Below are 111,061 nucleotides of genomic sequence, written 5' to 3'. Positions count from 1 at the left end.
GGCCATCGCCCTGTCCGGTGGCGAGCGCCGCCGTGTCGAGATCGCCCGCGCACTCGCCTCGCGCCCCGCGTTCATGCTGCTCGACGAACCCTTCGCCGGCATCGACCCGATCGCCGTCGGCGACATCCGTGCCCTGGTGCGCCACCTGTCGGCGCGCGGCATCGGCGTCCTCATCACCGACCACAACGTGCGCGAGACCCTCGGTCTCATCGACCGCGCCTACATCATCCACGATGGCCAGGTGCTGATGCAGGGCTCGCCCGAGGAGGTCGTCGCCAACGAGGATGTGCGCCGGTTCTATCTCGGCGACGAGTTCCGCATGTAGGCGCGGGAGCGATGGCACTCTCCCCGAAGCTGGAGCTGCGGCAGAGCCAGTCCCTGGTGATGACCCCGCAGCTCATGCAGGCGATCAAGCTCCTGCAGATGTCGAATGTCGACCTCACGGCCTATGTGGAAGCCGAGCTGGAGCGCAATCCGCTGCTCGAGCGGACCGAGGATTCGGCCGAGGATCGGTCGGATGACGGCCGGCCGGGCGAGGATCGGGGCGGCGAGGACCGTGGAAGCGCCGACGGGGGAAGTGACGACGGCGCCGGCGATTTCGATCCGGCGGGCGATCATGAGGCGTCGCCGGGCGACCTGGTCGAGGTCACCCGCGGCGAGGACGTCGCGGCGATCTCCGACAGCCTCGATACCGACTTCGACAACGTCTACGACGCCGAGACGCCGACCGCGGGGCCCGCCGCCACCCGCGACGCGGGCAGCGACATGGCCGGCACCTCCGGCGGCGAACCCGGCGGCGACGGCGGCTGGAGCACGGTGCGCGGCGACCGCCGCTCGGGCACCGGCGAGGGCGACTTCCTGGAGCAGACGGTGGCCGGCGAGGCGAGCCTGCACGACCATCTGGTCGACCAGCTCGCCATGGCGGTGTCCGACCCGACCCGGCGGCTGATCGGCCGCCATCTGATCGATCTTGTCGACGAGAACGGCTATCTGAGCGAGCCCCCGGCGGAGACCGCCGAACGGCTCGGCGTGCCGCTGGCCGATATCGAGGCGGTGCTCGTGACCCTGCAGGCCTTCGATCCGCCGGGCGTCTGCGCCCGCGATCTTGCCGACTGCCTGGCGATCCAGTTGCGCGAGCGCGACCGCTACGACCCGGCCATGCAGGCCCTCGTCGAGAACCTCGCGCTCCTCGCCCGGCGCGATCTCGCCGCGCTCAGGAAGGTCTGCGGCGTCGACGACGAGGACCTCCTCGACATGATCGCCGAGATCCGCCGCCTCGATCCGAAGCCCGGCCAGGCGTTCGGTTCGGAGCCGGTCCAGCCCGTCGTCCCGGACGTGTTCGTGCGTCCGCGCCCCGACGGCACCTGGCACGTGGAGCTCAATTCCGACACGCTGCCGCGCGTGCTGCTGGACCAGTCCTACTACGCCACCGTCTCGGGCGGGGCCCGCTCCGACACGGACCGTGCCTACCTGTCCGACTGCCTGCAGCAGGCCAACTGGCTGATTCGCAGCCTCGACCAGCGCGCCCGCACCATCCTCAAGGTGGCCACCGAGATCATCCGTCAGCAGGACGCCTTCCTGGCCAGGGGCGTGCGCTACCTGCGGCCGCTCAACCTGCGCACCGTCGCCGACGCGATCCAGATGCACGAATCGACGGTGAGCCGCGTCACCGCGAACAAGTTCATGGCGACGCCGCGCGGCATCTTCGAGCTCAAGTACTTCTTCACCGCGGCGATCGCGGCGACCGAGGGCGGCGAGGCCCATTCCGCCGAGGCGGTGCGTCACCGCATCAAGGATTTGATCGACGCGGAAGCCGCCGACGCCATCCTTTCCGACGACGCGATCGTCGGAATCCTGCGCGGCCAGGGGATCGATATCGCCCGGCGGACAGTCGCCAAGTATCGGGAATGGTTGAAGATTCCGTCTTCCGTTCAGCGCCGGCGGGAGAAACGGGCCGGATTATGAAAAGTCAAGTCGATCCTCCGATTGACTTGGCAGGACAGCGTCCTTAGGTTCCGACCGCCGCGAAGGGACAGTCTGGCTTGACGATCCGCGCGGCACCGCGGCGTCGCGATCGGCGGCGCGAGGGCCTGGGGTTAGCGCAGTAGAAGCCCGGAAGGGTAAACCCGACAGGGCCTTCCGAACGACACGAGATCATGCAACTTCGGGTCACCGGAAAGAACATCGACATTGGCGACGCGCTGCGAGAGCAAGTCTCTGAGCGGCTTGGCGTTGCCATGGGCAAATATTTCAACGGCGGCTGGTCCGGTCAGGTGACCGTCGAGCGCGAGGGCGTCGGATTCCGCACGGAATGCCGTATCCATCTCGATTCGGGGATCGATCTGCACAGCCGCGGCGTCGGCGGCGATGCCTATGTGAGCTTCGATCAGGCCGCCGAGCGCATCGAAAAGCGGCTGCGGCGGTACAATAGCCGGCTCAAGGACCATCACGCCGAGCACGGCGCCGACGAGTCGCAGGCGGCGACCAGCTACGTTATCGCCGCGCCGGACGAGGACGAGGCCGGGGAAGCGGGGGTCGTCGACGACAATCCGATCGTCATCGCCGAGAGCCAGACCGCGCTGCGCAAGATGACCGTCGGCATGGCGGTTATGGCAATGGACCTGGCCGAAGCGCCGGTCGTTCTGTTCCGGAACGTGGCCAACGGCCGCATGAATGTCGTTTATCGCCGCCATGACGGCAACATTGGCTGGATCGATCCGGCCGAATCCGATGAAAAGGAGGCGCGCGGCTAGCGCCGTTTCCGGGCCGCTACGGGCGGCCCTTTGGCGCTTGCCCCGTGACGGTGCAACATGGATCTCAGCGATCTCATTCGCCAGGACGGGATCATTCCCTCGCTCAAGGCGAATTCGAAGAAGCAGGTAATCCAGGAGATGGCGGAGCGGGCGGCGACCCTGCTCGACCTGCCAGCGCGCGATATCTTCGATCACCTGCTGCAGCGCGAACGGCTCGGCTCGACCGGCATCGGCCAGGGCGTGGCGATACCGCACGCCAAGCTGGCCAAGATCGATTCGCTGTTCGGCATGTTCGCAAGGCTCGACAAGCCCATCGACTTCGACGCCATCGACGACGAGCCGGTCGATCTGGTGTTCCTGCTGCTGGCGCCGGAAAGCGCCGGCGCGGACCATCTCAAGGCGCTGGCCCGCATCGCCCGCCTGATGCGCGAGCCGGGCATGGCCCAGAAGCTCAGGGCCTCGCGCGACGCCGCGTCCATCTACGCCGTGCTCAGCCTGGCGTCGGAGCCGACCGCGGTCTAGCGCGCGCAAGCGCTCGCCCCTCGAAATCCTCTACCCTGAAACGCAAATCGCCGGACCGCGAACGGCCCGGCGATGCGGTAAGTCGAGTGCTGTCGACCCGCTCAGTGCACGCTGACGGTCTCCAGCTCGTGCTCCTTGGCGCCGGCGACCGCCGATTCCTGGCTGTCGGTCAGCATGATCGGCGTGCCGTCGGCGGCGTTCAGCATGAACAGGCGGATGCCCGGCGCCATGTCGGGCGCATCGGGGAACAGCTGCTTGAGGACGTCGGACATGATCGGCTTCACGTAGGCGATCTCGCCGCCGCCCATGTTGGCCAGCATTTCCTCGGTGATGACGATCTTCTCGTCATGCCGGTTCGCGTTCCGTTCCATGATACTCATACCTCTTGCCTTTCTCGAGATCCGGCGCGCTCAGGCGATATCCGTGATCTCGATCGTACGCACGACCCGTTCGGGTTCGGGCCGCACCAGATCGATCACGAGCAGGCCGTTCTCCAGGCCCGCCCCACCGACCTCCATGCCGTCGGCCAGCACGAAGGTGCGCTGGAACTGACGGGCGGCGATGCCGCGGTGGAGGTATTCGCGGTCGGGCTCCTCGGTCTGCTTGCCCTTGATGGTGAGCTGGTTGTCCTCCAGCGTCACGTCGAGCTGGTCCTTGGTGAATCCGGCGACCGCGAGTGTAATTCTCAGCGTCGTCGCCTGCCCGCCGTTCCTGGGCAGCCGTTCGATATTGTAGGGCGGGTATCCGTCGCCCGAACTCCGCGATACGCGGTCGATCAGGCGCTCGATCCCGTCGAAACCGAGCAGATAAGGGCTGTTTAGCGTAGACATACGCGGCATCCGGCAAAGTCCTCGTCACCAAGCGACCTTGAACTGGGCCCTTTCGGCGCCCGCTCCGTGGTCCGGCGACATTCCCGTCCGCCGGTCGAGACTGGATATGGGGTTGCCGGATTGGCGGTTCAAGCCGCCCTAGCCGATCCGGGCGCCGCTGTCCCGGTCGAAGAAATGCAGGGATTTCAGGCCCGTATGCGCCGTCAGGCGATGCCCGGGCGCGAAATCCGCGTATCCGGGGGCGCGCACCGTGATCTCGTGGCCGGCTCCGGTGCGGCCATGCACCAGCGATTCCGCGCCGATCGGCTCGACCCCGGTCACCGCTAAGACGACCGGCACGGTGTCGGAAACGCCCCCCTCGGCGTCCTCACCGATGATGAGGTCTTCGGGCCGGATGCCGATGATCACCGGGCCGCCGGCGCCCTTGGGCGGCGGGATCCGGTGCCCCGTCCCGTCGAGATCAAGGCCCGTTCCGTCCGGCTCGGCCGGGATCAGGTTCATCGGCGGCGAGCCGATGAAGCCGGCGACGAAGGTGGTGGCCGGCTTCTCGTAGACCGCCATCGCCGTGCCGATCTGCTCGATGCGCCCCTCATTCATCACCACCAGCAGGTCGGCGAGCGTCATCGCCTCGAGCTGGTCGTGGGTAACGTAGATCGAGGTGGTTCCCAGGCTGCGCTGCAGCCGCTTCAGCTCGATGCGCATCTGCACGCGCAGCTTGGCGTCGAGATTGGACAGCGGCTCGTCGAACAGGAACACCTTCGGCTCGCGCACGATCGCCCGGCCCATGGCGACGCGCTGGCGCTGGCCGCCGGACAGCTGCCGTGGCTTGCGGGCAAGCATCGGCTCGATGGCGAGCAGCCCCGCCGCCGCGCGGACGCGGCGCTCGATCTCCGGCTTGGGCGTGCGCCGGTTGCGCAGGCCGTAGGCCATGTTGTCGTAGACCGACATGTGCGGATAGAGCGCGTAGTTCTGGAACACCATGGCGATGTCGCGTTCGGCCGGCTCGCGGTCGTTGACCGGCTCGCCGCCGATCGCCACCGCCCCCTCGCTTACCGTTTCCAGCCCGGCGATCATCCTGAGCAGTGTCGACTTTCCGCAGCCCGAGGGGCCGACCAGCACGCACAGCGTCCCGTCGGCGATGCGAAGGTCGACGGCCTTCACCGCCTCCACCGCGCCGGGATAGACCTTGCGCACGCCGCTGAGGATCACGTCAGCCATCGAAAGCTCCTACTTTTCCTGCTCGATCAGGCCCTGCACGAACAGCCGCTGCATCAGCACGATCACCACGACCGGCGGCAGCATGGCGAGGATCGCGGTGGCCATGATCAGGTGCCAGAGCGGCTCGGAATCCGGCACCGCGACCATGCGCTGGATGCCCATGACGGCGGTGTAGTAGCCGGTGTCCGTCGTCACCAGCAGCGGCCACAGGTACTGGTTCCAGCCGTAGATGAAGAGGATGACGAACAGCGCCGCGATGTTGGTGCGCGACAGCGGCAGGAGGATGTCGCGGAAGAACTTCATCGGCCCGGCCCCGTCGATGCGGGCGGCCTCGGTCAATTCGTCGGGAATGGTCAGGAACACCTGGCGGAACAGGAACGTCGCCGTGGCGCTGGCGATCAGCGGCAGCGACAGGCCGGCATAGCTGTTGAGCAGCCCGAGGCCCGCCACCACCTCGTAGGTCGGCAGGATGCGCACCTCCACGGGCAGCATCAGCGTCAGGAAGATGATCCAGAAGGCCGTCCGCTTCAGCGGAAACCGGAAATAGACGATGGCGAAGGCCGACAGGAGCGAGATCGCGATCTTGCCGACCGCGATCGACAGCGCCATCACCGTCGAGTTGACCAGCATCAGGCCGATCGGCGGCGTGCCCGCGGCCGCCTCGCCCGTGCTGAGCACCTTCCAGTAGTTCTCAACCAGCTGGTCGCCCGGCCACAGCGGCATAACGCCGGACAGGAAGTCGCCGGCGGCGTGCGTCGAGGCGACGAAGGCGATCCACACCGGCAGCACGATGAAGGCTGCGCCGAGGATCAGCGTCAGGTGGGTTACGAGCGTCAGGAGCGGGCGGCGTTCGACCATGGCTGTCCTCATGCCCCCATCTGATCGGGAGACAGCGGGTGAGCCGGCTTCCTTACGCTCATTCCCGCGAAAGCGGGAATGAGCGGAGAGTGGGGTTGAGGGCGGAGCGTGACCATCGCGTCCTCAGTAGTGCACGCGCCGCTCGACGAAGCGGAACTGGATGACGATCAGCACGATGACGATCGCCATCAGGATGACCGACTGGGCCGCCGAACCGCCGAGGTCGAGGCCGATGAAGCCGTCGCGGTACACCTTGTAGACCAGGATGGTGGTCGCCTGGCCCGGGCCGCCGCCGGTCGTCGCGTGGACGATGCCGAAGGTGTCGAAGAAGGCGTAGACGAGGTTGACGACGGCGAGGAAGAAGGTGGTCGGCGACAACAGCGGCAGCGTCACCGTGAAGAAGCGCTTGACCGGACCGGCGCCGTCGATCGCGGCGGCCTCGATCAGCGAGCGCGGGATCGACTGCAGGCCGGCGAGGAAGAACACGAAATTGTAGGAGATCTGCTTCCAGGCCGCGGCGATGATGATGAGGATCATCGCCTGGTCACCGTCGAGCACGTGGTTCCACGACAGGCCGAGGCCGCGCAACGCATAGGCGACGATGCCGATCGTGGGATTGAACATCAGCCACCACAGCACGCCGGCGAGCACGGGGGCGACGGCGTAGGGCCAGATCATCAGCGTCTTGTAGGCGGTCGCCCCGCGCAGCACCCGGTTCGCGGCGACCGCGAACAGGAGCGCGAACCCCATCGACAGGATGGCGGTGGCAGCGCTGAACACGACGGTGACGTGCACGGAGGCGAGGTAGCCCGGGTCCTCGAACAGACGGACGAAATTGTCGAGGCCGACGAACTTGACCGAAAGCCCGAAGGCATCCTGGCGCAGCACCGACTGGTAGGCCGCCTGGCTCGCCGGCCACAGGAAGAAGACCGCGGTGATCGCAAGCTGCGGGGCGAGCAGGGCCGCCGGCAGCCAGACGCCTGAAAAGCTGACGCGTTTTTCGTTCATCGCGGAAACAGGTGCATGGCAAGGACACGGTGCGGCGGGCCGCCGATGGCCGCCCGCCGCTTTTGGGGTTGCTTTTAGGAGTTCTGGTCCTGGAACGCGCGCAGCAGCTTGTTGCCGCGCTCCACGGCCGCGTCAAGCGCCTCCTCGGCGCTCTTCTTGCCGGCCCAGACCTCTTCCAGTTCCTCGTTGATGACGTCGCGGATCTGGACGAAGTTGCCCAGGCGCAGGCCGCGCGAGGTCTCGGTCGGCGGATTGAGGTTCATCTGCAGAACCGAGATGTCGGCGCCGGGGTTCTTGTCGTAGTAGCCCTGCGCCTTCGTCAGCTCGTAGGCGGCGGTGGTGATCGGCAGATAGCCGGTCTCCTGGTGCCACCAGGCCTGCACCTCCGGCGAGGACAGGTAGGTGAAGAACTTCGCCGCACCCTTGTAGGTCTCGTCGGAATGGCCGGTCAGGGGCCACAGCGTCGCGCCACCGATGATCGAGTTCTGCGGCGTGCCGGCCGCGTCGTCGTAGTACGGCAGCATGCCGACGCCGACCTCGAAGTCCTTGGCGTTGGCGCGCACGCCGGCGAGCGAGGCCGAGGAGTTCATGTAGATCGCGCATTCGCCGGAATAGAACTTGGGCGCGGGATCCGAGCGGCGTCCGCCGTAGTCGAAGATCTTCGACGTCTGCCACTCACCCATGTTGGCGACGTGGCGCTTCTGCAGGTCGCCGTTGAATTCGAGCACCGCGTCGGTCCCGCCGAAGCCGTTGGCCTTCGAGGCGAACGGCACGTTGTGCAGCGCCGAGAAGTTCTCCAGCTGCACCCAGGACTGCCAGCCCGTGGTGAAGCCGCAGGAGGCCGCACCCGACTCGATGATCTTCCTGGAGAACGCCTCGATGTCGCCCCAGGTCTTCGGCGGGGTGTTCGGGTCGAGGCCGGCTTTCTCGAATGCCGTCTTGTTGTAGTACAGGATCGGCGTCGAGGAGTTGAACGGCATCGACAGCATGTTGCCGTCGGTGTCGGTGTAGTAGCCGACGACGGCCTGCAGGTAGGCCTTCGGATCGAACGGCTCGCCCGCCTTCTCCATCAGCTCGTAGACCGGATAGACGGCGCCCTTGGCGGCCATCATCGTGCCGGTGCCGACCTCGAACACCTGTACGATCGCCGGGTGCTCCTTGGCGCGGAAGGCGGCGATCGCCGCCGTCATCGTCTCGGTGTAGTTGCCCTTGTAGACGGGCGTGACCTTGTAGTCCGACTGCATGGCGTTGAAGTCGCCGGCGATCTTCTCGACCTTCTGGCCGAGCTCGCCGCCCATGGCGTGCCACCAAACGACTTCGGTGGCAGCGTTCGCCGAGCCGGCTGCGAGCGTCGCGCCGGCAACGGCAAGCCCCGCGAGCGCGGACGTTCCGGCGGTCCGGAATAGGGTCATGGAGAGCCTCCTTATGGATCCGACGCCGGGACCGGCGCCCTGAGGAGGCTGGCGGTATCACCGCCATCTGACAGTCGGATTACGGTTCCATGTCGGCGCCGTGACACCCCCTGGCGGCGCCAGGATCTTTGGCTCGGCCCTGGCTCGGGCCCTGACGCAGCGTGTGACGCGGCGTCGGTTTGCCGGTCAGCCTGCCGCCTGCGCCGGGAAGCGCAACGCCGCCCGCAGCCCGCCCGACGCGGCCGTGCCCAGCGTCAGGTCGCCGCCATAGGCCCGCGCGATCTCGGCGACGATGGCCAGGCCCAGGCCGCTGCCCGAGCGGCCCTGCCCCGGGCCGGAGACGTCGAGCCGCTCCCAGCGCCGCAGCACCGTCTCGCGGTCGGCCTCGGGAATGCCGGGGCCGTCGTCCTCGACGACGATCGCCGTGCCGTCCGCGTCCGGCGCGACGGTGACGGCGATGCGCCCGCGCGCCCACTTCACCGCGTTGTCGGCGAGGTTGCCGAGCGCCTCGTAGAGGTCTTCCGGGTCGACGGCGAGGCGCGTGCCGGGGGAAACCGCGATGTCCCACTGGATACGCTCGCCCGCCGGTGTCCGGGCCAGCGCGCCGGCGACGCGGCGCACCACCGGCTCGACGTCGATCAGCGCCGACGGCCGGTGGCTCAGCCGCGCCACCGCGATCGCCCGCTCGACGTGGCGGCGCATGGTGCCGGCGATCTCCTCGAGTTCGTCGGCGGCCTGCTCGTCGCCGCCCGCGCGCACCCGCTCGGCATGGCTCGACAGGACCGTGAGCGGCGTCTTCAGCCCGTGCGCCAGGTCGGCGGCGCGGGTCCGCGCGCGCTCGATCGTGGCGTCCTGGGCGTCGAGCAGGTCGTTGACCTCGTGGGCCAGCGGCACCACCTCGGCGGGAAAATCCGACGGCAGCCGCGCCATCTCGCCGGAGCGCACCGCGCCGATGGCGCGGCGCACCGTCTCTAGCGGCTTCAGCCCGAACTGGATCTGCGCCCAGGCCGCCGCCAGCAGCACCCCGCCGAGCAGCGCCAGCGACAGCCCGAGTTCGCCGGCGAAGGCGCGGGTGGCGCGCGTCACCTCGGCGCGGTCGACGGCGACCGCGATGCGCAGGTCGCGCAGACCCGCGCCGGGATCGTCCGCGGCGGATTCGTAGGAGACCTGGCGCTCGCGGACGATCAGCGGCGCGTCGCCCGGCCCGGGGCGGACATGGCGGTGCACCGCGCCGTTGCCCAGCGCGTCGGCCGGCAGGTCGAGGGTCTCGTCCCACAGCGAGCGCGAGCGCAGCAGCGTGTCGCCGTTTTCGTCGCGGATTTCCCAGTAGAGGCCGGACAGCGGCGTGGTGAAGCGCGGATCGGCGGGCTGACGGGTCAGCGTGACGGCGCCGTCAGCGCCGATGGCGACGTTGCCGGCGAGCTGGTTCAGGTAGGTCTCCAGCTCGGCGTCGACGCGGCGCGAGACGTGGCGTTCGAACAGCAGCGCCAGCCCGAGTCCGGCGATGACCAGCGCCGCGGTGACCCAGATCGCCGCGCCGGCGAACAGCCTAAGCCGGAGCGAGCGGCCGCTCACCCAGCCGCCTCCGGCACCATGTAGCCGAAGCCGCGCCGCGTCTCGATCAGGTCGACGCCGAGCTTCCGCCGCACGCGCCCGACCAGCACCTCGATGGCGTTGGAGTCGCGCTCGAAGTCCTGGGCGTAGAGATGCTCCGTCAGCTCCAGTTGCGAGACCACGCGGCCGGCGTGGTGCATGAGATAGGACAACAGCCGGTATTCCTGCGGCGACAGCGCCAGGGGCACACCGTTCACGCTGACCTTCATCTGCCGCGTGTCGAGGCTGACCGGTCCGTTGGTGAGGATCGGGCTCGCCTGCCCCGCCGAGCGCCTGAGCACGGCGCGCAGCCGCGCCACCAGTTCCTCCATCCGGAAGGGCTTGGGCAGATAGTCGTCGGCGCCGGCGTCGATGCCCTCGACGCGCTCGTGCCAGCTGCCGCGCGCCGTCAGCACCAGCACGGGGAAGCGCTGGCCGGCCTCGCGCCAGCGCTTCAGCACCGACAGGCCGTCCATGCCGGGCAGCCCGAGATCGAGCACCACGGCGTCGAACGCCTCGGTGTCGGCGCGGAACCAGGCCTCCTCGCCGTCGGCCTCGCGGCTCACCGCGTAGCCGGCGGCGCTCAGCGCGGCGTCGACGTCCCGCGCGATCCGGTCGTCGTCCTCGACCAGCAGGATGCGCATCAGTCGTCCCGGTCCGGCAGGATCCTGGCCGTGGCCGCGTCGACATAGATCTCGTGCAGCCGGCCGGTGCCGTCGATCACCTTGAACTCGTAGAGCCAGCGGCCGTCCTCGCGATCGAACTCGATCTCGAGGATTTCTCCGGGCAACTGGCCGGCGACGGTGGCGATCACCTCGGCAAGCGGCAGCGCCTCGCCGCGCTTGACCGCCGCCCACGCCGCGTCGTGGTCGTCGTCCTCGTGGTCCCTGTCCCGGCCCCGGTCGCTGTCGGCGAACGCGCCGAATGGCATCGCCGGCGCGGCCGCGAGGACCGCGGACAGGAACAGGACTGAAAGGCTGTGTCTGATCATCGCCCGAACCTGCCGTGATCAAGCTGACAAAACGCTGACAAGGCCGATCAGCGGTCGGTCAGCGAGGCTCCGGTATCTCCTGTCGACAACGGCGATGACGCCGCTGGAACCGAAGTCGAAACCACGATTGGAGATAAGCATGAAGCGCACTGTCCTGAAAGCCCTGGCCCTGTCCGCGATCCTCGGCGCCGCCGCCGTGCCGGCCTATGCCAGCGATGACGCGGATTGCGGCAACACCCCGCGCGACCAGTGGATGACCATGGACGCGGCGAAGGCCAAGGGCGTCGAGATGGGCTACGAGGTCCGCAAGGTCGAGGCGGACGATGGCTGCTTCGAGCTCAAGGTCATCGACAAGAACGGCGCCCGGGCCGAGCTCTACATGCACCCGGTCACCGGTGCGGTCGTCCAGCCCAAGGACGACGACTGATGTCCGACGCCACGGCAGTGGGCACCGAGGTCGGCCGCGAAACGCGGCCGGCCGACGTGCGTGTCTGGGACCCTCTGGTCAGGATCTTCCACTGGACGCTCGTCGGCGGCTTCCTCGTCGCCTATGTCAGCGGCGACGAGTGGGACCGGCTGCACATCAATATCGGCTACGGCATCGCCGCGCTGATCGCCGTCCGGCTGGTCTGGGGTGTGGTGGGGACGCGCCACGCCCGCTTCAGCGATTTCGTCTACCGGCCGTCGCGCGTGCTCGCCTATCTGCGCGACACGATGGCGTTCCGCGCCAGGCGCTATATCGGCCACAATCCGGCCGGCGGCGCGATGGTGGTGGCGCTGCTGACCATGATCGCCATTATCTGCGGCACCGGCTACATGATGACGACCAATGCCTACTGGGGCGTCGAGTGGGTCGAGGAAGCGCACGAGATCGCCGTCAACGCGACGCTGGTGCTGATTGTCGCCCATGTCGCCGGCGTGCTGGTTGCCAGCTGGGAGCATGGCGAGAATCTGGTGCGCGCCATGGTGACGGGGCGCAAGCGGGCCGAGTGAGCGGGCCTTTGACGCGGATGAGCGGGCGCACGCGCGCCACCCGGCGCGCGCGCCCCGCCGTCCGCTGCTCTCACGGCTTGTCGACGAACTTGAGGCCGCCGACGGGGCGCACGGCGCTCGCCTGCGGACCCTTCTCGCCCTCGCCGGAATGAACGACCAGTTCGACCGTATCGCCGAGCGACAGCGTATCGAAGCCGTTGCCGACGACGCTGTTGCGATGGAAATAGACCAGCCTGCCGTCGGTCATGGCGATCTGGCCGAAGTCGCGGTCAGGATGAATCTCCTCGATCCGGCCGGCGAGCGGCGCGTCGTGCACCTTCACGTCGGCGTTGGCCTTCTGCTTCCACTTCTTGATCTGCCGCTCCATCGCGTCGAAGGCGTCGCGGATCGCGACATAGATGTCCTCGTGCGCATGCACGTTGCCGGGCTTGTTGTTGACGGTGAGCTCGGTGCCGGGCACCCGCACCTCGATGCGGATCTCGTAGAGGTTGCCCTTGGTGTGGTGCTTGTGCGGCGCCTCGATCTGCACGTGGCAGCTGGTGATGCGGTCGTAGAACTGCTCGAGTCTGCCGACCCGTTCGCGCACGCGCTTCTCGACGAACTCCGAAGGATCCATGTTGCGGAAAGCGATTTCGACGGGAGTTTCCATTGCGACGCCTCACTTCGATTCGTTGAATCACCGGACTATCGTCGCAGCGGCCGTTTCGCCGCTGCAATGACCTAGATTAAGCACGGACTGCGGCGGCGCAAAGGTGGTGCGACATTCCGCGTTTGCCCGGCCGCCGCGCGGGTTGCTATCCTTGGCCGCAGGCGGTTGCCGCCCCGCCGGGAGCTTTGTGGGTAGTTTTGTGGGGAGTTCGGGGAAACCCATGACGCAGATCCTGCCCTCAGCCGATGCGCTGGTCCGGCTCGTCCCGGACGGGGCCAAGATCGCCGTTTTCAAGGACAGCGGCATCCCCATGGAGATCGCCCGCGCGCTCGTTCGCCGCCGCGCCCGCGGCCTGCATCTCGTCACCGTGCCGACGTCGGGCGAGTTCGCCGACATGCTGATCGGCGCCGGCTGCGTCTCGGTGATCGAGACGGCCGGGGTGTCGCTCGGCGAGTTCGGCCCGGCGCACGCGTTCGTCCGCGCGGTGAAGTCCGGCGCGATCGAAATCCGCGATTCCACCTGTCCCGCCGTCTATACCGGCCTGCAGGCGGCCGAGAAGGGCATTCCGTTCATGCCGATCCGCGGCCTGATCGGCTCCGACCTGCTGGGCGTCCGGCCCGACTACAAGGTGATCGGCAATCCCTTCGCCGACGACGACCCGATCGTGGCGATCCCCGCCATCCGGCCGGACGTGGCGGTGATGCACGTGCCGCGCGCCGACCGCTTCGGTAATCTGTGGATCTCCCGCGCCCACGAGCTGAAGATCCTGGCGCATGCCTCCGTCCTGACGCTGGCAACCGCCGAGGAGGTCGTGGACGACAACCTCGCCCTGGACGAGACTCGTGCGCCCGCGCTCATCCCCGGCCATTTGGTCGCCGCCCTGGCGCCGGCGCCCAACGGCGCCTGGCCGATGGACCTGCCAGGCCGTTACGCCGCCGACACCGGCCACCGGCGCGCCTATGCCGACCGCACCCGCACTCCCGAGGGCATGGCCGCCTACCTGCGCGAGGTCGTGTTCGGCGAAACCGTGGCGGCCGGATAGCCGTGGCGGCGCACCCGGGCGATATCCTGATCGAGGAGATCATGATCGCGGCGATCGCCCGCAGGCTCGAGGGCTGCGGCCACATCGCCGTCGGCGTGTTGTCGCCGATTCCCGGCTCGGCGGCGCTCCTGACCCGCGCGAGAACCGGCGCCCGCGTCTCGATCATCGGTTCCACCCACCCCGATTTCCGCACCGACGGCGGCGTCGACCTGTTCGACAGCGCCGGCCAGGGCCGGATCGATGCGTTTTTTCTCAGCGGCGGCCAGATCGACGGGCAGGCCAACGTCAACCTGACCGGCATCGGCGCCTATCCCGAGCTCGACGTGCGCTGGTCCGGCGCCTTCGGCTCGGCCTATCTCTATTTCATGGTGCCGCGCGTCATCCTGTTCCGCGCCGAGCACAGCCGCCGGGTGTTCGTGCCGAAGGTCGATTTCATTAGCGCGCCGGGGATCAGCGCCGCCAACGTGCACCGTCCCGGCGGCCCCCATGCGCTGGTGACGAACCTGTGCGTCATGCGCTTCGACCGCGCAGCGGGCCGATTCACGCTGGAAAGCGTCCATCCCGGCCATACGCTGGAAGAGGTCCGCGACAATACCGGCTTCGATTTCGACGTGGCCGCCGACCTGGCGCAAACCCCGCTGCCCGACAGGGAAACGCCGGCGCTTATCCGCGGCGCCGTCGCCCGCGACGTCGCCGGGCCCTATCCCGAGTTCGCCCGCGCCGTGCTCGGCCACGCCGGCTGAGGCGCGTCACCCATGACGGGGCGCGTTACCGGATCTCGGGGAAGGAAGAGGAAAAGGCGCGGCGGAAGGGGGGCATCCAACAATCTGAGGGGTTGGATGGTGGAGCCAGGGGGAGTCGAACCCCCGACCTCTTGAATGCCATTCAAGCGCTCTCCCAACTGAGCTATGGCCCCAAAGGGTTCGCGCCGCGCCGAGGTCGTTTAAGACAATCCCCCCGTGAACGCAATAGCCGCGCGCCGTCGCGGCGAATTTACCGCTCGCCATAGCGGAACAGGGACACGCCGTGGGCCTTCAGCCAGGCCTCCGCCTTCGGCGTTTCCGGCGCGATCCGTTCCAGCGTGCGCCAGAATCGCGGCGAATGGTTCATCTCGACGAGATGGGTGACCTCGTGAGCGGCCAAATAGTCGAGCACAAGCGGCGGCGCAAGGATCAGCCGCCAGGAAAACGACAGGGTTCCGTTGGCCGAACACGAGCCCCAGCGCGAGCTCTGGTCGCGGATCGCGATGCGCTTGGGCGTCACCCGCAGCCGCGCCGCATAGGCGAATACGGCCGGCTCCAGGTCGGCGCGCGCCTCCTTCTTCAGCCAGTCGGTGACGCGGCGCGGGAAATGCTCGATCGCGCCCGGCACCCGAATCGCCGTCAGCCCCGTCTCCTCGTCGCGGCCCTGCGCCTGCACGATGCCGCGCAAGGATCCGGTATGGCGCAGGATGTGCGGTTTTCCCCGGACGGGGATTTCCGCTCCGGTCTCGAAGGGAACGAGGCCGGGCACGCGTTTCAGCCGCTCGCGCAGCCAATCCGTCTGGGACCGGGCGAATTCGAGGCCTCTTTGCAGGCTTCCGCGCGGCGGAATCACCAGAAGCGGCTGGCCGGTGGCGTGCGACAGCCTCAGCGTGTAGCGCCGCGCACGGGTCGACCGGCGAACCGCGATGCGGACCGCCTGCCCGTCGATGACGACTTCGAAACTGTCTGCGGGATCGATGATACGAGGACGATGAGGCATGACCGACCGACGCCGATGACCACCCATTCCATATAACGTCCGGGCCGGCGGAAGTCCCGATCAAAACGAAGCCGCCTGTTCGCCGATTACGGCCGCCCGGGTTCCCGCCGTGAAAACAGGGGGTTCCGGCCGCGTATTGAAAGGATTTGTTAAGAAATGTGGCGGCCGCGCCCGCCCCTGGCCGGTCCCCTGATTCGCCCGCGGGCCGCCCCTGATTCGCGGCGGCAAATCGCCGGATCGGCGGCTGAAGGCGACAAGGCCGGCGCACCCGTCAGGGTTGCCGGCCTCCGGTCGTAAACACCGGGTTGTCGGACGTGGCGTTCGCTCAGGCCATCGCGCCGGCGGCGTCGGGGGCCGGCCGGGACCGCTTGCCCTTCTTGGCCGCGCCGCTGCGTTCGGCCATGAACCGGTCGAATTCCTCGCGGTCGCGCGCCTTGCGCAGGTCGCGCATGAATTCCTGAAAGTCCACGGCTTCCTGCTCGATGCGCTGGCGTTCGGTCTCGAGCCGGTCCAGTTCGGCGCGACGATAGTCCTCGAAGGCCTCGTTGCCGGTCGAGCCGCGGACCTTCATGCGGTGCTGGCTTTCGTCCCACCAGGCGATCATCCGGTCGCCCCAGATGATCCAGGCGAGCATGGCCAGCCCCAAGGGCCACCATACGATGAAACCGATGACCATCAGCGCGATGGTGAGCGGCGACCAGGCCGGTCGGATCGGAAAGTTTTTCAAAGGACCCTCCAGAAGCGTTGGACTCCAATATTCCGAGTGCCTTTTCGACGTGGGAAGGTCGGCGGTCCGATTCAAGATCGGACCGCCTGGAAAACGGATAAGCAATTGAAGTTATTCGGCTTGATTCGACCGGCTCCGGCGGTGTGGTCCGCTATTGGGCGGTCCGGGCCTTGCCGTTTCCGTTGCCGTTGCCGCGGGATTTCGCCGTCGCGATCTTCTTCGGCGCCGGTGCCCGCTTGACGACGATGCCGTTGTTGGAGCGGATGAAGTCGGCGATCCGCGGCGCGATCTCGGCGCGGAACCGCGATCCGTTGAAGACGCCGTAGTGGCCGACCTTGGGCTGCATGTAGTGAACGCGCTTCTCGTCGGGAATCGACGGGCACAGCCGGTGCGCGGCCTCGGTCTGGCCGAGGCCGGATATGTCGTCCTTCTCGCCCTCGACCGTCATCAGCGCGGTGTTCCGGATCGCGGTGGTGTCGACCGGATTGCCGCGATGCTCCATCTCGCCCTTCGGCAGCGAGTGCTCGATGAATACGGTTTCCACGGTCTGCAGGTAGAATTCCGCGGTCAAATCCATCACCGCCAGATATTCGTCGTAGAAATCGCGGTGTTTTTCCGCCGAATCGCCGTCGCCCTCGATCAGGTGGGTGAACAGCTCGTGATGGGCGGCGACGTGGCGGTCTAGGTTCATGCTCATGAATCCGCCGAGCTGCAGGAAGCCCGGATAGACGTCGCGCATCACGCCGGGATGCGGAAACGGCACCTTCATGACGACGTTGCGCCGGAACCATTCGAGGTCGCGCTCCTCGGCGAGCCGGTTGACCGCGGTCGGATTGACCCGCGTGTCGATCGGTCCGCCCATCAGCGTCATGGTCAGCGGCGCGTAGGGGTCGTTGCGCGTTTCCATCAGCGCCACCGCCGCCAGCACCGGCACCGACGGCTGGCACACGGCCATCACATGGGTGTCGCCGCCAAGCACGTGCAGCATGTTCTGGACGTAGTCGATGTAGTCGTCGAGATCGAAGGTGCCCTGGGCCATCGGCACCATGCGCGCGTCGATCCAGTCGGTGATGTAGACGTCGTGGTCGGGCAGCATCGCCTCGACCGTGCCGCGCAACAGCGTCGCGTAGTGGCCGGACATCGGCGCGACCATCAAAAGCTTCGGCCCGGCGTCCTTGCCGCTTGGCATCGCCTTGGTGAAGCGGACCAGCCGGCAAAACGGCCGTTCCCAGACGATATCCTCGCGTACGGGCACGCGCATGCCGCCCATCAGCGTCGTTTCGATGCCGAATTCGGGCTTGCCGTACCGGCGGGTGACGCGCTCGAACATCTCCATCATGGCGGCGACGCCGCGACCCATGCTGGTATGGGTCAGGGGATTGAGCGGATTCTTGTAGTAGAGCCGGGTGGCGTCCGCTACAGCGCGTGCCGGCGACAGCGCGGCGTGCGTCATTTCATACCATTGGTAATACGACATACCTGTTCGGATCTCCCGATCATAGATCCGCGTTTCGCCCCGTTTCGCACCCGCATTATTTTGATGCCATTTCTTAGGTGCAGTGCGAAACGCTAGACCTTGAAGGTACGAATAGCAAGTATGCCATTGGTGGTGTTTACGATCGGTTAACCCTAACGAGGCGTTAACGTCGCCCGAGCCTGGTCCGGGTGGACGCCCCGCGCGACCGGTCTGCGCCGGCCCGTCCTCACTCGCCGAGCTGCAGGATCGACCCCGCGCGTCTGGCCGCATCGAACAGCCGCAGGAACGCGAAGAAACCGAGCCCGAAATAGAGCAGATTGAGCGCCAGCGCCTTGACCATCATCCCGGCGTGAAAGGTCTGGTCGATCATCAGCGCGCGCATGCCCTCGAACACGTAGGTCGGCGCGAGCGCCAGCGAAATCCATTGCAGCCAGTCCGGCAGCACGCTCACCGGATAGTAGACGGCGGTGAGCGGCAGGAGCAGGAAGGTCGCCGACCAGGCCAGCCCCTCCGCGCCGAGGCCGTAGCGCAGGATCAGGCCCGACACCGCGAGCCCGATGGCCCAGCTCGTCAGGAACAGGTTGACGAAGAACGCCACCAGGGCGAACCCGAGCCCCCAGAGATTGAAGCCGAAGAAGGCGATCGCCATGATCGACACCGGGATCAGGCCGATCGCGAGCCGGATCACGCTCATGGTCATCAGCGCGGCGGCGAACTCGGACGGCCTCAGCGGCGTCACCATCAGATGGCCCATGTTGCGCGACCACATCTCCTCCATGAATGAGATGGAGAAGCCGAGCTGGCTGCGGAACAGGATGTCCCAGAGCAGGATGGCGCCGATGAAGGTGCCGCCGATCTGGGCGAAATAGCCCGACTTGTCCGACAGGTAGAGCTGCAGGAAGCCCCACATCAGCATCTGCACGGTCGGCCAGTAGACGAGGTCGACGACCCGCGGCCACGAGCCCTTCAGTAGGTAGAGGTAGCGCAACACCATGGCGCCGGTGCGCGCCGGCGAGACGGCGCGGTAGGGCGGGGCGGCGAAGTCCTGGCGGGTGGACGCGTCCATGTCTGTCTCTACCGTTTGCCGTGCCCGTGGAGCGACCTAGTCAATGTGCTGCCCGATCATTGTGCCGCCAGCCCGGTGCCGCGGGCGACGTCGAGGAACACGTCCTCCAGCGTCGCGCGGCCGTAGCGGGCGACCAACTCGTCGGGTGCGCCGTCGTCGACGATGCGGCCGGCCTTCATCATCAGCACCCGATCGCACATGCGCTCGACCTCCGGCATGTTGTGCGAGGCCAGCAGGATGGTGGCGCCGCGGCGCTTGCGGTAGCCCTCCAGATGGCCGCGCACCCAGTCGGCGGTATCGGGATCGAGCGAGGCCGTCGGCTCGTCGAGGAGCAGAAGTTCAGGCTGGTTTATCAGTGCCTTGGCGAGGCTCACCCGCGTCTTCTGGCCCGCCGACAGGCGTCCGCACGGCCGGTCCAGCAGGTGCGAAAGATCGAGGTCCTCGGCGAGCGCGGCGATCCGCTCGCGCAGGCGGTCGAGCCCGTAGAGCCGGCCGAACACGGTCAGGTTCTGGCGCACCGACAGCCGCATCGGCATGTCGACATAGGGGCTCTGGAAGTTGATGCGGTGCAACACCCGGTGGCGCGCGCGCAGCATGTCGACGCCGAGCACCCGCACCGTGCCGGAGGTCGGCAGCACCAGGCCCATCAGCATGGCGATGGTGGTGGTCTTGCCGGCGCCGTTGCCGCCGAGCAGGCCGGTCACCGAGCCCGGCGCGATGGTCAGCGAGATGCCGTCGACGGCGGTGACCTCGCCATAGCGTTTGGTGAGCCGGTCGACCGCGATCGCGGCGTCCCCGGCACCTGCCGGCGCGGGCCCGCGTATCCCGCTCGTCCCGGTCGATCTGGTGTCCATGGCGGGTGTCCGGTCGATGTCGTTGCGGCCGCGCACGCGTTTCGCACGTCGATTCGCGGACGCGCCTTGGCCTATATAGTGGGAGGAAGGCGGTTTTCCGAGTCGCCGGCCCGCCCCGTGCGGCGGCCCGGGACAGGATCGCCGGTCGAGGACAGCGAGCGAGGGCCGATCCCTTGGACGACATCACCATTGGGGCGACGCGGCTGCGCCTGCACACGCTGACCAGGCTGCGCTGGATCGCGGTGTTCGGCCAGTCGGTCGCCGTGCTCGTCGTCTACATCCTGTTCGGCTACGACCTGCCGCTCGGCTTCTGCTTCGCGCTGATCGCGTTTTCGGCGTGGCTGAACATCTTCCTGCGCATCCGCTATCCTGCCTCGCGCGAGCTGACCGCGCGGCTGGCCACCGTGCTGCTGGGCTACGACATCGTCCAGCTCGCCGTCCTGCTGGCGCTCACCGGCGGGCTCGCCAATCCGTTCTCGATCCTTCTGCTGGTGCCGGTCGTGGTCTCCGCCAGCACCCTGCCGCCGGTGAACACGGTCCTGCTCGGCGGCGTCGCGCTTACCGCCGCCAGCGTCATTGGCGCGGTGCACCTGCCGCTGCCCTGGCTTGGCGGTGACGCGCCGGACCTGCCGGTGCTCTACATCTCGGGGATCTGGGTGGCGCTGGCGCTCGCCATTGGCTTCACCGGCGTCTACGCCTTCCGCGTCGCCCGCGAGGCCCGGCAGATGTCGGACGCGCTGGCCGCCGCCGAGCTGGTGCTGGCCCGCGAGCAGCATCTCTCCGCCCTCGACGGCCTCGCCGCCGCCGCCGCGCACGAGCTCGGCACGCCGCTGGCCACCATCGCGCTGGTCTCCCGCGAGTTGGAACGCGATCTGCCGCGCGAGGGGCCGCATGCCGAGGACGTCCGGCTGCTGCGCAGCCAAGTCGAGCGCTGCCGCGGCATCCTCGAGCGTATCGGCTCGCTCGGCGAGGAGCCCGGCGGCCATCTCGACCGGCTGCCGCTGTCGAGCCTGATCGAGGAAATCGCCGCCCCGCACCGCGAGTTCGGCATCGACATCCGCATCCAGCTGGACGGCGCGGCCCCGGAGCCGGTCGGCCGCCGCGACCCCGGAATCCTCTACGGCCTGGGCAATCTCGCCGAGAACGCCGTCGATTTCGCCGCCTCGACGGTCGACATCCGCGCCGGCTGGACCGCCGACCGCGTGACCATCGAGATCGCCGACGACGGGCCGGGTTTCCCGGCCGAGGTTTTGGCGAAGATCGGCGAGCCCTATATATCGACCCGCGGCCGGCGGCGTCGCAGCATCGAGGAATCCGGCCTCGGCCTCGGCCTGTTCATCGCCAAGACGCTGCTCGAACGCTCGGGCGCGGAGCTGCTGTTCGCCAACCGCGTGCCGTTGGGCCGTGGCGCCTTCGTCAGCGCGTCCTGGCCGCGCGGCCGCTTCGAGGTCGCCGGGTCTGCCGGTTCCGTGGGGCCCGCCGGCACCGCGGGATTTGACCTCGGCGGCGCGGGCGATAATAAGGTGACAGGTAATCAGGCCGCTGCGGCGGCGAAAGAGACGATGGCAAGCAGGACATGACCGAATCCGCCGACGACGCGGTGCTCGCGCTACCCGACCGCACGTTGCTGATCCTCGACGACGACCGCCCGTTCCTGACGCGCCTGGCCCGCGCGATGGAGCGGCGCGGCTTCGAGGTGACCGAGGCCGACACCGTCGCCGCCGGCCTCGTGGCGGTCGACAAGACGCCGCCGGCTTTCGCCGTGGTCGACATGCGGCTGGAGGACGGCAACGGCATCGACGTGATCCGCCGCCTCAAGGAAAAGCGCCCCGAAGCGCGCGCCATCATCCTCACCGGCTACGGCAACATCGCCACCGCCGTCACCGCGGTGAAGCTGGGCGCCGTCGACTATCTGGCCAAGCCCGCCGACGCCGACGAGGTGTTCGCCGCGCTGATGGCCGAAAGCGACGACAAGGCGCTGCCGCCGGAAAACCCGATGTCGGCCGACCGGGTGCGCTGGGAGCACATCCAGCGCGTCTACGAGCTGTGCGACCGCAACGTCTCGGAGACCGCCCGGCGGCTCAACATGCACCGCCGCACGCTGCAGCGGATCCTGGCCAAGCGCGCCCCGCGCTGACCCCGCGCCCCGCACTGGCACCGCGCCTAGCAACGGCACCGGGCGTCGCTGATGACTGCGCCCGGTCATTTTTTCCGGGAGCCCCGGGCCATCGCGCGCCAAATCCGGTAAAGGGTGCCCCGGAGCCTTAGCGCTAATCCCGGAGGATCCCCGAGAACCGATGCCCCACACGACCAAAGCCATCGCGATCTATGTCGACGCCGACGCCTGTCCGGTGAAGGACGAGATCTACAAGGTCGCCGGGCGGCACGGGCTCAAGGTCTATGTCGTCGCCAACGCCTACATGATGGTGCCGCGCGATCCGCTGGTCGAGCGAGTCATGGTCGCCGCCGGTCCCGATGTGGCCGACGACTGGATCGCCGAACGGGCATCGCGTGGAGACATCGTCGTTACCGCCGACGTGCCGCTGGCCGACCGCTGCGTGAAGGCCGGCGCCGCCGTCCTGTCGCCGAAAGGCAGGGCCTTCACCGAGGATTCGATCGGCATGGCGCTGGCGACGCGCAACCTGATGAGCGACCTGCGCTCCGCCGGCGCGACCACCAGCGGCCCGCCGCCCTTCGCCCAAAGGGACCGCTCCGCCTTCCTGTCGGCGCTGAACCAGGCGGTGGTCCGGCTGCAGCGGGACGGCTTCGCAACCGGCTGACGGACCGCACCGGTTCTTGGTCACGGCCGCGCCTCCGAACGGCCTCGTGTCCGGATCTGATCGGCGATCCATGCGGCGGTTGCGACACGGGCTGCGGGTCCGCGCGATCGATTTCGCCGGGCCGCGACTTGCTCTAAGCTGGCCGCTTTCCGGTCCTTCGTCAGAACAGGGGGCGCGCATGCTGTCCTTCGCCAAGATCGAGGCCCGCGCCGCACGGCGCAAGGGCGGGCCCGAGGCGCTCGAAAGTCTCCTTTCTGCGCCGTTGTCGAATAAACAGCTCGCCGCCATTCCCGACGACCGCGTGCTCGCGGAGATGACCAGGCGCATCTTCTCCGCAGGCTTCGTCTGGAGCGTCATCGAGAACAAATGGGACGGCTTCGAGGAGGCCTTCCTCGGCTTCGAGCCCAAGCGCCTGCTGTTCCAGCCCGACGAATACTGGCACGACCTCACCGGCGACACCCGCATCGTGCGCAACGGCCAGAAGATCATGGCGGTGCGCGACAACGCGCGGTTCGTCGCCGATATCGCCGCCGAGCACGGCAGCTTCGGCCGGTTCCTCAGCCAGTGGCCCGCGGATGACGAGATCGGCCTGCTGGACCTGCTGGCCAAGCGCGGCAAGCGCCTGGGCGGCCACACCGGCCAGTACCTGATCCGCTTCCTCGGCAAGGACGGTTTCGTCACCTCCAGGGACGTCGTCGCCTGCCTGCGCGACGCCGGCCTCGACATCGCCGAGGCCGCGACCTCGAAGAAGGACCTGCGCAAGATCCAGGACCAGTTCAATGCCTGGGCCGAGGAAAGCGGCCGTCCGCTTCTCCAGATCTCGCGCATCTGCGCCATGTCGATCGGCGAGAACCACGACGCCGACACGCTTCGCGGCCGCATGCGCGGCGACGACTAGCGCCGTTCCGCGTCAGGCGGTCCCCGCAGCCACGCCCGCGTCCAGCGTCCACAGGTCTAGCGGGTGGGCGAGCCCGCGCACCATCTGGGCCGGGCGCTTCTCGAAGCCGGCGATGTCGTCTCCGCCACAGCGCGCCTCGTCATGGACGCGGGCCAGCAGGTCGTCGCTGACCACGAGCGGAACGCCGAAGGAGCGGGTCATGCCTTCGAGCCGGCTCGCCACGTTGACGGTAGAGCCGATCACCGCGAACTCGAGCCGGGTGGTGCCGATGTCGCCGAGGACCGCGACGCCGTAGTGCAGGCCGACGCTGATGACGATCTGCGGCTCGCCGCGCCCGGCGCGGGCGCGGTTCCACTCGGCCCCGGCGCGCAGCATGGCACGGGCGCAGCGCAGGGCGTTGCTGGCGTCGCTCCCGCCGGCGATGGGCGTGCCGAAGGTCGCCATCAGCCCGTCGCCCAGATACTTGTCGAGCGTTCCCTCGTGGCGGAAGACCTCGGTTTCCATGAACCCGTGGAAATCGCGTAGGGTTCGGATGATGTCGACCGGATCGCGCCCCTCGGCGAAGCTGGTGAAGCCGACGATATCGACGAACAGCACGGCGATCTTCTGGGAACGCACCTGCTTCAGCGACTGGTCGTTGCGGGCCAGGTCCTCGACCACGTTCGGCGAGAAATAGCGGGCCAGGTTTGCGCGTTCGCGCTCGACGGCAACGTGATGCAGCACCAGGTGGTTGGCCCGGCGCACGCCGAGCGCAAGGACCGAGGCGACGATCAGGAAGACGACCACCTCCTGAATGCGGTTGGAAATCTCCATTGCGTTGGGGTCGAGACGACGGATCAGTTCCGGAAATCCGGCGAAGGCCTGGGCCGCCGCGGTACTGAGCTCCGGAAACCGGACTGGCTGCAGCAGCATGATGACCAGGGCCGTCATCCACACGCCGGTGGTCCAGGTGCCCATGGCGACGATGGTGCGCCAGGAATAGCTGATCGTGCCGCCGGCGAGCAGCACGAAGAAATAGATGAAGCCGTCGAAGCGGTACTGCATCGCCAGTGGGCGCGTCTCGTCGCTGAACGGGTTGGGAACCAGCAGCATGAAGGTCAACAGCGACAGGTCGCAGAACATCAGGAACAGTTCGGCGGGCGAGCGGCCGGCGCGACCGAGCCGCAGCTGCGCCCAGCCGATAAGCGCGAAGCCCAAGAGCAGCGCTTCGTAGTAGATCTGGTCCCAGCCCCAGTTGAGCACGGCGGTCAGGGCGCCGACGGCGGCGAGCGCGATCCAGCGTGTCTTGACCGCGAGGACGAGGCCCTCGCGCTTGTTGCGCTCCAGCGCCTCGCGCACATAGCGGTCGGCCTCCGGGCTCCGGCTCGCGTCCTCCGTCTGCCGGAAGTGCCGGATGAGCGAGCCGAAGGTCGGATCGGGTATGTCGGTCATGTGATCGGGTCCGAGTCTGGGCCGGCCGGTCGGGCGGGCACGCCCCGATCATAGCCGCATGACAGGGCACGCATAACCGGAGCCGACACGGGATCGGCGGCGGTCGCCGCGAAAGCGGAGAGCGTAGGCGCCTTCCGCTTGCTCCCTTCACGTCATTGCCGGTGGGCCTTCAGCCCCCGGACGTGATCCGGGGGTGGTCCCGGCCATCTCGGGCGTGTGGCACGCGATGCCCGGGTCAAGCCCGGGCATGACGTAGAGAACGGAGAGGGTCTTGCGATGCGGGACGCAGGCCTTGGTCTTCGGCAGGGGCCCTTGGCTCCCTAGGCTCCGAGCCCCAGGCTCCCTCGGCTCCGGGGCAGGCCCGGAGCACGCGGCCGGTGTTCGGCGATCGGCCGTGCCCCCCGACCAGCCGCGTGTCCCGGACGTGATCCGGGACCCATCCGGCCCACCCGCACGGCATTGCGACCGATATTGCATCGGGGCCGGCCAACGCCATCCGCGTATCGTCTCTACGTCATTGCCGGGCCTGACCCGGCAATCCATGACCACCGACGCCCGCGTTCTGGTACCAACGCCGATGGCCATGGATGCCCGGAACAAGTCCGGGCATGACAGAAGGGAACAATTGGCAACCGCCCAATGGGCCCTGGATCAAGTCCAGGGCACGCCTCTGTTCATGGGGCACGGCCGACGCGACAAACACAAGCTGCGTGTCCCGGACGTGATCCGGGACCCATCCGGCCCACCCGCGCGGCATTGCGACCGATATTGCATCGGGGCCGGCCAACGCCATCCGCGTATCGTCTCTACGTCATTGCCGGGCCTGACCCGGCAATCCATGACCACCGACGCCCGCGTTCTGGTACCAACGCCGATGGCCATGGATGCCCGGAACAAGTCCGGGCATGACAGAAGGGAACAATTGGCAACCGCCCAATGGGCCCTGGATCAAGTCCAGGGCACGCCTCTGTTCATGGGGCACGGTCGACGCGACAAACACAAGCTGCGTGTCCCGGACGTGATCCGGGACCCATCCGGCCCATCCGCGCGGCATTGTCGCTAATGTCGAAAGCAGGGCCGGCGCACGGAGCGATGAGCGTCGCGGAAGGCCTTATGGCGTCTTCCGCTTCGCGCTAGTCTTCGCCATCCGGCCCACGCCGAACCCGGAGCGGAAGACCATGGCCCTGCCGCCGATCCTGCGCAACAAGCACCCCGCCGCGCCGTCCGTATTCGAGCCGGGCGCACTGTTGCGGGAGGCGCGGCGGCAGAAACGGCTGGCGTCGGTGGACGTGCCCCCGGTCTGCATCCTCGACCCCGACGGCGATATCGTCGACCTGCTCGCCGAGACCGGGCAGGCGACGGCATTTGATGATTGGCCCTGCTATCACTCGCGGCTCGCGCTGTTTCCGCTCGCCGGGCGCACCGCCGGCATCGTCGGGCGGGCGGTCGGCGCCTCCTACGCGGTTCTCGTGGCCGAGCAACTTTTCGCCAGCGGTTGCCGGTTGCTGCTCAGCGTGACCTCGGCCGGCCAGATCGTCCCCGCCGGGCCGACGCCGTATTTCGTCATCATCGACCGGGCGCTGCGCGACGAGGGAACGAGCTATCACTATGCCGCGCCGGCCGAGTTCGCCGACGCCGACCCGGACCTCGTCGAGGCCGCCGCGCGGGCGCTGGGCGGGCGCGGCCTGCCCGCGCCGACCGGCGCGAGCTGGACGACCGACGCGCCGTTCCGCGAGACCGCCGTGGCCGTCGAGGCGGCCCGCGACCGGGGCATTCTCGCCGTCGAGATGGAAGCCGCCGCGCTCTATGCCTTCGCGCGGGCGAAGGGCGCGCGCGTCCTCTGCCTCGCCCATGTCACCAACACCATGGGGCAGGCCGGCGACGATTTCGAGAAAGGCGAGTTCGGCGGCGCCCGCGATGCGCTCGCCGTCCTGGAGGCGATCGCGGCGGCCCTGGCCTGATACCCGCCCGCCTGACGCCCGCCCTATCGGATCGCGCCGATCAGCCTGGCATCGGGAAAGCAGGTGGGGGCGAGGCCGTTCTGGCGTTGCCACAGGCCGATCGCGGTGCGGGTCTTGAAGCCCACCAGGCCATCGGCGCCGCCGACGTCGAAGCCCTTGGCGACGAGCCGCTCCTGCATGGCGCGCACGTCGCCGCGCCGGAAGCCGGCCACGGTGTTCCACGTGCCGGCGATCGGCGGGGCGCCGCTGAGCCGGTCGGAGACGTGGCCGACGAACAGGGCGTAGAGGTCGGACTCGTTGTATTCCTTCAGGACATAGAAGTTCCACGACACGATGAAGGCCGGGCCGAGCCGCCCCGCCGGCATCATCAGGTGGCGCTTGTCGCCGCCGTTGCCGGGTAGTGCGGCGCCGTCGGCGCGGGTGACGCCGGCCTTGGTCCAGTCGGTCAGCGGATAGGGCTGCTCGGGGCCCTCGACGGCGCAGTTGACCGTGTCCGGCACCCGCGCCTCGTGGCCCCAGTGCCGGCCGCTCTGCCAGCCGTGCTGCTTCAGGTAGTTGGCGATGGAGGCAAGCGTGTCCGGCACCGACCGCCAGATGTCGCGTCGGCCGTCACCGTCGAAGTCGACGGCGTAGGAGAGATATTTCGACGGCAGGAACTGCGGCTGGCCGAGCGCGCCGGCGATCGAGCTCTTCATCTCGGCAAGCGGGATGTGATCGCCCTCCAGGATCTTCAGCGCGGCGATCAGCTCGGGATAGAACAGGTCGCGGCGCGTGCCGGCATAGGCCTGGGTGGCCAGCGTGCGGATCGCCGATTTCGGAATCGCGGCGCGGCCGAAGGCGGATTCCCGGCCCCAGATCGCCACCACGATCTCCTTCGGCACGCCGTAGCGCTTTTCGATCGCGGCGAGCACGGAGGCCCATTGCTTCATCTGCGCCCGCCCGATCGAGACCAGCGGCGCGATCTTGTCCTCCGACAGGTAACGGCCGGGCGCCGAGAACTCGGATTGCCAGTTGATCTTCGGCGGCTGGCCGGGCTTGCCGAGATCGGGCAGCTTCCAGTCGGGCGAAAGTCCCGCGGTCGCCGCCGCGAAGGTCGCCTGCGAGACGTCCTGGGCGCGCGCGTCGGGCCACACCCGCGCCGTCAGCCAGTCGCGAAATCCGGCATCCGACTGAGCCGACGCCGGACCCGACCCCGCGACGACCGAGATGACGGTCAAGACGACGGCCATGACGACCTTCGGGCTGGCGCGTCGGACGATCCTGCGGTCGAGATTGGGCATCGTGCTTATCCCCTTCGGCCGGCCGCGCCCTAGCGCCCGCCGGTGACGTCGATGAGCGCCCCGTTCACATAGGACGAGGCGTCGTCGAGGAGCCAGATCACGGTCTCGGCAACCTCCTCCGCCGAGCCCGCCCGGCCCATCGGCACACCGGGAACGAGCCTGCTTATTCGGTTCATATCCCCGGAATCGTTATGGATTTCGGTCTCTATCAGGCCGGGGCGGATGGCGTTGACGCGGATGCCCTCGGGGCCGAGCTCCTTCGACAGGCCGAGCGTCAGCGTGTCGATCGCGCCCTTCGAGGCGGCGTAGTCGGTCATTTCGCCGGCGCCGCCCAGCCGCGCCGCCGCGGACGACATGTTGACCAGCGAGCCGCCGCTGCCGCCGCGCGATGTCGCCATCCGTCGCGCCGCCTCTCGGGCCACCAGGAAGGCACCGAACACGTTGATATCGAACAGCTTTCTGGTGCTCTCCGTGTCCATGTCGACGATCTTCGCGCTGGTGCGGACGATGCCGGCATTGTTGACCACGCCGTCCGGCCGGCCGAACGCCGTCTCGGTTTCGTCGAACATCCGGATGACGTCGGTCTCCTCCGCCACGTTGCCCTTGATCGCGATCGCCTTGCCGCCGGCCGCCTCCACGGCTCGGACCGTCTCGGCGGCGGCGGCGTCGTTGCCGGCATAGTTGACGGCGACCGACCAGCCGCGCGCACCGGCGAGCCGCGCGCACGCAGCGCCGATGCCGCGGCTTCCGCCGGTGATCAGGATGGTCTTGGGCATGGCGTCCTCTCAGCTTGCTTTTCTAAAGGCTGCCTTCGTCGAAGCGGGCGGCCGGGTCGGCGAGGCTGTGCAGCCTGAGGGCCGCCAGCCGGGCGAAGCGAAGCGTCATCGCCTTGCGGGTCGGGCCTGCCAGCCGGTGCTCGGGCGCTTCGTCGAGGATCTCCGCGCCGTAGGAATCCGCCGCGATGAAGCCCGCGTCTTGCGGGAAGATGTCGCGGCCAAGTTCGGGCGGCGCGGCGAAATAGAGCCGGTCGCAATGCCAGCGGTAGTCGGGCCATTTTCCGTCGGCCCTCAGGTCGGCGAGGCTCGACTTGATTTCGACGATCCAGACGTCGCCGGCCTGCGACAGCGCGACGATATCGGCCCGCCGGCCCGAGGCGAGCGGCATCTCGGTGACGATCGAGAAACCGAGCGTGCGCAACAGCCGCCCGGTGCCGCGTTGCACAGAAAGCGCGGTTTCCGACTGGCGGCCGTCGCTCAGCAGGTCCTCTGCGCTCGGTCCGATCATCGCAGCTCTAGGTTTCGTTCAGCGTGCCGAGATAGGCGATGATATCGGAAATCTGGTCGGGCTCGAACACGAACTCGGGCATGTCGACGCCCTGATGGCCGACGACGATGCCTTCCGCGAGGGCTTCCTCGAGGTTCTCCAGCGGCCATTTCTTCGAAAACGTGCGGAAGGGGGGCGCGTCCGGGTTCGGGCTTTCTCCGGTTGTCTCGACGGCATGGCACCGCGCGCAGTTTTCCTCGACCAGTTTGTGACCAGCCTGCGGATCGTCCTCGGCGAGGGCCGCCCCGGTCGTCAGCAGGCCGGCGAGGACCGCGACGGTCGTCAGGTACTTCATCGTTTGTCTCCTTCCGCCGGCAACCGAATCGCGGCGGATCGCATAGGCGAGGTTAGAATGGAGAAGGCAAAAGGCGAAATAGAGGAAGCGGACCGGGGCTCAGGCGTCCTTGCGGGATCCCGTTTCCCAGATCCGTTTCACGATTCGGGGCCGCAAACCGCGCGCACCTTGTCGATCAGCGCTTCGGTGGCCACCTCCAGCGCGTCGAACTGGCTGTAGAGGTCGAAGCCGTTGGCGCGCTGCAGGCTGCGGCCGGTGCCCGACGACAGAAGCCAGACGTCGCCGCGCGTGTTGCTTTCCAGGACGAACAGCTCGCCTGTGTCGGCGTCGCGGACGATATCGTGGCCCAGCAGCGGGATTTCGGGAAAGGCCGAATGCGCCTTTTCGCCGAGCGCGATCACGTCCGCGTCGTAGGCGAGCGTGTAGTGCGAACTTTTCTTGTTGGAGACGACCGGCGCGCCGCCGACCCCGGCGGCACCGGCGAACCCGTCGCGCGATTCCAGCGGCCGGAAGCCGTGGTCGGCCTCGCAGCGCACCGCGAACAGCGTGCGGCCGAATAGCGTGGTGACGCGATAGTGATTCGCCCAACGGCCGGTGTAGACGAATTTCTGCGCGATCATCGGCGAAGTCCGGCCCGGATGCTCCTCCGGATAGGTTTCCGGCGCGGCGAAGCGCACCCGGCCGGTCTTTTTGATGACGATACCGGCCGCCTTTCGCGCGAGATCCGGCTTGACGATGACGTAGGGGCCCCAGTCCTTCGGGTCGAGCCTCGTGTCGGGTGTGATCACCTCCCAGTCCGGAACCGGGATGCCGGCGGCGCGATACCGCGCGTATTGAACGCTTTTCGGCAGGTCTTTGCCCTCGAAGATCGTTCCGTGCTTCACGCGAAAACGCCGGATCTCCATCATCGAGACGACGACCGTGGGCTTCTGTGCGGCTTTTTCGGCCAGCTCGGGGTCGTCGTTCTTGCTCTCGGCGATGAGCACACCTATCTCCGGGGCACGCTCTTCGATCCGCCGCGCGATCTCGTTGAAATCTTCGAGAGCCTGCCGCTCCGGCCAGTGGACGAGGACGAGATTGGGCATAGATTGGAGTGACCCGCGCCGTTTTTCCGATGGTGCGGTGCTAGCCTGATCGGCCCTTACCGGTCAAACGGTCGGTCGAAAAAGGAATGCACCAATGACTGCTCAACCCGTTGATCTCGGCCTGCGCGACTGGATTCTCGACCACGGTCACAGGAACGCCGATCTCGGCGACTTCATCGCAGCGCTCGGCGAAAAGCTCATCGCGACGGGGATTCCAGTCTACCGGATTTCCAGTGGCATTCCGATCCTGCACCCCCTGATCCGCGCCGAAAGCACGCTGTGGGTCGAAGGCGAGGGGGTGTCGATGCGCCAGTTTCCGCAGGCGCTGGCCGAGGACTCGATGTTCACCAACAGCCCTCTGTATGACGTCTATACGCGGGGCGAGACCGTGCGCGTGGCGGTGAGCCCGACGCCGGAGCCAGGCGAATACGGCATCCTGGCCGACCTGCGGGCGGAGGGCGCGACGGACTACATCGCCTTTCCGCTCATCTTTTCGGACGGTTCCTACAAGTCGATGACGCTTGCAACGCGGCACCCGGACGGCTTTTCGGACGGCCATATCGCGCAATTCGACTCGATCCTGAGCCCGGTGGCCATGGTGTTCGAGATCCACGCCCACCGCCGGTCCGCGACGACGCTCCTGAGCACTTATATCGGCCGCCGGACGGCCCCGCGCGTGCTCGCCGGCGAGATCAGACGCGGCGACGGCCAGCAGATCGAAGCGGTGATCTGGTTTTCCGACCTGCGCGGCTTCACCGACCTGTCGGGCCGGTTCGGCCCGCGCGAGCTGGTCGACGTGCTTGATTTCTACTTCGAGGCCATGACCGAGGCGGTCGAGGCGCGCGGCGGTGAGATCCTCAAGTTCATCGGCGACGCGGTGCTGGCGATCTTCACCTACGCCAACGAGCACGAGGCGCGCGAGGCCGCCAACAGCGCGGTGGAGGCCGCCCTTGGCGCGCTTGAGGCGCTGGAGCAGATCAACGAGACCGAGATGTCCTGTTGCGCCGGCGACCTGTCCGTCGGGATCTCGCTGCACGTGGGTGCGGTCTTCTACGGCAATGTTGGCGGCCGTGACCGGCTCGACTTCACCGTGATCGGCGAGGCCGTGAATGTCGGCAGCCGCCTCAACGGGCTGACCCGTGATCTCGGGCATCCGATCCTGGCGAGCGAGGATTTCATCGAATACGCCGACCACGGGTTCGCCGAAGTGGGGACCTACAGCCTCAAGGGCGTGCGCCGGCCGCAGCGCGTGTATCACCCGGCGCCCGCGGCGGCGTTGGCCCCGCCGCCCCTGGAACTGGCTCAAAGCGCGATTTCGAGACCCTGACGGGCGAAGACGGCGCCGGGATGCAGCCGTTTTGCTGCCTCGGCGTAGGCGTCGAGCTGATCGTCCGTCCGGTCGGGATGGTGATGGAAGATCACTGGCATCTGCACGTCCATCCTCACGGCGAGCCGCAGGCCTTCCTGCCAGGTCGAGTGTCCCCAGCCGACATGGGCGCCGTATTCGGAATCGTCGAACATTCCATCATAGATCATCACGTCGGCGCCGCGGACGAAGTCGGCCACGGCCGAATCGTATTCCGCATCGCCATGCTCGTGATCGGTGACGGTTACGAGTGTCTTGCCGCCTGAGCGGAAGCGGAAGCCGACGGCGCCGTTGGGATGGTTGAGCGCGATCGTGTCGACAGCGATGCCGCCCGCGAGCACAAGGCGGTCCGACGCCGTGAACCGTATGCACTCGCAGGCCGCCAGATGATCGAAGGCGACGGGAAAGATCGGCGGCGACATGATCCGGCACAGCGCCGCGCGAGGGTCCTCATCGGGCGGGAGGTGGCCGGCATGAATGCGGATTATCGTCTCCGGATTGTAGGCCGGCCTGAAGAACGGCAGGCCGCAGATGTGGTCGAGGTGGAAATGCGTGAACAGCATGTCGATGTCGTCGACGCCGTCGGCGCATAGCCGGTCCCCCAGCGCCCGCGCTCCCGATCCGCAGTCGATCAGGACCGACCGGCTGCCGATGACGACTTCCATCGCGGTGGTTTCGCCGCCATATCGCACGGTCTCGCTACCCGGTGCCGGAGTCGAGCCGCGGACGCCCCACAGCCTGAGCACTATTCCCGGATCGGAGGCAGCATGCATCAGCCCGCTCCGGCCTCCGCCAGCTGGCCGCGCACGACGGCGAGATCGTGGGTGGTCCGTTCGAGACGCCGCGCCAGCACGCGCATCATCTCCATGGAGACTTCCGGGAATTCGTGAAGGATGCGGAAGAAGTTCTCCTTGGAGATGCGCAAGGCGGCAATCTCGCTGTCGGCGACGACGGTCGCGGTGCGCGGCATGTCGGTCAAAAGCGCCATCTCGCCCACGACGTCGTTCTTCTTGATTTCGGCGACCCTGCGCATCTCGCCGCCGATGTCGACCAGGACCTCGCCGTTCCCCGACAGGATGATAAAGGCCGAATCACCCGGCTCCCCCTGCGTGCAGATAGTCTCGCCCGGCCGGAAGGTGATACGTTCGCTGATGAACGCGAGAAGCCTGAGCTTGCCCGGCTCTATCGTGCGGAAAATCGGGATAGTACGCAGTGTTTCGACTTCGGAGTTGATGCTCATCTGACCATTTCCGTGTTCCGGGACCCCCAACCGGTCAGCTGCCGGCCGCCGTGCTCACCTCATCGTAGTTGCCGACAGAAGCCAGCCGTCCGTTCCGCATCGACAATATTGTCTCGATACCGCGCGCGCCTTCCAGCGTCTCGATCCCGACAACAAGCGTAGCCTCTCCCAGTTCCTCGCGCACGATTTTCAGAAGAGGATCGTTGGCGGAGGTAAACACGCCGTCGAAGATCGCCACGTTCGGCCGCTTCAGCAGAGCCCGCACGACGGCGATCCGCTGGCGTTGGCCGGGAGACAGGCGCGAGCCAGCCACACCGACGTTGTAGTCGAGCCCGGCCCGCTGGATCTGGCCCTGCAGGCCCAGTTCGACGATCACGTCGCGGATGATCCGGTCGACGCGTTCGCGGCTGCCGCGCCGGTCCACCCTCGGCTTGCCGAACAGCACGTTGTCCTCGATGGACAGCGGCGCGATCAGGAGTTCCGGATCGAAGGGGACGAACTGCCCGTCGCTTTCGGCATCGATCATGGTGCGGAATGCGGGCCGCGCCTCAATGATCATTGTCGTCCGCTCGTCGGTCAGCACGTCGAGGCGATGCCTTGCAGGCACCAGTTCGAAGGCGAGGCCCATAAGGTCGCTGCGCTCCGATTTCGACAGCTTGCCGACGCCCTGCTTGTCGATGCGCTTGATCAGGCGATCGTAGTTGGGCAACTCGTCGGGCGTGATGAAGCTGAATTCTGCCAGCAAGGAGCCTTCGCCGGACAGCTGCGCGAACAGTTCGACCATCGTGCGGGCGATCTCGATGCCCATCTGCAGGAACTCGTCGGCGATACCAGTGCTGTCCAAAAATTTTATGACGAGCGGGTCGGACGCCAGATCCCCCATCGAGACCGTCGGATCCGACGGCAGCGCGAACAGAACGTTCTCCGCCAGAGTGGCGCTTCGATTGAGCGCGGTCGCGTCCCACAGCTCGACGAGATCGGCGGCCTGTGGATCGTCCAGGATCCGTTCGGTGGCCCGCTTTCGGGCCGTGATCAGTTCCGCCACCGGCGCGCCCGGCGCCTTCGGATCGATGCGGGCGCTGAGACCCAGCCTGAATGCGTCGTCGCCCAGTCCCACCTTGTCGAGCAGAGCAAGGCTTCGCTTGTCGAGTTCCTTCGGCGAGGACACCTGCGCCTCTGCCAGGTCGTCCCACGGGGCGGTCAACGGGAAGTAGGTGTTCGCGGTGTTCAACGCCTCGTCGTACCTGCGCTTGGCGTCGGCCGTATCCGGCCAGCCGTCGGGAAGCGCCGGGCGGTGGCGCAGGCCGTAGGTGAGGTTGCCGCGGATCGTCTCGCTGAAAACGTACGGATTCGGTCCGACATAGGCGATCGAGCGGCCGATGACGGCTTCCGGCAGATTGTCGAGATTACGGCCGCCGATCTTCACGTCGCCGCTCGCCGGCACCACCAGCCCGGCGATCAGCTCGAGAAGGTCGCCGCGCCCGTCCGTATCTTCGCCGACGACCGCGACGGTGGTCCCTTGCGGGATCTGCGCGTTGACATCCGTGATGGGATGGCCGGCACCGGTATAGGTCACGCTTTCGAGGACGATTTCGCCCTTCAGTTCCTCGGCGCCTTCGGCGTCGTCGGTGAGCAGCTCCGCGGACTTCACGTCCGGGACGTCGAAATTCTCGATGACCGTCTGATACTTGATCTCGACGTCGGCGCGCGCCTGGTAGAAGTCGAGCAGTTCCTTCCAGGGGCCGGCGAGATCCTTGTAGGCGGCGAGCACGGCCACCAGGGCGCCGAAGGAAAGCTGGCCCTTGATCACCAGATACCCGCCGATCGAATAGAAGAAGAACGGTGTGAGCTGGTTGATGAAGTTGTTGATGAACTTGATCAGGAAGCGCAGCTGGAAGCCGACGTAGCGGATCTCGAAATTCGTGTGGAGCCGGTCCGAGATGTCGGCCAGATGCCAGGCGCTGGTGTCGTTGGCGTGGATTTCGCGGACACCCGAGATTGTCTCGCCGATCCGGTCCGCCATCCGACGGATATTGAGAACGCGATCACGGGCGAGCTTGTTCACCTTCGCCTGCAGCCACGGGATGATCCACATCTGCAGCGGATAGAGCGCGATCGCCGCCGCTCCGAGCAGGACGTCCTGGGCGAAGATGAAATAGAGATAGACGATCAGCGTACCGCCCTGGAACACGGGCAATGCGATGGCGTCGCCGATATAGTTGCCGAGCGGATCCACCTCCGAGGTGATCATCGGAATGATCTCGCCCTGGCTCACCTGACGGAAGCGCGGCAACCGGAAACGCAGGATGCGCAGATAGAGGTCGTAGCGCAGGCGTCTCAGCATGCGCTCGCCGAGCAGGTTCTTGGCCGTGTTGAGCCAGAACTTGATGCCGTTGTTGATGATGACCAGCGCCAGGAACAGGAAGCACAGTGCCAGCAGATAGTGGATCTGGTCGAGCTCGGCGCCGACGAGCGGCAGCGGCTGCGGCCAATCGGTGCCCTGCAGCGCCTGATTGATGATCTGTTTCGGCAGGTCGAGCGAATAATAGATTAGCGGGAACGAGCAGAACGTCACCAGCAGGATGACGACCTGCTGGCGCTTGCTGTGCTTCCAGATATACCGGAAGAGCGACGATTCCATGTGCCTCCCCCAGCTACGCGCCGGCCCGACGGACGGGCCGGATCGCGCAACAGCGCCCGAATCTTAGCCGTTTCGCACGAACCGGCAAACGGCTATGCCACGAGAATCGCAAGAAAGCCTTATCCGGCTCGATGGGGAAAACAAAGATGCCGGCGCGGTCTGGCGCGTACGGACCGATCAGTCCTACGGTCGACCGCTAAGCCGCAGGCAGCCGAGCGCCCGGCAGGCGAGAGCGGCGATTGCGATCCAGACGGCGCCGCGAAGCACCATCGCACCCACGGTGCGCATCTCGAAATCCCCGCCGCCAAGCACATGAACCGTAAAAGCGATGGCGACGGCGACCGTGGCCGCCGCGATGGCCAGCGACAAGCGCGCCGCCCAGCGTCGCCATAGCAGGAGACCGGCGCCGGCGATGACATAGGCGAAGCCCGCCGCGAAATTGAACCACAGAACGAAGTCGACATAGGCGCCGGCCGACGTGCGCGCGGCCTCGCCGCCGAACAGGACGCGTCCGCCGGACAGGATCGTCGCGATGCCGAAGGCCACGGCGATCCCGCCGGCGAGCCACGCCCACCAGGGTCTTGCACTCATGGCGTTGCGTTCGCGCGTCATCCCTCGGTCTCCGTTAAGGTTGCAAAAGGAATGTAGGAACCGCGCCGCGCGATGCGCCTTGACTTTGGTCACCTCGGCCTAACGATGCGCGTTACGCAGAACCGCGTTGTTTCCCTAAAGGAAACTGGCTAGTAATCGGATAGACGTTTCCCTCCCCCGGTAATCCCCCCACCGGTAATCCCCCCACCGGTAATCCCCCCACCGGTAATCCCCTCGCGATCACCCCGTCAGACGTTCGATACTTCAAGGGAATTGCTCGATGCATGTTCGTGTTTGGTCCGGCGCGATCCGGACGTTCGGCGCCTGCGTTTTGACCGTTTGCCTGGCGCTGCCGCTGGCCGGCGCCGCGCTGGCCGGGTCGACAGCCACAGTGCTGTCCGATCCGAAGGGTCGCACGGTTTACAGCGAACCGGTGACGTTCTCGGCACGGGTCACCGGCGCGACGCCGTCCGGCACGGTGACGTTTCGCGACGGCGACACGCCGCTGGCGACGCGCACCGTCAGCCGGCTCCGCTCGCAGGACTCCCTCGCCACCGGCGATGGCCATACCTGCGCGGTGACGGTCGCCGGTGGTGTCCAGTGCTGGGGCCTGAACAATTTCGGACAGCTCGGCGACGGCACCACGAACGATCGTCTGACCGCGGGCGCCGTGACGGGGCTCGCCGCCGGCGTCGTGGCGGTCGCGGCGGGCGACGCCCACGCTTGCGCCCTCACGGCCACCGGCGCCGTCCGATGCTGGGGCAACAACAGTTGGGGCCAGCTGGGCGACGGCTCCATGACCTATCGAACCGCGCCGGTGCCGGTCGCAGGCCTGTCGTCGGGCGTGGTGGCGATCAGCGCGGGCGCGATCCATACCTGTGCGTTGACCGCGACCGGCGCCGTCAAGTGCTGGGGCTACAACGGCGCCGGCACCCTCGGCGACGGGACGATCGCCACGCGCACGATGCCGGTCCAGGCCGTCGGGCTGACGTCGGGCATCGCCGCAATCGCCGCGGGCGGCGCCCATACCTGCGCGCTCACCGCGGACGATGGCGTCCTGTGCTGGGGGCACAACAACGCCGGTCAGGTCGGCGACGGCACGCGGGTCGCCCGATTTACTCCGGTCCAGGTCGTCGGTTTGTCCACGGGCGTTACCGCAATCTCGACCGGCGAAGGTCATGCGTGCGCGCTGACGAAGACCGGTATCATGAAATGCTGGGGCCACAATTCGGCCGGGCAGCTCGGCCGGGGGGCGGGCTCAGGCTCGTGCTGCGAGGAAACCCCCGCGCCGGTCGTCGGCCTGTCGGCCGTCCCGGTGGAGATCGCGGCGTTCCGCTACAATTCCTGCGCGATCGCCGCCTCCGGCGCGGCGCAGTGCTGGGGCATCAACGGCAGCGGCCAGCTCGGCAACGGCACCACCAACGCAAATTTCGCGGTGCCCGTGCCGCAGACCGTCATCGCCGCCGGCCTCATCGGGATCGAAGGCGGATATGAAAGCACCTGCGCGCTGACCGCTGCCGCGGGTCTCCTGTGCTGGGGCAACAACGACTACGGCCAGTTCGGCGACGGCACGATCGACGAGAGCCTGGCGCCGGTCCCGGTGACCGGGTTCGGATCCGGTACCGTGATGATCGCCAGCGGCGCGTCTTTCACTACGTCGAAACTCGACGCCGGCTATCATCCGATCAGCGCGCGCTACAGCGGCGATGGCGGAAACGCGCCCAGCACCTCCGCGACGGTGGTGCATGTCGTCAGCAAGGCGAAGACGAAGACGTCGGTGAACGCGAAGCCCAGGAAGCCCAGGGTCGGCCAACTGGTTCGCCTCCCGATACAGGTGAAGGCGGTCCCGCCGGCGACGGCGAAACCCGTCGGTTTCGCGATCGTCAAGGACGGCAGGAAGAAGCTCGGCAAGGTCAAGGTGAAGAACGGCAGGGCGGGCCTGCGCACGCGCGGCCTGAAGGCCGGAAAGCGCAGGATCAAGGTGCTCTACACGGGCGACAAGAACTGGGTGGACTCTCGGGCGTCGAAGACGCTCGTCGTCAGGAAATAGAGGCCGCGGGGAGAATGAATCGAAGCGGCTCGTCCTAGCGCTTCCGGTAGAGGTAGTAGCGTCCCTCGCGGATGCCTTCGGGCAAGGGCAACCGGTCGAAGTCGGCAAGGTCCAGTTCATGACCGCTGATGACGACGGTTCCGGGACCGGCATGCTCCGCGATCATCGGCGAAAGCCAGGCCTTGCGGGCGAGGTCGTCGGTCGGGTCGCCGTTGGACAGGTCGGAATGGATCAGCGCCGCCGGCCCGCCGATCCGCGGCGCGCAGAACGGCAGGGTGTCGCGAATTTCGCCAAGAATTACGTGCTCCGCATCGGGTATCGATCGCGGCGAGGCCGTAATCTTGCGTTCGAACACGAAAATCTCGCGTTCGGGCATGATTTCGCGCAGGTGGTCGAAGGTGCGTCCGTTGCCCAGCCCGAGCTCGAGCACAGGGCCGGGAAGCGTCGCCGCGAGGTCGGCGGCATGGTTCAGGATCATCCGCTGGGCGACCAGCCGGTTGATCATGCTGTCGAGTCGGCTCATCGCTTTACCTGGTCCGGACGCTGAATGCGGGTGTCATACGGGAATGGCGGATTGACGACAAGCGCATTGCCCCGAAGCGGCGTGAGGCGTAGGGTCTGCGACGATGTTTGGATAAGCTTCCCCGACGAAACAAGTCATCTCTCGGCCACCATGTACACTTCGAAGCCGAAGATCCTGATTTACAGCCACGATTCCTTCGGCCTCGGACATCTGCGGCGGTGCCGGGCGATCGCCCATTCGCTGGTCGATTCGATGCCGGACGCGTCGGTCCTTATCCTGTCGGGGTCGCCGATCATCGGCTCGTTCGAATTCAAGACACGCGTCGATTTCGTTCGCGTTCCCGGCGTCACCAAGCTGCGCAACGGCGCCTATACCTCGCTGAGCCTGCCGATCGACATCGAGCACACCATGGCGATCCGCGCCTCGATCATCGAGCACACGGCGGAAGTCTTCGATCCCGATATCTTCATCGTCGACAAGGAGCCCCTGGGCCTGCGTGGCGAGGTCCGGCAGACGCTGGAGACGTTGAAACGTCGTGGTGTCCATCTCGTCCTGGGCCTGCGCGACGTGATGGACGATCCCGACGTTCTGCGCGAGGAATGGGAGCGCAAGCGCGCCCAGCCCGCGCTCGAGGACCTCTACGACGACATCTGGATTTTCGGGCTGCGGGAAATCTTCGATCCGCTCGAAGGCGTCGGCGTGTCGTCCTCGGTCTACGACAAGGCGATCTACACCGGCTATTTGCGCAGTCAGCAGCCGAAGCTGGCGCGTTCGCCGGATACGCTGCCTTTCGGCGAGGATCCGTACATTCTCGTCACGCCCGGCGGCGGGGGCGACGGCGTGGAACTGGTCGACTGGGTGATCCGCGCCTACGAGGCGCGGACGCGGCCGCTGTTCCCGGCACTGATCGTGCTCGGCCCGTTCATGGATTCGAACTCGCAGTCCATCTTCATGGAGCGCGCCGATCAGGTGCGCGACGTCAAGGTCAAGCGTTTCACCGCTCATATGGAGCCGCTTCTCGAAGCGGCCGTCGGCGTCGTCGGCATGGGCGGTTACAACACCTTCTGCGAGATCCTGTCCTTCAACCGCCCGGCGCTCCTGGTGCCGCGGATCGTGCCGCGCCAGGAGCAGATCATCCGCGCGCTGAAGGCCGAGGAAGCCGGTCTGCTGAGCGTTCTGCCGATCGACGAGTATCCCGATGTCGACCTGATGATTGGCGCTCTGGCCCGCCTGCCGCGCCAGAAGGCGCCGCTGGAAACGGGCGCCCCCGGGCTGCTGGACGGCCTCGACAGGATCAACGCGCGCGTCGCCGAGATACTTGAATCGCGCGCGGCGACGAAGACTCTCAGAACCGTCTCAGCGCGCTGATCTGGCCATCGATGTCCCGAGTCGCCGTCATCGTCAAAGGCTATCCACGCCTCTCAGAGACGTTCATCGCCCAGGAAATCCTCGGGCTCGAGGAACGCGGGATCGAGGTGCTGATCGTCTCGTTGCGTCGGCCGACCGACCCGGCGATCCACGACATGCACCGAAAGATCCGCGCCGAGGTGCTCTATCTTCCGGAATACCTCAAGGACGATCCCGCGCGCGTCCGCGCCGGCCGGCGCTACGCGGAAGGGCTTTCGGGCTATGAGGCGGCTGAAGGCGCCTTTCGCCGCGATCTTGCCCGCGACAACACCGTCAACCGCTGGCGGCGCTGGGGCCAGGCTCAGGTGCTCGCCCGCGACCTGCCGGCCGATGTCGGCTGGCTCTATGTCCACTACCTGCACACGCCGGCCTCTGTCGCCCGCTATACCGCGCTGCTGACCGGTCGTGGCTGGTCGTTCTCCGCGCACGCCAAGGACATCTGGACGACGCCGGAATGGGAGTTGCGCGAGAAGCTCGCCGATGCCGCCTGGGGCGTCACCTGCACAAGCTTCAATCGCGACTATCTCGGCGGTCTGGCGGACCGCGACGCCAAGGTCGGCCTCGTCTATCACGGCCTCGACTTCTCGCGGTTTCCCGATGCCGCCGCGCCGTCCGTTCACGACGGCGGCGACGCCGGTCCCGTATCGATCCTGAGTGTCGGCCGCGCGGTCGAGAAGAAGGGCTTCGACGACCTGATCCGTGCGCTCGGCCGTATCGGTGGCACCATCGACTGGCGCTTCGAGCACATCGGCGGCGGTGCCGATCTGGACAAGCTCAAGGCGCAGGCGGAAAGGCTTGGCATCGCCGATCGGATTCGTTTTGGCGGCGCCCGCGCCCATGACGATGTGATGCGGGCGATGCTCGGTGCCGACCTGTTCGTGCTGCCGAGCCGCATCGCCAAGTCCGGCGACCGCGACGGCCTGCCCAACGTTCTGATGGAGGCCCAGGCACTCGGAACCGCGTGTATCGCGACGCCCGTCTCGGCGATCCCGGAGCTGATCGAGGATGGCCGCACCGGCCTGCTGGTGCCGCCGCGCGATCCGAAGGCGCTGGCGCAGGCGATCCTGGATCTCTCCCGCGATCCCGAAAAGCGGGCGCGCCTCGCCAGGGCCGGCGAGGACCGTGTCCGCAGCACGTTCGCCAGCGAGCCGGGCCTGGATCGGATCACCGCGATGCTGAAGGCAGAGCTCGCCAGGAACGCGGCATGAACATCGCCTTCTACGCGCCGATGAAGCCGCCGGACGATCCCGTCATCTCCGGCGACCGCGAGACCGCGCGCCTGATCCTGAAGGCGCTGGCGGCCGAGGGGCACCGGGTCGAGATCGCATCGCGCCTGCGCACCTGGCAGCGCACGCCGGACGACGCCCGGTTCGCCGAGCTGGAGTCCGAAGCCGGCGTCGAGGTCCGGCGTCTGCTCGCCGCCTGGGCCGGGACCGAGGCCCCGGACCTGTGGATCACCTACCACCTCTATCACAAGGCGCCCGACTGGATCGGTCCGGCGGTGAGCGCGGCGCTTGCCATTCCCTATGTCGTCATCGAGGGCTGCCGCGCGGCCAAGCACGCGACCGGCCCGTGGGCGACCGGGTTCGCTCAGGCCGACCGGGCCCTGACGGCCGCCGATGCGGTGGCGGCCATGCATGCCGAGGATGCCGAGGGGCTGGTGTCGCTGCTCGAGCCCGGCCGGTTGTTCCGCCTCAAGCCGTTCATCGACGCCGCGCGCTTCGACGCGGCGGCGGGACGCGCCAGGGCGGGCGAACCCCCGGTGCTGGTCGCCGTGGCGATGATGCGGACCGGCGACAAGGAGGCGTCCTACCGCCTGCTCGCGGCGGCGCTCGAACGCCTTGAGGGGCGGGACTGGCGCCTGCTGATCGCCGGAGACGGCGCCAGGCGCGACGAGATCCTGGCGCTGTTCCCCTCCGGTCGGATCGACTGGCGCGGGGCCATCGCGCCGGAGGACATCGCCGGCGTCTATGCCGATGGCGACCTGTTCGTCTGGCCGGCGATCAACGAGGCCTTCGGCATCGCGCTGCTGGAGGCGCAGGCCGCCGGCCTGCCGGTCATCGCCGGCGCATCCGGCGGCGTGCCCGATATTGTGCGGGACGGCGAGACCGGCCTGCTCGTTGCCGAAGGCGATGAAGCCGCTTTCGCCGCCGCCGTCGCCCGGCTCCTCGATGACGCCGACACCCGCCGCGCCTACGGCAAGGCCGCTGCGGCGCATGTACGGGCGGACCATGACATCGCGCCTGCGCGGCGCGCCATCGGACAGATCCTGGAGGCCGCCGTCCGCACCAATGCGTCGCGGCGGTCGGTCGCCGCGGGGGCGGCTTGATGAAGGCGCTGATCTATGTGCAGCACCTTCTCGGCACCGGCCATGTCGTCCGGGCCGCCGCGCTGGCCCGCGCGCTGGCCGTCCGCGATGTCGAGACCGTTCTCGTCTCCGGCAATCGTGTGCCGCCGACGGTCGCCATCGACGGCTTTTCGGTGATCGAACTGCCGGCGGCGCGCTCGTCCGACGACCGTTTCTCCGCCGTGGTCGACGAGGCCGGCCGGCCCATCGACGATCGCTGGAAGGCGCGCCGCCGCAACCGGGTCCTGTCCGTGTTCGACGAGACCGGACCCGATATCCTCCTGACCGAGACCTGGCCCTTCGGCCGCAACGCCTTCGCCTTCGAGCTCGAACCGCTGATGCAGGCGGCGAAGGGCGTGGTGCCGCGCCCGATCGTCGCCGCGTCCGTCCGCGATATCCTGGTGCGCAAGAACGACGCGAAGAAGGAGCGCCGCATGGCCGAGCGCGCGCACGCGACCTGTGACCTGGTGCTGGTGCACGGCGATCCGGCCTTCGTGCGTTTCGAGGACAGCTTTCCCTTCGCCGCCGAGATCGCCGGTCTGATCCGCTATACCGGCTATATTGATACCGGCGCCGGCACGCCCGAGCCGCCGGACGGTGACGGGGACGGCGAAGTCGTCGTCTCCTGCGGCGGCGGTGCCGTCGGTGCCGCGCTGCTCGAGACGGCGCTTGCCGCACGCGCTCTGTCGGCACGGGCGGGCCGGCTGCGCTGGCGCGTGCTCGTCGGGACGGATCTCGACGATCTGGTGCTTGCCGGCCTGAAGACGAGTGCCGGAGACCGCATTGTGGTCGAGCGCGCGCGGCGCGACTTTCCCGGTCTCCTCAAGCGCGCGCGGCTGTCGGTGTCCCAGTGCGGCTACAACACCGCCGTTGACGTGCTGGCCGCCGGCTGCGCGGCGGTGTTCGTGCCCTTCGCGCGCGGTGCCGAGACCGAGCAGACGCAACGCGCCGAGGCGCTGGCCGCGCGTGGTCTGGCAACCGTGGTGCCCGAAGCCGACATGACGCCGGATCGGCTCGCCACGGGCATCGACGCCGCGCTCGACCTGCCGAAGGCCGCGCTGACGCTCGACCGCGACGGCGCGCGAACCTCTGCCGACCTGCTGATCGAAGCGGTCGACACCCTGAGGAACCGGACGGCATGAGCGAGGCGGCGGATTTCGCTGACGCTCTTCGGGGATTGCTTAACTCTGTCGCCGAAGCGGGACGGACGATCGATATCTGGTGGCGCGATGACGATGCGACCATGCCGTCGCCGGCGCTCGATGATCTGCTGGACGCCGCCCGGCGGCATGGCGTCCCGCTGGCGCTGGCGGTGATCCCGGAGCCGGCCGTGCCGGCGCTCGCCGAGAGACTGGCCAGAGAGCCCGACGCAACCGTCGTCTTCCAGCACGGCTATGCCCATCGCAACCATGCCCCCAAGGGCGAGAAGGCCGCTGAACTCGGCGCCCATCGCCCGGCTGATCGTGTCCTGGCCGAGCTGTCGGACGGCCGGCGCAAGCTGGAGGCGCTCTTCGGCCCCCGTTTCCTGCCGGTCCTGACCCCGCCCTGGAACCGGATCGGCGACGAGGTTGCCGCCCGGCGCGGCGAAGCGGGGCTCAAGGGATTGACCACCTTCGCGCGCATGCACGCCGACGACCCGGCCTGCATCAACACCCATGTCGACATCATCGACTGGAAAGGCGGTCGGGTCTTCGCCGGCTACGCGAAGATGCTGAAGGTGATGGAAGAGGAAATCGGCCGTCGCGGCGGGCCGGATCCGGACCCGCTCGGCCTGCTCAGCCACCATCTCGACCACGACGCCGGCTGCCGCGCGTTCATCGAGGTGTTCCTGTCGGTGACGACCAATCACCCGGCCGTGCGCTGGCCGGCGCTGGACGCGCTGTTCGGCGTCATGCCTTCGGCTGGAGCAGCCTGAGCCGCCAGCGCACGTTCTTGGCCTGGCTGGTCAGCTCCAGTGCGTCGAGCAGCTCCCAGTCGGCCGTGTCGGTGCCCTGTTCCATCGCCCGCACCTTGGCATAGCCGCCACCGGTCTCCTTCCAGGGCGCGTACATCGACACCGCGATGATGCCGCCTGGCGCGAGCCACTCGACGTAGCGGGCGATCTGCGCGCCGGGGTCCTCGGCGAAATGCAGGACCTCGTTGAACACGATCGCCGAGAACTTTTCGCCCGGCGCCGGCGAAAAGGATTCCAGATCCGCGGCGACGAGGCTGGCGCGCTCATCGTCGATGCCGGCCCGCGCCAGCGCTTCCTCGGACAGGTCGACGCCGACATAGCGGGTCAGCACGGCGGGATCGAGGTGGCGATAGAGGATGCCCTCGCCACAGCCGATATCGAGGACACTGGCGCCCGTGCCGGTGGTTTTCAGCCAGGCGGTGATGACGCCAGTGCGCCCGACCTCCTTGATGTCGAGCAGGAAGCCCCAGCGGCCATCGCGATACTCGGCATCCCACTCATCGCCCGTGGCGGCATTCGGCATCGGTTTTCCTTCTGGTCAGGTCTTGTAGGGATCGGCGGCGTCGCGCAGCCCGTCACCGAGGAAGTTGAAGGCGAGCACGACGATGATCACAGGAATAACCGGTGCCATCAGCCAAGGATAGACCGTGACGATGGTAATGTTCTGCGCCTCGTTGAGGAGCACGCCCCAGCTGACCGCCGGGCGCCGCAGGCCGAGATTGAGGAACGACAGCGCCGTCTCGCCGAGGATCATGTTGGGGATCGCCAGCGTCGCGCTCGCCACCAGATGGCTGGTGAAACCGGGCAGGAGGTGCTTGGAGATGATCCGGCGCGGTTTCGCCCCCATCAGCACGGCGGCACGTGCATACTCTTCCTCGCGCAACGACAGCAGCTTGGAGCGCACGGCGCGCGCCAGCCCCGGCCAGTCCAGCATCCCCAGGATGATGGTGATGCCGAAATAGATCCAGATCGGGCTCCACGTGACCGGTAGGGCCGCCGACAGCGCCATCCATAAGGGCAGTTCGGGAATGCAGCGCAGGATCTCGATCAGCCGGTTCACCGAGGAATCGATGAAGCCGCCGAAATAGCCGGCGATGCCGCCGAAGAACATGCCCAGCACGATGGAGATGGCGACGCCGATGATGCCGATCGTCAGCGACAGGCGCGCCCCGTAGACGAGGCCGGAGAACAGGTCGCGCCCGAGCCGGTCCGTGCCGAGCAGGAACAGCGGCTCGCCGGCTGTCGGACATATCAGGTGGAAGCGCCCCGGAAACAGCCCCCAGAACTTGTACGGTTCGCTGAGACAGAAGAAGCGGATCGGCAGAACGGATTCCAGATCCGGGCTGTACTTCCAGGACAGCGTCTCCATGTCGAGCTCGGCGACGTAGCCGCGCACGAACGGACCGACGAAACGGCCCTTGTCGAACAGATGCACGGCCTGCGGCGGCGCGTAGAGATAGTCGTTGTGGCGCGTGTTGGCGCCGTAAGGCGCGATGATCTCGGCGAAGGGCACCGTGAGATAGAAGATCACGAGCACGATGCCGGCGACGACGGCGAGCTTGTGGCGCTTGAACTTCCACCAGACGATCCGCCACTGCGAGGCCTGGTAGTAGCGCTCGCGGTCGGGATCGGGCGGCTCGACCCGATTGGGGTCGAACGGCGCGGTGTCGACGAAATGCCTCTGCTTTTCCTCCGTCATACTCATTTCCGATCTCTCACCGGCCTGCCTCGGCGCCGAGCCGGATCCGTGGGTCGACCACGGCCAGCAACAGATCGGAAATGAGCATGCCGACCAGTGTCAGGACCGACACGAACAGGATGATGAAGCCGGCCAGGAACTGGTCCTGGCTTTGCAGCGCGGTGAGCAGGATCGGACCGACGGTCGGCAGATTGAGCACGACCGAAACGATCACCGAGCCCGACACGAGCGAGGGAATGATGTTGCCGATATCGGCGATGAACGGGTTGAGTGCCATGCGCATCGGGTATTTGACCAGCAGCTTGGTTTCCGCCAGCCCCTTGGAGCGGGCGGTCGTGACGTACTGCTTGTGCAGCTCGTCGAGCAGGTTGGCGCGGAGGCGGCGGATCATGCCCGCCGTGCCGGACGTTCCGATGACGATGGTCGGAATGATCAGATGGGCGAGGACCGACAGGACCTTGTCGGTGCTCCACGGCTGGCCGACGAACTCCGGCGCCATCAGGCCGCCGACCGACAGGCCGAACCACTGGTTCGACAGGTAGAGCATGATCAGCCCGAGCAGGAAGTTTGGCGTGGCGAGGCCGATATAGCCCAGCAGCGTGAAGCCGTAGTCGCCCCAGCTGTACTGCCGGGTCGCCGAATAGATGCCGATCGGGAACGACACGATGTAGACGAACAGCACCGTGGTGAAGTTCAGGATGACGGTCAGGAGCAGGGTCGGCCCGACCACCTCCTCGACCGGGCGGGCGAATTCGAACGACCACCCCCAGTCGCCTTGAATGAGCCCCGAAAAGCCGTGCGGACCGGACCAGGCGCCGATCCAGATCAGATAGCGTTTCCAGAACGGCTCATCGAGGGCGAACTCCTGGCGCAGGAACTCGAGGCGGGCCACGCTCGAGGCCTCGCCCTGCGCCTTGAGCTGGGCGATCTGGTTCGACAGGTAGTCCCCCGGCGGCAGCTCGATCACGAAAAACACGAGGAAGCTGATCGCCAGAAGCGTCGGCACCATTCCGGCGATACGTCGGAGGGTGTAGACGAGCATCACGTAAGTCCGATTAGTTGTCGATCCAGAACTCGTCCATCCGCCAGATGCCGAACTGAGCGCCCGGGTTCCAGCCGTAGAACGCGTTCACCGGAACGTTCTTGACGTTGTTCTTCACGGCGACGGGTTGGCGAACGCCGCTGACCGTGCCGATGATGAGCGTTTCGCGGGCGTGGATCTCCAGCATTTTCTTCCAGATATCCGTCCGCTCGGCGGCGCTCACCGATTGCAGCCAGCGCTGGTAGAGCTCCAGGAGTTCCTCGGCCGGCGGATAGTCGACGGGCTCGCCGGACGCTTCATGGCTTTCCCAGTAATCGCCCCAGGCGGGCCACACCAGCGAGGAATCGCCGTGCACCGGAGCGAGCTCGTCGGGCGGCATCGCCTCGGTGGCGATACCGTTGTCCCAGCCAGACCAGACGCCCATCACCAGCTCGCCGGACAGCGCGCGATTGAAGATCACGTCCCGCTGCGAAGGCTTGGGGAACAGGGCGACGCCGATCTGCTTCCAGTCGCCGGCGATCAGCTCCAGCACGTCGAGCTGTTCCTGGCTTTCGCCGGCGGTCTCGACGATGATTTCCAGCGGCCTGCCGTTCGGCAGCAGCCGGATGCCGTCCTGGTTGCGCTCGGTCAGGCCGATTTCGTCGAGCCGCTTGTTGGCGCCCTCGATATCGAGGGCGGCGTGCTCGGTACGGAACCGCTCCTCGAACAGCGGGCTATCCGGCAGCACCGTGTTGTTGCCGGTCGTGCCGAGACCCAGATAGATCGCCCGGTTGATGTGATCGCGGTCGATGGCGAGCGACAGCGCATGGCGGAAGCGGGCATCCCTTAGCAGCGTCCGCCACATCGGGTCCTTGACGGTGAGGTTGGGATACAGCGCCACCTGCGAGGCATAGGAGAGCGGCCACAGCAGCGTCTTGTAGTCCTGCTTCGCCTCGCCGCGCTTCAGGACGGTGGCATCCGACAGCGACAGGCCGCGGGCCTGCAGATCGCTTTCGCCGGCCTGCGTCTTGGTGGCGATCAGCCGCCCGTCGGTCACCGACATAATCACCTGGTCGATATAGGGAAGCTGGTGTCCGTCGGAGTCGACGCGGTGATAGTAGGGATTGCGCACCATGACGTAGCGCTGTCCGTCGCCGTCGCTCTGGAATTTCCAGGGCTGCAGCGTCGGAAGGTCCGCGTTCTTGGCGTTGTACATCTCGTCGAGGCCGTTATGCACCGCAGCCCAGCTCGAGGCGCGGTACTTTTCGACGAGCTTCTGAATCTCGTCCTTGTCGCCGTACTTGATGTGGAACTGCTTCAGGTAGTGCGCCGGACGATAGATGAACGGCGGGCTCGCCGAGGCCAGCGTCGGCAGGAACAGCGGGTTCGGCCCGTCCCAGGTGAAGCGGACCGTCGTTTCGTCGACCACCTCGAATTTGGGCGGCTTGCCGTCGACCATCATGAAGGGCGCCGGGCCGGCGGGCGTGAGCGAGGGTTCGCCGACGATGTCCTCCCACCAGTAACGGATGTCCTCCGAGGTGAACGGCGCGCCGTCCGACCACTTGTGGCCCTTGCGCAGATGCAGGGTGAAAGCCTTGTCGTCCTCGACCGCGATGCTCTCCAGGATGTCCGGAACGATGTTGAGCTTCTCGTCGTAGCCGACGAGCCGGGCATATCCCCACACATTGATCAGGCGGGCGTCCTTGGCCCGGCCAATCAGCGTCTCCAGGTCGCCGCCAGGCGTGCCGGGCTCGCGGCCCTTCGCCTTCAGGTCGACGACCAGCGGCTGCGCCGGCAGCCGTTCGGCGACAGGCGGGAGGGTCGATACATCATGGGTACGACCGAGGGTCTCTGTTTCCTTGAGGTCGAGGCCCTGCGCCCCCCCGGCCGACAGGGCGAGTGAGCAGGCCAATATCGCTGCGAGCGATCCGACGCGACTCCACATCCGACGTTTCTCCCTTTTAGGCCGCCGCGGCTTGCTTGAGTCCGGGGGCTAGCACGAAATGACCGGGGGCAACCTCAGTGAGTTCCGGCGCCGGCCCCGGGCGCGGCCCGAACGGCTCCGGCCATGCCCGCGGGTCCGATGCGCGTCCGGCCGACAACGCCTCGAAATCGAGCAGGTTGTCGAGACTCGGTTCGGGCACGGCCGCCAGCAGAGCCTGGGTATAGGGGTGGCGCGGATCACTGATCAACGAAGATTTGTCCGCCAGCTCGACGACCATGCCCCGGCACATCACCGCGATCCGGTCGGAAATGTAGTCGACGACGGCCAGGTTGTGGCTGACGAACACGTAGGTGAGGCCGAGCTTTTCCTGCAGGTCCTTGAGAAGGTTGAGGATCTGGGCCTGCACCGAGACGTCGAGGGCGGACACGGGCTCGTCGCAAAGGATGACCTCCGGTCCGAGCGCCAGCGCCCGGGCGATGCCGATGCGTTGTCGTTGTCCACCGGAAAACGAATGCGGATAGCGGCCGAGATGCTTCTCGTCGAGGCCGACGAGCCGCATCAGCTCGGCGATCCGTTCATTGCGTTCCTGAACCCCGCAGGTCCGGTGGATGATGTAGGGCTCCGACAGGATGTCGTAGATTGTCATGCGCGGGTTGAGCGAGGAGAACGGATCCTGGAACACGACCTGGATCTTGCGCCGGAACTCCATCAGGTCCTCGCCCTGAAGGGTCGCGATATCGCGCATGCCACCTGCCGCGTCTCCGTTCATGTCGTAGAGGATCTGGCCCTGGTCGACCTTGAGCGCCTTGAGCATGGCCATGGCGGTGGTGGTCTTCCCGGAGCCCGATTCGCCCACCAGGCCGAGGCATTCTCCGCGTTTCACGGTGAAGCTCACCGCGTCGAGCGCCTGCACCGTTCGCGGCGGGCGGAACGGGCCGCCGCTACGCAACACGAAGCTCTTCGAGATCCGGTCGACGGCCATGATCGGTTCGCCGAGTTCGCCGGAACTTTCGCGCGGCTTCATCAGGTGCCCGGTCGCCTCCGGCTTGATCTCGCGCAGCGGCACCAGCCGCTCGCCGGGCTTCATGTCGAAACGCGGAACCGCGTGCAGCAGCGCCTTTAGATAGGGGTGCTGGGGGTTACGGAAGATCTCGTCGACCGGTCCCGATTCCATGATCCGGCCGCGATAGATCACCACCACGTCCTCGGCCATGTTGGCGACGACGCCGAAATCGTGGGTGATGAGGAGGATCGACATCCCGAGCTCGGACTGCAGCTGGCTCATCAGCCGCAGGATCTCGGCCTGGATCGTGACGTCCAGCGCGGTCGTCGGTTCATCGGCGATCAGTAGCGCGGGCCGGCAGATGAGGGCCATGGCGATCACCGCGCGCTGGCGCAAGCCGCCCGATAGCTCGAAGGGAAAGGTGTCCAGCGCCCGCTCCGGATCGGGGAACTGGACGAGTCGCAGCATGTCGCGCGTGGCTGCGCGCGACTGCGCACCGGTCAGACCCAGGTGGAGGCGGGCCGCCTCGCCGATCTGGTCGCCGACGGTGTGCAGCGGCGACAGCGACGTCATCGGCTCCTGGAAGACGATGGCGATCCGGTTGCCTCTGAGGTCGCGCATTCTGCGACCGGCCGGATCGAGCTTGGCGATATCGGTGATTTCCGCGTCCGAGGGATCATCGAACAGGATGCGGCCATCAATGATATCCGCCGCCGCGGGCAAAATGCCCATTATCGCCTGCGAAATGACCGTTTTCCCGGAGCCCGACTCGCCGACAAGTGCCGTCGTGCGGCCCGGCGCGATGGAAAAGCTTGCTCGGTCGACGGCGCGCAAGCCGCCTTCCATCGACTTGAAGTCGATCGTCAGATCCTCGACCGACAGAATGCTCACGCCTTGATTCCCCCGCGACAACGCCACTGTACCGGACGGATGTTACGGTGGTTTGCCACGGAATGAAAAGGTCGCAGATGTTACCTCCGCACTTGTTCGTCCGCCGCTACATGCTCTAGTGATGCGGCGCGGCGCCGCCGGTCCTTGCGAGGATCGTTTGGTCGGCCCGATTTTGCGTGAGTTTCGGCAGACGGGAACAGATGGAAGAACGCATAGCGGTTGTCGGATTGGGCTATGTCGGCTTGCCCGTGCTTCTGGCTTTCGCCCGTCGCTACGAGGGGACGATCGGCTTCGATCGCGAGGCGCGCCGCGTCGACGACCTGATTTCGGGAAACGACGCCAACGGCGACGTCGATTCCGCCGATCTGCGGTCTACCCGCGCGACCTTCACCACGGATGCGCGGCAACTGCGCGGGGCGAGCTTTGTCGTCGTCGCGGTGCCGACCCCGATCGACGACCATCGCCGTCCCGACTTCGGGCCGCTTCGGGCCGCCTGTGAGATGGTCGGCCGGCACCTGTCGAAGCGGGCTGTGGTCGTCTTCGAGTCGACCGTCTATCCGGGCGCGACCGAAGAGGTCTGCGGTCCGTTGCTCGAATCCGTCTCCGGGCTCAGGCGCGGCGTCGACTTCTTCCTCGGCTATTCGCCCGAACGCATCAATCCCGGCGACACCGCCCACGGCTTTGAGTCGATCGTCAAGGTGGTGGCCGGCGAGGATGCCGATACGCTGGAGCGTGTCGCGCGCGCCTACGAGGCTGTGGTGCCCGCCGGGGTCCACCGGGCCGGATCGATCCCGGTCGCCGAGGCGGCGAAGGTGCTGGAGAACACACAGCGCGACATCAACATCGCGCTGATGAACGAACTCGCCATGATCTGCAACCGGATCGGCATCCGCACCGCCGACGTGCTGCGCGCCGCCGAGACCAAGTGGAACTTCCTGCCCTTCAAGCCGGGCCTCGTCGGCGGCCATTGCGTCGGTGTCGATCCCTACTGGCTTGCGGCACGCGCGGAGACCGCCGGCCATCATCCGCAGATGATCCTGGCCGGCCGGCGCATCAACGACGGCATGAGCGCCTATATCGCCGGCGAGGTGGCGCGGCGGCTGTCGTGTGCCGGCATGGCACTGTCCGAGGCGCGGATCGCCATTTGCGGCGTCACCTTCAAGCCGGACGTGTCCGACACCCGCAACAGCCGGGTTCCGGCGATCGCCCGCGAGCTTGCCGCGTTCGGTGCCCGGGTGCTGCTCAACGATCCGCTCGCCGACGCGCGCGCCTTCGCCGAGGAGACCGGGCTCGAACTGTCGCCGGACGAGGCGCTACGCGATCTCGACGCGCTGATCCTGGCCGCCCCTCACCGCTCCTACCTGGATGCGGGGCGCGGCGGTCTGCTCGGTGCGCTGCGCGACGGTGGTCTGTTCGTCGACATCACCTCTGCCGTGGAGCCGGCGGACATGCCGCCCGGCGTCACCTACTGGAGTCTGTAAACGTCGTCATGCAAGCGACCCTGCCCGCAGCAGCCTTTGCCGACCGTCCCATCCTCGTCACGGGGGCGGCAGGGTTCATCGGCTACCACGTGGCGCGGCGCTATCTGGAAGCCGGTCGGCGCGTGGTCGGCATCGACAATCTCAACGCCTACTACGATCCGGAGCTGAAACGCGCCCGCCTCGCCGAGCTGGCGAGATTCGACGGGTTCGTGTTCCGCAGGGCCGACATCGCCGACCGCAAGGAGATGGCGGTCATCTTCGAGGCGCACGAGCCGAACCTCGTCATCCATCTCGCCGCCCAGGCCGGCGTGCGCCATTCGCTGCATGCCCCCCAGGACTATGTCAGCGCCAACGTCGCCGGCTTCGTCAATGTTCTGGAGGGCTGCCGCCACCATGGCGTGCGCCATCTGGTCTACGCCTCGTCGAGCTCGGTGTACGGCGCCGTGACGGCGGAGCCGTTCGGCGAGCATATGCCGGCCGACCATCCCGTCAGTCTCTACGGCGCGACCAAGCGGGCCAATGAGCTGATGGCCCATTCCTACAGTCACCTGTTCGACCTTCCCGCGACGGGCCTGCGCTTCTTCACCGTCTACGGCCCGTGGGGTCGGCCCGACATGGCGCTGTTCCTGTTCGCCAGGGCGATCCTCGCCGGCGAGCCGATCGCCGTGTTCGGCGAGGGCAGGATGCGGCGCAGCTTCACCTATATCGACGACATCGTCGAAGGCGTGGTGCGCATCGGCGACCATCCCCCCGTCGCCGATCCAGCGTGGAACGGCCACACGCCCGATCCCGCCACCGCACCCGCGCCGTGGCGGCTCTATAACATCGGCAACGACCGGTCGGTCGGTCTGGAGGAAATGATCGACACGCTGGAGGCCGCGCTTGGCAGGAAGGCCGTCCGCGACTACCAGCCGATGCAGCCCGGCGACGTGCGCGCCACCGCTGCCGACGTCACCGACCTCTCCGCCGCCGTCGGCTATCGTCCGGCGACCCCGCTCGACGAGGGCATCGCCCGTTTCGTCGCGTGGTACCGCGCTTATTACGGCGCCTGAACGCCTTCCGCCTCGAAGGCGGTGATCCGAGCCCGCTGCTCTCGCGTAGTGGTTGCCATACGCGGCAATCCAGCGGACTGTCTGACATGCAAATCGCCGTCATCGGCTCTGGGATCTCGGGACTTTCGGCGGCCTGGCTACTGTCGCGCGCCCATGACGTCACCGTTTTCGAAAGCGCCTCCTATGTCGGCGGCCATACCAACACGGTCGACGTCGACACGGCCGAAGGCCGCATTCCCGTCGACACCGGTTTCATCGTCTACAACGAGAAGAACTATCCGAACCTGACGGCGCTGTTCCGGCATCTCGGTGTCGAGAGCAGGTCCACCAGGATGAGTTTCGCCCTGTCGCTCGGTGACGGCGCCTATGAATATTCCGGCTCGCTGGCCGGGTTCTTCGGGCAGGCGAGAAATTTGGTTGATCTGGAGCATTGGCGCCTGTTTCTGGAGATCCTGCAGTTTTTCCGTGAGGCGCCCGCGGCGATCGAGCGCGACGAGGGACCGCTGACGCTCGGCGAGGCCCTGACGAAGGCCGGCTATTCCCGCCGTTTCATCGACGACCACCTGCTGCCGATGGGCGCCGCGATCTGGTCGACGCCGATGGACCGTATGCTGCAGTATCCAGCCGCCTCCTTCCTGCGTTTCTACAGGAACCACGGGCTGCTGCAGCTCGTCGGTCGGCCGCACTGGCGCACCGTCGCCGGCGGCGGGCGCGAATACGTGCGGCGCCTGCTCGCCGATTCCCGCACCGACCTGCACCTTGGATGCGGCGTGAAGACGGTGACCCGGCGCGGCGCCGAGGTGTTCGTCGAGGGCGAGGACGGCGTCGTCCGGCGCTTCGACCACGTCGTCGTCGCCACCCACGCCGACCAGGCGCTGGCGCTGCTCGGCGACGCCGACGGCGTCGAGCGCGACCTGCTCGGCGCTTTCGGATACCAGAAGAATCTTGCCGTTCTGCACACCGACAAGACCCTCATGCCGCGCCGGCGGCGCTTGTGGGCGAGCTGGAACTATCTGAAGATGACCGGCGGCACCGAAACCGGCCTGTGTGTCAGTTATTGGATGAACTGCCTGCAGAAACTTGCCACGTCGACGGATATCTTTGTGACGCTCAACCCGCCGCGCATGCCCGATCCCGCGCTGACGCACGGCAGCTTCGTCTACGACCACCCGGTGTTCGACGCCGCCGCCGCGGCCGCCCGCGAGCGCCTCTGGCACCTGCAGGGTCGCCGGCGCACCTGGTTCTGCGGCAGCTATTTCGGCGACGGCTTCCATGAGGACGGCCTCCAGTCCGGCCTCGCTGTGGCCGAGCAGCTCGGCGGCGTGCGGCGGCCGTGGTCGGTCGCCGAGGAGTCCGATCGCATCCGGCTGTCGCCGCCGGGCGTCGGTGTTCCGCTGCCGGAGGCCGCCGAATGACGGGGTTCCGCTCGTCCCTCTACGATGCGGTCGTCGTCCATCGCCGCGTCCGGCCGGTCGGCCACGAGCTGCGCTACAAGCTGACCTACGCGCTGATCGACATCGACGAGATCGGCGATCTCGACGCGCGGCTGAGGCTGTTCTCCTACAACCGCTTCAACCTGTTCTCGCTGCACGATCGCGATCACGGCGCCGGCGACGGCACGCCGCTGCGGCGCTACGTCGACCGGGTCATCGCCAGGGCGGGTCTGAGCGAGGAGGTCGCCAGCATCCGGCTGCTCTGCCTGCCGCGGCTGGCGGGATACGTCTTCAATCCGCTCAGCATCTACTATGGACTGGATCGCGGCGGCGCCCTGCGCCTCGTCGTCTACGAGGTCTCCAATACCTTCGGCGAGCGCAAGACCTATGTGCTGCCGGTCGCCGCCCGGGACGCCAGGCCGGTGCGCCAGAACTGCGCCAAGCGGTTCTACGTGTCGCCGTTCAACGATGCCGGCGGACGCTACGATTTCCGCATCCTCCCGCCCGGCGAGCGCGTACGGGTCGGCGTGTCCCTGTCGAACCAGACCGGCGCCGTTCTCGATGCGCACCTGGTCGGCGCCCGCCGCCCGCTCGACGACCATGAGCTCGCCCGCACGCTTTGGCGCCATCCGGCCCTGACCTGGAAGGTCACCGCCGGCATCCATTGGGAAGCCCTGAAGCTCTATCTGAAGGGTCTTCGCACGGTGCCGCGTCCGCCGGCCCCCGACGTGCCGGTGACCTATCTGCCGACGGCCTTCGAGATGGAGCGCCCGGCGCGATGAGCTTGACGATCCTCTCCGACGAAAAGTCCCGCCCGCGCGGCATGGTCGCGCGCACGCTCGACAGCCTTGCCATCTCGGCGACCCGGCGCCTGGTGTCCGGGGTCGATCTGCGCGGGTCGCTCGCGGTGACCGCGCCGGACGGACGGCGGTTCAGGCTCGATGGCGACCGGCCGGGCTTCGACGCGGCGATCGATTTCGCCAATCTGAGGATCATTCCGAAGGGCATCCGGCGCGGCCCGATCGGCTTTGCCCAGGCCTACATGGACGGCGACCTGACCACGCCGGACCTGGTCGCCTTCCTGCGCTTCTTCCTCGACAACCAGCAGGGGTTCGGCGAGGCGGGATCGGGGCTGTTCCGCGTCCGCCTGCCCGACCGCTTCTATCACCTGCTGCGCGACAACACGCGTTCGGGTGCGCGGCGCAACATCGCCGACCACTACGACCTGTCGAACGCCTTCTACCGGCTGTGGCTCGACGACGGCATGACCTACTCGAGCGCCTATTACGAGGACGGCGCCAACGATCTCGCCTCGGCCCAGCAGGCCAAGTACCGCAAGATCGTCGACGCGCTCGACCTCGAGTGCGGCCATGACGTTCTCGAGATCGGCTGCGGCTGGGGCGGCTTCGCCGAGGTCGCCGCCGGCGCCCACGACGCCCGCGTTACCGCCATCAGCCTGTCGCGCGCCCAGCTCGCCTATGCGCGCGAGCGCATCGACAAGGCCGGTCTCGCCGATCGCTGCGACCTGCGCTACGAGGACTACCGCGATTGCCGGGGAGCCTACGATCGCATCGCCTCCATCGAGATGATCGAGGCGGTCGGCGAGGCGCATTGGCCGGCCTATTTTTCGACATTGGCCCGGCGCCTCAAGGCCTCCGGCGTCGCCGCCGTTCAGGCGATCACCATTGCCGAGCCGTTTTTCGAGCGCTATCGCCGCGGCGTGGATTTCATCCAGCGCTACATCTTCCCCGGTGGCATGCTGCCGACCGCTCAGATTATCGAGCGGCAGGCCCGCGACGCCGGACTGGCGCTCGATGGCGCCGAGACCTTCGCCGACAGCTACGCGCGGACGCTGCGCGAGTGGCGGGCCCGGTTCCTCGCCGCCTGGCCGCAGATCGCCGCGCTTGGCTTCGACGAGCACTTCCGCCGCAAATGGGACTACTACCTGGCCTATTGCGAGGCGGGCTTCCTGGAGCGGCGCATCGATGTCGGCATCTATCGGCTCGTCAAGCCGGCGTGATCCGCCGGAATGCCCCAAGCAACGGAATCCGGGAAATCCGGACCCCCTCCGTTTTCGTAGGCATAGGGGGAGTAGGAAGACCATGCTCGATGCCGCCCGATACGTCACGCCCGACACGCTCGATCTGACCCGGTATTTCCTCGGCCGCACGTTCGCCTGGGGGCTGTTCCAGGACCGTTTTGGCACCGTGCGCCGGCGCTTCTCTGCCGTCATAGACGGCGCCTGGCAGGGCGACACCTTCGTCATGACCGAAGCCTTCCGCAACGACGACGGTAGCGGCGAACACCGCGTCTGGCGGATCGACCCGTCGCACCATGGGCGCTTCTCGGCGATGGCAGACGACGTGGTTGGCCGGGCGGAGGGACGGGCGAACGGCCCGGAGGTGTCGTTGTCCTATCGGATCAGGCTGACCGTCGGCGGACGCGGCCTCGTTGCCCGGTTCGACGATCGCATGGTGCTGATCGACGAGGATACCGTGGCTAACCGGGCGCGTGTGTCGAAATTCGGCATCACGCTTGGCGAGGTGACGATCCTGTTCCGCCGTGACGCGGGTGGCGGCTTGCCGAGATGCGCCGCCTGATCCCGCGGATGACCCGGCCGATCAGAGGGACTTTTTCATAGAGGATGCCGGCGTCCCAGTAGTCGGCGTGACGGCACACGCGGTTGTCCTCGTCGAGGACGACATGGCTCATGCCCTCGATCCTCGTTTGCCCGAACGCTCCCATGCGGCCCGTATAGGTCCAGCGCAGCAGCCATGTCCGGTCGCTGCCGTGGCAGTCGTTGACGACGAATGTCAGCTCCGAAACCTTCTCGAACATGTCCTCGAAGACATGGCGCAACGCGGCCCTGCCGGTCACGTCGTTGAAGGGGTCGGTGAACCGGACTGTCTCGGCACAGAGGTCGAGCACCGTGTCGATCGTATCGGGCCGCATCGCCTCGAGCGCGGCCACGTAGTCGGCGATGGCGGTTTCGGCGGTCTTCATCGGCGCGACACGAATTTGCGGACGATCCAGAAGAAAGCGGGATAGGGAAGTGCTCCGAGAAGCTTCATGCCCCAGGCGAACCGGCGCGGGAAGGCGACCTCGAAGCGTCGGCTCCGGAGCCCCTTCGCGATCCGTTCGGCGGCGGCATCCGGCTGCATCAGCAACGGCATCGGGAAGCTGTTCTTTTCCGTCAGGCGCGTTGCGACGAAGCCGGGATTGACCAGCGACACGGTGACGCCCGAGCCGTCCATCTCGGTGCGCAGCGATTCCGCGAGGTTGATCAGCGCCGCCTTGGTCGGTCCGTAGGTCGCCGATTTCGGCAGGCCGAAATAGCCGGCGACCGAGGCGACGATGGCGATCTGCCCGGCATCGCGGTCGCGCATCCCGGGAAGCAGCGCGGCGATGCAGGCGACGGCGCCGAGATAGTTCACGGCAACGCTGTCGGCAAAGGCGCCGACACGGATGTCGTCGAGCCGGAACGGCATCCAGATGCCCGCCGACAGGATCGCAAGGTCGACGGGACCGTGCGTCGCCTCGATCTCGCCCAGCACCCGCGCGGCGGCGCCATCCTCCGTGACGTCGAGCGGATGAACGGTGACCAGGCCCCCGGCTTCGGCCGCCAGGTCCTCGAGCGCGGCGACATCGCGCGCCGAAGCGGCGACACGCACACCGTCCCGGGCAAGACGCAAGGCCACGGCCCGGCCGATTCCCGAACTGGCGCCGACGATCCACGCGGTCTTCCAGGGGGACAGGCTCATGCTGACCGGCCCCGGCCCTCAGATGCGGAAATAGGGCTGCAGCAGCCGGCCGATGAGACCCTTGAAACGGGTCGGCGATTCGGTTGCCACCAGACAGATGCAGTCCTCCGGCGAATCCACGATCGGCGCGTGCTCGACGTCCTCGTCCAGATCGGCGACGTCGCCGGGTCCGTAGTGACCGGTCACGTCGCTATAGGAGCCCGCGAGGATGAGGGTCAGCTCGGTGCCGCCGTGTCCGTGCTCGGGAACGGCCTTGCCGGGCGCGATCCGCAACAGCCGCAGGTTGCCGGCGCCGGGCGTGACCGGGATCTCGTAGCTGCGCACGCCGGGCGCGAGCCAGCGCCAGCGGATCTCGTCGAGACCGCCGCCGATCAGGCGCGCCAGCGGCGTCGGCACGCGCGGGTCGCGGGTTCGCGGCGCCGGTTCGGGCATAGCGGGGCGGGCGGCGGCCGGGGTCTCGATGCGGGCCATGGCCCGGTCGAGCGCATCGGCATCGAGACCGACCGTATCGATGTCCTCGAGCAGTGCGCCGCCCGTGGCCTCGGCGGTGCGAACCGCCGCGCGGCACCGCGGGCAGATGGCGACGTGGGCGGCGACGGCAACGCAAAGGGCCTCGCGCAGCGTGCCGGCGGCATAGGCCATGATCGTCGCATCGTCGAGATGATGGTGGATGCTCAAATCTCGCCCTCGAGTACGTGTCGAAGCTTGTCGTAGGCCAGCCGCATGCGCGATTTCACCGTGCCGAGCGGAACGCCGAGCCGCCCCGCGATGTCGCGCTGCGACAGGTCGTCGATGAAGGACAGCCGGATGACCTCGGCCTGTTCGGGCGGCAGTTCGGCGAGCGCCCGCGTCACCAGCGTCTGTTCCTGTCGCGCCGATACCGCGTCGTCCTGCGCGACCACCCTGCGTTCGTTGCCGGCGTGATCCTCGGCGATTTCCAGATCGTTCACATCGTCGAAATACTGCACGGATTCGCGCCGCAACCGGTCGATGCGCAGGTTGCGCGCGATGGTGAAGATCCAGGTGGCGGCCGATCCTCGGCCCGGTTGGTACATCGATGCCTTGGTCCATACCGAGAGCATCGTGTCCTGCATCAGCTCCTCGGCGAGGGCCGAGTCGGCGCCCTTGCGCATCAACAGATGCTTCACGCGCGGCGCGAAATGCACGAACAGAGCCTTGAAGGCCTCCCGGTCCCGCGATTCCCCGATGCGGACGAGCAGCATGGTCATGGCGTCGCCGTGCGTCGCCGGACCGTGTTCGCTCGTGGGCTCGCTCATCTCAAAGGTCGCATACACGCCGCAGGATCCCCTTGATACCGCGACGAATACGGCAAGAAAACAGCGGCGGATCATTGGGACCGAAGGAAAAATGACTGATCCGTTTTCGGGGATTGATCGTAGTCATGGTCGATGCGGCGGCTTGTGACACATACGGCTTTAGGAATATGAATGCGGGGAATGGAGGTCGGCGCGCGGAGAAATGATCCGAAGCGCGCAGGGCGCGCCGACTGAACCTTCCTCACTGCGCGCGATACGATCTGGACAGCCGGTGCTCGTGCCCCCAACCGGGCACCGGCCAACCGCCTCGCGGCGGCAGTCGCGGGGCGGTTTCTCTTTCAGGCACCCGGTCACCCAGTAAACTACCTCGATACGTCAGCTGTTTTGAGCGATCGTGTTAGTCGCATTCCAGTGAGTCGCGCGGTAATGTCTGCGCGAATCGGAACAGGGGGCGGCCATGACCGTTGTTTTCATTCTCCTCGGTATCGTTGTGCTGGCGGTGCTGTATGTCATCGTCACCTACAACGCTCTGGTCTCGCTGAAGACACGGGCAGAGGAGGCCTGGAGCGACATCCAGGTCCAGATGAAACGCCGCTACGACCTGATCCCCAATCTGGTCGAGACGGTGAAGGGCTACATGAAGCATGAGGCCGGCACCCTGGAAGCCGTCGTCGAGGCGCGCAGCCGGGCGATGGCCGATACCGGCGGCCCGATGCATCAGGCCGAGACCGAGGGGATGCTGCAGCAGGCGCTGAAGAACCTGTTCGCGCTGGCGGAAAACTATCCCGATCTGAAGGCGAACCAGAATTTCCTGCAGCTTCAGGCCGACATCACCGACACCGAGAACCGGATCAACATGTCCCGCCGCTTCTACAACGGCTCGATCCGCGATCTGAACGTCAAGATCGACCAGTTCCCCTCCAACCTGGTCGCCCAGCAGTTCAGTTTCGGCAAGGGGGAGTTCTTCGAACTCGACGAGGCGGAAGCAAGCGCCGCCGCCAAGCCCGTAGAAGTCTCCTTCCGTTGATGCCTGCCGCCTACCTGCGTCGTTTCGCGCTCGCCGTCGGGCTGATCGCGTTCACAGTCGCGGGCCTGACCGGCTCCGCGCTCGCCCAGGTCGACGGCTACAGCCGCGAGGCGATCCGCGATTTCGCGGTGCGCATCGCCGTGGAGCGCGACGGCAGCATCCTGGTGACCGAGGACATCGAGGTCGTCGCGCTCGGCTACGACATCCGCCGCGGCATCTATCGCGACATTCCGCTCGGCGGGGCTGCTCTCGGCCTGCTCGGCCGGGCGCGTTTCGATCTGGTCCAGGCGCTGAAGAACGGTCAGCCCGAGCCCCATCGCATCGAGAACGACGGCGCCAATCTCCGCATCTATTTCGGTTCGCCGGACGTGTTCCTTGACCAGGGCGTCTATCGCTATCGTCTCGTCTACCGGATGAGCGATCAGGTGCGCCGCTTCGACGACTTCGACGAGATCTACTGGAACGTCACCGGCAACGAATGGTCGTTCCCCATCGAGAACGCCAGCGCCGTGGTGATCCCGCCGCCTGGCGCCCCGGTAACCCAGACCGCTGTCTATACCGGCTTCTACGGCCAGTCGGGCGACGATGCCGTGATCGGCGAGACCGCCGGCGGCGAGCCGAGGTTCCGCACGACGCGCTCGCTCGCGCCCGGCGAAGGCATGACCGTCGCCGTCGGCTGGCCGCCCGGCTATCTCGATCCGATCACCGGCTCGCAGCGGCTCACCCAGTGGCTGGAGCGCTGGGGCGCCTATATCGCCGCCGCCGTCTCGCTCGGCCTGGTGCTGCTCTACTACCTGATCGTCTGGGCCAAGGTCGGCCGCGATCCGCGCGGGGGCACGGTCATTCCGGTCTACCACCCCGAGATCCCGCCAGCCGCGATGCGGTATATCGAGCGCATGGGCTTCGACGATACGTGCTTCGCCGCCGCCGTCATCAACCTGGCGGTCAAGGGTCATCTGACGATCGCGAAGGACAAGAAGAAGCAGACGCTGAAAGCGCTGGATCCGGCCGACGGGACGCCGATGTCCCCCGGCGAGGCCGTCTTGTACGACGGCCTGTTCGCCTACGGCGACCAGATCACCATCCAGCGCAGCAGCCGCAGCCAGCTGAACGCCGCGGCAAGCGCGTTGAAGGGGCATTTCGACAAGACCTTCAACAGCATCTACTTCCATCGCAATCGCCTCTGGTTCGCGCTCGGCGTCGTGATCACGATCCTCGGCTGGGCGACCTCGGCGATCTTCTCGGCGCGGCATGTCGAGGCGCTGTTCCTGGCGATCTTCCCCGCCATATTCACGGTGGTCATCGGTTCGGCGGCGTTCCGCGCCTGGAAGTCCATGCGCCAGTTCGGTCAATCGGGCGAACCGGGCCAGATCGTGTCGGCGGTCTTGCAGGCCTTCATCGTCACCGTCATGGCCATCGGCATTAGCGGCGTCTTCCTGGGGATCGGCACGGAGATCGGTGTGATTCCGTTCCTGACGCTGATTGGTGTCGGCCTTCTGAACGTCGTGTTCTTCCATCTGCTCAAGGCGCCGACGGCGATCGGCCGGGCAGCGCTCGACGAGATCGAGGGCACGCGCCTCTATCTGACCGTTGCCGAGGAGGATCGGCTCAAGTTCGCCAATCCGCCCGACAAGACGCCGGAGCATTTCCACGAGTTGCTGCCCTACGCCATCGCGCTCGACGTGGAGACCGCCTGGACCGAGCAGTTCAAGGCCGAGATTGAAGCCGCCCGCACCAAGGACGACGGCAATCCGTATCTGAAGCCGTCCTGGTACTCGGGTTCCAGCCGCGGCGGCGGATTCAGCGATGCCCGCCAACTGCGCGCCGTCGGGTCCAGCCTCGGCGCGGCCTATTCGGCGGCAACCGTCACGCGCTCGAGCGGCGGCTCCGGATCGTCGGGAGGCGGATCCTCCGGCGGCGGCGGTGGCGGCGGCGGCGGTGGCGGCTGGTAACGCCCCAGACACCCGATCTCGCTGATCGCAGGCTCAGTGCCGGGTCGTGGTGCGCGGCTCCTCGGGGCGGCGCACGACATCCTCGATGAGACCGTCGAGCCACGGACGCTCGGTGGTGCCGCTGCGCCGGCCGATGGACATCTGCTCGACCGGCGTGCCGATCAGTGCCGGCTGCGCGACAGGCTTCGCCGCGAGCACCTCCCGCCACCCGGTCAGGCTGTCCAGGCGAGCGACCGGCGCGGTGTCGATCTGCACCGGATCGATCAGGAACGCGAAGAAGAAGATGCCGGACGCCAGGTAGATCAGCGCCATCGACTTCTCGCCGAGTTCGCCGATCTGCCTGCGGGTCCAGAACCTGTAGCCGGCCAGAAGGTTGAGCGCGAAGAGGTAGGCCAGCACATAGCCCGCGGCGCCGACGCTGTAGAGCACCGTCGGAACGACAACCAGCAGGATGAACAGCCACAATACCGCGCCCACGCGCGCCACCTTCCCTCTGGCAAATGTCTCGGAGTATCGGCTTCGACCGCCGGATCAGTTGCCCGCGGAGCCTCTAGCTTAACCAATCCACGAGGGCGGCAACAAGGTCTCGCGCTCGGATATGGTTACGGCCAGTAACGGCGTCGGCCGGATCGTGCCGGGCTGCTAGCGGCTGGTATCGGGCATCCTGTTCGCCTCGACCATCATCGCCGTGCCGAGCTGCGCGAGCGCGTCCTTGTGAAGCGTCAGCGTGACCGGACCGTCCGGCGTCATCAGGGCGACGACGCAAACCGAGGGCTCGTCCGGATGGGGCTGCAGATTGTAGCGCAGGGCGGGCAGGAGCACCTCCGAACGGACGTAGCCCTTGCGTGGCTTGGGAGCCTCTTCCTTCGACATGTGGTGCGCCTTTCCTGGAGCTCGATTGGCCGTTGCGGGCTAGCGGTTTCCCACCAAATTGTCGCAAGCGCAACCGGCGATGCAGATGGATCGTGGTCGCGGCCCCGCGCGCTCGCGCCGCGAGGGGCAGACCTGATCGAAATTGCACGGCGATCTCGTCGGTCTTGAATTATAATTCCAGGGCGAATCGCCCGTGCCGGTGCACGGGTGGGTTGCGCCGTCGTCGGCGCGGGACCGCGCGGGCACGCCTCACTGACATCAGCCGAGCGGAATACGGATGGAAAGACGGAACGAAACGGTTCGACGTCGCACGTTGAAGGGCGCCAAGATCATCTTCAACGCCAAGCAATCGACGATCGAGTGCATCGCCCGCAACATGACGGGAGAGGGAGCGAAGCTCGAAATGCCGCACACGGCGGAGGTTCCCGACACCTTCACGCTGGCGTCCAACGACGGAACGTTCACGCGGCAATGCGAGGTGAAATGGCGCAAGGCCGATTCGCTCGGCGTGGCGTTTACCGACTGACAGGGCCCGCTGCCGCCCCGGCCCGCGCATTGGCCGGTGTGCCCGCGGCGCCCAGCTCGGTTTCCAGAACCGCCTTTTCGCGTTCCATCAACACCCGGTCGGTGATCGCCGCCGATAGCCATATGGCGCTGAGTGTCACCCAGGCGGTGAGGGCGAATATGGCTGCTCCGGTGACGCCGGCGCCGACCGCGCATCCGCCGGCCAGCATGCCGCCGAAGCCCATCAGCGCCGCCCCGAACAGGTAGCGGCGCATCGATGCGGCATCGTGGAAGCCCTGTACGGCGAGTTCCCGCGTCAACAGGGCGGCGAGGAACGAGCCGAGAAACACGCCGGGGACGAGCCCGACGTCGAAATCCAGAATGCTGCCCGGCGGCGACAGGAACAGCATCAGCGTATCGGCGGACGGCCCCGTGAACGTCACGCCTTCCACCTGGACGGGATCGAAGGCCCGCTGCGACATCGCGTAGGTGAACCACCAGGCGAGCGGGATCGCCAGCCCGGTGCCGACCGCCGCGACGGCGCGCCATACATGCGTGCGCGACCGGATGGCGACGAAGAGGCCGGCTGCGAGCCAGAGGCACGTGAAGGCAATGGCCAGCGGCGCCGAGGCGCCGACGAAGGCGAGCAGGTCATTGCCGCCGATATCTGCGGTGGTGAACAGGCCGGCGAGCGTCTCGCGCAGCGGCCTCAGGAAGCCGCGCAGGCTCGCCTGGGCGACGACGGCGAAGACCAGCCCGGAGAGAAGCGCCCGTAGGTTGCCGGTCGCCGAGAGCACCAGCAGCCGGCTGGCGCAGCCGCGCGACAGCACCATGCCGGTGCCGAACATCAGTCCGCCGAGCGCGGCGCCGGACAGGCTCTGCGGCGATGCGAGCTGACGGGCTTCGGAGAGGTTGGCCAGATCGGAGGCGATCAGCAGCTGGGTGCCGAGCACCGCGGCCGAGAACGTGAGCAGCCAGACGGCGAGCTTGTGGCCGATGGTGCCATGCGCGAACTCGATCACCGCCGCCCGGAGGCAGAACCGGCTCTGCTGGGCGAAAGCCCCGAACATGAGCCCGACCGTCAGGCCGCCGCCGGCGAGAACCCACGGTTCGGAGAAACGGTCGAGCAGAAATTCGAGAGTCATGACCGGGCGGGCCTCCAGCGACCCTGTTGCGCCATCCCGCATCCCCGGGTGCCGCCGACTTCGCCGGACAATGGACCTTGTCGCAAGGCCGCCTACATTGACGTGGCGCAACGGCAGGCGCATAAATTCAAAAAAATGCATATATCGAATAGCGGGAGGTCTCAACCGATGAACAGGGCACTGACGCGCCGCGACTTTCTGGCCGGAACCGCGGCGGCCGCGACGATGCTGGGGATGCCGGCCGGTCCGGCACGGGCCGCGACGGCCAACAGCGTGCCGCTCGGCGACGCGGAGGTTCTGGTCGTTTCCGACGGCAGCCTGACGCAGCCGATGAGCTTCGTTTTGCCGGACCGGAGCCCGGAGGAAATCGCCGCGTTGGGCCTGCCCGCGGACACGTTGCATCCCGACTGCAACGTCACGCTCCTGCGCGCGCCCGACCGCCTCGTGATGTTCGACGCCGGTTCCGGGCCGCTGTTCCAGGACACCGTCGGCGCGCTTGCCGACAACCTGGCGGCCGCCGGTATCGATCCGGGCGACGTGACCGACGTCGTCTTCACCCACGCGCACCCCGATCACATCTGGGGCGTGCTCGATGACTTCGACGAGCTGGTCTTCTCGCGGGCGCGCTACTTCGTGCCCCAGGCCGAATGGGATTTCTGGCGCTCGGACGATGCCTTTGCGGACCTGCCGGAAGAGCGCGCGAGTTTCATTGTCGGCGCGCGCAACCGCTTCGACGCGCTCGAGGAGCAGGTGACTCTGATCAGGCCGGGCGAGGAAGTGCTGCCGGGCGTGGAGGCGGTGGATACCGCCGGCCACACGCCGGGGCACATGTCCTACGTGCTGCATGGCGGCGGCGACAGCGTCCTCGTCACCGGCGATGCGATCCTGAACGCGGTGATCTCGTTCGAACGCCCCGACTGGCGCGTGGGTCCGGACCAGGACCAGGACCAAGGCGCGAAGACGCGGACGGCGCTGCTCGACAGGATCGCGGCCGACAAGTTGCGGATCGTCGGCTTCCACCTACCGCATCCGGGTATCGGAACGGCGGAGCGATCCGGAAGCGCCTATCGGTTCGTCGTAAGCTGAGCGCCGGTCTGGCGGCTATTCGGCCGGGGCGCTACCATGCGCCCAGCGGAACGGTGCCAGCGCCGATCCTTCCAGGAGCCAGGCAAGTCCCATCCGCGCCCCGAGCCCGATCGAGGCGATGACGACAGGCGCCGAGATCGCCAGCGTCGACACCGCGGTGATGCCCTGTCCGACCGTGCAGCCCATGGCGAAGACGCCGCCGATGCCCATCATCACGCCGCCGGCCAGATGGCGGCCGAGTTCGCGGGCGTCGTCGCAGGCCTCCCAGCGGGTGTCCTTCTTGTGCCAGGCGCCCAGCGTCGCGCCGATCAGCGTGCCGACGATCAGGCCGACGCCGTAATCCGGCAGGCTGCCGGTGAAGGTGATGACCTGCAGAAGCAGGTCGCCGACGGGCACGACGAACGAGCCGGCTTCGATCTGCACCGGCACGAAGGCGCGCTCGGCGATCAGCACCGTGGAGAGCCAGCCGAAGGCGATGACGAGGCCGATCGTGACGCCAGTGGTGATCTGCCGGTATTTGCGCCGAAAGGCGCCGTCACGGAAGATCCAGTACAGGAGGCTCGCGGCCATGAGGACCGCGACGACGGCCCGCACGTCCGCGCCGACCAGCGCGGAGGCGATGCTGCCGAGCGACTGGTCGCCCGCGAACGACAGGTCGAGCGCCAGGTTGTCGACGACCTGGATCCGCGCCAGACCGACGAGCCCGCGCTGTGTGGCGAGCGCGGCGAGGCCGAGCACGATGAGCACGACCAGCGACCGCAGGCTGCCGCCGCCGAGGCGGATCACCGCGCCGAAGCCGCAGGTCCCCACGAGGGCCATGCCGAAGCCGAACATCACGCCGCCGATGATGGCGCCGGTCAGTCCGAACTCCGCAGCCAGGTAGAAACTCGGAGAAAGGTCGATGATCCCTGCGAGGACCATCGCCTGGGTGGCGACGAGGGCGGATGCCGCGGCGAGCGCCCAGGTCCGAACGCCGGTTCCGTCCCCGGCGTACCAGTAGCGCTCGAGCGCGGAGAGCGTGCAGAACCGGTTTACCCGCGCGACATAGCCGAGCACGATCCCGGCGATCACGCCGAGAATCGGCAGCACGAACCGTGCGTCGAAGCCTTCCATGCGCGTCTCCCCTCCGCCGCTTTGCCGCGACGGTTATTGTTTTTCGCAATGCTACGCGTGGACGCGCGGCAAGGCAATTGCGGGAGAAGCAGGTCGGGGAGCTGGATCGGGAGCCGGGGATCAGGCGCCGGGGATCAGGCGTCTTTCTCGAGCACCGGCTTGCAGAACAGATTGTAGAGCGCGCCGATGATCGAGGAGACCTCGTCGTCGGCGATGCGGTAGTAGACCATGCGGCCCTCGCGCCGGGTGGTCACCAGCCGGTCGAACCTGAGCCGGGCGAGCTGCTGCGAAACCGAGGCCTGCGGCAGGGTCAGCATTTCCTCCAGTTCCGAGACCGACTTTTCGCCGTTCGACAGCAGGCACAGCATCAGCAGTCGCGTTTCGTGCGACAGCGCCTTGAGCAGGTCGCTGGCCTTGCGCGCCTGTTCGACGAGCGCCTCGAAGTCCGCTTCGCTCGCCGGACCTGTCAGGTCGGGCAGTGCCGTGTCGAGTGTCCTGGGTGCCGGCATCTGTTGAGTCATTGTCTTGGTCTCGAAAGCGAATGTGTATTTTATGCGATTATTGCGCCGCAAAATAGTCCGCCACGGCGCGGGTGCCAACTGCCGGGTCGTCACATCCGCGCCGACGGCGCCAGCTTTTCCAGCATCTCGCCCAGAAGTGGCCAGAAGAAGTCCGCGCCGGGATAGCCGCGCAGCCGAGCGATCTCTACGCCGTCCTCCACCAGAATGAATGTGGGCGTCAGTCGTTCGCGGGCGATGTTGTCCAGGTCATCGGGCCATGGTTCGGTGATGTCGACGAACCGGATCGGCGCGAGCCGGCCTTCCTCCGTCTTGGGATAGGCGACGCCGATTTCCGCGTGCCAGCGCACGCACCATTCGCAACCGGGCTGCTGCAGCATGATCAGCTCGGCCGCGCGCGCCTGCCCCGCGACAAGAAAAACCATCATCACGAAAGCAAAAAAGGCCTTCACGAACCACTCCATCCAATTCAGCGATTGCAATACATAGCAAATAGTAAATATGTTCGCTAGTTGCCGCACAGGTAGGGGATGCGGCGAGAAGCGGTGAAACGGCATGCTGGAAGTCTCCGTCGGCGCTGCATTCCTCGCGGGAGTGCTGTCCTTTGTTTCGCCTTGCGTGCTGCCGATCGTCCCCCCTTATCTTTGCTACCTCGCCGGCGTCAGCTTCGACCAGCTGAAGGGCGACACGGTGGAAACCGGCACCTCGCGCCGGATCATCGTGTCCTCCATCGCCTTCGTGCTCGGCTTCACCACCGTCTTCGTCGGTCTCGGCGCCACGGCCAGCGTCGTCGGCCAGGCGATCGCCCGCTACTTCGACGTGCTCTCGATCATCGCCGGCATCATCATCATAGTGATGGGGCTGCACTTCCTGGGCCTGTTCCGCATCGGCCTGCTTTACAAGCAGGCGCGCGTCGAGGTGCAGGGCAAGCCGGCCGGTCTCGGCGGCGCCTATCTGATGGGGCTCGCCTTCGCCTTCGGCTGGACGCCCTGTGTCGGTCCGGTGCTCGCCGCCATTCTGTTCGTCGCCGGCTCAACCGACACCGCCTGGCGCGGCGCCATGCTGCTTGCCGTCTACGCGCTCGGAATCGGCCTGCCGTTCATACTCGCCGCCGCCTTCGCCACCCGCTTTCTCGGCTTGGCGGCGCGCTTCCGTCGCCACATGGGGACCGTCGAAAAAGTGATGGGTGCGCTTTTGGTTCTGACTGGTATCCTGTTCATTACCGGCCAGATGTCGGCGATCGCGCTGTGGCTGCTCGATACGTTCCCGGTGTTCAGCCAGGTCGGCTGACGTCGGACCCCATAGGGAGGACAATGATGCTGAAACGTCTGTTGCTCGTCCTGTCCATGCTGGCATTCGCCGCGCCGGCCGGCGCGGTCACCATCGGCGACGACGGGCTGCACAAGCAGGACTGGTTCTCGATAACGTTCCGCGACATCGCCGAGGACATCGAGGCCGCCAATGTGGAAGGCAAACGCCTGGTCCTCGTCTTCGAGCAGCGCGGCTGCATCTACTGCAGGAAGATGCACGAGGAACTCCTGGCCGACCCGGAAGTACGCGACTACATCAAGGCGAACTTCAAGGTCGTCCAGTACAACATGTTCGGCGACGAGGAGGTCACCGACCTCGACGGCGAGGTGCTGACCGAGAAGACCGCCGCGCGCAAGTGGGGCTACGTCTTCACGCCGACGATCGTCTTCCTGCCGGAGCAGGCGCCGGAAGGGGGCAGCGTCGCGCAGGCCGCCGTTGTCACCATGCCCGGGGCCTTCGGCAAGTCGACCTTCCTGCACATGTTCCACTGGGTCCGCGAGAAGGGCTACGAGACCGACGAGCACTTCCAGAAATACCACGCCAGAAAGCTTGAGGAACGCCGTGCGGCGGGAGAGAATGCCGCCGACTAAATTGACTTTGTGCCCGGGTTCCGGCGAATTTGATGATTGCAATACATTCAAAAAAGCATATTAATGCATCCATAAACAACGATGAGAACACGCGGGAAACGCGTGAAAGAAACCGGGTCAACCGGTTCGAGAGGAGGAGGAGAGACGCCAGAATGACTATACGTATGGGCATCGCCGGCCTCACGGCGATCGTGCTCGCGGCGGGGGCCGCCAGCGCGGAAACCTTGGCGCCCGGCGAAGTGACCTTCAAGGATGGGGCCGTCGAGATGTCCCTGACGGGGCAGCCCGGCGATCCGGAGGCCGGTGCCAAGGCGTTTGCCGACCGCAAGCTTGGCAACTGCCTTGCCTGCCATGCGGTCTCGCGGATGTCGGACCAGCTTTTCCACGGCAATGTGGGCCCGGCCCTGGACGGCGTCGCCGCGCGGTATTCGCCCGAGGGGCTGCGCGCCATCGTCACCAACTCGAAGGAAGTCTTCGGCGATCAGACGGTCATGCCTGGCTTCTACTCGCTCGATGTGGGGATCGATGTCACCGAGGCGTTCCAGGGCAAGACGATTTTGTCCGCGCAGGACGTAGAGGACGTGGTGGCGTTCCTGGGAACGCTCCAGGAATAGCGCGAACACTAATGGAGATAGGCATGAAACTGACACGACGTGAAGCGCTCGCGCTGAGCGCCGGTGCCGCCGTATTCGCCATCGCCGGCGGGCGCGGCACCGCATGGGCCAGCACCGAGGACACGCAGAAGGCAATCGACGCGTTCACCGGCGGCGCCGCTCCCCAGAGCGGCCGCATCACGCTGAACGCGCCGGAGATCGCGGAGAACGGCAACACGGTTCCGGTTTCCGTCGCGGTGGATAGCCCGATGACTGACGACGACTACGTCGCCGCGGTGATGATCCTCGCGGAGGGCAATCCCAACCCGAACGTCGCCACCCTTCACTTCACGCCGATGAGCGGGTCCGCCGATGTGACCACCCGCATGCGGCTGGCGAAGACCCAGAACGTGATCGCGCTCGCCAAGATGAATGACGGCTCGGTCTTCATGGACAAGAAGGAAGTCAAGGTCACGATCGGCGGCTGCGGCGGCTGATCGGAGCAACGAGGACAGGAACTGATGGCAGAATCCAAACCGCGCGTGAAAGTCCCGAAGTCTGCCTCGAAGGGCGAGGTGGTGACGATCAAGACTCTGATCAGCCACCCGATGGAGTCCGGGCAGCGGAAGGACAAGGAAGGCAACCCGATCCCGCGCAAGATCATCAACAAGTTCACCTGCACCTTCAACGGCAAGGAAGTGTTCTCCGGTGATCTCGATCCGGCAATCGCGGCGAACCCGTACTTCGAGTTCAACGCGAAGGTCGACGAAAGCGGGACGTTCGTTTTCACCTGGGTTGACGATGATGGCAGTGTCTACACAACGGAAGCCGCAATCGAGGTGAACTGACGAGATCAAACGATGATCGGACGGGCAAAGAACCCGCCGACATAGTGGAGGAGGAGAAGCCCGTGGATATCAGGAAACTGGGCCTGGCAATCGCGCTGGGGGGGATTGCCGGTCTGGCCTTCGCTCCGGCGCAGGCCGACCCCGTCGACGACGCCCTCGTCATCGACGGCAAGGAAATGGTCACGCGCGTCGAGCCGCCGGAAGGCCATCCGTTCGATGAGGTGCTTTCCGGCTGGCTGTTCCGGACGCCGGAGACACGTGCCCTGGAGACGGATACCTTCGCCAATCCCGGCATGCTCTATGTCGAGCAGGGCGAGCGGGTCTGGAACCAGGTCGAAGGCGCGGCGGGCAAGTCCTGCGCCTCGTGCCACAACGACGCAGCCGAGTCGATGAAGGACGTCGGCGCCGGATATCCCAAGTGGAACGCGGCGGCCGGCAAGCCCTACAACCTCGAGCTCCAGATCAACGAGTGCCGCGTCAACAACATGCAGGCGGAGCCCTACAAGTTCGACGCGGGGGATCAGAAGGCGCTTGTCACCTACATCAAGCACCAGTCGCTGGGCGCGCCCGTCAAGGTCAACCTCGATGACGGCGACATGAAAGCCTGGTGGGACAAGGGCAAGGAGTACTACTACACGCGCTTCGGCCAGTTGAATCTGTCGTGTGCAAACTGCCACGAGGAGAACAACGGCAACTACATCCGTGCCGACCATCTCAGCCAGGGCAATGTCAACGGCTTCCCGACCTACCGGTTGAAACAGGCCAGCATGGTGTCGCTGCACAATCGCTTCCGCGGCTGCATTCGCGACACGCGGGCGAACTATCCCGACGCCTTCTCGGACGAGCTGATGGCGCTCGAGGTCTATGTGACCTGGCGCGGAACGGGCCTGTCCGTCGAGACGCCGGCGGTTCGCCAGTAGCAAGGTGGATCGGCGGGGTGTCCGGCTCCGCCGCGCCTGCTCTACCGGCGGAGGTGCGCCGGCTCAACCGATCGAAGGGGTAAACCGGAGCGGGGGCGTTGCGCTCGCTCTCGCGGGAGGCCTCGCCTTGGGCCTTAGCAACGGAGCATCGAGACGGCGATGATTTCACGGCGCGAATTCCTGATGGCGGCGGTTGCGACGGGGGCGATCCTCGGGCCGAATAGCGACGGGCGCTGGACCCGCGCTTTTGCCCAGCAGCGACTGAGCGAGGACGCGCTCCTGTCGATGGAGCCGTTCGGCAACGTCACCCTCGTCCACATCACCGACATCCACGCGCAGCTGAAACCCGTCTATTTCCGCGAGCCGTCGGTCAACCTCGGTGTTGGCGAGGTCGCCGGCCTGCCGCCGCACGTGACCGGTGCCGATTTCCTCGAGCTGTATAATATCGAGCCGGGCTCGCCGGAAGCCTACGCACTCACATACGAGGACTTCACCGCGCTGGCCCGGACCTACGGCCGCATGGGCGGCATGGACCGCGTCGCAACGGTGGTGAAGCGCATTCGCGCCGAGCGCGGCGACAGCATGCTGCTGCTGGATGGCGGCGACACGTGGCAGGGTAGTTACTCGGCGAACGAGACGCTTGGCGCCGATATGGTCGAGGTGATGAACGCGCTTCGGCCGGACGCCATGACCGGCCACTGGGAATTCACCTATGGCGCCGACCGGGTTACCGAACTGGTCGACAGCCTGCCGTTCTCCTTCCTCGGCTCCAACATCTACGATGCCGAATGGAACGAGCCCGCCTTCGAGCCGATGAAGATGTTCGAGCGTGGCGGGGTGAACATCGCCGTGATCGGCCAGGCGTTTCCCTATACGCCGATCGCCAATCCGCGCTGGATGATCCCCGGCTGGTCTTTCGGTATCCGCGAGGAGGATATCGCGGCCCATGTCGAGGAAGCGCGCGCCGGTGGCGCCGATCTCGTCGTGCTGCTCTCGCACAACGGCTTCGATGTCGACCGCAAGCTCGCCTCCCGCGTCGACGGCATCGACGTGATCCTGACGGGTCACACCCACGACGCCCTACCCGAACCGGTGATCGTCAACGATACCCTGCTGATCGCCTCCGGCTCGAACGGCAAGTTCGTCTCCCGCCTCGATCTCGACATTCGCGACGGTGCCGTGAAGGGCTATGCCTATCGGCTTATTCCCGTCTTCGCCGACGTCATCGCGCCGGACGCCGAGATGGCCGCGCTGATCGACAAGGTACGTGCGCCATACGAGGCGGAGCTCGCCCGCGAGCTTGCCCGAACCGAAACGCTGCTTTACCGGCGCGGCAACTTCAACGGCACCATGGACGATCTGATCTGCCAGGCCCTGCTCGAGGAGCGCGAGGCCGACATCGCGTTGTCTCCGGGGTTCAGATGGGGCACGTCTCTGCTGCCGGGTGATGCGATCACGGTCGAGGATCTGCACAACGCCTGCGCCATGACCTATCCGGCTGTCTACCGCTCGACCATGTCCGGGCAGATGCTCAGGGACATTCTCGAGGACGTCGCCGACAACCTGTTCAATCCCGATCCCTATTATCAGCAGGGCGGCGACATGGTCCGCGTCGGTGGCATGAGCTACACGATCACCCCGACGGCGGGCATGGGCTCGCGGATCTCCGATATGACGGCGCTGAAGACCGGCGAGCCGATCGATCCGGGAGAGGACTACGTCGTGTCGGGCTGGGCATCCGTCAACGAGGACACCGAGGGGCCGGCGATCTGGGACGTCGTCGAGGCCTGGCTCAAGGACAACCCGGTCGTGACCCTTGAGGAGAACAACCGGTCCGTTCGCATCGCGGGCTGAAGGTGGCCGCTGGTCGCCGAGAACGGCCACGGCGAACCCGGCGGGCGCCGCCGTTCTGACGCTGCGGAAGAATGTGGGCTATGCGAGTGTCCGGTCGTGATGTAGGTTGAAGAAAACGCGTTACTTTTCGCTCCGTGCGATTGGAAAATGGGGACCACCCTGGGAGGCTTGGGGCGCATTGTTGCTCCGTTGATTGTGGCGGCCGCCGTCGCGTTGGCCAACGGGCCTTCTTTTGCCGAAGGCGACCCCAGCGAGGGGGAAGCACTTTTCCGATCCTGCAAGGCATGCCACCAGATCGGCGCCGGTGCGCTGAATGGTGTCGGACCGCATCTCGACGCCCTGTTCGGGCGCACCGCCGGCAGTCTCGACGGTTTCCGCTATTCGTCCGCCATGCGGGACAGGGGCACGGACGGCCTCGTCTGGGACGAGCGGACGCTCGATGCCTATCTGGAAAAACCGCAGACGATGGTGCCCGGCACGCGCATGTCGTTCCGTGGCATCCCGGACCCGGAGGCGCGGACCCACCTGATCGCCTACCTGAAGCAAGCCTCGGCCTCCGCGCCGGCCGCCGATCCGACCACGGCGCCGGCGCCGCGCCCTGAAATGGCTACCGCGGTCCTGGAGATCGAGGGCGATCCTGCCTACGGCGAGTATCTCGCGTCCGAATGCGTCACCTGCCATCAGCCGTCCGGTCGCGCGGAGGGCATTCCCTCGATTGTCGGCTGGCCGAAGGACGCCTTCATTCGCGCCCTGTTCGAATACAAGACCAATGTCCGCAGCCATCAGGTCATGCGGATGATCACGACGAATCTCGGCAACGAGGAAGTTGCGGCGCTTGCCGCATATTTCGAGAAGCTCGAGCCGCAATAGGGCTACGGGCGCATCCTGGGGAGGATATCATGACGAAACTTACACGCCGAAGCTTTGGACTCTTCACCGGCGCATTGGGCGTGACCCTGGCGCTGCCGACATATCTGCGTAGTCAGGACCGACCGAAGGTGGTCGTCATCGGCGGCGGCGCCGGTGGCGCGACGACGGCACGCTACATCGCCAAGGATTCCGAAGGGGCGGTCGACGTCACCCTGATCGAAGCCAATCCGCAATACACCACGTGCTTCTTCTCGAACCTCTATCTCGGCGGCTTCCGCGATTTCGACTCGATCACCCACACCTACGACAAGCTCGCCTCGAACTACGGGATCTCGGTGGTCAACGGCATGGCCGACACTGTCGACCGGGAAGCCAAGGAAGTGGTCATGGCCGACGGCAGCCGCGTTCCCTACGACCGGCTGGTGATCGCGCCTGGCATCGACCTGATCTGGGATTCGGTGCCTGGCTATTCGGAGGAAGCGGCCGAGATCATGCCGCATTCCTGGAAGGCCGGCCCGCAGACGCAGCTCCTCAAGTCCAAGCTCGATGCGATCGAGAACGGCCAGCAGATCATCATGGTCGCCCCGCCCAATCCCTATCGCTGTCCGCCCGGCCCCTACGAGCGCGCCTCGATGTTCGCCCATGTACTGAAGTCGAAAGGCTTCACGGATTCCAAGGTGATCATCATCGATCCCAAGCCGAAGTTCTCCAAGCAGGGCCTGTTCCAGGAGGGCTGGGAGAAGCACTATCCGGGCATGGTCGAATGGTACGGGCCGGACGTGCATGGCGGCATCACCGGTGTCGATCCGGCCGCGGGCACCGTCACGACGGATCTCGATACCTTCAAGGGGGCTCTGGTCAACGTGATCCCGGCGCAGAAGGCCGGGGCGATCGTGGCAAAGGCCGGCCTCACCGACGACAGCGGCTTCGTCCCGATCGATCCCTATTCGATGCGTTCGAAGGCGGACGAGAACATCTTCGTCGTCGGTGATGCCACCATCGCCGGCGACATGCCGAAATCCGCCTTCTCGGCCAACAGCCAGGCCAAGGTCGCGGCCATGACCATCCGCGGCGACTTGACCGACTCCAAGGTGTTCCCGGCCAAGTACGCGAATACCTGCTGGAGCCTGATCGAGGCCGACGATGGCGTGAAGGTCGGCGCGCAATACGCCCCGACCGACGAGAAGATCGCCTCGACCACGAGCTTCATCAGTCAGACCGGAGAAGACGGCTCACTGCGCAAGGCGACCTACGAGGAATCGATCGGCTGGTACGCCGGCATCACCAACGACATCTTCGGTGACTGAGGAGACCGGAGCGATCATACGGGCCGTCGCGCTCTTCAGTGGAGCGCCCACGCGACGGACGCCTTTGGACCGCGGGCTGATCTGACCGTGCCCCGGGGCAGAAGAGTTCGATCGCAAGTTTCATTGCGGCGGGTGCGGGTCTCCCACGCCCGCCGCATCCTTTTTTTCCGTTGTTTGATTTCGGCGTTATGCAATTATTTAGTCGGCACCAAATTCTGGGGCGCGATTGATGACGGTGATTTCGCGACTGGTCCGTGAACCGCTGTTTCAGTTCCTCGTCATCGGCGCGATCGTATTCGCAGCTTATGCGGCGGTCGGGACGCGCAACGATGTCGCGGGGCAGGAGACGATCGTCGTCACGCCGGGCCGGATCGCGCAGCTGTCCGAGACGTATTCGCGCACCTGGCAGCGGCCGCCGACGCAGGATGAGCTGAACGGGCTGATCGACGCCTTCGTCAAGGAGGAGGTCTTCTACCGCGAGGGCCGCAGGCTCGGCCTCGATACCGACGACACGGTCTTCCGGCGGCGGCTGCAGCAGAAGCTGGAATTCATGATGGAGCCGGACCCGGCGGATCTCGCGGCGTCCGACGAGGAGCTCGAGGCCTACAGAGCAGCCAATGCCGAGGCCTATCGGGTGCCGGAGCGCATCGCGTTCCGTCAGATCTTTTTCAATCGGGATGCGCATGGAAACCGGATCGACGCCAAGGTCGACGCCGCGCTGGACGCGCTGGGCGGCAACGGCGCCGGGATCGAGACGCGGAGCCTGGGCGACCGGACGATGCTGCCCTTCTCGATGCCGCTCACCCCGACCGACCGGATCGCCATCAGCTTCGGACAGCAGTTCGCCGATGCCCTGAAGGCGATCACGCCCGGCCAATGGCATGGCCCGGTCGAGTCGACCTTCGGTCTGCACCTGGTCCTGATCGACGATCTAAGCCGCGCGCGCGATCCCGACCTCGCCGACGTGCGCGATGCCGTCCGGCGCGACTGGGAAGGGGAGAAGCGGCGGGAAATCGCCGAGGCGCGCTATCGTGCCATGCGCGACAAGTACGACGTGACCGTGATCTGGCCCGAGGCGCCCGACGGGCAGGTCGGGGCGCAGGCGGAAAACCGATGAAGCGCCTTGTCGCCGCCCTGGTCCTGGCACTCGCGGGCCTCGTCGCGACGATGGCCCAGGCCCACGAAGTGCGTCCGGCCTATCTGTCGATCGACCAGAGGGCACCGGAAGACTTCGATGTCCTGTGGAAGGTGCCCACACGGGGGGAGGCCCGCCTGGCGCTTGGCGTGTCGTTGCCGTCCGCCTGCGCGGAAACCTCGCCGGTCGTTGCCGCCGATGTGGGCGCAGCCATGGCCAGCCGGTGGAGCGTGCGCTGTACCGGCGGTCTCGACGGCAAGACCCTGGCGATTGACGGCCTCGTCGCCACCTACACGGATGTGATCGCGCGGATCGCCTGGTCCGACGGGACGGTCCAGACCGCCCGGTTGACACCGGATTTCCCGGACCTCGTCCTCGAGACCGCGCCAGGCGCGCTGGCGACGGCGAAGGCCTATTTTTTTCTCGGCGTCGAGCACATCCTGCTCGGGATCGATCATCTGCTCTTCGTGCTGGCGCTGCTGCTTCTGATCCGCGACCTGAGGAGGCTGATCGAGACGATCACCGCCTTCACGGTTGCCCACTCGATCACGCTCGCGGCTGCAGCCCTCGGCTGGACCCAGGTGCCCCAGCCTCCGGTCGAGGCGGCGATCGCGCTCTCCATCGCGGTCGTCGCCGCCGAGATCATCCGGGCCGAGCGGGGCGAGACGGACCTGTCGATACGCTACCCATGGCTGATCGCGTTCTTGTTCGGCCTCCTGCATGGCTTCGGCTTCGGCGGCGCGCTGCGCGATATCGGCCTGCCGCAGAAGGACGTGCCGTTGGCGCTGCTCACCTTCAATCTGGGCGTCGAGGCCGGACAGCTTCTCTTCGTCGCGGCGGTCCTCGTCGTCGCGCTCGTCGCTCGCAGACTGTTCGCCATGCGCGGCGCGTTGATCCGCGGCCCGGTCGGCTACGCGACCGGCTGCGTCGCCGGCTTCTGGTTCGTCGAGCGGGTGGTCAGTTTCATGGTGTAGCCGAAGAGGCTGGCCGTCGGAAACGGCGATACAGGGAGATATCGCGACGTTTTACTTGTGGTGCAGGCGCAGTGGGCGCAGGGTTGCGACGTAAGAAGTCAATAAACGAAACGCACGCGGGAGGGCGACGACTATGTCAATACTCATGCTTCGCGAATGGCTTCTGGCATTGGTTCTCATTTCGCTGGCTTCGATCGGTGCGAGCGCCGATGACGCGCAGATCGCGCGCGGCGGTTATCTCGTCGGAATTGCGGGGTGCAACGACTGCCATACCCCCGGCTACTTCTTTGGCGAGCCGGATATGTCCCGGTATCTGGGCGGCTCCGATGTCGGCTTCGAGATCCCGGGCCTCGGCGTCTTTGTTGGCCGCAACCTCACGCCCGACAAGGAAACCGGCATCGGCGACTGGACTGAAGAACAGATCGTCGCCGCGCTTCAGACAGGCCTCCGGCCGGATGGACGCATGTTGGCGCCGATCATGCCGTGGCATGCTTTCGCCAGCCTGACGGAGGACGACGTCAATGCCGTCGTGGCGTTCCTGCGGAGCCTGCCGCCGGTCGACCACGCGGTTCCGGGGCCGTTCGGTCCGGGCGAGACAGTATCGACGTTCACGTTCCGGATCCTGCCGCCCGGCGAAACCGCCGCCGATGCGCCGTAGTCGAGGACACCCCTAATCGCGTGCCGGACCTCGGGACTGTCGTGCCGTGGCAACATGCACGCCGGGCCGGGGGGGGGGCGATCGCTGATCACAGAGGGTCGGGTGTCGGCCGCGTTCACGTTGCTCGCGTTTGGTCTTTGACCGGCACGGCGGGCGAATCGCCGCAAGGCCCCGTTTGGAGCCGGTCCTAGGCCGGCCACGAGGCCGGCGGTATGAGCGGGGGCGAACGCTACTCACGAGTAGACCAGAACACGATGAGGAAAGGGCCTGACCATGACCGAGCTGCGCAAGATAACCAGCTACACTGTCGACGGTGCCCTGAGGATCGTTTCCAAGGATGATCCCGGTCCCGGTGGCGCGCACCACGCCTACGTCATTGCCTGGGGCAAGGGCGAGCTCCCGATAACGTTCCAGTTCGGTCATACCCTGGAGTCCGGTCACAATGGCGTCACCGACGAAGCGCTGCTCGCCGTCATCGTCGACAGGCTCAGGTCATTTCAGGCTGGTCCGCTCGCCTGCCGCGAAAACGAGATCGCCCTGACCAAGATCGAGGAAGCCCTGCACTGGCTGCACCATCGCACCCGCGATCGGCTGGCGCGCGGCGTCAAGGGGACCGGCCGGGCGTGACCTGAAAGGCATTCCCCTTCGCCCCCAGGAACGCGGTACGTCCCGTTCGGCGGAAGGGACGAATTCGTTCGCTTGGGTGCGGCGTTGTCGCCGTCCCCGGGTCGGCCGTTCACCGCAACGATATCGGGAACCGCGTGGCTTGGATTTCTATTTTTCCGTCATTTTCACAAACGCCGGGCCATCGAAGGTCGGCGGCGTCGATTTGTGGCCTCGAATGTACGACAGATAAAACTGACTCGGGCCATCATCGCCGAACTCGGCCCCGATCGTCTCGAATAACTGCTCCGCCGTCAGCCAGTCCTTCTCGCGAAAGTAAGTCAGGGCGGTGGAGAATTTCGAGCACAGGGCTTTTTGCCGGTCGGTTGCGGCGGCCGATTTCGCCATGATCTCCACAACCGGCGTGGCGTCGGCCTTGCCGCTGAGGAGAATGTCCCCCAAAGGCCTCACTAGGAGTCCGTCAGGCGTCTTAAGGACGGTCTCGGCCGCCAGTACGTGGGTGCCCAGGTACTTGTTCAGGCTTTCCAGTCGCGCGGCCGTATTCGCTGTGTCTCCGAGAATACTGTATGCCATTCGACCGCCACCGCCGGTGTGACCGACGTAGAAATAGCCGTCCTGAAGGCCGATGCGCGGATTGAGACGCAGCCGGCCCCTCTGCGCGGCGAACCGCTCGATGGCATCGCAGACCTCCAGCGCCGCGCCGACGGCTTTGGCGCAAACCTCGGGCGACGGTTCGGCGGAAGTCCATGCGCACATGATCGTGTCGGCGTGAAACTCCGTTATGTCGACGTCGTGGCGTTTGAGCGCGGTGGCCAGCTCATCGAAATAACTGTTCATGAACTCGGCCAGTTCTTCCGGATTCTTGGTTTCGGACAGTGTTGTGAATCCGGACATGTCGGTCGCGAGGCAGGTCCCGTAGACCACCTTGTTGACTTCCGAGGGATCGAACTCCCGCCGCGTCAGATCCTGGACGATGTTCTCCGGCAGGTACATGCTGATGGCGCGCGTGACCTGTTGCTCCGCGTGGCGCTTCAGTCGGTACTGACCGATCAGCCCGATCAGGAGTGCGCACGGCATCTGCACCAGTGCAGGCGTGGCGAGCGGCAGCCAGACGCTGGTCTCGTTGAAGCGCCATTGGGCGAAGACCCCGTACAGGACCGCAAGTCCGATGACGGCCGGCACCCCCGCTGTCGCCGGCAACAGAAAGCCCAAGAGGCCGGCCACCAGGCCGAAGGCCACAATGATGGCAATCTCCGCGCGAAGACCGACAGGTCGCACGCTTCCTTGTGTCAGCAGGTTGGAAAAGGCGGTTGCCATTATCTCGACGCCACTCAGGTCGACGCCGTCATCGCCCGTGAAGCTCGTGAAGAAGCGGTCCGGCTGGTCCGGGGCGAACAGATCGGAATAGCCGACGAATACGACGGTACCCGCCAGGTCGCTGGTGCCAGGCGTGGGCGCGCGGTCGTCGGAAAGGACGTCCTCGTACGCGATCGTGGGGATAGAGCCCGGCGGCCCGTAGAAATTCAGGAAGTAATGATCCCGCCCCCCATACAGGGCGGCAAGCGCAGACAGGAGCCGGCGTTCTTCGTCGTCGGGCTGTGCGTCGATCCTCCGGCCGACCCGTTCAGCGAGCGAGGGATCGCTTACGAAGATCCCGCGGAAGGCCTGCATCAGGGCCTTGATGTCGTCGGGGGTCCTCAACTGCTGAGCGGTCGCGGGAAGGGCGTCGAGGCCGGACGCGCCCGCCTGCCGCAGCAAAGCGATCCAGACCTCGTAGTAGGGCAGAGCCTTCATCTGAAGCGCGAGGGCGGGGATGGTGGCGTTGTCGCCGAGGCTCGACTTGAACGTCCAGAATTCCGACGCGGCCTGATCGATCTTGGGCAGCGGGAACGGACCGATCGCACGGGCCGCCTCGGCAAGGGGCTGCGTTGGTGATCGCTTCTCCTCCACCCAGGTCCAGCCGGCATCCTGTCCGTTCGCGCTCACAAGGCGTTCGCGGTGCGCGGAGAGCCATTCGAACAGGACGACGCGATAGGCGTTTCCTATCACCCGGGCGAATTCCACGTCTTCGTCGCCGGGTTTGGCGCGACTGAAGTCCATGTCGAAAACGATGATCTCGGCGCCCCGCGCCACCAGACGCTCGACGAGCGCGCCGTGTGTCGTGCGTGGCCAGTCGCGCGGCAGTCTCGCCAGATCGAGAATACGCCCGGTTCGGTTGTTTATGCCGACCACCGCCACCCCGGGCGGCGGCGTCGCCGCGCCGCGCGTCTTGAACAACCAGTCGAGACCCTGGGTCCGCTCGAACTCGTTGCCGAAGGGCGACAGGATGACTGCAAGGCCAAGCGCGGCGCAAACCGCACCGGCACCGAGGCCCATGGCGAAACGCCTCAGTCGCGAAGAGCCAAAAAATCGTCGTATGCCGGCGCTCACGTCAATGCGGCTCCGCCCGCCGCGTTACAGGCGAGGCACATCCACTCTAGCGAACCTCGTCTATCATGGCGCCTCGCCAGTCCTTCGCATGCATTCCTGGCCCTGGAAACAGTGTAGGCCACCTGTCTTGTTGACTGGAACTAGTCGCAGATTTTCATGCGCCGGCCATTGACCTTCTCGTAAACGCAAGTGTTGTTCCCGATGGTCCCCATCGAGATGGCATCCAGCGCCGTCAACGGATCTCCGCCAAGGCAGCTGTTCACCTCGCCGGGGGCGGTGGGGGTCAAGTCGCCATTGCAGAAATTCGCGAGATTTGTGCCACAGCCGCACAGGTTCACATCCTGCTCCTGCGGTTCGATTTCGAAGGCCTGAACAAAGCCGGGCATCGTGTCATAGGCCCCGCAGATCGTGGCGACCTGGCCCTGGCTCACCGGGCACGGTCCCCTCGCAAAGCACACGGTTACGTTGGCCGGAAGTTTGTTTGCGTTGTTGATCGGCGATTGGACCTGATCGAGCACGACGCTGTCGCCGCACATGATCAGGGAACCGTTCCGCCGAGTGATCGTCGCTTCGAAGCCCTTGCGTCCCTTCTGCTGGCTATCGTTGCGCACGTCCTCGATCTGCACCTCGGTGCCGTTGACGATCGTTGCCCACACGCCCCCGCTCTGTTGCGGCAGGCTGGTCGGCGTGAATTCCACGGTCTGGCTCGGATCCAGAACAAATCCGCAGATTTCCGCCGCATCCGCGCAGGTCGCGTCTCCCTGGACGTATAACGGGCAAATCCCTGCCGGGGTGCGGTCGTAAACGCCGTCGCACATCTCTGCCGCGACGGCACCCGTCGATAAGCCGGCACCCGCTACGAAAGCGAGCGTAATCAGAGTTCGAACAGCTCTCATAATCCTCTCCCCTTGCGATCCGTCGGGCCAAATAATTAGACACCTAATCACATATTAACCATTCTTAGCTAAAAGTTAAGTGTGATCCGGCCCACGATCTGCATGGCTGGAAGGTACGGCCCGATAGAGGGCTCGTCGCGGAACTCCCGGAAACTGTCGTCCTGGTAGAAGAATTCCTCGTCGAGCAGGTTGCTGACCGTCAGGCTGGCGATACCCCTGCGATCGGGGAACCGGAAGCCGATGGCCGCGTCGACGACAAAGAAATCGTCGGATCCGTCCGCGAGCCCGAGGTTGGTCTTGGCGGCAAATGTCCGCGTGACGTCCTGGTTTACGTAGGTTCCGCCGAGCCCGGCGAAGAACCCGCTGGGGTGGAAATACCGCACCATGATCGGAACGCTGAAGGTCTCGACCTTCAGGGGGACGTCGCCGAAAACCGAGGAGTCGTTCACGCCGGTCTGGAACCGGTCGTAGGAGACCCGGCCGCTCAACGCCCAGCGATCGTTGATCGCCCAGTACAGATACGCGCCGCCGAGCTGCTCTTCCTGGTCTTCGAAGGTGACGCCGGTCGGGATGAAGACCGGGACCGTCAGGTCGCGCCAGGTGAATTCGGCGCCGATGAACAGGTCATCGGTGATCTGATAGTCGATCGCGCCGCCATACCGCCATGCTTCGTCGGCGTTGCCGTCGTCGAAGAGCTGGTTGAACCCCGCGATCTGGGTCGGTTCGATGGAGCGGTTGGCCACCAGGGCCGGCTTCACCGTGCGGAATGCGGCGCCCCGTACCACCAGGTCGTCGGTGATCTTCCACTGTACGCCGAACTTGGGGTTGACCTTCTCGACCTTGAGCGGGCCTTCCTCGTAATCGTCATAGCTCGCCCCGACCGTCCAGGTCACCGTCTCGGGAAGGGAGATGTTGACGTATGTGTAGCCGTGAAAGTGGGTGATCGGCGAATCCGTGACGACGAACGGCGGAAACGGTCCGAACTGCGCGGTCGTCGTCGCATCCGCGTCGGTGTATCCCACGCCGGCGACGACATTGAACAGGTCGGCCCTGTAGATGTACTGCCCCTCGTACTGATAGCCCTCGTCCTTGCCTTCGACCTTGAAGTCGAAGCCCGGGAAAAGCTCGCGCGCCCGCCGTTGGTCGCGGCTGCCATAGATTACGGAGGCGATGATGTCCGAGTTGGGGGTCGGCGAGTAGCGCACGCCGATCCTGGCCATGTCGCGGTTCAGATGGTTGCGAACGGTCGGATCGTAGGAATCCGGATCGAAGTTGAATGCGAGGTCGCCATACTCGGTTTCGCGCTGGCTCCATTCCGCCTGGATGTTCAGCTCCGGCGTAAGCGCGACCTGGCCATAAAGCTGAAAGATGTCGTGCTGGACGTCGTTGTTCGGCCGCCAGCCGTCGCTTTCGTATGTGAACGCGCCCGCGCCCAACGAGAGCTGATTGTAGATCAGGGACGCGACGCCCTCGCCGCCGATCGACTCGTCGTTGCCGACGACACCGGAGACGATCACCTGGCCCCCGTTCCGCTCGAACAGCGGCGTGAATTCGTCGAAGCCCGGATCGGCCGGCCCGCCGCGCGCGACGATGTTGAGGTTCGTCTCGACGAGGCTCGGCTGGATCGGATTGATGTTGACGTCCTGCAGGAGTTGCGACTGCAGCATCTCGCTGACGCGCGCGCTCTCACGGCGCGGAATGCCGATATACATGTCCGAGAGGAAGCGATGCGCGGACGCATTGTTCGGTGCGATCGTCAGCGATTGCGCGCCTTCATTCAGGCCGAGGGACCGGAAACCCAGGTCGTCGTAGACCCGGGCGAGGCTGGCGCCGCGCGCCGCTCGATCTGAATCCAACAGTTCCCGGCTGCGGTAGATGGCGCGATTGTCGTTGAGATCGATCGATGTCTGCAGCTCGTGCAGCGCCTCCACGGGCCGGTTTTCCGTCTGCAGCATGATTGCGTTGTAGAGGTATGGCGTCGGATCAAGCGGATCGAGTTCCTTGGCCAGTTGGAACTGCTCCTGGGCGAGGTCGTCCCGGTGCTCCTCGAAATAGGCCTTGCCGAGGTACGAGCGGAGCAGAGACCGCGACGAATCGAGGGCGACCGCCATCTCGATCTGTCGCCGCCCTTCGGCCAGGTTGCCGTCGCGGATCATCGCCAGGCCAAGTCCGAAACGCGCCTGCGGATCGGACGAGTCGAGCGCGATCGCCCGTTCGAAGGCTTCCCGCGCCTGCTTCGTACGGAATTCCGTCAGCGCGGCATAGCCCAGCACGATCTGCGTGCGTTCGATATTGGGATCCAGCGAAACGGCGGTCTCCGCCGCTTCGCGCGACAGGTCGCGATATCCGAGCATCAGCCAGAGTTCGCTCAGCCGCGCCCAGCCGATTGCGTCGTTTGGTTGCCGGGCGGTGGCCTCCAGCATCGTGTCGCGGGCGGCCAGCAGGTCGAACTGGGCCTGTTGCGCGAGCGACAGGGCAATTCGCGGTGCCGTTGCATCCGGTTCGAGCTCGACCGCTCTGGTGGCGTCCGAAAGAGCGGCCTCCCTGTCGTTCTGCACCACCGCGATGACGGCGCGAAGCGCATAGGCTAGTCCGGGATTTTCGCCCCGTGCCAGCGTGGCGTTGATGGACGCCCTGGCTTCGTCGACGCGCCCGACCGAAAGAAGGTGCGCTGCGTCGTAGATCGGTCCGGAGCGTGCACCCCCGGCGGCGAGGATCGGAGGATAGAAGAGGCCCCACTGCACCGCGTCGCGCGGATTGACGAGCGTGAAGGATTGCGGTGGTGCGCCCTTCGCCGAGCGGACCGACTGGCCGCTTTCAACGGAGACGTCGCCGCTGTCGTTCGAGGCGGACACCACCCCTTCGTAAACGGTCATCGTCGCGTCGTTTGCCGACGTACGAATGACGAATTCCGTCCCTTCGATCGTGGCATTCAGATACGGCGTGTTGACCTCGAGTTCCCTGGGGTTGCGGCTGAAGGACTGGAAGGCCCCGCGGACGAGGTCGAGGACCGACCGTTCCTCTTCTTCGCCGGCTATGTCGGCGAGGTAGATGGTCGTGTCCTGATCGAGCCGCAATACGGCGTCGTTGATCAGCATCACCGCCGCGCGGCTTTGCGGCCCCGTTCTCACGATGTCGCGTTGACAGAGGTCCTGATCGAGCACAGCCACCCGGGACACCCGGTCCCGCTGGATCTCGACGTCGCCATCTATCGAGATGAGTTGCCCTGCGACCTGAGCGCAGTCTTGTGCACGGGCGTCCGCCGCCCACGCGTGCCAGGTTACGCCACACAGAATTGCGATAGGTACACTACGCCGCATCCAAGCCAATTTTCCTGCCCCCGAAACTTGGCCTGTCCATCAACGAACGCTGACGCTCCATCAATGGACACGTCCAGTTGATTTACAAAGTTCGACTAAATCACACATTTTATAAGCCAGCTAGCTTTTTGTGTGAATATCGTAGCCGGTTTTCGGACCGCTACCGGTTGTCCGAAATGCCGGCCACGCCGGTCGGCGGTTCCCGACCGCGATCAAGCGACCGCCCCCCGGCGGGGTGGGGGACCGGGGGCCCGGAGGGCCCGGACGAGATCAAGCGGGAGCGTCAGGCCCCCGTGAACTGGGGCTTGGGTCGCTATGTGCCTGGAGCGTAATGATCGGGCCGGTTCAGGAACGGTCCGGCGCGTGTGCGGGCGGGCTTTTCGCCGCCGAGGGTGCCCGCAGGCCTGACCGCACCCCGGCTCGCCGGCTGGATACTCGACGGAAACGACGGTTGTCGACGGGCCTACGTGATAGCGTCAGCGATGGCTTGTTTTCCGGTTGCCGCGTCGCGTATGTCGCAGCAACCGGAGAGGGGCCGCGAGCCCGGCGCCACCCGCCAGGACAAGCGTACCCAGAGCGACAAGTATGCGTCGCATCGTTCAGTTCTTCTCGGCCCGGAAGCGCGTGTGGCAGGACGAGCAGGTCTGGGTGATCATCCCGAAAACCATGTCGGGCGGCATCTGGCCCAGGTCGTCTGCGGCACGCTGCGGCATGACGCCGGACGCCCCCCGGGAACCTATCATCGGCTGACCCATCATTCCTTGGCCCATCATGCCCGCGGCGCCGTGCATGGTTTCGCGCGGGTTGTCGGCCGCCGCGCCAAGCCCGGCGCCAAAGGATTCAAGCTGATCGCCCAGGGCCCGGAACGTTTTCCAATCGGTCCATATCTCGCGCTTTGCCTCGGATGGCGGGGCGATGCTGCCCTAGGGGAAGAGGACCGTCATGGTGGCCCCGCCGTGGTCCTTGATCGAATTGGCAAGGCCTCGAACGTTGCCGGCGTCGTAGGGTGCCTTGCCGGTGAACATGGGGGTCAACTGCTTCACTGCGTCGCTGAGCATCTTCATGTGGTCCACGCGTTCGCCAACCATGCCTGTTGCTCCGGAAGGGGCGAACACGCTCGTGGACGCAGCGGCGCCGGCCTGCGCGCGGTTGCTGCTCAACATATCAGAGTAGGGCATGAACGAACCGCCCGGCTCCTGGCCACAACCGTCGGGCGCCACCGGGCAGGGCCCGGAAGAGATCCCGACTGGGGTGGCCTGGTTCGCGGCTCCGTCACGCGACGCCCATTCGTGCGCCTGCGCTGAGCCGGCAAACACGACGATCCCGAGCGTGAGGATCGCTGCAAGCGCCGGGGCCCGGAGCCACAGGTTTGCGGTGTGACGTGCCGTGTGTCTTCGATAACGAACGGGGGGGCGACAATCAACGCCCGCCCCGAAACGTCACCGGATCGTGAATTCCGGCGAAAGGTTGATAGGCGGCAAACCCGGCAGCGGCTTGCGCCGCTGCGCAGGCGTGGTCACTCCTTTTCGATCTCGATCACGGTCAGGTCTCCCCGGATACGGTCCGCGCGGAACTGAATGTGGTCGCCGACCGCGACGGTATCGATCATCGCCGGATCGGCGACCTTGAATACCATCATCATCGGTTGGTTCATGCCGATATGCGGGATCGCGCCGTGGCGGATCGTCAGCTTTTTCTGGGAACTGTCGATCTTGGTGATCTCGCCTTGCACCATCGGGATGTCCTGCGCTAAGGCGGGCGCGGTTGCGAACTGGGCTGCCAGGCCCAGAAGTGCGGCGGCTAGGGTTGCGGGCATACGCATTTTGATCAGCTCCTTCCGTGGTGATCATCGTGGCTTGAATTTTGTGTCGGGTCCGAAGCGCCAGGCGCCTGTGCGGCATCGGGCTTGTCTCCGGTCCACTCATAGGCGACCGTGCCGGGGGGATGGTCGAAGTCGCCGGGGTCGGAATAGTCGCCGGCGGCAAGTCCGTCCCGAACCTTCATGACCGAAAACATTCCACCCATCTCTATCGGTCCGAACTGTCCCCAGCCGGCCATCATCGGCAGGGTGTTGTCGGGGAGCGGCATCGACATTTCGGCCATTTCGCCCATCCCCGCCGCCCCCATGGGCACGTAGTCCGGAACCAGTTTGCGGATCTGCTGGGCTACCAGACGCTTGTCGGCGCCGATGAACGTCTTCACGTCATGGCCCATCGCATTCATGGTGTGATGGGACTTGTGGCAATGCATTGCCCAGTCGCCTTCGTGGACCGCGTCGAACTCGTAGGCCCGCATTGCGCCGACCGGGATGTCGATCGAGACCTCCGGCCATCGCGCTTCCGGCGGAACCCATCCGCCGTCCGTTCCCGTCACGGCGAAGTCGTAGCCGTGCATATGGATCGGATGGTTTGTCATGGTGAGGTTGCCGACGCGAACCCGGACCCTGTCACCCTTGGCCGCCACCAGCGGATCAATCCCGGGGAAGACGCGGCTGTTCCAGCACCACAGATTGAAATCCGTCATCGTCATGATGCGCGGAACGCGCGCGCCGGGGTCGATGTCGAAGGCGTTCAGCAGGAACACGAAGTCGCGATCGACGCGGTGCTGCTGCGGGTCTTTCGGATGGACGACGAAGAAGCCCATCATGCCCATCGCCATCTGCGCCATCTCGTCGGAATGCGGGTGGTACATGAAGGTGCCCGACTTCGCGAGCTGCCATTCATAGACGTAGGTCCTGCCCGAGGGGATGTGCGGTTGCGTCAGCCCGCCGACCCCGTCCATGCCGCACGGCAGGATCTGTCCGTGCCAGTGGATCGTCGTCTTCTCCGGCAGCTTGTTGGTGACGAAGATGCGCACCTTGTCGCCTTCCACCGCCTCGATCGTCGGACCGGGTGACTGGCCGTTGTAGCCCCAGAGGTTGGCCGTCATGCCCTCCGCCATCTCGCGTTCGACCGGCTCCGCGACGAGATGGAACTCCTTCCAGTCGCCGTTCATCCGCCATGGCAGGGTCCAGCCGTTCAGCGTGACGACCGGGTTGTAGTCCGGGCCCGACGTCGGGTGCAGCGGCGGCTGCATCGTCGGCTCTGTCATGACCGGCGCTTCGGGCAGTCCGCGCGAAAGCGCCGGTGCCGCGATGGCGGTCATACCCAGCGTTCCAACGGCGCTCCCGAGGAAGCCGCGACGTGTGATCGTATCGTTCATGATGCGTCCTCCTGCGCGTGCCTAGTGGTCGCCGCCGCCGGCCCCGGCGGCGGCCGAAGCCATGTCCCCGGGCGCGGCTGCGCCGGGTGCGCCGCCGACCAGCGCGACATCGAGGTTGACCGTGGCGAGCCAGTAGTCACGCAAGGCTTCGCTTGCGGCGACGTTCGACTGGATCGCCGCGCGCGCGTCGTTGATCAGGTCGGTGACGTCCTCGATCATGCCGTTGTAGCGAAGCAGCGACTCTTCTGAGACGACGCGGCGCAGCGGCACGACTTCGTCGCGATAGAGCTTTGCGATGTCATAGGTCGCGCGATGGACCTGATAGGCTTCGCGCGCCTGCGATCGCGCCTCGACGCCGCGTTCCGCAAGCTGGTTGAGGGCCAGCAGATAGGTTTCCCTGGCGCGCCGGACCTTGGTTTCGCCGAAGTCGAAGATCGGGATCTCGAGCGCAACCTCGAAGCCCGGGCGGTTCGTCGTCTCCGTGTATTCGACGCCGTCTTCCAGGACGAACTCGTCCTCGGTGACATAGATCGCGCTCAGCTCCGCGAGATCGATGAACCGTGTCACCTCTTCCAGTTCGAGCGACTTGGCGAGGACGTCCAGTTCGAGCCGGGCGACCTGTACGTCGAGGCGTCGCCGCAGGGCCTCGACCTCGATATCCTCCGTCGTGGCCGGTCTGGCCGGCAACTTCGGCAACCGGCCGGTTTCCTTCAGCCGGTCCAGGTCCTGGCCCCAGAGGCCGAGGACCCGATTGAGCGTCTCGGCCTCCCGGGTATGCGCGACCTTCGCTTTGGCGAGCTGGGCGGTGACTTCGGCGTAGAACGCCTGTTCGCGGGCCTGGTCGATCTTCGTCGCGGCGCCCGTGCGGCCAAGCTCGGCAAGAAGCTCGGACGTCGCGTTCGCCGAGAGCTTGGCCTGCTCGAGCAGATGGACGCTCTGGTGCGCGGCGGCGGTGCGGTAGTAGGCACGCCTGGCCTCCGCTCCGACCCGCAGGGTCTCAAGCGCCGCGCCGTACTGGGCCTGCCGAAACCGCGTCCGGGCGATCTCCGAGCGTTGCGGCAAGGTGGCAAGCGCCAGGATGTTGACGATGATCTGCCGCTCGATCTCGGTGGGCAGGCCGCCGGCCGCGATCCGGCCGATCGAAATGGTGGGATTGGGCGGCAGGCTCGCGGCGACCATGTCGGTTTCCGCGAGCCCGAGCTGGTTGTAGGCCGCCTGCAGCCCGCGATTGTTCAGCAGCGCGATGCGGACCGAGCGATCGGCGTCCAGCGGCTGCTGCAACAGGTCGCGAACCAGGGCCTGCGATTGGGCCGCGCTATCCGCGTCGCGTATGACCGTCGGGCGCGCGTCCAACTCGCCGACCACGGCCGTTTCGACGAAGGCGAGGCCGCCGTCTTCGGAGTAGGCCGCGCACCCCGACAGAAGGCCCGCCAGGCCGATCGGCAGAATTGCCCGGTAGCGCCGTCTCATTGGTCGCCACCCCCCGGCGCGACGCGCCGATTGAGCTGCGGCCAGCCTTGCGGCTCGACGGGTCGGCGGGGCTGGTAGTCGTCCAGGACCGGACGGTAGGCCACGCGCGCGCTTTCCTGACGCGGATCGCTCGCGTCGCGTAGTCCAAGATCGGGGGCGGCCGAACAGCCGATCAGCAGCGTGCCGACCACGCCCAGCAACAAGATCTTCATCGATGAACTCCCAACCAATCCGGCAGGCGCGCCGGGCCGCTTTCAGCAGGCGGTCAACGGGCTGCGTATCGCGGTCGTTCTCGCGGCTGGAAGCCGGAACGAAAGCCGCTTTCGCGCAGGATGTTGGTCAGGAAAGGCGGGGTGGACGTTCCGAGGCGGGAACTGGAACGGCCGCGAAGTCTTCCGGCGAAGACGTTCCGTATTGGCGAGGGATGATGGCCCGCCCTAAGGAAATAACCAGGTCTATCGTTCCGACGGTCTGGCACATCGACGGACACCAGGTCGCGATTTTGTCGGCGCTGCCAGCGGATCGGGAGCGGTCGCAGCCGTTCCTATCCTGGAAAGCCGCGGTATCACTCGCGCCCGCCGAGGTGAGCATGGCGTGCATGCCGGACGCCTTCGCTGGCCCGTCTGCCGCGTGGGCGGGCATGGCAAACGTGCCTGCCGCGACCGTGACCTGGAGGGCACCGGAGGTAACCCAGACGGTTATCAGCAGCACATATGTCAACAGCCGCGCCATTCATAATTTAATGCACAAACGCATCGCCGTCGGCAAGCGAATTGCCGCGACGGCTAACACATCCTCGCGAGTCAGCCAGATTCCGGCTCGGATCGGCGGCGAATTTCGGCGTTTCGGTGGAGGATATGGAGGAAATGGCGCACCCGAGAGGATTCGAACCTCTGACCTCTGCCTTCGGAGGGCAGCGCTCTATCCAGCTGAGCTACGGGTGCTTCGAGCGCCGAATGCGGCGGAACATAGTGTATTGCCGCGGCCGCTGCAATTGCCGCGGGGCGGTTTGATCGCATTGTTTTCGCGCTCAGTCCCGCGCCGCCCCGGGGCCGCCCGGTTCCGCGCTCGAAAGCGCCGATCGGCGTACGGCGTCCATCAGCCGCGAGGCGTCTCCGTCCCATTCGCCGCACCAGTGGTGCTTGTCCGTGGTCGGGAATTTCTGGACGACCGTGCCCGTCTGCGGGTTCATGTAGATACCCGGCGGATACCGGTGGCAATGGCCGACGGTCCCGGACGACGAAGCGCTGTCGAGCTGCCAGTAGACGCAGCGGGAACACAGGGGATGCAGGTGTTTCATGCCGGCACTCCATTCCTTCGCCCCGGGGAGTATCCGGAAAATCTATGAATAAATCATTCGGCTTATAACTGTGTCGCACCGAGCGCCGCGGCGATCCGGGCGACGTAGTCGCCGGCCCGCTCGGTATCGTGATAGAGGCCGAAACCGATGCGCAGCCTGTCGCGGCGATAGTCGACTATGATGCTCTCCGCCATCAGTCGGTCGTGGATCGCGGCGGCGTCGGGCGTGCGAAACGTGAGGAAGTGCCCCATCGCGTCGCGCCCCGGGCGGCGCAGCAGCAAGGCCGGATCGAGCCCGGCAACGGGGCGGTCGGCAAGGGCCTTCAGGAACGCGTCCAGGACGGCGCGCACATGGGCGTCGATTTCGGCCACCGAAAGGCCCAGCCCGTCCAGCCAGTCCATCACCGCGTTGAAGCGATAGAGGCCGGAGGGGTCGAACGTCGCCCCCAGGAACCGGCCGCCGTCCCGGGCGTAGCCGACCTGATCGGCGCGCGACCGGATCGCGCCGAAGGCGGCGTACCAGCCGGTGTCGCGCGGGCGCGGGGCGTATCCCGGCGGGCAGTGCAGGAAACAGGCGCCCTCGCCGGCCATGGCGTACTTGTAGCCGCCGGCCATGTAGAAAGCGCGGCCGGCGATGGCGGACAGGTCGGTCGGCCGGGCCATGAAGCCGTGATAGCCGTCGATGACGACAAGCGCCGCGTCGTCGGGCACGGCGCCGACGATCCCGGCGAGGTCTTCGACGACGAAGCCGGAATCGAAGAATACGTGGCTCAGGAATACGAGGTCGAAGCCGCCCGCCGCGGCGGCCTCGCGAAAGCGGGCCTCGAACGTGCCGAACGGCTCGGCGGGAACGCGGGTCACCGCGACGATCCCATCCTCCTCCAGGCGCGCGGTCTGGCGGGTAAAGGAATGGAACTCGGCGTCGCTCGTGAGGATGCGCGCCGGCCGTTCACGCGGCAGGCAGGACAGCAGCCGCCGGACGAAGTCGAACGTATTCGGGGCGATCGCGATCGTCGCCGGATCGGGCAGGCCGAGGTGGCCGGCGACATGGCGCTGGAAGGCCGGAACGATCTCGCCGAACACATGGTCCCATTTGCGATCGGCGAGCGCGACGGCGTCGCGCCAGGCCTGCGCCTGCGCGGCTTCGGTTACGTCCGGCCAGGCATGGTGACTGTGGGCGGCGAGATGCAGCCGGTCCGGATCGGCCGCGAAGAACCGCGAGAAATGGCCGGCATAGCGCATGTCCTCCTCGCGGATCATGCGGATTCGGAGGCGCCGGATCCGGCCGGCGCATAGGCGAGCGACATCGCCCGGCGCACCTCGTCGGGCAGCGCCGGCCGCGCCCGGCTCGGCATCAGGAAGGTCGCGAGCGCGAACAGGTCGGAGAAGATCCGGTGCCGCTCGACCGTCTTGTGCAGGTAGCTGTGGCCGGACGAGCCGCCGGTGCCGAGCTTGCGGCCGATCATCCGCTCCACCATCAGCGCATGGCGGAAGCGCCAGGTGGTCAGCGTCTCGTCGACGTCCATCAACAGGCTCAGGAACCGGAAGGGCACCTGCAGCGCCGGCTCGTCGCGATAGAGATTGATGAACAGGGCGGCGAGCACCGCGCCGCGTCCCATCCGCCAGCCGGGCGCGGCCTCGGCCAGGTCCGCGGGCGTTCCGGAGAACAGCGCGTCGAACCGGTCGAGTTCCTGCTCCAGCGCCTTCACCTGGGCCGCGCGCTGGCTGTCGCTCAGCGCCGCGCTCCTCTCGGCATAGGCGATGTCGCCGCGCACCGCATCGGCGACGGCGGAGCGGTAGGCCTCGCGGAAACGCCAGCCCGCGGTCTCCACGAAGGGGACGCGCGACAGCCACGTCTCCACCAGATCGAACACGCTGCGCCCCTTTTCCTGGTCGAGGACGCGCGTCTGCTCGCGTTCCGTCAGGCGTTTCTCGAAGGGCTGGTCCTCGAAGGCGTAGCGGTCCTCGCGGCGCAGGCCGAGGCGCACCTCGACCGCACGGAACTGCGCGCTCTGGAAGCCGGACGCGGGATAGAGCAGGTCGCGGAAATCGAGGAAATCGAGCGGCGTCATCGTCTCCAGGAGGTCGATCTGGCGCACACCGAGCCGCAGCACCTCGACGATACGGGCAAGGCCGTTCGCGGCGGCGGCCACGTCGCGGTCGTCGACCCAGTCGCCGGCGAAGATCGCCTCGATCCGGTCGATCTCGACCAGGATCTGCTTGAACCACAGCTCGTAGACTTGGTGGACGATGATGAACAGCATCTCGTCATGCGCTTCGCGCCCGGCTGCCGCACTTTCGGGCGCCTGCGCGTTCAACAGGACGTCGAGCTTCAGGTAATCGGCATAGGAAACGGGCTTGTTCACCATCTGGATGTCTCCCACCAGGGCCGGCCTTAGGGCTGCCGGGTTTAAGGCTTCGGGTAGTCATGCCGGCTCCACCGCGATAACCGGCCGCAGATCGAACCAGGGCCGCGCCGCTTCGAGCTGGGCGGCGAGTTGCAGCAGCGTGCCGTCGTCGCCGTAGCGGCCGACGACCTGCACGCCGATCGGCAGCCCGTGTTCGCTGCGGGACAGCGGCAGGCTGATCGCCGGCTGTCCCGTCGCATTGAACGGCCCGGTAAAGGGGGCGAGGCCAAACAGCTGGCCGAGATACCGGTCGACATCGGTTTCGTCCGTCGAGTGGACGCCGAGCTTCGGTGGCGGCGCGCTCAGGGTCGGCGTCACAAGCACATCGTAGGTCTCGAAAAAGGCGGCGAGGCGCCGCGCCTCGCGGTTCATGACGGCCATCGCTTGTATGAAGTCGGGCAGCGTCGTCGCGCGGCTGCGGGCGATGATGGCATGCGACATCGGCTCGAGGTCGTCTTCGCCGATCGGGCGTCCGCGCTGCCGCGCCCAACCATCGGCAAGCGGCGCGAGATGGCCGATCAGCACTGTCATCATCGCGTCGATGAGCGCGGTGTGGTCGAACGCGGGCCTCGCCTCTTCGACAGTGTGGCGCAGCTCGGCGAGCGTGCTGGCCGCGTCGTCCACTGCCTTGGCGCATTCGGGGTCGACGGGGGCGCCGTCGAACCGGGTCGCCAGGACACCGATGCGCAGCGCCCTCGGCGCCTCGTTGATCAGCGCGCGGAACGGTTTCTGCGGACGCGGCGAGAAGAACGGCGCGCCGACATCCGGTCCGGCGGTGACGTCGAGGATCGCGGCGCAGTCGCGCACCGTGCGCGAGACCGCGTGCTCGTGGCTGATGCCGTGATTGCCGTCGCCGCGATGGGGGCCGTAGGGATTGAGCCCGCGCGTCGGCTTCAGCCCGACGAGACCGTTGGCGGAGGCGGGGATGCGGATCGAGCCGGCCGAGTCCGTGGCGTGCGCCGCCGGCAGCATGCCGCTTGCCACCGCCGCGCCGGCGCCGCCGCTCGAACCGCCGGCGCTGTGTTCGCGGTTCCAAGGGTTCCGGGTCGGGCCGTAGGCGCGCGGTTCGGTCGACGCGCTTAGGCCGAATTCGGGCGAGTTGGTGCGCCCGAGAAAGACGAAACCGGCGGCGCGCAGGCGCGCGACGAGCGCCGAATCGGAGTCGAAGACCATGCCCTGGAATAGCCGGCTGCCATTGGTCAGCGGCATGCCTTTCACCGGCGCGTGCAGGTCCTTGATCAGATAGGGCACGCCGTGGAACGGTCCGGGCCGGCCGTGCGTCTCCAGATCGTCGAGCGCGGCGTCGTAGCGTTTGTAGATGACGGCGTTGAGCACCGGATTGAGAGCCTCGATGCGGGCGATCGCGGTTTCGACCACCTCCCGGGGGTGCATGTGCCCGGCGGCGATCAGCTCGGACAGGCCGACGGCGTCGAGGCTTTCCCACTCAGAGGTCGAAAGCATGCCTACCCCCTGCCTGGCCCGGCCCGGTTCACGGCGCCCGTGTTCATGCCGGCGGCGATGTTGAGGATCGTCGCGTCCTCTTCGCTCACCGAAATATACGCGTGTCCCATGCTGGCGTCGTAATAGGCGCTGTCGCCGGCATCCAGCCGCAGCGGCGCATAGAACTCCGAATGCAGCTCGACCGCGCCCGACAGGACGAAGACGAACTCGTCGCCTCGATGGCGGATCAGCCCGTCGAATTCGTCGATCGCGCGCGCCTTCACGGTGATGACGGTCGGGTCCATCTGCTTGAGCGTCAGGCCGGTTGCCAGCGGCTCATAGACATAGGAGCCGGTCGGATGGTGCTTGCGTCCGGTCGCACGAGTGACGTCAAGGCGCCCCGTGCGCACCGACGTCGTTGCCGGCTTCGGTCCGTTGAACAGCGTGGTCAGGTCGGTATTGAGGCCATGGGCAAGCTTCAACAGCACGTCGTAGGTCGGCGACATGCGGCCGGTTTCGATCTTGGAAACCGTCGAGACCGCCAGGCCGGCCGTCTCGGCCACCTCTTTCAGCGTCCGCCCGGTGCTATGCCGCAAACGTCTCAACTGCGTGCCGAATGCCTCGTCGGCGCCACTGTCTGGCATTGTCGCGGCCGGGGCAGTGCTCGTTTTCGGTATGGCCATCGGCGGTCTCCTCGGGCGAGGCCACCGAATCTATCATCGGAAAATTATTGTGACAAATTTTCCCTTCGGAAAATATTCCTGCGTGACCCGTTCAGGTCGATGATCGGTACTGGCTCGGCCAGCTTCCGTTCGTGGCGGCAAGCCTCGAGGGGAGGGGGTACCGCCGCGTCGGACACGGCAGGTCCGGGGCACTGGATCTTTGAGGATCGGTGCCGCCCGCGGGATCGTCGGCACCCTCGGACAGGACCCGGATCACGAGTCGCACGGCGCGCCGATAATCCGCGCGGGGTCTCTTCCGCACCCGGCCCGTCTATCGGCGTCCGATGGGGCCGCTGTCGACCTACGGCCGGAACGGCGGCGAGGACGGAACGCTCGTATCGAAGGGCTCGTTGAGCATCGGCAGAAGGCCGGCCTTCGGGTTGTAGTTGACCGGCGGGGGATAGTACAAACCGGCGCTATTGTTGCCGCCGGCGGTGCTGCACGCCGCCAGTGCCGGAAGCGATGCCAGAAGCGACGAAACAATCAAAACTCTACGCAATTGCATTCTGGATCTCCCGGGTCTGATTCGCCGAGCGGAACCCTAGCACAAGCTTTGTCCATGTCACCGCCATCGCGGCGCGCTCGAATTCTGGTTCCGCCGCACTCCCGGCCTTCCGATCCGCTGGATTCGTGGTCGCCGAGACTGCGTGTTGGCGAATAATAGGCTGTAATTCTGGTTAACGCATTATAAAGGCCGCGGCCGCGCGGATGTCTTCATCCGCTGTGTCGGCGCCCTCTGGCTTTTCGCGACCGCCGGACTGACAATCGGGATATCTGGGGAGCGTCTCCGTCAGTTGATGAGGGGGCGATCCGTGGGCTCCGGAGAACCGGGCAAGAGGAGTCGAATGAAAAGCGGGGCAAATCCGGGCGAGGCAAATCCGGCCCGCCGGAAACCTGTGCTTGCCGCGGCTGCCTTGTTGGCCGTGCTGGGCGTTTCGGCCGTCGATGCGGGACGGGCGCAGGACCGGGCGGCACCCGCCAATTCGCTTCCCCCGCTGGACGAGGAGCGAATCGGGGCGGCGGCGACCGCGAGCAAGCTCATTGTTCTCGACGCGGCGATCGCCGGGGGCAAGCTGATCGTCAGGGGCGTGACCCCCGAACCGGGTCAGCCCGTCCGTCTCGACGGCAGGTACCGGACACGCTCGGACGACCGTCAGTATTTCGAGTTTGCCCATGTCTATCTGCCGGGCGACTGCATCGTGAAGCTGAGGGCCGGCAACAGGCGGGCGAGGGCGGTCGTACAATATTGCGGGCCGCGCGGGCGGAAAGGCCGGTCTGGCGCGAGGGGGGCTGCCGGCGAGCCCGGTCCTCGCGGCGCCTCCGGCATCGCGGGCACATACGGCTTCAGCGGCAAGATCGGCCCGATTGCTGGCGGTCAGTCCGAACCGCCGGTCTTCGCCGGCGCCACCGTCGAGCTTACGGTCATGGAAGGGCAGCGGATCCTGGGCGGCGCCCAGGCCGCCCTGGGGCTCACCGGTGGCAAGTTGACCGCCGGCCGGGTCGGGCTTTGCTATCAGTCCCTGCCCGGCGGGTCCGTGCGGGATGTCAACGGCGGCGATTTCCTGCTCGTGACCTTCACCGCGGAGCGACAGGTCTATTCGGCGAGCGGCAGCGTCCAGGTCCCGCCCGGCCCCTACCGGATCGGGTTTTGCGTGCAGAACCTCGGCGACGCCCCGCTGGACGATAATGACGTTGCCCAGGGCTGGGTGATGGTGACCAACGAATAGGCCGGCCGTCGCCTAATGGCAGTTGTTAAGGGTCAGTCCGCCGGGCAGTTTCGTGGCCGCGTCGCCACAGGCCGTCGCCAGCATATCCTGGGTGAGACCGGAGGCGCCGGTCAAATCGGCGCCGGACAGGCGCGAGCGCTGTAGCGTGGCCCTGTCCATCTTCGCTCCCTTGAACTGGGCGCCCGAGAAATCGCCGTGCGACATGCGTGCGCCGCTCAGGTCGGCGTCGATGAAGGAGGCGTTGACGGCCTGGGTCCGGTCAAGGTCGGAGCTGTTCAGGCTGGCCCCCGAAAAGTCGGCGCCCTGAATATCGGTGCGCTCCAGATTGGCGTCGTTGAGCTGCGCCTTCTCGAACACGGCGCGTGGCATGACGGCGCGTTTCATCGTTATGTCGCGCATGTCGGCGCCGGCGAAATTGGCGTCGGTCAGTTCGGTTTCGTCGAAGTCCGCGTTGCGCAGATCCGCGTTGGAGAAATTCCCACCCGGGGCCTTGCCCTTCTCCATGTCGGCATTGCGCAGCTTGGCGCTCGCGAAGGTGGAACCGGACAGGTCGGATTCTTCCATCTCGGCGCGCTGCATGTCGGCGCCGGTGAAATTGGTATTGGGCATGCGCGCGTACTTCATGTCGGCATTGCGCAGGATCGCGCCCGACAGATTCATGTCGGCCCGGTCGATGTCGCGCAGATGGGCCGCCCGCAGGTCGCATTCCGTGCAGCTTCCGGTGGAAATCAGCTGTTCGATGGAAGCCGTTGGATCCGGCGGCGGCGTCTGCATGTGCGGAACAACGAAAATCACCGCCCCGGCGATCACGATCAGGAGCGGCAAACCAAACAGAATCAGCAATCTTGGAGTAGACATGTCGGCAAGGCCTCGTCCCGCGTGGGCCCGTTCTCGATATTCGGAATATGCGGTTTCGCGGCGGAATTGACCAGACCCTGTCTGACTTTAGGGCTGGAACGGCGTGAATTGCGACGCCGATGACGGGTCGGAAACCCCAACGTAACGGAACTTTACCAGATGTTCCTTATGCGCCATCGCATGGCCCAACCCCTGGGCGCGCGGCATGGATCGTGCTGCGAACAGGGCGAAGAGACGATTTCCGTCGTGCGTTGTACCAGAACGGAGCAGTAGCGTGCCGAATACATCCCCCGCCGTGCCTGGTCGGATCGATTGGGTCGATATCGCCAAAGGATTCTGCATCATCATGGTCGTGATGATGCACTCGACGCTGGGTGTTGAGAAGGCGGCCGGTGTCGAGGGGTGGCTGAATCCGCTCGTCGAGTTCGCCAAGCCGTTCCGGATGCCCGATTTCTTTCTGATCGCCGGCCTGTTCCTCGCACGTCGCATCGATCGGCCGTGGGGGGAATACCTCGACCGCAAGGTCCTGCACTTCGTCTACTTCTACATCCTGTGGATGGGCATCCAGACGGTGCTCAAGACCGGTCTGGCCGGCGACGGGTTCGCCGCGATCCCGCGCGACTTCCTGTTCGGCCTGATACAGCCTTACGGAACGCTGTGGTTCATCTATCTCCTGCCGGTTTTCTTCGTCGTCACCAAGCTGTTGCGCCCGGTCCATCCGGCGATCGTCCTGGTGGCCGGCGCGGCGCTTCAGATCGCCCAGGTTCACACCGGCTCGGTGATCGTCGACGAATTCGCCAGCCGTTTCGTGTTCTTCTATGCGGGCTACGCGCTCGCCCCGGCCATCTTCGCTTTCGCCGCGAAGGTTCAGGAGATGCGGCAGGTGGCGCTCGGCGGGCTGATCCTTTGGGTGCTCCTGAACGGCAGCCTGGTCGAAGCCGGCATCGCCGACGCGCGGTTCGTCAGTCTCGGGCTCGCCGTGCTCGGCGCCATGGCGGTCGTGTCCGTGTCGGCGTTGCTGGCCGCATCGCCGGTGGCGTCGCCGGTCGCCGCGCCGCTGCGCTATTGCGGCGAGAACTCCATCGTCATCTATCTCGCGTTCTTCCTGCCGATGGCCGTCTCGCGCATCCTGCTGCTCAAGTTCGGCATCGTGCCCGATATCGGCACGATCTCGCTGATCGTCACCAGCGCCGCCATCGTCGGCCCGCTCGTGATGTTCTGGATCGTGCGCGGCACCTGGCTCGGTTTTCTGTTCGAGCGTCCGGCCTGGGCGCGTTACGAACCGGCACGGCGCCTGGCACACGCCGCCGAGTAGGTTCGCGGTGCTGCCCTCCCCTTAAAAAGGGTCGCCAAGCGGCACCGGCCGGGGCATAGTCCCGGCCATGCCGAAAACCGAAAATCACCCCGTCAAATCCGGCGACCATCTCTATCTGGTCGACGGCTCGTCCTACATCTTCCGCGCCTATCACGCGCTGCCGCCCCTGACGCGCAAATCGGACGGGCTGCCGATCGGCGCGGTGCACGGTTTCTGTCAGATGCTGTGGAAGCTGTTGCGCGACGCCGAGGACAATGGCGATGCCGACAAGCCGACACATCTCGCCGTGATTTTCGACTATTCGGCGAAAACCTTCCGCAACGAGATCTACGATCAGTACAAGGCGCACCGCCCGGAGCCGCCGGAGGATCTGCGCCCGCAGTTCGGCCTCATCCGCGAGGCGGTGAAGGCCTTCAACGTGCCCGGGATCGAGCTGGAGGGCTATGAGGCCGACGACCTGATCGCGACCTACGCGAGGCAGGCCGCCGGCAACGGCGCCACCGTGACGATCGTCGCCTCCGACAAGGATCTGATGCAGGTCGTCGGCGACCACATCGAGATGATGGACCCGATGAAGGATCGCCGCATCGGGCCCGCCGAGGTCGAGGAGAAATTCGGCGTCGGTCCCGAACATGTCGTCGACGTGCAGGCGCTCGCCGGCGATTCGGTCGACAACATTCCGGGCGTGCCCGGCATCGGCGTGAAGACCGCCGCCCAGCTCATTCTCGAATACGGCGACCTCGAATCGCTCCTGCAACGCGCCGAGGAGATCAAGCAGCCGAAACGGCGCCAGAGCCTGATCGAGCATGCCGACAACGCCCGCGTCTCACGCAGGCTCGCCGAGCTGAAGTCCGACGTGCCGGTGGAGACGGATCTCGGCGAACTCGGCGTGCGCGCGCCGGAGCCGGAACGCCTCATCGCCTTCTGCAAGGGGATGGAGTTCACCACCATCACCAAGCGCGTCGCCGACGCGACCGGCGTCGACGCGGCCAAGGTCGAGCCGGCGGACGTGCCGTTCAAGTACTGGCCGCCAGAAGGCGGCGAGGGTGGCGAGCCGAAGGCCGACAGACCGGCAAAAAAGAAGGCCGCGGACAAGACGGAAAACCAATCCAAGGCTGCCGACAAACCGGCGGGCGGTCCGGGATCGCCGTTGGCCGCGGTCGAGGCCGGCGCGGCGGCCGCCAGGTCCGTCCCGATCGACTCCTCCGCCTATGAAATGGTGACGACGCTGGACGTGCTCGACGCCTGGATCGCCGAGGCGATGACGGCGGGCGTCGTGGCGGTCGACACGGAGACCACCTCGCTCGATGCCATGCAGGCGGAGCTTGTCGGCGTCTCGCTTGCCACCGGCCCGGGGCGGGCCTGCTACATCCCGCTTGGCCATCACGCCACCGAAGGCCTCGATTTCGGCGATGACCGGCCCGAGCAGATCGAGATGTCGGAGGCGCTCGAGCGTCTCAAGGGGGTGCTGGAGGACCCGGGTACGCTGAAGATTGCCCAGAACCTCAAATACGATTGGCTGATCTTCATCCGCCACGGCATCGACGTCGCCCCCTTCGACGACACCATGCTGCTGTCCTACGCCCTTGATGCCGGGCGTGGCGGCAACGGCATGGACGAGCTGTCGCGGCGCTGGCTCGACCACGAGCCGATCAAATACGCCGATGTCGCCGGCTCCGGGCGCAACAAGGTGACCTTCGACCTCGTTCCGATCGACCGCGCCACCGAATATGCCGGCGAGGACGCCGACGTGACCTACCGGATTTGGCAGGTCCTGAAACCCCGTCTGGCCGCTGAGCACATGGCCACCGTCTACGAGACGCTGGAACGGCCGATGGTGCCGGTGCTCGCCCGCATGGAGCGGCGCGGCATCACCATCGACCGGGCGATGCTGTCGCGCCTGTCGGGCGATTTCGCCCAGTCCGCCGCCGCGCTCGAAGCCGAGATCCACGATCTCGCCGGCGAGTCCTTCAATGTCGGTTCGCCGAAGCAGCTCGGCGACATCCTGTTCGGCAAGATGGGGCTGCCCGGCGCCAAGAAGACCAAGACCGGCGCCTGGACCACCGGGGCGAGCGTGCTCGAGGATCTTGCCGCCGAAGGTCACGAGCTGCCCAGCAAGGTCCTCGAATGGCGGCAGCTTTCGAAGCTCCGCTCGACCTATACCGATGCGCTGCCCGGCTACGTCAATCCAGAGACCGGGCGTGTCCATACGTCCTACGCGCTTGCCGCGACGACGACGGGACGGCTGTCTTCGTCCGAACCGAACCTGCAGAACATCCCGGTCCGCACCGAGGAGGGTCGTCGCATCCGCAAGGCCTTTGTCGCCGAAAAGGGAATGAAGCTCGTCTCGGCCGACTACAGCCAGATCGAGCTGCGCGTGCTGGCCCACATCGCCGATACGCCGCAGCTCAAGCAGGCATTCGACGACGGGCTCGACATTCATGCGATGACCGCCTCGGAGATGTTCGGCGTGCCGGTGAAGGGCATGGACCCGATGATCCGCCGCCGCGCCAAGGCGATCAACTTCGGCATCATCTACGGCATCTCCGCCTTCGGGCTCGCCAACCAGCTGTCGATCCCGCGCCAGGAAGCGGCCGACTACATCAAGCGCTACTTCGAGCGTTTCCCCGGCATCCGCGACTACATGGAGGACACCAAGGCGTTCGCCCGCGCGCACGGCTACGTCTCCACGATCTTCGGGCGGCGCTGCAACTATCCCAACATCACCAAGGGCCATCCCTCCGAACGCGCCTTCATGGAGCGGGCGGCGATCAACGCCCCGATTCAGGGCTCCGCCGCCGACATCATCCGCCGCGCCATGATCCGCATGGAGGATGAGCTGCGCAAAGCCAGGGTGAAGGCGGATATGCTGCTGCAGGTGCACGACGAACTGATCTTCGAGGTGCCCGAGGACACGGTCGACGACGCGATCCCGGTCATCGTCAGGGTGATGCAGGAGGCGCCGCTGCCGGCCGTTTCGCTGAAGGTCCCGCTTCAGGTCGACGCCCGCGCCGCCGACAACTGGGACGAGGCGCATTGACGCCGCGACGGTCCGGATGCGCGTCAGGAACATCCTCTGGATCATGTGCGACCAGCTCCGGTTCGACTATCTGAGCTGCGCCGGGCATCCCTACCTTCAGACGCCGAACATCGATGCGCTGGCCAATCGGGGCGTGCGGTTCAGCCGGGCCTATGTGCAGTCGCCGATCTGCGGGCCGTCGCGCATGAGCTTCTACACCGGCCGATACGTGCGCTCGCACGGGTCGACCTGGAACGGCGTGCCGCTGCGGGTCGGCGAACCGACGCTCGGCGACCACCTGTCGGAGATCGGCGTGCGCACCGCGCTGATCGGCAAGACGCACATGCGCGCCGACACCGAAGGCATGGCGCGGCTCGGCATCGATCCGGAGTCAATCATCGGCGTGCATGTCGCCCAGTGCGGCTTCGAGCCCTATGAGCGCGACGACGGCCTGCATCCCGATGGTCCCTACGCGCCGGACCCGGCCTATGACGACTATCTGCGCGACCGGGGATTCGGCGGGTCCAACCCGTGGGAGCAATGGGCGAATTCGGCACGGGGTGACGACGGCAAGATCCTGTCCGGCTGGCTTTTGGCGCACGCCGACAAGCCGGCCCGCGTGCCGGAAGAGCATTCCGAGACCGCCTACATGACCAATCGCGCGATGGACTTCATCCGCGAGGCCAAGGCCGACGGACGGCCGTGGTGCGCCCATCTCTCCTATATCAAGCCGCACTGGCCCTACATCGTGCCGGCGCCCTACCACGATATGTACGGGGCGAACCAGGTGGTCCCGGTCGTCCGCTCCGGTCGCGAGAAGGAGAACCCGCATCCCCTCTACGCGAGCTACATGGCGGAACGCGTCTCCAGGGTGTTCGCCCGGCCCGGCGTGCGCGAGCGGGTGATCCACGCCTACATGGGGCTCATCAGGCAGATCGACGATCACGTCGGGCGGCTAGCCGCTTTCCTTGAAGAGGAAGGGTTGGCCGACTCCACCATGATCGTCTTCACCTCGGACCACGGCGACTATCTCGGCGACCACTGGCTCGGCGAGAAGGAGCTGTTCCACGAGGTTTCGGTGAAGATCCCGCTGATCGTCGTCGATCCGTCCCGCGACGCCGACGCCACGCGCGGGACCGTGACCGACGCCATGGTCGAGGCGATCGATCTGGCGCCGACCTTTGTCGACGCCTTCGGCGGCAAGCCGAAGCCGCATATACTGGAGGGGCGGTCGCTGCTGCCGCTGCTGTCCGGATCGCGTGACTGGACGCGGCGCGCGGTCATCAGCGAGTACGATTATTCGCAGCGCCGTGCCCGGGTCGATCACGACGTGCCGGTTCCCGATTGCCGCATGACCATGGTCTTCGACGGACGCTGGAAGCTCGTCCATGTCGAGGGCATGCGGCCGATGCTCTACGACCTTGAAAGCGATCCCGACGAGTTCGTCGATCTCGGCGACGATCCGGCCTGCGAGGCAGAGCAGGCCCGGCTCCTGGGCCTGATGTTCGCCTGGGCGCGCAATCCGGCGAATCGCATCACGATGTCAGACGATCAGATCGCCGCGGCCTACGACACCGAACTCGATGCCAATATCCTGATCGGATACTGGGACGAGGCCGAGGTCGACGCGGCGCGGAAGGCGCGCGGCGACGCCGAGTGATGACGCCGAGTGGTGACGCTGGGGGGCAACGCGTGGCGCCGGTCAGCTAGCCCGGCATGCCCTCGTAAGGGGCGATGTCGTCTGCCAGGCACAGCCAGTCGGGCCGGTTGCGGGCGAAGACATAGCGTTGCGGATGCCACGGCGCGGAGCCGTCGAAGGTCCCGCCGGCGATCCCCTGCAAGCCCGGCAGGAACTCCAGCGTCCAGCCGAGCGTCGTGCCGCAGGTCGGGCAGAAACGGGTCTCTATCCAGCGGCCGGCATCCGATGTCAGCCGGTAGGGCCGTGTCTCGCCTTTGAGGAACGCGACGTCGGCGGCGTCGAAATAAACGGATAGGCCGAGAACGCTGCCGGTCCGTTTCTGGCACCAGTGGCAGGAGCAGACGCTTATCCGCTTCGGTGCCCCTGTCGTCCGGTACCGCACGGCGCCGCAGACGCATCCGCCTTCATGTCCGTCGCTCATTGTCGCCTCCGTCCTGGTTAGAGGAAGGTCGTGCCGTGCCGGAGGGGCGGCAGCCCGAGATGCGCGGCGACCGTCTGTCCGATGTCGGCGAAGCTCGCCAGCGGCCGCGCGGGCCGGCCGTCGATGCCGGGGCCGAAAGCCAGAACCGGGATCCGTTCGCGGGTATGGTCGGTGCCGGCGAAGGTCGGGTCGTTGCCGTGGTCGGCGGTCAGGACGACGAGATCGCCGGGCCGCAGAAGGGCCGTCAGCTCCGGCAGCCGCGCATCGAACCGTTCGAGGCAGGCCGCGTAGCCGGCGACGTCGCGGCGATGGCCGTAGAGCTGGTCGAAATCGATGAAGTTGGTGAAGACGAGATCGCCGTCCTGCGCCGCCCGCGCGGCCTCCAGCGTCCGCTCGAACTGGCTGGCGTTGTCCGGCGCCTTCAGCACCTGCGTTGCGCCCCGGCCGACGAAGATGTCGGAGATCTTGCCGACCGCGTAGACGTCGTGCCCGGAGGCCTCGACCGCATCGAGCAGCGTCGGCGCCGGCGGGGGCAGGGCGTAGTCGCGGCGATGGGGCGTGCGCACGAAGGTCTCCGCGCTGTCGCCGAGAAAAGGCCGGGCGATCACGCGACCGACGCGCAGCGGATCGCACAGCCTGCGCGTGATCGCGCAGAGGTCGTAGAGCCGGTCGAGGCCGAAGGTCTCCTCGTGCGCGGCGATCTGCAGCACGGAATCGGCCGAGGTGTAGCAGATCGGCTTGCCCGTGCGCATGTGCGCCTCGCCGAGTTCCGCGATGATCTCGGTGCCGGAGGCATGCTTGTTGCCGAGCAGGCCGGGGAGACCGGCCTGCGTGATCATGGCGTCGGTGAGCGACTTCGGAAACGCCGGCACGGTCGTCGGGAAATAGTGCCAGGCGAACGGCACCGGCAGCCCGGCGATCTCCCAGTGGCCGGACTGGGTGTCCTTGCCCTTCGATATCTCGCCGGCATAGGTCCAGACCGCCGACGGCCGATCGATACGCGCCAGACCGGAAGGATGGCGCCCGGTCGCCGCTTCCGCCGCGCGGCCGAGGCCGAGCGCGTTCATGTTGGGGATGTGCAGCGCCCCGGACCGGCCGCCGGGCACGTCGGCGCGCCCGGCCGCGCAGGCTTCGGCGATATGGCCGAGCGTGTCGGCGCCCTCGTCGCCGAAGGCGGCGGCATCGTCCGCGCCGCCGATACCGACGGAATCCATCACCAGGATCAGCGCCCGTTTCATCGTGCCGTCTCGTCGATGCGCGCGCACACGACCGGCCGTGGCTCCGGCGCGTCGCCGATCGTATAGGCGCCTCGCAGGGCCTCCGCCCCACGCTCGGCAGCCGCCTCGTCACCGGCGTGAACGATGCCGAGCGGACGGTCGGGACCGACCTCGTCACCGAGCCCGGCAAGCTGCGTGAACCCGACCGCGGGATCGATCACATCGTCCGCGCGCCGCCGCCCACCGCCGAGCGAGACCACGGTGACACCGACGCCGCGCGTATCGATTGCCGCGACATGGCCAGCTTTCCTCGCGAACACCGCGCGCCGGATCGGTGCCTCGGGCAGGTGGACCCAGGGCCGCTCGACGAGATCGGCGGGGCCGCCGAGGGCGGCGACCATCCGCGCGAAGGTTTCCGCTGCCTGTCCTCTGTCCAGGGCATTCCTCGCCATCTCGAGGCCGGCCTCCGCGGAGTCCGCCAGGCCGCCCAGGCGCAGCATCTCGCCGGCGAGCGACAGCGTCACGCGCTCCAGCCGTCCGTCGCGTCTCTCGCCGGTCAGGAATTGCACGGCGTTGGCCACCTCGACCGCGTTGCCAGCGGCCGAGGCGAGCGGCTCGTGCATGTCGGTCAAAAGGGCCGTCGTCCTCAGCCCGGCGCCGTTGGCGACCGAGACGAGACTGACCGCGAGCGCCCGTGCCGCTTCGTAGTCTTCCATGAAGGCGCCGGACCCGAGCTTGACGTCGAGTACCAGTCCGTGGAGCCCGGCGGCGAGCTTCTTCGACAGGATCGAGGCGGTGATCAGCGCGATCGATTCGACCGTCGCGGTCACGTCGCGGATCGCGTAGAGCCTCCGGTCGGCCGGTGCCAGATCGGCGGTCTGGCCGATGATGGCGCACCCGACGTCGGCGATCACCCGGCGAAACGTGTCGAGATCGGGCTGGCTCCGGTAGCCGGGAATCGAATCGAGCTTGTCGAGCGTGCCGCCGGTATGGCCCAGGCTGCGCCCGGAGATCATCGGCACGCGCGCCCCGCAGGCCGCGACGATCGGGGCGAGCATCAGCGAGACGGTATCGCCGACGCCGCCGGTCGAATGCTTGTCGAGCACCGGGCCGCCGTCGGCCGTCCCGCCCGTTCGGGGCCAGTCGAGCACCGAGCCGGAATCGCGCATCGACAGCGTCAGCGCCACGCGTTCGGCCGTGTCGAGATCGCGGAAGAAGATCGCCATCGCCAACGCCGCCACCTGGCCCTCGCTGATCGACCCGTCCGTCAGGCCCTGGATGAAGAACGAGATCTCCTCGGCCGAAAGCGTCTCGCCGTCGCGTTTCCTGCGGATGATTTCCTGCGGCAGAAGCATGGCTGGCTAGTATCCCGTCCCCGGTCCCGACTTCGCAGCCGCCGTGCGTCCGTCGAGTTCGGCCAACAGGGCGTCGAGCAGCCCCGAGGCGCCGAAGCGGAAGGTCTCCGGCCTTGCCCAGTCCGGCCCGAGGATCTCGTCGGCGAGGCCGAGATAGATGGCCGCGTCGTCGAGCGTGCGGATGCCGCCGGCCGCCTTGAAGCCCACCGTTCCGCCGGTCTCGGCGATCACCGACAGCATGATGCGGGCGGCCTCCGGCGTGGCGTTGACCGTCACCTTGCCGGTCGAGGTCTTGATGAAGTCGGCGCCGGCGCGGATGGCGATTTCGGACGCCGAACGTATCAGCGCCGGATCCTTCAGTTCGCCGGTTTCGAGGATGACCTTCAGCGTCGCGCCCCGTGTCGCGCCCCCTGTCGCCGCGCGCACCCCCGCGACCTGCGCCTCTGCTTCGGCCGGGTCTGTCGCGATGCGGCGATACGCGATCACCATGTCGATCTCGTCGGCGCCGTCGACCATCGCCCGGTTCGTCTCGTCGAGGATTGCGTCGAAAGCGGACTCCCCATCGGGGAAGTTCACGACGGTCGCGATCCGCACCGGCGTCCCGGCGAGCAGGGGCCGTGCCTGGGCGACGAAGCGTGGCCAGATGCAAATTGCCGCCACGGGACCGTGCGCGGTCGTCGCGCGCGCACACAAGGCCGCGACGTCCGCGGGCGTGCAGGTCGCATCGAGATTGGTGAGATCGAGACAGGCGAGGGCGCGCATCGCCACCGCCCTGCGGTCGACGATGCTCATCCGATCTCCCCAACAAGGCGGGTCAGCAGCCGCGCGAGTTTATCCCCGCCTTCGGGTGCCATCGCCTTCGTCTCTTCGTGCGACAGTTCGGCGCCGGTGATGCCGGCGGCCATGTTGGTGATGACCGAGAAGGCGAGCACCCGCATCTTCAGGAAACGGGCGAGGATTACCTCCGGCACCGTCGACATGCCGACGGCGTCGGCGCCGAGCACGCGCGCCATGCGGATCTCCGCCGGTGTCTCGAAGGTCGGGCCCGAGAACCAGGCATAGACGCCGGAGGCGAGGTCGATGCCTTCCGCCTCGGCCGCCCGCCCGGCGGCGGCGCGAAGGTCGGCGTCGTAGGCCGTCGTCATGCCGACGAAGCGGTCGTCTGTCGGCTCGCCGATCAGCGGATTGGCGCCGGCGAGATTGATGTGGTCGGTGATCATCATCACCGAGCCGGGCGGTGCCTTCGGATCGAGGCTGCCGGCGGAATTGGTGAGGATCAGCGTCTCGACCCCGATCGCCTGCAGCATCTCGAGCGGAAACCGCATCGCATCGGCACGGCCCTCCTCGTAATAGTGGGCGCGACCGGACAGGATGGCGACGGGTCTGCCGGCGAGCGTGCCGATGACGAGCGCGCCGGAATGGCCCGAAACCGTCGGCTCCGGGAAACCCGGCAGCTCCGAGTAGGGGATCGAGGCGGCATCGGCGAGCGACGCGACCACCCCCCCGAGCCCCGAGCCGAGCACGATTCCGATTGTCGGCTGGTGCCGTGCCTTTTCGGCGATCAGCGATGTCGTCGTGTCCTTCATCGTCCCTCCGGTCCGTAGGCACGCGGCAATAAGGCGCCGAGCGTTACCGTTTCCACCACGCCCGAGGCATTGCACAGATGAATGCGGGTTTCGGCTGTGCCGAATTCCCGGATACGTTGCCGGCAGCCGCCGCAGGGCGGGATGCATGCCATCTTCTCGGCGACGACGGCCACCTCGATGATAGCGCGCTCGCCCGCGCCCACCATCTGCGCGATCGCCGATGTCTCGGCGCACCAGCCTTCCGGATACGAGGCGTTCTCGACATTGCAGCCCGAATAGATCGCGCCGCCGGCCGACCGAAGCGC

The 111,061-nt window shown here is 66.7% G+C and carries 110 protein-coding genes and 2 tRNA genes (2 of these 112 only partly in view); 47 read left to right on the top strand and 65 right to left on the bottom strand.

The window, feature by feature from the left end; all coding sequences use genetic code 11:
* The 4 genes from lptB to ptsN all read left to right on the top strand — a co-directional run.
* A protein-coding gene (gene lptB / locus ACSF9G_RS17870) for an LPS export ABC transporter ATP-binding protein (RefSeq protein ID WP_436644029.1) crosses the window boundary here: on the top strand, positions 1 to 325 show its 3' portion. It extends 476 nt beyond the left edge of the window; only the last 325 of its 801 coding nucleotides appear in the window; its start codon lies beyond the left edge, outside the window; the stop codon is at positions 323 to 325.
* A gap of 11 nt (positions 326 to 336) precedes the next feature.
* Positions 337 to 1,965 carry an RNA polymerase factor sigma-54 gene (gene rpoN, locus ACSF9G_RS17865; protein ID WP_436643477.1) on the top strand — a complete coding sequence of 543 codons (1,629 nt, stop codon included), beginning with the start codon at positions 337 to 339 and terminating at the stop codon, positions 1,963 to 1,965.
* 191 nt (positions 1,966 to 2,156) lie between these two features.
* Positions 2,157 to 2,753 (top strand): ribosome hibernation-promoting factor, HPF/YfiA family, encoded by a 597-nt coding sequence (hpf, locus tag ACSF9G_RS17860; RefSeq protein ID WP_436643476.1) that lies wholly within the window; start codon positions 2,157 to 2,159, stop codon positions 2,751 to 2,753.
* 57 nt (positions 2,754 to 2,810) lie between these two features.
* Entirely contained in the window at positions 2,811 to 3,275 is a 465-nt protein-coding gene (ptsN, locus tag ACSF9G_RS17855) for a PTS IIA-like nitrogen regulatory protein PtsN (RefSeq protein WP_436643475.1), read from the top strand.
* Between the two features lie 101 nt (positions 3,276 to 3,376).
* Here the strand turns inward: ptsN and ACSF9G_RS17850 are convergent, their stop codons facing one another.
* From ACSF9G_RS17850 to ACSF9G_RS17810, 9 genes are all read right to left on the bottom strand, one after another.
* Complete coding sequence (locus tag ACSF9G_RS17850; protein ID WP_261616857.1) at positions 3,377 to 3,646, bottom strand: BQ00720 family protein; 270 nt, start codon at positions 3,644 to 3,646, stop codon at positions 3,377 to 3,379.
* Positions 3,647 to 3,685: 39 nt separating this feature from the next.
* Positions 3,686 to 4,114, bottom strand: coding sequence for an Hsp20 family protein (locus tag ACSF9G_RS17845; protein WP_436643474.1), 429 nt, complete (start codon positions 4,112 to 4,114; stop codon positions 3,686 to 3,688).
* A 129-nt stretch (positions 4,115 to 4,243) separates the two neighbouring features.
* Complete coding sequence (ugpC, locus tag ACSF9G_RS17840; RefSeq protein WP_436643473.1) at positions 4,244 to 5,323, bottom strand: sn-glycerol-3-phosphate ABC transporter ATP-binding protein UgpC; 1,080 nt, start codon at positions 5,321 to 5,323, stop codon at positions 4,244 to 4,246.
* A 9-nt stretch (positions 5,324 to 5,332) separates the two neighbouring features.
* Positions 5,333 to 6,181 carry a sn-glycerol-3-phosphate ABC transporter permease UgpE gene (ugpE, locus tag ACSF9G_RS17835; RefSeq protein ID WP_436643472.1) on the bottom strand — a complete coding sequence of 283 codons (849 nt, stop codon included), beginning with the start codon at positions 6,179 to 6,181 and terminating at the stop codon, positions 5,333 to 5,335.
* A gap of 123 nt (positions 6,182 to 6,304) precedes the next feature.
* Entirely contained in the window at positions 6,305 to 7,189 is an 885-nt protein-coding gene (gene ugpA, locus ACSF9G_RS17830; RefSeq protein ID WP_436643471.1) for a sn-glycerol-3-phosphate ABC transporter permease UgpA, read from the bottom strand.
* Positions 7,190 to 7,263: 74 nt separating this feature from the next.
* A complete protein-coding gene (ugpB, locus tag ACSF9G_RS17825) occupies positions 7,264 to 8,601 on the bottom strand; it encodes a sn-glycerol-3-phosphate ABC transporter substrate-binding protein UgpB (protein WP_436643470.1) in 1,338 nt (445 codons plus the stop codon).
* A gap of 186 nt (positions 8,602 to 8,787) precedes the next feature.
* Entirely contained in the window at positions 8,788 to 10,176 is a 1,389-nt protein-coding gene (locus tag ACSF9G_RS17820) for a sensor histidine kinase (protein ID WP_436643469.1), read from the bottom strand.
* Positions 10,173 to 10,838, bottom strand: coding sequence for a response regulator transcription factor (locus ACSF9G_RS17815; protein WP_436643468.1), 666 nt, complete (start codon positions 10,836 to 10,838; stop codon positions 10,173 to 10,175). Before ACSF9G_RS17815 ends, ACSF9G_RS17820 begins: the two co-directional genes overlap by 4 nt.
* Positions 10,838 to 11,185 (bottom strand): PepSY domain-containing protein, encoded by a 348-nt coding sequence (locus ACSF9G_RS17810; protein WP_436643467.1) that lies wholly within the window; start codon positions 11,183 to 11,185, stop codon positions 10,838 to 10,840. The genes ACSF9G_RS17815 and ACSF9G_RS17810 overlap by 1 nt, the downstream gene beginning before the upstream one ends.
* Positions 11,186 to 11,324: 139 nt before the next feature.
* Here ACSF9G_RS17810 and ACSF9G_RS17805 point away from each other — a divergent pair, with 139 nt between their 5' ends.
* Both ACSF9G_RS17805 and ACSF9G_RS17800 read left to right on the top strand, forming a co-directional pair.
* On the top strand, positions 11,325 to 11,612 hold the full coding sequence (locus ACSF9G_RS17805; protein ID WP_436643466.1) for a PepSY domain-containing protein: 288 nt from the start codon (positions 11,325 to 11,327) through the stop codon (positions 11,610 to 11,612).
* Positions 11,612 to 12,178, top strand: coding sequence for a cytochrome b/b6 domain-containing protein (locus ACSF9G_RS17800; RefSeq protein WP_436643465.1), 567 nt, complete (start codon positions 11,612 to 11,614; stop codon positions 12,176 to 12,178). Before ACSF9G_RS17805 ends, ACSF9G_RS17800 begins: the two co-directional genes overlap by 1 nt.
* A 70-nt stretch (positions 12,179 to 12,248) precedes the next feature.
* On the opposite strand, the gene hpf (ACSF9G_RS17795) is transcribed toward ACSF9G_RS17800, so the two are convergent.
* Positions 12,249 to 12,827: a ribosome hibernation-promoting factor, HPF/YfiA family gene (gene hpf / locus ACSF9G_RS17795; RefSeq protein ID WP_436643464.1), complete on the bottom strand. Its 579-nt coding sequence runs from the start codon at positions 12,825 to 12,827 to the stop codon at positions 12,249 to 12,251.
* 220 nt (positions 12,828 to 13,047) lie between these two features.
* Here hpf (ACSF9G_RS17795) and ACSF9G_RS17790 point away from each other — a divergent pair, with 220 nt between their 5' ends.
* Positions 13,048 to 13,869: a CoA transferase subunit A gene (locus tag ACSF9G_RS17790; RefSeq protein ID WP_436643463.1), complete on the top strand. Its 822-nt coding sequence runs from the start codon at positions 13,048 to 13,050 to the stop codon at positions 13,867 to 13,869.
* 41 nt (positions 13,870 to 13,910) lie between these two features.
* Positions 13,911 to 14,612, top strand: a complete 702-nt coding sequence (locus ACSF9G_RS17785; protein ID WP_436644028.1) for a CoA-transferase — start codon at positions 13,911 to 13,913, stop codon at positions 14,610 to 14,612.
* A gap of 97 nt (positions 14,613 to 14,709) precedes the next feature.
* Here the strand turns inward: ACSF9G_RS17785 and ACSF9G_RS17780 are convergent.
* The 6 genes from ACSF9G_RS17780 to ACSF9G_RS17755 form a co-directional block, all read right to left on the bottom strand.
* Positions 14,710 to 14,785 (bottom strand) — tRNA-Ala (locus ACSF9G_RS17780).
* A 77-nt stretch (positions 14,786 to 14,862) separates the two neighbouring features.
* Positions 14,863 to 15,612: a M48 family metallopeptidase gene (locus ACSF9G_RS17775; RefSeq protein WP_436643462.1), complete on the bottom strand. Its 750-nt coding sequence runs from the start codon at positions 15,610 to 15,612 to the stop codon at positions 14,863 to 14,865.
* Positions 15,613 to 15,937: 325 nt separating this feature from the next.
* Positions 15,938 to 16,339 (bottom strand): DUF2852 domain-containing protein, encoded by a 402-nt coding sequence (locus ACSF9G_RS17770; RefSeq protein ID WP_436643461.1) that lies wholly within the window; start codon positions 16,337 to 16,339, stop codon positions 15,938 to 15,940.
* 151 nt (positions 16,340 to 16,490) lie between these two features.
* Positions 16,491 to 17,816: a polyhydroxyalkanoate depolymerase gene (locus ACSF9G_RS17765; protein ID WP_436643459.1), complete on the bottom strand. Its 1,326-nt coding sequence runs from the start codon at positions 17,814 to 17,816 to the stop codon at positions 16,491 to 16,493.
* Between the two features lie 226 nt (positions 17,817 to 18,042).
* Positions 18,043 to 18,882, bottom strand: coding sequence for an ABC transporter permease (locus ACSF9G_RS17760; protein WP_436643458.1), 840 nt, complete (start codon positions 18,880 to 18,882; stop codon positions 18,043 to 18,045).
* A gap of 56 nt (positions 18,883 to 18,938) precedes the next feature.
* Complete coding sequence (locus tag ACSF9G_RS17755; RefSeq protein ID WP_436643457.1) at positions 18,939 to 19,736, bottom strand: ABC transporter ATP-binding protein; 798 nt, start codon at positions 19,734 to 19,736, stop codon at positions 18,939 to 18,941.
* A gap of 173 nt (positions 19,737 to 19,909) precedes the next feature.
* Here ACSF9G_RS17755 and ACSF9G_RS17750 point away from each other — a divergent pair, with 173 nt between their 5' ends.
* The 4 genes from ACSF9G_RS17750 (at position 19,910) to ACSF9G_RS17735 (ending at position 23,414) form a co-directional block, all read left to right on the top strand.
* Positions 19,910 to 21,316, top strand: coding sequence for an ActS/PrrB/RegB family redox-sensitive histidine kinase (locus ACSF9G_RS17750; protein WP_436643456.1), 1,407 nt, complete (start codon positions 19,910 to 19,912; stop codon positions 21,314 to 21,316).
* Positions 21,313 to 21,873: an ActR/PrrA/RegA family redox response regulator transcription factor gene (locus ACSF9G_RS17745; RefSeq protein WP_436643455.1), complete on the top strand. Its 561-nt coding sequence runs from the start codon at positions 21,313 to 21,315 to the stop codon at positions 21,871 to 21,873. The genes ACSF9G_RS17750 and ACSF9G_RS17745 overlap by 4 nt, the downstream gene beginning before the upstream one ends.
* 160 nt (positions 21,874 to 22,033) lie before the next feature.
* On the top strand, positions 22,034 to 22,516 hold the full coding sequence (locus ACSF9G_RS17740; RefSeq protein ID WP_436643454.1) for a YaiI/YqxD family protein: 483 nt from the start codon (positions 22,034 to 22,036) through the stop codon (positions 22,514 to 22,516).
* Between the two features lie 178 nt (positions 22,517 to 22,694).
* On the top strand, positions 22,695 to 23,414 hold the full coding sequence (locus tag ACSF9G_RS17735; RefSeq protein WP_436643453.1) for a DNA-3-methyladenine glycosylase I: 720 nt from the start codon (positions 22,695 to 22,697) through the stop codon (positions 23,412 to 23,414).
* Between the two features lie 12 nt (positions 23,415 to 23,426).
* Here ACSF9G_RS17735 and ACSF9G_RS17730 read toward each other — a convergent pair whose 3' ends face one another.
* Positions 23,427 to 24,845, bottom strand: coding sequence for an adenylate/guanylate cyclase domain-containing protein (locus tag ACSF9G_RS17730; protein WP_436643452.1), 1,419 nt, complete (start codon positions 24,843 to 24,845; stop codon positions 23,427 to 23,429).
* A gap of 1,178 nt (positions 24,846 to 26,023) precedes the next feature.
* On the opposite strand from ACSF9G_RS17730, the gene ACSF9G_RS17725 reads away from it, so the two are divergent.
* Positions 26,024 to 26,806, top strand: coding sequence for a nucleoside phosphorylase (locus ACSF9G_RS17725; RefSeq protein ID WP_436643451.1), 783 nt, complete (start codon positions 26,024 to 26,026; stop codon positions 26,804 to 26,806).
* A gap of 23 nt (positions 26,807 to 26,829) precedes the next feature.
* Here ACSF9G_RS17725 and ACSF9G_RS17720 read toward each other — a convergent pair whose 3' ends face one another.
* The 5 genes from ACSF9G_RS17720 to ACSF9G_RS17700 all read right to left on the bottom strand — a co-directional run bounded on the left by ACSF9G_RS17720 (position 26,830) and on the right by ACSF9G_RS17700 (position 30,789).
* A complete protein-coding gene (locus tag ACSF9G_RS17720; RefSeq protein WP_436643450.1) occupies positions 26,830 to 28,086 on the bottom strand; it encodes a lytic murein transglycosylase in 1,257 nt (418 codons plus the stop codon).
* Positions 28,087 to 28,115: 29 nt separating this feature from the next.
* Complete coding sequence (locus ACSF9G_RS17715; RefSeq protein ID WP_436643449.1) at positions 28,116 to 28,862, bottom strand: SDR family oxidoreductase; 747 nt, start codon at positions 28,860 to 28,862, stop codon at positions 28,116 to 28,118.
* A gap of 22 nt (positions 28,863 to 28,884) precedes the next feature.
* Positions 28,885 to 29,370 (bottom strand): MmcB family DNA repair protein, encoded by a 486-nt coding sequence (locus tag ACSF9G_RS17710; RefSeq protein ID WP_436643448.1) that lies wholly within the window; start codon positions 29,368 to 29,370, stop codon positions 28,885 to 28,887.
* Positions 29,371 to 29,377: 7 nt separating this feature from the next.
* The gene (locus tag ACSF9G_RS17705; protein ID WP_436643447.1) at positions 29,378 to 29,704 is read right to left on the bottom strand and encodes a c-type cytochrome; all 327 of its coding nucleotides are present in this window, start codon (positions 29,702 to 29,704) and stop codon (positions 29,378 to 29,380) included.
* A 137-nt stretch (positions 29,705 to 29,841) separates the two neighbouring features.
* Positions 29,842 to 30,789, bottom strand: a complete 948-nt coding sequence (locus ACSF9G_RS17700) for an ATP-grasp domain-containing protein (RefSeq protein ID WP_436643446.1) — start codon at positions 30,787 to 30,789, stop codon at positions 29,842 to 29,844.
* 94 nt (positions 30,790 to 30,883) lie between these two features.
* Here ACSF9G_RS17700 and ACSF9G_RS17695 point away from each other — a divergent pair, with 94 nt between their 5' ends.
* Entirely contained in the window at positions 30,884 to 32,116 is a 1,233-nt protein-coding gene (locus ACSF9G_RS17695; protein WP_436643445.1) for an adenylate/guanylate cyclase domain-containing protein, read from the top strand.
* Here the strand turns inward: ACSF9G_RS17695 and ACSF9G_RS17690 are convergent.
* The 4 genes from ACSF9G_RS17690 to ACSF9G_RS17675 form a co-directional block, all read right to left on the bottom strand.
* Positions 32,092 to 32,928 (bottom strand): MBL fold metallo-hydrolase, encoded by an 837-nt coding sequence (locus tag ACSF9G_RS17690; protein WP_436643444.1) that lies wholly within the window; start codon positions 32,926 to 32,928, stop codon positions 32,092 to 32,094. The genes ACSF9G_RS17695 and ACSF9G_RS17690 overlap by 25 nt on opposite strands.
* Positions 32,928 to 33,395, bottom strand: coding sequence for a cyclic nucleotide-binding domain-containing protein (locus tag ACSF9G_RS17685; protein WP_436643443.1), 468 nt, complete (start codon positions 33,393 to 33,395; stop codon positions 32,928 to 32,930). Before ACSF9G_RS17685 ends, ACSF9G_RS17690 begins: the two co-directional genes overlap by 1 nt.
* A gap of 34 nt (positions 33,396 to 33,429) precedes the next feature.
* Entirely contained in the window at positions 33,430 to 36,036 is a 2,607-nt protein-coding gene (locus tag ACSF9G_RS17680) for an ABC transporter transmembrane domain-containing protein (protein WP_436643442.1), read from the bottom strand.
* Between the two features lie 183 nt (positions 36,037 to 36,219).
* A complete protein-coding gene (locus ACSF9G_RS17675; protein ID WP_436643441.1) occupies positions 36,220 to 36,648 on the bottom strand; it encodes a hypothetical protein in 429 nt (142 codons plus the stop codon).
* Between the two features lie 259 nt (positions 36,649 to 36,907).
* On the opposite strand from ACSF9G_RS17675, the gene ACSF9G_RS17670 reads away from it, so the two are divergent.
* Complete coding sequence (locus ACSF9G_RS17670; protein WP_436643440.1) at positions 36,908 to 38,677, top strand: RCC1 domain-containing protein; 1,770 nt, start codon at positions 36,908 to 36,910, stop codon at positions 38,675 to 38,677.
* 34 nt (positions 38,678 to 38,711) lie between these two features.
* On the opposite strand, the gene ACSF9G_RS17665 is transcribed toward ACSF9G_RS17670, so the two are convergent.
* Complete coding sequence (locus ACSF9G_RS17665) at positions 38,712 to 39,200, bottom strand: class I SAM-dependent methyltransferase (RefSeq protein ID WP_436643439.1); 489 nt, start codon at positions 39,198 to 39,200, stop codon at positions 38,712 to 38,714.
* Between the two features lie 150 nt (positions 39,201 to 39,350).
* Between ACSF9G_RS17665 and ACSF9G_RS17660 the strand changes: the two genes are divergently transcribed.
* Genes ACSF9G_RS17660 through ACSF9G_RS17640 form a run of 5 tightly spaced genes read left to right on the top strand, consistent with a single transcriptional unit; the run spans position 39,351 to position 44,869 of the window.
* Entirely contained in the window at positions 39,351 to 40,568 is a 1,218-nt protein-coding gene (locus ACSF9G_RS17660; RefSeq protein ID WP_436643438.1) for a glycosyltransferase family protein, read from the top strand.
* Positions 40,569 to 40,579: 11 nt separating this feature from the next.
* A complete protein-coding gene (locus ACSF9G_RS17655) occupies positions 40,580 to 41,815 on the top strand; it encodes a glycosyltransferase family 4 protein (RefSeq protein ID WP_436643437.1) in 1,236 nt (411 codons plus the stop codon).
* The gene (locus tag ACSF9G_RS17650) at positions 41,812 to 42,936 is read left to right on the top strand and encodes a glycosyltransferase family 4 protein (protein WP_436643436.1); all 1,125 of its coding nucleotides are present in this window, start codon (positions 41,812 to 41,814) and stop codon (positions 42,934 to 42,936) included. The genes ACSF9G_RS17655 and ACSF9G_RS17650 overlap by 4 nt, the downstream gene beginning before the upstream one ends.
* A complete protein-coding gene (locus ACSF9G_RS17645) occupies positions 42,936 to 44,096 on the top strand; it encodes a glycosyltransferase family protein (RefSeq protein ID WP_436643435.1) in 1,161 nt (386 codons plus the stop codon). Before ACSF9G_RS17650 ends, ACSF9G_RS17645 begins: the two co-directional genes overlap by 1 nt.
* Positions 44,093 to 44,869 (top strand): polysaccharide deacetylase family protein, encoded by a 777-nt coding sequence (locus tag ACSF9G_RS17640; RefSeq protein ID WP_436643434.1) that lies wholly within the window; start codon positions 44,093 to 44,095, stop codon positions 44,867 to 44,869. Before ACSF9G_RS17645 ends, ACSF9G_RS17640 begins: the two co-directional genes overlap by 4 nt.
* On the opposite strand, the gene ACSF9G_RS17635 is transcribed toward ACSF9G_RS17640, so the two are convergent.
* The 5 genes from ACSF9G_RS17635 to ACSF9G_RS17615 are packed head-to-tail and all read right to left on the bottom strand — an operon-like array spanning position 44,844 to position 51,467.
* Positions 44,844 to 45,431, bottom strand: coding sequence for a class I SAM-dependent methyltransferase (locus tag ACSF9G_RS17635; protein WP_436643433.1), 588 nt, complete (start codon positions 45,429 to 45,431; stop codon positions 44,844 to 44,846). The genes ACSF9G_RS17640 and ACSF9G_RS17635 overlap by 26 nt on opposite strands.
* Positions 45,432 to 45,446: 15 nt before the next feature.
* Positions 45,447 to 46,613 (bottom strand): ABC transporter permease, encoded by a 1,167-nt coding sequence (locus tag ACSF9G_RS17630; protein WP_436643431.1) that lies wholly within the window; start codon positions 46,611 to 46,613, stop codon positions 45,447 to 45,449.
* Between the two features lie 10 nt (positions 46,614 to 46,623).
* The gene (locus tag ACSF9G_RS17625) at positions 46,624 to 47,649 is read right to left on the bottom strand and encodes an ABC transporter permease (protein ID WP_436643430.1); all 1,026 of its coding nucleotides are present in this window, start codon (positions 47,647 to 47,649) and stop codon (positions 46,624 to 46,626) included.
* Between the two features lie 13 nt (positions 47,650 to 47,662).
* Positions 47,663 to 49,573, bottom strand: a complete 1,911-nt coding sequence (locus ACSF9G_RS17620) for an ABC transporter substrate-binding protein (protein WP_436643429.1) — start codon at positions 49,571 to 49,573, stop codon at positions 47,663 to 47,665.
* 16 nt (positions 49,574 to 49,589) lie between these two features.
* On the bottom strand, positions 49,590 to 51,467 hold the full coding sequence (locus ACSF9G_RS17615; protein ID WP_436643428.1) for an ABC transporter ATP-binding protein: 1,878 nt from the start codon (positions 51,465 to 51,467) through the stop codon (positions 49,590 to 49,592).
* A gap of 200 nt (positions 51,468 to 51,667) precedes the next feature.
* Between ACSF9G_RS17615 and ACSF9G_RS17610 the strand changes: the two genes are divergently transcribed.
* The 6 genes from ACSF9G_RS17610 to ACSF9G_RS17585 all read left to right on the top strand — a co-directional run bounded on the left by ACSF9G_RS17610 (position 51,668) and on the right by ACSF9G_RS17585 (position 58,033).
* A complete protein-coding gene (locus ACSF9G_RS17610) occupies positions 51,668 to 52,948 on the top strand; it encodes a nucleotide sugar dehydrogenase (protein ID WP_436643427.1) in 1,281 nt (426 codons plus the stop codon).
* Between the two features lie 8 nt (positions 52,949 to 52,956).
* Complete coding sequence (locus ACSF9G_RS17605; RefSeq protein ID WP_436643426.1) at positions 52,957 to 54,000, top strand: NAD-dependent epimerase; 1,044 nt, start codon at positions 52,957 to 52,959, stop codon at positions 53,998 to 54,000.
* Between the two features lie 86 nt (positions 54,001 to 54,086).
* Positions 54,087 to 55,415: an NAD(P)/FAD-dependent oxidoreductase gene (locus ACSF9G_RS17600; protein WP_436643425.1), complete on the top strand. Its 1,329-nt coding sequence runs from the start codon at positions 54,087 to 54,089 to the stop codon at positions 55,413 to 55,415.
* Positions 55,412 to 56,215 carry a DUF1365 domain-containing protein gene (locus ACSF9G_RS17595; RefSeq protein WP_436643424.1) on the top strand — a complete coding sequence of 268 codons (804 nt, stop codon included), beginning with the start codon at positions 55,412 to 55,414 and terminating at the stop codon, positions 56,213 to 56,215. Before ACSF9G_RS17600 ends, ACSF9G_RS17595 begins: the two co-directional genes overlap by 4 nt.
* The gene (locus ACSF9G_RS17590; RefSeq protein ID WP_436643423.1) at positions 56,212 to 57,453 is read left to right on the top strand and encodes a class I SAM-dependent methyltransferase; all 1,242 of its coding nucleotides are present in this window, start codon (positions 56,212 to 56,214) and stop codon (positions 57,451 to 57,453) included. The genes ACSF9G_RS17595 and ACSF9G_RS17590 overlap by 4 nt, the downstream gene beginning before the upstream one ends.
* Positions 57,454 to 57,535: 82 nt before the next feature.
* Positions 57,536 to 58,033: a DUF3833 family protein gene (locus tag ACSF9G_RS17585; RefSeq protein WP_436643422.1), complete on the top strand. Its 498-nt coding sequence runs from the start codon at positions 57,536 to 57,538 to the stop codon at positions 58,031 to 58,033.
* Here the strand turns inward: ACSF9G_RS17585 and ACSF9G_RS17580 are convergent.
* Genes ACSF9G_RS17580 through ACSF9G_RS17565 form a run of 4 tightly spaced genes read right to left on the bottom strand, consistent with a single transcriptional unit; the run spans position 57,963 to position 60,471 of the window.
* The gene (locus ACSF9G_RS17580) at positions 57,963 to 58,436 is read right to left on the bottom strand and encodes a nuclear transport factor 2 family protein (RefSeq protein ID WP_436643421.1); all 474 of its coding nucleotides are present in this window, start codon (positions 58,434 to 58,436) and stop codon (positions 57,963 to 57,965) included. The two genes, ACSF9G_RS17585 and ACSF9G_RS17580, sit on opposite strands and share 71 nt — an antisense overlap.
* Positions 58,433 to 59,194, bottom strand: coding sequence for an SDR family NAD(P)-dependent oxidoreductase (locus tag ACSF9G_RS17575; RefSeq protein WP_436643420.1), 762 nt, complete (start codon positions 59,192 to 59,194; stop codon positions 58,433 to 58,435). Before ACSF9G_RS17575 ends, ACSF9G_RS17580 begins: the two co-directional genes overlap by 4 nt.
* A gap of 18 nt (positions 59,195 to 59,212) precedes the next feature.
* Positions 59,213 to 59,872 carry a ChrR family anti-sigma-E factor gene (locus ACSF9G_RS17570; protein WP_436643419.1) on the bottom strand — a complete coding sequence of 220 codons (660 nt, stop codon included), beginning with the start codon at positions 59,870 to 59,872 and terminating at the stop codon, positions 59,213 to 59,215.
* The gene (locus ACSF9G_RS17565) at positions 59,869 to 60,471 is read right to left on the bottom strand and encodes a sigma-70 family RNA polymerase sigma factor (protein WP_436643418.1); all 603 of its coding nucleotides are present in this window, start codon (positions 60,469 to 60,471) and stop codon (positions 59,869 to 59,871) included. Before ACSF9G_RS17565 ends, ACSF9G_RS17570 begins: the two co-directional genes overlap by 4 nt.
* A gap of 457 nt (positions 60,472 to 60,928) precedes the next feature.
* Here ACSF9G_RS17565 and ACSF9G_RS17560 point away from each other — a divergent pair, with 457 nt between their 5' ends.
* Both ACSF9G_RS17560 and ACSF9G_RS17555 read left to right on the top strand, forming a co-directional pair.
* Positions 60,929 to 61,498: a LemA family protein gene (locus ACSF9G_RS17560; RefSeq protein WP_436643417.1), complete on the top strand. Its 570-nt coding sequence runs from the start codon at positions 60,929 to 60,931 to the stop codon at positions 61,496 to 61,498.
* Positions 61,498 to 63,450 (top strand): DUF2207 domain-containing protein, encoded by a 1,953-nt coding sequence (locus tag ACSF9G_RS17555; RefSeq protein WP_436643416.1) that lies wholly within the window; start codon positions 61,498 to 61,500, stop codon positions 63,448 to 63,450. The genes ACSF9G_RS17560 and ACSF9G_RS17555 overlap by 1 nt, the downstream gene beginning before the upstream one ends.
* Before the next feature lie 33 nt (positions 63,451 to 63,483).
* Here the strand turns inward: ACSF9G_RS17555 and ACSF9G_RS17550 are convergent, their stop codons facing one another.
* Positions 63,484 to 63,927, bottom strand: coding sequence for a hypothetical protein (locus ACSF9G_RS17550; protein WP_436643415.1), 444 nt, complete (start codon positions 63,925 to 63,927; stop codon positions 63,484 to 63,486).
* A 165-nt stretch (positions 63,928 to 64,092) separates the two neighbouring features.
* Positions 64,093 to 64,323 carry a hypothetical protein gene (locus ACSF9G_RS17545; protein ID WP_436643413.1) on the bottom strand — a complete coding sequence of 77 codons (231 nt, stop codon included), beginning with the start codon at positions 64,321 to 64,323 and terminating at the stop codon, positions 64,093 to 64,095.
* Positions 64,324 to 64,600: 277 nt separating this feature from the next.
* Between ACSF9G_RS17545 and ACSF9G_RS17540 the strand changes: the two genes are divergently transcribed.
* A complete protein-coding gene (locus ACSF9G_RS17540; RefSeq protein ID WP_436643412.1) occupies positions 64,601 to 64,849 on the top strand; it encodes a PilZ domain-containing protein in 249 nt (82 codons plus the stop codon).
* Here the strand turns inward: ACSF9G_RS17540 and ACSF9G_RS17535 are convergent.
* The gene (locus tag ACSF9G_RS17535; protein WP_436643411.1) at positions 64,839 to 65,972 is read right to left on the bottom strand and encodes a YeeE/YedE family protein; all 1,134 of its coding nucleotides are present in this window, start codon (positions 65,970 to 65,972) and stop codon (positions 64,839 to 64,841) included. The genes ACSF9G_RS17540 and ACSF9G_RS17535 overlap by 11 nt on opposite strands.
* Before the next feature lie 168 nt (positions 65,973 to 66,140).
* Between ACSF9G_RS17535 and ACSF9G_RS17530 the strand changes: the two genes are divergently transcribed.
* Complete coding sequence (locus ACSF9G_RS17530) at positions 66,141 to 67,058, top strand: MBL fold metallo-hydrolase (protein WP_436643410.1); 918 nt, start codon at positions 66,141 to 66,143, stop codon at positions 67,056 to 67,058.
* 15 nt (positions 67,059 to 67,073) lie between these two features.
* On the opposite strand, the gene ACSF9G_RS17525 is transcribed toward ACSF9G_RS17530, so the two are convergent.
* The 3 genes from ACSF9G_RS17525 to ACSF9G_RS17515 all read right to left on the bottom strand — a co-directional run bounded on the left by ACSF9G_RS17525 (position 67,074) and on the right by ACSF9G_RS17515 (position 69,246).
* The gene (locus tag ACSF9G_RS17525) at positions 67,074 to 68,171 is read right to left on the bottom strand and encodes a YeeE/YedE family protein (protein ID WP_436643409.1); all 1,098 of its coding nucleotides are present in this window, start codon (positions 68,169 to 68,171) and stop codon (positions 67,074 to 67,076) included.
* 134 nt (positions 68,172 to 68,305) lie between these two features.
* On the bottom strand, positions 68,306 to 68,692 hold the full coding sequence (locus ACSF9G_RS17520) for an ArsR/SmtB family transcription factor (protein WP_436643408.1): 387 nt from the start codon (positions 68,690 to 68,692) through the stop codon (positions 68,306 to 68,308).
* Between the two features lie 89 nt (positions 68,693 to 68,781).
* Positions 68,782 to 69,246, bottom strand: a complete 465-nt coding sequence (locus ACSF9G_RS17515) for a transcriptional regulator (RefSeq protein ID WP_436643407.1) — start codon at positions 69,244 to 69,246, stop codon at positions 68,782 to 68,784.
* Between ACSF9G_RS17515 and ACSF9G_RS17510 the strand changes: the two genes are divergently transcribed.
* The 13 genes from ACSF9G_RS17510 (at position 69,245) to ACSF9G_RS17450 (ending at position 80,376) form a co-directional block, all read left to right on the top strand.
* Positions 69,245 to 69,979 carry a cytochrome c biogenesis CcdA family protein gene (locus ACSF9G_RS17510; protein WP_436643406.1) on the top strand — a complete coding sequence of 245 codons (735 nt, stop codon included), beginning with the start codon at positions 69,245 to 69,247 and terminating at the stop codon, positions 69,977 to 69,979. The genes ACSF9G_RS17515 and ACSF9G_RS17510 overlap by 2 nt on opposite strands.
* 26 nt (positions 69,980 to 70,005) lie before the next feature.
* Entirely contained in the window at positions 70,006 to 70,590 is a 585-nt protein-coding gene (locus ACSF9G_RS17505) for a thioredoxin family protein (protein ID WP_436643405.1), read from the top strand.
* A 152-nt stretch (positions 70,591 to 70,742) separates the two neighbouring features.
* Positions 70,743 to 71,204, top strand: coding sequence for a sulfur oxidation c-type cytochrome SoxX (soxX, locus tag ACSF9G_RS17500; protein WP_436643404.1), 462 nt, complete (start codon positions 70,743 to 70,745; stop codon positions 71,202 to 71,204).
* A 23-nt stretch (positions 71,205 to 71,227) separates the two neighbouring features.
* Entirely contained in the window at positions 71,228 to 71,680 is a 453-nt protein-coding gene (gene soxY, locus ACSF9G_RS17495; protein WP_436643403.1) for a thiosulfate oxidation carrier protein SoxY, read from the top strand.
* Positions 71,681 to 71,704: 24 nt separating this feature from the next.
* Positions 71,705 to 72,031 (top strand): thiosulfate oxidation carrier complex protein SoxZ, encoded by a 327-nt coding sequence (gene soxZ / locus ACSF9G_RS17490; protein WP_436643402.1) that lies wholly within the window; start codon positions 71,705 to 71,707, stop codon positions 72,029 to 72,031.
* A 68-nt stretch (positions 72,032 to 72,099) separates the two neighbouring features.
* Positions 72,100 to 72,951 carry a sulfur oxidation c-type cytochrome SoxA gene (gene soxA, locus ACSF9G_RS17485; RefSeq protein WP_436644027.1) on the top strand — a complete coding sequence of 284 codons (852 nt, stop codon included), beginning with the start codon at positions 72,100 to 72,102 and terminating at the stop codon, positions 72,949 to 72,951.
* Between the two features lie 159 nt (positions 72,952 to 73,110).
* Positions 73,111 to 74,805, top strand: a complete 1,695-nt coding sequence (gene soxB / locus ACSF9G_RS17480) for a thiosulfohydrolase SoxB (RefSeq protein WP_436643401.1) — start codon at positions 73,111 to 73,113, stop codon at positions 74,803 to 74,805.
* 147 nt (positions 74,806 to 74,952) lie between these two features.
* Complete coding sequence (locus ACSF9G_RS17475; protein WP_436643400.1) at positions 74,953 to 75,675, top strand: c-type cytochrome; 723 nt, start codon at positions 74,953 to 74,955, stop codon at positions 75,673 to 75,675.
* A 29-nt stretch (positions 75,676 to 75,704) separates the two neighbouring features.
* Positions 75,705 to 76,982 (top strand): FCSD flavin-binding domain-containing protein, encoded by a 1,278-nt coding sequence (locus tag ACSF9G_RS17470; protein ID WP_436643399.1) that lies wholly within the window; start codon positions 75,705 to 75,707, stop codon positions 76,980 to 76,982.
* A gap of 229 nt (positions 76,983 to 77,211) precedes the next feature.
* Complete coding sequence (locus ACSF9G_RS17465) at positions 77,212 to 78,099, top strand: peptidyl-prolyl cis-trans isomerase (protein WP_436643398.1); 888 nt, start codon at positions 77,212 to 77,214, stop codon at positions 78,097 to 78,099.
* Positions 78,096 to 79,091: a HupE/UreJ family protein gene (locus ACSF9G_RS17460; protein WP_436643397.1), complete on the top strand. Its 996-nt coding sequence runs from the start codon at positions 78,096 to 78,098 to the stop codon at positions 79,089 to 79,091. The genes ACSF9G_RS17465 and ACSF9G_RS17460 overlap by 4 nt, the downstream gene beginning before the upstream one ends.
* A 145-nt stretch (positions 79,092 to 79,236) precedes the next feature.
* Positions 79,237 to 79,749, top strand: a complete 513-nt coding sequence (locus tag ACSF9G_RS17455; RefSeq protein WP_436644026.1) for a c-type cytochrome — start codon at positions 79,237 to 79,239, stop codon at positions 79,747 to 79,749.
* Between the two features lie 273 nt (positions 79,750 to 80,022).
* The gene (locus ACSF9G_RS17450; protein WP_436643396.1) at positions 80,023 to 80,376 is read left to right on the top strand and encodes an Acb2/Tad1 domain-containing protein; all 354 of its coding nucleotides are present in this window, start codon (positions 80,023 to 80,025) and stop codon (positions 80,374 to 80,376) included.
* Positions 80,377 to 80,523: 147 nt separating this feature from the next.
* Here the strand turns inward: ACSF9G_RS17450 and ACSF9G_RS17445 are convergent, their stop codons facing one another.
* The 16 genes from ACSF9G_RS17445 to ACSF9G_RS17370 all read right to left on the bottom strand — a co-directional run bounded on the left by ACSF9G_RS17445 (position 80,524) and on the right by ACSF9G_RS17370 (position 98,064).
* Positions 80,524 to 82,749, bottom strand: a complete 2,226-nt coding sequence (locus ACSF9G_RS17445; RefSeq protein ID WP_436643395.1) for a CHASE2 domain-containing protein — start codon at positions 82,747 to 82,749, stop codon at positions 80,524 to 80,526.
* 194 nt (positions 82,750 to 82,943) lie between these two features.
* Complete coding sequence (locus tag ACSF9G_RS17440) at positions 82,944 to 83,699, bottom strand: hypothetical protein (RefSeq protein WP_436643394.1); 756 nt, start codon at positions 83,697 to 83,699, stop codon at positions 82,944 to 82,946.
* Positions 83,700 to 83,767: 68 nt separating this feature from the next.
* Positions 83,768 to 86,869 carry a FecR domain-containing protein gene (locus ACSF9G_RS17435; RefSeq protein ID WP_436643393.1) on the bottom strand — a complete coding sequence of 1,034 codons (3,102 nt, stop codon included), beginning with the start codon at positions 86,867 to 86,869 and terminating at the stop codon, positions 83,768 to 83,770.
* A gap of 749 nt (positions 86,870 to 87,618) precedes the next feature.
* On the bottom strand, positions 87,619 to 87,762 hold the full coding sequence (locus tag ACSF9G_RS17430) for a hypothetical protein (protein ID WP_436643392.1): 144 nt from the start codon (positions 87,760 to 87,762) through the stop codon (positions 87,619 to 87,621).
* Positions 87,763 to 87,942: 180 nt separating this feature from the next.
* On the bottom strand, positions 87,943 to 88,197 hold the full coding sequence (locus tag ACSF9G_RS17425; RefSeq protein WP_436643391.1) for a hypothetical protein: 255 nt from the start codon (positions 88,195 to 88,197) through the stop codon (positions 87,943 to 87,945).
* 338 nt (positions 88,198 to 88,535) lie between these two features.
* Positions 88,536 to 88,841 (bottom strand): copper-binding protein, encoded by a 306-nt coding sequence (locus ACSF9G_RS17420; protein ID WP_436643390.1) that lies wholly within the window; start codon positions 88,839 to 88,841, stop codon positions 88,536 to 88,538.
* A 5-nt stretch (positions 88,842 to 88,846) separates the two neighbouring features.
* Positions 88,847 to 90,163, bottom strand: a complete 1,317-nt coding sequence (locus ACSF9G_RS17415) for a multicopper oxidase family protein (protein WP_436644025.1) — start codon at positions 90,161 to 90,163, stop codon at positions 88,847 to 88,849.
* Between the two features lie 78 nt (positions 90,164 to 90,241).
* Positions 90,242 to 91,690 (bottom strand): TolC family protein, encoded by a 1,449-nt coding sequence (locus tag ACSF9G_RS17410; protein WP_436643389.1) that lies wholly within the window; start codon positions 91,688 to 91,690, stop codon positions 90,242 to 90,244.
* Entirely contained in the window at positions 91,687 to 91,902 is a 216-nt protein-coding gene (locus ACSF9G_RS17405; protein ID WP_436643388.1) for a hypothetical protein, read from the bottom strand. Before ACSF9G_RS17405 ends, ACSF9G_RS17410 begins: the two co-directional genes overlap by 4 nt.
* A 655-nt stretch (positions 91,903 to 92,557) precedes the next feature.
* A tRNA-Arg gene (locus ACSF9G_RS17400) sits at positions 92,558 to 92,634 on the bottom strand.
* Positions 92,635 to 92,720: 86 nt separating this feature from the next.
* A complete protein-coding gene (locus ACSF9G_RS17395) occupies positions 92,721 to 92,990 on the bottom strand; it encodes a hypothetical protein (protein WP_436643387.1) in 270 nt (89 codons plus the stop codon).
* 62 nt (positions 92,991 to 93,052) lie between these two features.
* The gene (locus ACSF9G_RS17390) at positions 93,053 to 94,249 is read right to left on the bottom strand and encodes an aminotransferase class V-fold PLP-dependent enzyme (RefSeq protein WP_436643386.1); all 1,197 of its coding nucleotides are present in this window, start codon (positions 94,247 to 94,249) and stop codon (positions 93,053 to 93,055) included.
* Positions 94,246 to 95,358 (bottom strand): tryptophan 2,3-dioxygenase family protein, encoded by a 1,113-nt coding sequence (locus tag ACSF9G_RS17385; RefSeq protein ID WP_436643385.1) that lies wholly within the window; start codon positions 95,356 to 95,358, stop codon positions 94,246 to 94,248. The genes ACSF9G_RS17390 and ACSF9G_RS17385 overlap by 4 nt, the downstream gene beginning before the upstream one ends.
* Before the next feature lie 57 nt (positions 95,359 to 95,415).
* Positions 95,416 to 96,858 carry an amidase gene (locus ACSF9G_RS17380; protein ID WP_436643384.1) on the bottom strand — a complete coding sequence of 481 codons (1,443 nt, stop codon included), beginning with the start codon at positions 96,856 to 96,858 and terminating at the stop codon, positions 95,416 to 95,418.
* A gap of 2 nt (positions 96,859 to 96,860) precedes the next feature.
* Positions 96,861 to 97,481 (bottom strand): helix-turn-helix domain-containing protein, encoded by a 621-nt coding sequence (locus ACSF9G_RS17375; protein ID WP_436643383.1) that lies wholly within the window; start codon positions 97,479 to 97,481, stop codon positions 96,861 to 96,863.
* 379 nt (positions 97,482 to 97,860) lie between these two features.
* Positions 97,861 to 98,064 (bottom strand): hypothetical protein, encoded by a 204-nt coding sequence (locus ACSF9G_RS17370; RefSeq protein ID WP_436643382.1) that lies wholly within the window; start codon positions 98,062 to 98,064, stop codon positions 97,861 to 97,863.
* A gap of 340 nt (positions 98,065 to 98,404) precedes the next feature.
* Between ACSF9G_RS17370 and ACSF9G_RS17365 the strand changes: the two genes are divergently transcribed.
* Positions 98,405 to 99,286: a hypothetical protein gene (locus ACSF9G_RS17365; protein ID WP_436643381.1), complete on the top strand. Its 882-nt coding sequence runs from the start codon at positions 98,405 to 98,407 to the stop codon at positions 99,284 to 99,286.
* Between the two features lie 12 nt (positions 99,287 to 99,298).
* Here ACSF9G_RS17365 and ACSF9G_RS17360 read toward each other — a convergent pair whose 3' ends face one another.
* Entirely contained in the window at positions 99,299 to 100,144 is an 846-nt protein-coding gene (locus ACSF9G_RS17360; RefSeq protein WP_436643380.1) for a pentapeptide repeat-containing protein, read from the bottom strand.
* Between the two features lie 274 nt (positions 100,145 to 100,418).
* Between ACSF9G_RS17360 and ACSF9G_RS17355 the strand changes: the two genes are divergently transcribed.
* The 3 genes from ACSF9G_RS17355 (at position 100,419) to ACSF9G_RS17345 (ending at position 106,138) form a co-directional block, all read left to right on the top strand.
* Entirely contained in the window at positions 100,419 to 101,459 is a 1,041-nt protein-coding gene (locus ACSF9G_RS17355; RefSeq protein WP_436643379.1) for an acyltransferase family protein, read from the top strand.
* Positions 101,460 to 101,526: 67 nt separating this feature from the next.
* A complete protein-coding gene (gene polA / locus ACSF9G_RS17350) occupies positions 101,527 to 104,499 on the top strand; it encodes a DNA polymerase I (protein WP_436643378.1) in 2,973 nt (990 codons plus the stop codon).
* 16 nt (positions 104,500 to 104,515) lie between these two features.
* The gene (locus ACSF9G_RS17345) at positions 104,516 to 106,138 is read left to right on the top strand and encodes an alkaline phosphatase family protein (RefSeq protein WP_436643377.1); all 1,623 of its coding nucleotides are present in this window, start codon (positions 104,516 to 104,518) and stop codon (positions 106,136 to 106,138) included.
* 46 nt (positions 106,139 to 106,184) lie between these two features.
* Here the strand turns inward: ACSF9G_RS17345 and ACSF9G_RS17340 are convergent, their stop codons facing one another.
* The 6 genes in view from ACSF9G_RS17340 to cdd are tightly spaced (at most 17 nt apart) and all read right to left on the bottom strand, a layout consistent with a single transcriptional unit that may run on beyond the window.
* Positions 106,185 to 106,598, bottom strand: coding sequence for a GFA family protein (locus ACSF9G_RS17340; protein WP_436643376.1), 414 nt, complete (start codon positions 106,596 to 106,598; stop codon positions 106,185 to 106,187).
* Positions 106,599 to 106,615: 17 nt separating this feature from the next.
* A complete protein-coding gene (locus ACSF9G_RS17335) occupies positions 106,616 to 107,836 on the bottom strand; it encodes a phosphopentomutase (RefSeq protein ID WP_436643375.1) in 1,221 nt (406 codons plus the stop codon).
* Positions 107,833 to 109,170, bottom strand: coding sequence for a thymidine phosphorylase (deoA, locus tag ACSF9G_RS17330; RefSeq protein WP_436643374.1), 1,338 nt, complete (start codon positions 109,168 to 109,170; stop codon positions 107,833 to 107,835). Before deoA ends, ACSF9G_RS17335 begins: the two co-directional genes overlap by 4 nt.
* Before the next feature lie 6 nt (positions 109,171 to 109,176).
* Positions 109,177 to 109,962 carry a deoxyribose-phosphate aldolase gene (gene deoC / locus ACSF9G_RS17325; protein ID WP_436643373.1) on the bottom strand — a complete coding sequence of 262 codons (786 nt, stop codon included), beginning with the start codon at positions 109,960 to 109,962 and terminating at the stop codon, positions 109,177 to 109,179.
* Positions 109,959 to 110,756, bottom strand: a complete 798-nt coding sequence (locus ACSF9G_RS17320; RefSeq protein WP_436643372.1) for a purine-nucleoside phosphorylase — start codon at positions 110,754 to 110,756, stop codon at positions 109,959 to 109,961. The genes deoC and ACSF9G_RS17320 overlap by 4 nt, the downstream gene beginning before the upstream one ends.
* Positions 110,753 to 111,061: the 3' portion of a cytidine deaminase gene (gene cdd, locus ACSF9G_RS17315; protein ID WP_436643371.1), read on the bottom strand. 87 nt of this gene lie beyond the right edge of the window; the window shows 309 of its 396 coding nt (coding positions 88-396); its start codon lies beyond the right edge, outside the window — the gene reads right to left on this strand; it ends in the stop codon at positions 110,753 to 110,755. The genes ACSF9G_RS17320 and cdd overlap by 4 nt, the downstream gene beginning before the upstream one ends.

Source organism: Microbaculum mangrovi, assembly GCF_051390635.1.
Lineage (GTDB): Bacteria > Pseudomonadota > Alphaproteobacteria > Rhizobiales > Tepidamorphaceae > Microbaculum.
Note: the sequence above shows the minus strand (reverse complement) of the source record. Positions and strands in the feature narration are given on the sequence as shown.

Coding starts and splice junctions, on each gene's coding strand:
- rpoN (WP_436643477.1), top strand. CDS start 337: ATGGCACTCTCCCCGAAGCTGGAGCTGCGGCAGAGCCAGTCCCTGGTG.
- hpf (WP_436643476.1), top strand. CDS start 2,157: ATGCAACTTCGGGTCACCGGAAAGAACATCGACATTGGCGACGCGCTG.
- ptsN (WP_436643475.1), top strand. CDS start 2,811: ATGGATCTCAGCGATCTCATTCGCCAGGACGGGATCATTCCCTCGCTC.
- ACSF9G_RS17850 (WP_261616857.1), bottom strand. CDS start 3,646: ATGGAACGGAACGCGAACCGGCATGACGAGAAGATCGTCATCACCGAG.
- ACSF9G_RS17845 (WP_436643474.1), bottom strand. CDS start 4,114: ATGCCGCGTATGTCTACGCTAAACAGCCCTTATCTGCTCGGTTTCGAC.
- ugpC (WP_436643473.1), bottom strand. CDS start 5,323: ATGGCTGACGTGATCCTCAGCGGCGTGCGCAAGGTCTATCCCGGCGCG.
- ugpE (WP_436643472.1), bottom strand. CDS start 6,181: ATGGTCGAACGCCGCCCGCTCCTGACGCTCGTAACCCACCTGACGCTG.
- ugpA (WP_436643471.1), bottom strand. CDS start 7,189: ATGAACGAAAAACGCGTCAGCTTTTCAGGCGTCTGGCTGCCGGCGGCC.
- ugpB (WP_436643470.1), bottom strand. CDS start 8,601: ATGACCCTATTCCGGACCGCCGGAACGTCCGCGCTCGCGGGGCTTGCC.
- ACSF9G_RS17815 (WP_436643468.1), bottom strand. CDS start 10,838: ATGCGCATCCTGCTGGTCGAGGACGACGACCGGATCGCGCGGGACGTC.
- ACSF9G_RS17810 (WP_436643467.1), bottom strand. CDS start 11,185: ATGATCAGACACAGCCTTTCAGTCCTGTTCCTGTCCGCGGTCCTCGCG.
- ACSF9G_RS17805 (WP_436643466.1), top strand. CDS start 11,325: ATGAAGCGCACTGTCCTGAAAGCCCTGGCCCTGTCCGCGATCCTCGGC.
- ACSF9G_RS17800 (WP_436643465.1), top strand. CDS start 11,612: ATGTCCGACGCCACGGCAGTGGGCACCGAGGTCGGCCGCGAAACGCGG.
- hpf (WP_436643464.1), bottom strand. CDS start 12,827: ATGGAAACTCCCGTCGAAATCGCTTTCCGCAACATGGATCCTTCGGAG.
- ACSF9G_RS17790 (WP_436643463.1), top strand. CDS start 13,048: ATGACGCAGATCCTGCCCTCAGCCGATGCGCTGGTCCGGCTCGTCCCG.
- ACSF9G_RS17785 (WP_436644028.1), top strand. CDS start 13,911: ATGATCGCGGCGATCGCCCGCAGGCTCGAGGGCTGCGGCCACATCGCC.
- ACSF9G_RS17775 (WP_436643462.1), bottom strand. CDS start 15,612: ATGCCTCATCGTCCTCGTATCATCGATCCCGCAGACAGTTTCGAAGTC.
- ACSF9G_RS17765 (WP_436643459.1), bottom strand. CDS start 17,816: ATGTCGTATTACCAATGGTATGAAATGACGCACGCCGCGCTGTCGCCG.
- ACSF9G_RS17760 (WP_436643458.1), bottom strand. CDS start 18,882: ATGGACGCGTCCACCCGCCAGGACTTCGCCGCCCCGCCCTACCGCGCC.
- ACSF9G_RS17755 (WP_436643457.1), bottom strand. CDS start 19,736: ATGGACACCAGATCGACCGGGACGAGCGGGATACGCGGGCCCGCGCCG.
- ACSF9G_RS17745 (WP_436643455.1), top strand. CDS start 21,313: ATGACCGAATCCGCCGACGACGCGGTGCTCGCGCTACCCGACCGCACG.
- ACSF9G_RS17740 (WP_436643454.1), top strand. CDS start 22,034: ATGCCCCACACGACCAAAGCCATCGCGATCTATGTCGACGCCGACGCC.
- ACSF9G_RS17735 (WP_436643453.1), top strand. CDS start 22,695: ATGCTGTCCTTCGCCAAGATCGAGGCCCGCGCCGCACGGCGCAAGGGC.
- ACSF9G_RS17730 (WP_436643452.1), bottom strand. CDS start 24,845: ATGACCGACATACCCGATCCGACCTTCGGCTCGCTCATCCGGCACTTC.
- ACSF9G_RS17725 (WP_436643451.1), top strand. CDS start 26,024: ATGGCCCTGCCGCCGATCCTGCGCAACAAGCACCCCGCCGCGCCGTCC.
- ACSF9G_RS17720 (WP_436643450.1), bottom strand. CDS start 28,086: ATGCCCAATCTCGACCGCAGGATCGTCCGACGCGCCAGCCCGAAGGTC.
- ACSF9G_RS17715 (WP_436643449.1), bottom strand. CDS start 28,862: ATGCCCAAGACCATCCTGATCACCGGCGGAAGCCGCGGCATCGGCGCT.
- ACSF9G_RS17710 (WP_436643448.1), bottom strand. CDS start 29,370: ATGATCGGACCGAGCGCAGAGGACCTGCTGAGCGACGGCCGCCAGTCG.
- ACSF9G_RS17705 (WP_436643447.1), bottom strand. CDS start 29,704: ATGAAGTACCTGACGACCGTCGCGGTCCTCGCCGGCCTGCTGACGACC.
- ACSF9G_RS17700 (WP_436643446.1), bottom strand. CDS start 30,789: ATGCCCAATCTCGTCCTCGTCCACTGGCCGGAGCGGCAGGCTCTCGAA.
- ACSF9G_RS17695 (WP_436643445.1), top strand. CDS start 30,884: ATGACTGCTCAACCCGTTGATCTCGGCCTGCGCGACTGGATTCTCGAC.
- ACSF9G_RS17690 (WP_436643444.1), bottom strand. CDS start 32,928: ATGCATGCTGCCTCCGATCCGGGAATAGTGCTCAGGCTGTGGGGCGTC.
- ACSF9G_RS17685 (WP_436643443.1), bottom strand. CDS start 33,395: ATGAGCATCAACTCCGAAGTCGAAACACTGCGTACTATCCCGATTTTC.
- ACSF9G_RS17680 (WP_436643442.1), bottom strand. CDS start 36,036: ATGGAATCGTCGCTCTTCCGGTATATCTGGAAGCACAGCAAGCGCCAG.
- ACSF9G_RS17675 (WP_436643441.1), bottom strand. CDS start 36,648: ATGACGCGCGAACGCAACGCCATGAGTGCAAGACCCTGGTGGGCGTGG.
- ACSF9G_RS17670 (WP_436643440.1), top strand. CDS start 36,908: ATGCATGTTCGTGTTTGGTCCGGCGCGATCCGGACGTTCGGCGCCTGC.
- ACSF9G_RS17665 (WP_436643439.1), bottom strand. CDS start 39,200: ATGAGCCGACTCGACAGCATGATCAACCGGCTGGTCGCCCAGCGGATG.
- ACSF9G_RS17660 (WP_436643438.1), top strand. CDS start 39,351: ATGTACACTTCGAAGCCGAAGATCCTGATTTACAGCCACGATTCCTTC.
- ACSF9G_RS17655 (WP_436643437.1), top strand. CDS start 40,580: ATGTCCCGAGTCGCCGTCATCGTCAAAGGCTATCCACGCCTCTCAGAG.
- ACSF9G_RS17650 (WP_436643436.1), top strand. CDS start 41,812: ATGAACATCGCCTTCTACGCGCCGATGAAGCCGCCGGACGATCCCGTC.
- ACSF9G_RS17645 (WP_436643435.1), top strand. CDS start 42,936: ATGAAGGCGCTGATCTATGTGCAGCACCTTCTCGGCACCGGCCATGTC.
- ACSF9G_RS17640 (WP_436643434.1), top strand. CDS start 44,093: ATGAGCGAGGCGGCGGATTTCGCTGACGCTCTTCGGGGATTGCTTAAC.
- ACSF9G_RS17635 (WP_436643433.1), bottom strand. CDS start 45,431: ATGCCGAATGCCGCCACGGGCGATGAGTGGGATGCCGAGTATCGCGAT.
- ACSF9G_RS17630 (WP_436643431.1), bottom strand. CDS start 46,613: ATGAGTATGACGGAGGAAAAGCAGAGGCATTTCGTCGACACCGCGCCG.
- ACSF9G_RS17625 (WP_436643430.1), bottom strand. CDS start 47,649: ATGCTCGTCTACACCCTCCGACGTATCGCCGGAATGGTGCCGACGCTT.
- ACSF9G_RS17620 (WP_436643429.1), bottom strand. CDS start 49,573: ATGTGGAGTCGCGTCGGATCGCTCGCAGCGATATTGGCCTGCTCACTC.
- ACSF9G_RS17610 (WP_436643427.1), top strand. CDS start 51,668: ATGGAAGAACGCATAGCGGTTGTCGGATTGGGCTATGTCGGCTTGCCC.
- ACSF9G_RS17605 (WP_436643426.1), top strand. CDS start 52,957: ATGCAAGCGACCCTGCCCGCAGCAGCCTTTGCCGACCGTCCCATCCTC.
- ACSF9G_RS17600 (WP_436643425.1), top strand. CDS start 54,087: ATGCAAATCGCCGTCATCGGCTCTGGGATCTCGGGACTTTCGGCGGCC.
- ACSF9G_RS17595 (WP_436643424.1), top strand. CDS start 55,412: ATGACGGGGTTCCGCTCGTCCCTCTACGATGCGGTCGTCGTCCATCGC.
- ACSF9G_RS17590 (WP_436643423.1), top strand. CDS start 56,212: ATGAGCTTGACGATCCTCTCCGACGAAAAGTCCCGCCCGCGCGGCATG.
- ACSF9G_RS17585 (WP_436643422.1), top strand. CDS start 57,536: ATGCTCGATGCCGCCCGATACGTCACGCCCGACACGCTCGATCTGACC.
- ACSF9G_RS17580 (WP_436643421.1), bottom strand. CDS start 58,436: ATGAAGACCGCCGAAACCGCCATCGCCGACTACGTGGCCGCGCTCGAG.
- ACSF9G_RS17575 (WP_436643420.1), bottom strand. CDS start 59,194: ATGAGCCTGTCCCCCTGGAAGACCGCGTGGATCGTCGGCGCCAGTTCG.
- ACSF9G_RS17565 (WP_436643418.1), bottom strand. CDS start 60,471: ATGAGCGAGCCCACGAGCGAACACGGTCCGGCGACGCACGGCGACGCC.
- ACSF9G_RS17560 (WP_436643417.1), top strand. CDS start 60,929: ATGACCGTTGTTTTCATTCTCCTCGGTATCGTTGTGCTGGCGGTGCTG.
- ACSF9G_RS17555 (WP_436643416.1), top strand. CDS start 61,498: ATGCCTGCCGCCTACCTGCGTCGTTTCGCGCTCGCCGTCGGGCTGATC.
- ACSF9G_RS17545 (WP_436643413.1), bottom strand. CDS start 64,323: ATGTCGAAGGAAGAGGCTCCCAAGCCACGCAAGGGCTACGTCCGTTCG.
- ACSF9G_RS17540 (WP_436643412.1), top strand. CDS start 64,601: ATGGAAAGACGGAACGAAACGGTTCGACGTCGCACGTTGAAGGGCGCC.
- ACSF9G_RS17535 (WP_436643411.1), bottom strand. CDS start 65,972: ATGACTCTCGAATTTCTGCTCGACCGTTTCTCCGAACCGTGGGTTCTC.
- ACSF9G_RS17530 (WP_436643410.1), top strand. CDS start 66,141: ATGAACAGGGCACTGACGCGCCGCGACTTTCTGGCCGGAACCGCGGCG.
- ACSF9G_RS17525 (WP_436643409.1), bottom strand. CDS start 68,171: ATGGAAGGCTTCGACGCACGGTTCGTGCTGCCGATTCTCGGCGTGATC.
- ACSF9G_RS17520 (WP_436643408.1), bottom strand. CDS start 68,692: ATGACTCAACAGATGCCGGCACCCAGGACACTCGACACGGCACTGCCC.
- ACSF9G_RS17510 (WP_436643406.1), top strand. CDS start 69,245: ATGCTGGAAGTCTCCGTCGGCGCTGCATTCCTCGCGGGAGTGCTGTCC.
- ACSF9G_RS17515 (WP_436643407.1), bottom strand. CDS start 69,246: ATGCCGTTTCACCGCTTCTCGCCGCATCCCCTACCTGTGCGGCAACTA.
- ACSF9G_RS17505 (WP_436643405.1), top strand. CDS start 70,006: ATGCTGAAACGTCTGTTGCTCGTCCTGTCCATGCTGGCATTCGCCGCG.
- soxX (WP_436643404.1), top strand. CDS start 70,743: ATGACTATACGTATGGGCATCGCCGGCCTCACGGCGATCGTGCTCGCG.
- soxY (WP_436643403.1), top strand. CDS start 71,228: ATGAAACTGACACGACGTGAAGCGCTCGCGCTGAGCGCCGGTGCCGCC.
- soxZ (WP_436643402.1), top strand. CDS start 71,705: ATGGCAGAATCCAAACCGCGCGTGAAAGTCCCGAAGTCTGCCTCGAAG.
- soxB (WP_436643401.1), top strand. CDS start 73,111: ATGATTTCACGGCGCGAATTCCTGATGGCGGCGGTTGCGACGGGGGCG.
- ACSF9G_RS17475 (WP_436643400.1), top strand. CDS start 74,953: ATGGGGACCACCCTGGGAGGCTTGGGGCGCATTGTTGCTCCGTTGATT.
- ACSF9G_RS17470 (WP_436643399.1), top strand. CDS start 75,705: ATGACGAAACTTACACGCCGAAGCTTTGGACTCTTCACCGGCGCATTG.
- ACSF9G_RS17465 (WP_436643398.1), top strand. CDS start 77,212: ATGACGGTGATTTCGCGACTGGTCCGTGAACCGCTGTTTCAGTTCCTC.
- ACSF9G_RS17460 (WP_436643397.1), top strand. CDS start 78,096: ATGAAGCGCCTTGTCGCCGCCCTGGTCCTGGCACTCGCGGGCCTCGTC.
- ACSF9G_RS17455 (WP_436644026.1), top strand. CDS start 79,237: ATGCTTCGCGAATGGCTTCTGGCATTGGTTCTCATTTCGCTGGCTTCG.
- ACSF9G_RS17450 (WP_436643396.1), top strand. CDS start 80,023: ATGACCGAGCTGCGCAAGATAACCAGCTACACTGTCGACGGTGCCCTG.
- ACSF9G_RS17445 (WP_436643395.1), bottom strand. CDS start 82,749: ATGGGCCTCGGTGCCGGTGCGGTTTGCGCCGCGCTTGGCCTTGCAGTC.
- ACSF9G_RS17440 (WP_436643394.1), bottom strand. CDS start 83,699: ATGAGAGCTGTTCGAACTCTGATTACGCTCGCTTTCGTAGCGGGTGCC.
- ACSF9G_RS17430 (WP_436643392.1), bottom strand. CDS start 87,762: ATGATAGGTTCCCGGGGGGCGTCCGGCGTCATGCCGCAGCGTGCCGCA.
- ACSF9G_RS17425 (WP_436643391.1), bottom strand. CDS start 88,197: ATGCCCTACTCTGATATGTTGAGCAGCAACCGCGCGCAGGCCGGCGCC.
- ACSF9G_RS17420 (WP_436643390.1), bottom strand. CDS start 88,841: ATGCGTATGCCCGCAACCCTAGCCGCCGCACTTCTGGGCCTGGCAGCC.
- ACSF9G_RS17415 (WP_436644025.1), bottom strand. CDS start 90,163: ATGACCGCCATCGCGGCACCGGCGCTTTCGCGCGGACTGCCCGAAGCG.
- ACSF9G_RS17410 (WP_436643389.1), bottom strand. CDS start 91,690: ATGAGACGGCGCTACCGGGCAATTCTGCCGATCGGCCTGGCGGGCCTT.
- ACSF9G_RS17405 (WP_436643388.1), bottom strand. CDS start 91,902: ATGAAGATCTTGTTGCTGGGCGTGGTCGGCACGCTGCTGATCGGCTGT.
- ACSF9G_RS17395 (WP_436643387.1), bottom strand. CDS start 92,990: ATGAAACACCTGCATCCCCTGTGTTCCCGCTGCGTCTACTGGCAGCTC.
- ACSF9G_RS17390 (WP_436643386.1), bottom strand. CDS start 94,249: ATGATCCGCGAGGAGGACATGCGCTATGCCGGCCATTTCTCGCGGTTC.
- ACSF9G_RS17385 (WP_436643385.1), bottom strand. CDS start 95,358: ATGGTGAACAAGCCCGTTTCCTATGCCGATTACCTGAAGCTCGACGTC.
- ACSF9G_RS17380 (WP_436643384.1), bottom strand. CDS start 96,858: ATGCTTTCGACCTCTGAGTGGGAAAGCCTCGACGCCGTCGGCCTGTCC.
- ACSF9G_RS17375 (WP_436643383.1), bottom strand. CDS start 97,481: ATGCCAGACAGTGGCGCCGACGAGGCATTCGGCACGCAGTTGAGACGT.
- ACSF9G_RS17370 (WP_436643382.1), bottom strand. CDS start 98,064: ATGCAATTGCGTAGAGTTTTGATTGTTTCGTCGCTTCTGGCATCGCTT.
- ACSF9G_RS17365 (WP_436643381.1), top strand. CDS start 98,405: ATGAAAAGCGGGGCAAATCCGGGCGAGGCAAATCCGGCCCGCCGGAAA.
- ACSF9G_RS17360 (WP_436643380.1), bottom strand. CDS start 100,144: ATGTCTACTCCAAGATTGCTGATTCTGTTTGGTTTGCCGCTCCTGATC.
- polA (WP_436643378.1), top strand. CDS start 101,527: ATGCCGAAAACCGAAAATCACCCCGTCAAATCCGGCGACCATCTCTAT.
- ACSF9G_RS17345 (WP_436643377.1), top strand. CDS start 104,516: ATGCGCGTCAGGAACATCCTCTGGATCATGTGCGACCAGCTCCGGTTC.
- ACSF9G_RS17340 (WP_436643376.1), bottom strand. CDS start 106,598: ATGAGCGACGGACATGAAGGCGGATGCGTCTGCGGCGCCGTGCGGTAC.
- ACSF9G_RS17335 (WP_436643375.1), bottom strand. CDS start 107,836: ATGAAACGGGCGCTGATCCTGGTGATGGATTCCGTCGGTATCGGCGGC.
- deoA (WP_436643374.1), bottom strand. CDS start 109,170: ATGCTTCTGCCGCAGGAAATCATCCGCAGGAAACGCGACGGCGAGACG.
- deoC (WP_436643373.1), bottom strand. CDS start 109,962: ATGAGCATCGTCGACCGCAGGGCGGTGGCGATGCGCGCCCTCGCCTGT.
- ACSF9G_RS17320 (WP_436643372.1), bottom strand. CDS start 110,756: ATGAAGGACACGACGACATCGCTGATCGCCGAAAAGGCACGGCACCAG.